We start from the raw sequence: 113179 nt of genomic DNA, 5'->3' as shown, positions 1-113179 counted from the left end.
TTCATCTCGGTGGGCCTGCAGGTCTGGGGTCCGGACAACCTGATCAACATCCTGTTCAACGCGGTCGGCGGATGCCTGCTGGTGATCTGGTTCATCATCGTGCTCAGTGAACTGAAGCTACGACCGCAGCTCGAGGCCGAGGGCAGTCTCAAGGTCCGGATGTGGGCATGGCCGGTGTTGCCGATCGTCACACTGGTCGCCCTGGTCGGCCTGGCGGTACTGATGCTCTTCGACGAGACCGCCCGTGACCAGGTGGTCACCGTGGCCATCGCCTTTGTCGCGGTGAGCCTGCTCGGACTGTTCGTCACCCGGCACCACGACCGGACCGTCGCCGCCACGGACGCCGGCGACGCCACCGTTTCCTCCTAGCGCCCCTCGGCGGACTCCGGGGCGCCAGGTAGACTGTCACACCATGACTGCCGCATATGGAACCGGAATTGCGACCCTGACCGCCGACGACACCGTCCTCGACGTGTGGTACCCCGAATTCGGGCTCGGCGCCGCACCGTCGACCCCGTCGGACTTCTCCCACCTGGAAGGCGAGGACACCGACCGCGGCGTCCGACGCGCGGTGGTCACCACCGTCATCGACGACCTGGACGCCGCCCCCGTCGACACCGCCGACGTCTACCTCCGCCTGCACCTGATCTCCGGCCGGGAGATCCGGCCCCACGGCTGCAACCTGGACGGCATCTTCGGCAAACTGGCCAACGTCGTCTGGACCGACTTCGGCCCCTGTGCCGTCGAGGGCTTCGAGGCCACCCGCGCCCGGCTGAGCCGGCACGGGCGGGTCACCGTCTTCTCCGTCGACAAGTTCCCGCGGATGGTGGACTACGTGGTCCCCACCGGCGTCCGCATCGGTGACGCCGACCGCGTCCGTCTCGGTGCCCACCTCGCCGAAGGCACCACCGTGATGCACGAGGGTTTCGTGAACTTCAACGCCGGGACCCTGGGCGCGTCGATGGTCGAGGGACGCATCTCCGGCGGCGTCGTCGTCGGCGACGGCTCGGACGTCGGCGGTGGCGCCTCGATCATGGGCACCCTCTCCGGCGGCGGCAAGGCCGTGATCTCCGTCGGGCAGCGCTGCCTCCTGGGTGCGAACTCCGGCCTCGGTATCTCCCTCGGTGACGACTGCGTCGTGGAGGCAGGACTCTACGTCACGTTCGGCACCAAGGCCGTCGTCTCCGGCGCGGTCGCCGACGCCGTCGGAGTGCAGGACGGCGCCACCGTGAAGGCGTCCGAGCTCTCCGGTGTCTCCAACGTCCTGTTCCGTCGCAACTCCGTCTCCGGCGCCGTCGAAGCGGTCGCGCGCAGCACCGGATCGGTGGAACTGAACGAGGACCTGCACAAGAACTGACCCCCCGGACAGTGGGCCGGTTCCGCCCGCTCCAGTCCCTCTCTCCTCGCTCCCTCTCCTCTCCTCCCCCTCCTCCCCCCTCTCCTCCACCGGAAAGCTGTCCTCCCCATGGGATCCCCCGCAGCCTCACCTGCCCCGTCTGCCCGCACAGCCCCCACCTGCCCGACCGCGACACGATGATCCGGGCCACCCGGACCCTTCTCCGGCTCAGTCTCCGCGGCATCGCGGCGCACCGTGCCCGGCTGGTGCTGACAACACTGTCGGTGGTCCTCTCCACCGCCTTCATCGCCGCGACAGTCCTGTTGTCCGGGGCACTCGGCGACACCGTCACCCGGCTCACGTCGTCCGGCTACCGGCACGCCGACATCATCATCCGGCCGGCGGACGGCCACCGGAGTCTCCCGGAGGGCATCGAGCACCGGGTCCTCTCCGGCCACCGGATCGACCGCGCGGAGATCGACGACCGCCGCAGCGTCGTCCTCAGCCGGGGAGCTGCTCCGGACGCCCCCACCGTGGACACCGGGGGGATGCCCGTGCACCCGGGCCCCTGGTACGGCCCGGCACGCGCGCTGGACCCGGACACCCGCCTCGTCGCCGGCGCCCCACCGGACCGCGGCGAGACGGTGGTCACCGAGGCAACCGCAGACACCGCCTCACTGGACATCGGTGACGAGGTGACTGTCACCGGCGACGCCGCGGAGGTGACCCTTACGGTCAGCGGTATCTCGACCGGCGGCGACACCGGAGGCCTCGGCCTCGGCATGGACGGGGACGACTACCGCGGGGCCTTCGCCGCCGAGGGGCTCCCCGGTCTGGCCGTGCGCACCGCTCCCGGGGCTTCACCGGAGGATGTCGCCGCAGCTCTCGCCGACGACCTGGCCCGGGCCCCCGGCGGGTCGGCGGTCTCCGTGCGCACCGCTGAGGAGGTGGAGGCCTCGGACGCCGGTGTACTGCGCACCGGGGTGGGGTACCTGCGCTACATTCTCGGCATGTTCGGTGCCGTCGCCCTGGTGGTCGGCATGTTCCTCGTCGCCAACACGTTCGCGATGACGGTGGGCCAACGGATGCGGGACTACGCACTGCTCCGGGCACTCGGGATGTCCGGCCGGCAGGTGACCGCCTCGGTCCTGTGCGAGGCCGTCGCCGTCGGCGCGCTCGGTTCGACGGTGGGTGTCGCCGCCGGAGCCGGTCTGGTCGCCGCCGCCGGTGCGACCGCCGCCGACACTCCTCTCGCACCGGACGTCCCGCTCGGCAATGTGGGGCTCCTGGCGACGACCGTCCTGGTGCCCTGGGTCGTGGGGACGGCGACGACCGTCCTGGCAGCATGGGCGCCGGCGCGCCGTGCCGCCTCCGTAGCACCGGCTGAGGCCGCTGGTGCGGGACTCTCGACCGCGTCCACCGCGCCGTCGCGTGTCCGCACCCTGGCAGGAACACTGACCTGCGCGGTCGGGGTCCTTCTCGTCGGGATCGCCGTGGGACCGGGCAGCGCGTGGGATACCCGGCCACGGGTGGTCCTCTGCGGGGCCGGGACCATCGTTGCCCTGGTCGGGGTGCACCTCGTGTCAGCGGCCGTGGTGCGCCTCCTGCTGCCTCCGCTGGGACGGATACTGTCGCTTCCCCTGGGCAGGTCCTTCCGGGTTCCTGCCGCGGTGGCCGTACGCACCGTCCGACGTACCCCGCGTCGCACCGCGGCAACCGCCTACGCCCTGACGCTGGGGATGTGTCTGGTCACGGTGACCGGGATGGCCGGCGCGTCGACGGAGGCCTCACTGCGTCAGGCGGTCGACACCGAGGTCACCGCGGACCTGGTGGTCGCGGCGCCGGGCGGTGCCGTCGACGTCGCCGTCCCCGGAGCCACCGTCGGCCGGGTCCGTGACGCCCCCGGCGTGGGGGCGACCTTCACGCTCGGCAAGGCCCTCGCCGTCATCGGGGAGGCTCCCACTCGGGGTCTGCCCCTGGTGACCGTCAGCAACGCTGACCCGTCGACGGTCCTCGACGTCGGGACAACGCACGGCAACCTGGACATCGGCACCGGGGACGGCATCACCATGTCGAGCTCCTATGCCGCGGAGCACGGTTGGAGCATCGGGGACATGGTCCCGGTGGCGGCGCAGGGCCAGGACAGGGCCGTGGAGCTCCGACTCACCGGCACCTACGGGCACTCCCGGATCCTCGGTGACGTCGTCATCGGGGCCAGCGCCTTCTGGCGCCTCGCCCCGGGGACACAGGGTGGCACCGGTCACCGGGTCGTGGCGCTCCTCGTCGACGGCGACGGAACGCTCCCCCGGCAGTCACTGGCCGACCGGCTGACCGGTCTCCTCGGCGACGGCGCGGACGTGACGGTCCAGACACCGACGGAGTATGCGGGGGAACAGTCGGTTCTCGTCGAGCGCATCATCGTCGTCGTGTATGCCCTGCTCGCCCTCGCCGTGGTCGTCGCGGTCCTGGGTGTGGTGAACACCCTGGCACTGTCGGTGGTGGAACGCCGCAGGGAGATCGGCATGCTCAGGGCGGTGGGGACGAGCCGTGGGCACGTCCGGCGCATGGTCGCCCTCGAAGCGGTGCTGACGACCGTCTACGGCGCCGTCCTCGGCACCGGGGTGGGGCTGGGTGCCGGCTGGGCGTTGCTCACCGTCCTCACCGACGTCGGGCTCACCAGCGTCGCTGTCCCGTGGACGCTGGTCATCACCGTCCTGGCGGTGTCCGTACCGGTCGGGGCCGTCGCCGCGCTCGCACCGGCGGCACGGGCGGCGCGGATTCCACCACTTGAGGCGGTGCAGCCGTAGGGACCTCGGGTCCCGCGCCTACCCCAGCCCCGCGGCGAGCCGTCGGGCGGCGGTGACGATCTGCATGTCGGTGGCGGTCAGCCCGATGCGCACATGCTCGGCCCCGGACGGGCCGTAGAAGTCGCCCGGCGCCACCAGGATGCCGAGCTCCGCGAGACGGTCCACCGTCTCCCTGCAGGGCCGTCCCTCGGTGGCCCACAGGTAGAGTCCGCCCTCCGAATCGTCGATGCGCAGTCCCGCCGCCTCCACTGCCGCGGAGAGCAGCTCGCGGCGCTTGCGGTAGCGGTCCTTCTGCAGGATCTCCTGACCGTCGTCCTCCAGGGCGGCGACGCTCGCCGCCTGAATCGGTCCGGGCATCATCAGGCCGGCGTTCTTGCGGACGCTGAGCAACTCGGCGATCAGCGCCCGGTCACCGACGAGGAACCCGGAGCGGTAGGACGCCAGGTTCGAGGTCTTCGACAGGGAGTGCACCGCGATGAGGTTGGTGTGGTCGCCGTCGCAGACCCGCGGGTCCAGGATCGAGACCGGGGCCCCGTCGGCACCGTCGGCACCGTCGGTCCCCCAGCCGAGACCGAGATAGCACTCGTCGGAGACCACGACCACGTCGCGTTCCCGGGCGAACTCCACGACCTTCCGGAGATGCTCCACCCCGAGCACCTTGCCGTGCGGGTTCGCCGGTGAGTTGATGAAGATCAGCGTCGGACTCTCCGGCCCCAGCGCGAGCAACGAGTCGCTACGGAGCACCGTCGCCCCGGCCAGCCGTGCCCCGACCTCGTAGGTCGGGTACGCCAGTTCCGGAATGACGACGGTCTGCCCCGGCAGCACGCCGAGCAGGAACGGCAGCCAGGCGATCGCCTCCTTGGTCCCCACCACCGGCAGTACGGCGTCCTGTCCGACACCGGTGACCCCGAACCTCCGCGCCACCGCGGAGACGATCGCCTCCCGCAGCTCCGGGGTCCCGACAGTCTGCGGGTACCCCGGGGCGGCGGCATTCTCGGCGAGCGCCAGCTGGATCGAGGGTGCGACCTCGTCGACGGGGGTCCCCACCGAGAGGTCGATGATGCCGTCCGGGTGTGCGGACGCGGTCGTCTTCGCACCGGCCAACGAGTCCCACGGGAAATCGGGGAGCTCGGTGGACAGGGTACGCCGTGTATGGCTCGGCATAGGCGTTCTCAACTTCTTCCTTCGACAGCGGTGGTGTCGCCGACGGCGCGGGCGGGGTGTGGGTCAGTCCTGGTTCTGCGGGGGAAGGTTGGTGATACCCTCCACGTCGAAATCCTGCGGGCCCAGCTTGGCGGCTCCGCCCGGGTCCCCGAGGTCATCGAAGAAAGCGACGTTGAAGTCGATGTAGTCCTCCCACTCGTCGGGGAGGTCGTCCTCGTAGAAGATCGCCTCCACCGGGCAGACCGGCTCACAGGCACCGCAGTCCACGCACTCGTCGGGGTGGATGTACAGCGCACGCTTGCCCTCGTAGATGCAGTCGACGGGGCATTCTTCCACGCACGCCCGGTCCATCACGTCCACACAGGGCTGCGCGATCACGTAGGTCATCTGGTTGTCACTTTCTGGAGTTCGTCACTGTTCAGGATGTATCAACTTGTTCATCAGCCGTTCCGGAGTCACCGGAACAACAGTTATCGCCCGCTGCCGCCGGGTGCCGCCAGGTGCAGCTGTGATCTTCTCACTTCAACCGCAGTAATGCCCAACCGCCGCCGGCCGCCCCCAGGGGAAGAAGCAGCAGCGCCCAGACCGTCCCGGCGAGAATCGTGTCGCCGCCCAGCCCGGGAAGGACCGGCCAGAACAGCAGGAGAGCGTATCCGGCGAGCCAGACCCACAGCGGCGTCGCGGCGACGCGCCGGTTGTCGGTCCACAACAGTGCCGTCTTCACGAGCACGTAGTTGAACCACGGCCCGACGAGCACCGGCCACGGGAACGGCACCGACACGTCGCCGACGGTGATCCTCGAACCCAGGTAGAGAGCCGACAACAGGATCGCCACCAGTGACCCGACACAGAGCCAGACGATACCGGCGACCCGTTCCGAACGCGTCGTGTCACGGCGGACCTGCGACCGCTCCGGATCACCCCAGTACGGTTCGGCAGCGGCGTCGGCCGTCGTCGTGTCATCAGCGCTCATCGAATCACCTCCCTCCGGCAAACAGACAGTCTAGTCTGTCCAGTACATCGGGGGCCAACCCGGCCGGCGACTCGAACTGTTGCCCCAGGGTGTAGCTCTCGGAGTCCAGCAACGGTTGCGCGATGAGGTTCGACAGGCAGAACGCCACCGGCCCGGCGGAGTACCGTGGCCGGTCATTGACGTCGGAGACCGACCCGTCCGCGACCCACAACTGGGTCGCGTGCGCCGCCATCGCACGTTGCTTCGCCGCAACGTCCCGTGCACTGCCCTCGACCCGGGCGTCCACCACGCGCGACGGCACCGTCGGAAGCTCACCGGGCGCCGGGCTCCGCCAGCCCTCCGGCGGTGCACCATGCTCGTCGAGGGCGCGCAGTCCCGCCTCGACCCGTTCCCTCTCCTGGGCCGTCCAGAAGATCTTCAGGGGTGCCCACCGCCCCTCCTCCACACCACGGGAGGCGGCGCGGTGGGTGATCTCGTGGGCCCGGATGTGGTCCGGGTGCCCGTACCCCCCGTCGGGACCGTAGGTGACCACGACGTGCGGCCGGTGGGCGTCGAAGAGGTCCATGAGCTGATCGACCGCAGTCTCCCCCGAATTCACGAAGGCCCGCGGATGTTCGGCGGCGGGAGTCCCGGCCATCCCCGAGTCGCGCCACCGACCGGGACCGCCGAGGAACTCGGGACGCCCCAGCCCGAGCTCGCCGAGGGCCCGCTGCAGTTCGGCGATCCGGTAGCCGCCGAGGACGTCTGCACCGTCGGCGACGATACCGGCGTACTTGTCGCCGATGACCTCCCCCTCCTCACCGAGTGTGCAGGTCACCACCGAGACCTCCGCGCCACGCCGGGACCAGTTCGCCATCGCGAGCCCGCCCCAGATCGATTCGTCGTCGGGATGTGCGTGCACCGCCAGGACACGCACACCTGTCAGGTCATTCGGGGTCAGGTCATTCATCGTCGGCTTCTCCTGTCGTGTCGGTGTCGTGTGCGTCGGTCTCCGCCTCAGCACCGGGGCCGCTGGCACGGGACCAGCCGGCCACCGTGACGAAAGGTCCGGACCGCTCCCCCATCGGCCAACTGTCGACCCGCCCGGCAGGGCCGACGAGCTCGACGGAGCGGCCCACCACGACCCGGTCGCCGAACAACGGCAGGGACAGTGCCTGCTCGGACAGCCGGGCCCTCACCTCGTCATCGGAACCCTCCTGCAGGAGGGTGTCGACCTCGGGGTCACAGAAGCCGGAGACATTCGACCCCCGCGCAGTCGGGGCGTCGTCGCCGTCCGTCGTCGTGGTCGCGGCGTCCTCCGGGGGCCCGGCCCCCGCCGAACCGGACGCAGACCCGGTCGACTGCGTGTCGGCACCGTCAGAACCGTCAGAACCGTCAGAACCGTCAGCACCGCCGGTACTGTCGTCCTCCGGTTCAGTGGACAGTTCGGACTCCGTCGGAAGCTGCTGGGACGGTGCACGCATCGGGCGATCCGCGTAGTCGCAGGCGAATTCACTGCGCAAGTCCGTCCGCGAGCGGTCCCGGTCCTGCCAGACCACCACGGCGTCGACATCACCCCGGGGCAGGAACGCCGAGTAGAGGTCCGCGGATGACGGGGTGACGACGGTCGCGGGAACACCGGCCGCACCCAACTGGTCGACGACCCGCCGTGCCGCTTCGACGGCTTCGTCGTCCAACGTGTCCGCCGCGATACGTAGCGGGTCGGCCGACGTGGCGCCAACCGCCTCCGCTGCGCCACCGGCTGGGTCGTACCCGCCGTGTCCCCGGTACGCTCCGACGCCACCCTCCGGTGCGACAGCATCCGGGTCCCCCGTGACCAGTCGTGCGACCTGGTCGGCGTCGATGCCGGACAACAGTGCCCGGCGGGCGTCGGGATCGGCCATCCGCCCGGCTCCTGCGTTGGGGACCAGGTCCAGTCGGGTGTCCAGGTCGACGGTCGCCGACCCCACTCCGGGAAGGCTGTCGACGGACTCGGCGGTGACCGCGCCGCTGCGGGTGGTCAGCATCTGGAACTGTCCGGCACGCAGCATCTGCGTCGAGGTGTTCAGGTCACCGGACTCCGAGAAGACGACCCGGTCAGTCCGCGCCGGCGACTCACCCCAGTACCGGGTGTTGCGTTCCAGCACGAGGTTGCCCCGGCCAGGGTCGAACTGACGCACCGTGTAGACGCCGCCCGACGCGGCAGGCAGAGTCCCCAACGCCGTGACGAAGTTGCGACCCTCCGCGCCGTAGATGTGGCTCGGCAACAAGTGGGCGAAAAGCTCCCGCCAGTCGGCCTGGGGCCGTGAGAACGTGACGGTGACCGTGTTGCCGCCCGCGGACACGGTGAGGTCGCTGATGTCGGCGTACCCGGCGTTGTCCGTGGTCCCCGGCATCGTCATGACCTGCTGCCACAGGTAGTGGAAGTCGGAGCCGCTGATCGGGCTGCCGTCGGACCACTGCGCCTCACGTGCCAGCGTGTACCGCACCTGGGTCGGGGCGTCCTCGTCACCGGCGCGCACGTCGACGGAGTCCAGCAGGTCGGAGTTCATCACGGTCCGGTGCCCGTCGCTGTCGACGGTGAAGGCACTCGGCAGCGTCAGGTCCGCCACCGTGGAGGTCAGCATCGACCGCGAACCCACGAGGTGGGGGTTGAGGTCCGCCGGGATGCGGTCCACCCCGACGGTGATCGTGCGCAGCTCCTCGGGGACCGCAGACGCGCCGTCGTCCCCGTCCCCCTCCCCCGCGTTGCCGGGTTGCGCCTCTCCCGCCTCCTCCGCGTCGTCGACGGTCGGCGCGTCGCCGGGATCGGCCTGGCATCCCGCCAGGGCGAGACCACAGACCGTGGCCGCGGAGGCGACGGCGACGACGGATGACGGACGCCGCCGCCGGGACCTGCTGAACTGCTTCACCTGGCGACGGCTCCTCTGTGTCCGGAGGGTTGGGAGGGGTGTCCTACTTGTTGCGGGCCTTCATGCGCGACAGCGCACGGGCACGCTCGTTGGCGCCGAGGATGACCTTACGCACGCGGATGTTCTCCGGGGTGACCTCCACGCACTCGTCGCCGCCACAGAACTCCATGGCCTCGTCGAGGGTGAGGTTGCGCGCCTTGGCCAGCGTCACGGTGGCGTCCGCGGTGGCGGAACGCATGTTCGTGAGCTTCTTCTCCTTGGTGATGTTGATGTCCATGTCCTCGTCGCGGTTGTTCTGCCCGACGACCATGCCCTCGTAGGTCTGGGTTCCGGGCTCGACGAAGAACTCACCACGGTCGCCGAGCTGGGTCAGCGCGTAGGCGGTGATCTGACCGGTGCGGTCGGAGACCAGGGAGCCGTTGGGACGGTCCTTGATCTCGCCGGCCCAACCCTCGTAGCCGGCCGAGTAGTGGTTGGCGATGCCGGTGCCGCGGGTCTCGGTCATGAAGATGGTGCGGAAACCGATCAGGCCACGGGACGGGACGGTGAAGTTCATCCGGATCCAGCCGGTACCGGTGTTGTCCATGCCCTCCATGCGGCCCTTGCGGGCGGCCATGAGCTGGGTCACGGCACCGAGGTGCTCCTCGGGCACGTCGATGACCATGTGCTCGTAGGGCTCCTGGAGCTTGCCGTCCACGGTCCGGGTGACCACCTGGGGCTTGCCCACCGTCAGCTCGAAACCTTCGCGGCGCATGGTCTCCACCAGGACGGAGAGTGCCATCTCGCCACGGCCCTGGACCTCCCAGGCGTCGGGACGCTCGGTGGGCAGCACACGGATGGAGACGTTACCGATGAGCTCCTGGTCGAGACGGGCCTTGACCACACGGGCGGTCAGCTTGTCGCCGCCACCCCGTCCTGCCATCGGGGAGGTGTTCACACCGATGGTCATCGAGATCGCGGGCTCGTCCACGGTGATGCGGGGCAGGGCGACCGGGTGCTCGGGGTCGGCGAGGGTGTCGCCGATCATGATGTCCTCGATACCGGAGATCGCGGCGATGTCACCGGCGATGACCTCGTCGGCCGGGACACGGGACACACCGACGGTACGCAGCAGCTCGGCGATCTTCGCGGTCTTGGTGTGCTCGACGCCGTCGGCGTCGTAGTGGATCCAGGAGACCTGCTGCCCCTTGCGGATCGTGCCGGCGAAGACGCGGATCAGACCGATGCGGCCCAGGAACGAGCTGGAGTCCAGGTTGGTCACGTGGGCCTGCAGCGGCGCCTCGATGTCGGCCGAGGGCTCCGGGAGGACGTCGTAGAGGACGTCGAAGAGTGCCTGCAGGTCCTCCGCCTCGGGGACGTTGCCGTTACCCGGGTTCTCGGTGGAGGCCTTGCCCGCACGACCGGACGCGTAGAGCACCGGCAGGTCGAGCAGGGTCTCGGCGGCAGCCGCGGCCTCATCGTCGTCGAGGGCCGAGGCGAGCTCGAGCAGCAGGTCCTGGGCCTCGGTGACGACCTCGTCGATGCGGGCGTCGGGGCGGTCGGTCTTGTTGACGCAGATCATGACCGGCATCTTGGCCTCGAGCGCCTTGCCGAGCACGAAGCGGGTCTGGGGCAGCGGCCCCTCAGAGGCGTCGATGAGCAGGACGACACCGTCGACCATCGACAGGGCACGCTCGACCTCGCCGCCGAAGTCGGCGTGACCGGGGGTGTCGATCACGTTGATGACAAGGTCGCCACCGTCCTTACCGAGGCCGGCACGACGGATCGCCGTGTTCTTGGCCAGGATGGTGATGCCCTTTTCCTTCTCCAGGTCCCCCGAATCCATGACACGGTCCTCGACCTCGCCGTGGGCGTCGAATACCCCGGACTGACGCAGCATGGCGTCGACGAGGGTGGTCTTGCCGTGGTCAACGTGGGCGACGATGGCGACATTGCGGAATTCAGTCAGTGACACAGATCCTTCAGCTTCCTTGTTGAGAGTCAGTCGTTGAGAGTCAGTCGAGGTCGGGGGTCCGGGTGTCGACACAGACCCCTCGGGGGACAACGACGCTCCAGGGTACTCGACAGAGGCCCGTTTTTTCTCATCGACGCATTTCCGGCGCCGGTTAACGGCAATCACTGATATGGTGGTCAAAACCGAACGTTGGCCGGACCTGTTACTCATGTTACTGTTGTGGCTGATGTGACGTTAAGGCATGCGCGTCGGGCCCGTTCCGACGCGACTCACGACCACCGAGAGGCTGACAGTGCTTCCCCAGCTCACCCGTACCTCACCGTCAGGACGGCCCTCCCGCCGCGTGTCCCGTGCGGTCTCCGCCGTCCTCACCGCCGTCGCCGTGTCCGCAGGCGCCTCACTGGGGGCAGCGCCGGCGGCGCACTCAGCCCCCGTCCTGCCCGGGCTGCCCGACCTGCCGATCGACAACCTGGGCCGCCCCACCCCGGAGCTGCTGCAGCAGATCGAGGACTTCGCGAACAACCCGCAGGTCCCCGACAACGTCGGTGACATCCTCAAGCGGGTCGTCGGCTTCTTCCGCGGTGACGGCGAACCCGGTGTCGGTATCCCCGAGAACGGTCCGGGCTTCACCCAGTTCGGGTGGCCCACGCTGGCCCAGAACTGCATCGGCGGCACGAGCAACGCCGTCGGCATGGCCATGGGGGTGCCCGGCCCCGCCGAACTTCCGCTGCCCGGCGTCCCCGGTGGTCACGTCTCCTTCGTCTTCACCGCACTGGGGACCGGCCCGGTCGCCGAGCGACAGAACACCGGCATGCGTGTGCACTGGGTCAACATCAACAACGGCCGGATCGGCCAGACCGACCTGGCCTACGGCGGCATCAACCCGGACGGACCGGCGACGATCAACGGCCTCGCCGACACCGGTCCGGGCAATGTTCTCGCACTGCTCGAGGGCGGGGTCACCACCGACGAAGAAGGCGGCCAGGGCAACTGCACGTTCCTCCCCACCGCCGGGATCTTCAACGTCCGCTGATCCGGACCAGCCCCCGAGTTCACCGTGAGTGTCCCGCATCCACCGAAGGTCGAGACCTTCGACATCACCGGATTGACCAACACCGACCCCAAGGGGCATCTGCGCCGGGTCGACCGGTGGGACGAACACGACGGCATGCTGTACATGGCGCGGCCTGCCGACCACCCTCGCTTCGGGTACCTGGAGAGTTGGCTGATCCCCGGACTCGACCTACGGGTCAACCGGTTCCATTTCCGCGACGGGGAGGGGGGCCGGTTCCCCGGACAGGATCTCTACGTCGACATAGCGCAGGTCGACCCCGGTGAAACACAGTGGCACACCACCGACCTGTATGTGGACCTCGTCACCTACGCCGACGACCGCTGGGAACTGCTCGACCTGGAGGAACTCGGCGACGCGCTCACCGCCCACTACATCGATGTCCCCACCGCGGCCCGCGCACTCGAGGCGTCCCAACGACTCGTCACCGGAATGCTGGACAGCGGCGGTGTCGACAGCTGGCTACGGTCCCGGGGATACGTCCTGTCCTGGGCGCCGTCGGCGGAACTGGCACCGGTCGGTGCAGACCAGCCCCCTGCGTGACCGCTACGGGAACTTCCACCGACGATGCAGGGCGCTGCCAGGATCTTCCAAGAACCCGGTCGTAGGTTGATAGTCAGAGCCACCGCAGAGGTGGCCGGCAGAGTACCCACCGGAAGGACACCCTGTATACGGCAGCTGAGCATTCTCCTCTTGAAACGTCAGCAGTTGACCCCCGGCCCACTGGGCCGGGGATCAACTGTATGCGGGGCCGGTTGCCGACGTCGGTGTCAGGGTACCGGTGCCGGGACGACGACGTGGGGGCGGTTCTGATGACCAGAACCGCCCCCACGTCGTTGCCTCAGGACGCAGACCTCTACTTGAGGATCTGGCGGCCCATGACCATGCGGCAGACCTGGTTGGTGCCCTCGTAGATCTGGGTGATCTTGGCGTCACGCATCATGCGCTCCACCGGGAAGTCACGGGTGTAGCCGTAACCGCCGAGCAACTGCACCGCGTCGGTGGTCACCTGCATCGCGATGTCCGAGGCGAAGGTCTTCGACCCGGCCGCCAACAGACCCAGCTTCTCGCCGCCCTCGGCCTCGCCACGCTCCGCATTCGAGGCCGCGGTGTAGATCATCAGCCGTGCGGCGTCGATCTTCATCTTCATGTCGGCGAGCATGAACTGCGTGTTCTGGAACGCCGCGATCGGCTTACCGAACTGCTTGCGCTCCTTGACGTACTCCACGGCCGCGTCGAAGGCACCCTGGGCGATACCCAGCGCCTGGGCACCGATCGTCGGACGGGTGTGGTCCAGCGTCGCCAACGCGGTCTTGAACCCGGTGCCTTCCTCCCCGATGATGCGGTCACCCGGAATACGGCAGTCCTCGAAGTAGAGCTCCGCCGTCGGCGAACCCTTGATGCCGAGCTTGTGCTCCAGGCCGCCGACACGGAATCCGGGGTCGTCCTTGTGCACCATGAAGGCCGAGATTCCGTTGGCCCCGGCCTCGGGGTCGGTCACGGCCATCACGGTGTACCAGGTGGACTTGCCGCCGTTGGTGATGAAGCACTTGGACCCGTTGAGGACCCACTCCTCACCGTCACGCACGGCCTTGGTCTTCATCCCGCCGGCGTCCGAGCCCGCCTCGCGCTCGGTCAGGGCGTAGGACGCCATCGCGCCGTTGGCGATGTCCGGCAGCACCTTCTGCTTGAGTTCCTCGGAGCCCGACAGGATCAGGCCCATGGTGCCGAGTTTGTTGACCGCCGGGATCAGCGACGACGCGCCGCACACCCGGGCAACCTCCTCGATGACGATGACCGCCGCCAGGGAGTCACCGCCCTGCCCGCCGTAGGCCTCACCGACATGGATGGCGTTGAATCCGCTGTCGTTGAGCGCGGTCAGGGCCTCCTCCGGGAATCGCTCGTCGGCGTCGACGGCGGCGGCGTACGGGGCGATCTGCTGCTCGGAGAGGCCGCGGATGCTGTCGCGGAGCTCGCGGTACTCCTCGGGCAGCTGGAAGAGGTCAAAGTCAGGGTTGAAAGCCATGAATGTCAGTCTCCTGGAAAATTCGTTGGACGTGCTCGCCCCCGGACGTTACCCGGGTCAGGGCACCTGCGCCGGGGTACAGCGAACCAGATGATGTGATTCAGCCTACACTGGGAGTCATGGTTACTCAGCACCCGCAGGGCACCCCGATCAGCACAGACGGCACCGGAAACACGGTCCGACACCGTCGGTTCCGCGCCGCCGCCGTGCCGGGTGCCGTGGCGGCCGTGGCCGTCCTGGCGGTGTCCGCCCTCACGGCATGTTCCGGTGGGGAGGGCGCCTCGGAGGGTACTGCAGCACCGACCGCGGACCCGACGCCCGCGGTCAGCTCGACGTCCGTCCCGGAGGTCCCCGCCCCCGGTGGCGGCCCGGGGACCGACGACGGCGCCGCTGACGGAGCAGAGACCCGGTGTTCCACAGAGGACCTCGACATCACCCTGGGGCAGACGCAGGGTGCCGCGGGCAGCATGCTGCTCGACGTTGTCGTCGCCAACTCCTCCGCCGACAGCTGCACGCTGTCCGGCTTCCCCGGCATCGCGCTGGTCGACGCCGACGGCACCCCGATCGGCGCACCGGCACAACGGGAGGAGGGCTCCCCGGCCGGGGTCGTCGACCTGGCACCGGAGGACACCGCTGTGGCCGCGGTGAAGATCAGCCGGGCGGAGAACTACGACGACGCGTCCTGCGCCCCGGCAGCTGCCGCCGGACTTCAGGTCATCGTGCCCGACGAGACAGCGACGACGGTCCTCGACCTCGGCGGGGGTGCCGAGGGGCCCGGCCCGGTCACGGGATGCTCCGACGACAGCGTGGAGTTGTTGTCGGTGCAGCCACTCACCGCTGGCGCGTGACACGCGCACTCGCCCCGCTGGGCATCACGGTCGCGCTCCTGGTCCTGCGGGGCTGGCAGCTGAGCCAGCGCACGTTCTACTGGGACGACCTGGTCATTCCTGCCCGGTTCCACGACACGGGCCTGTGGGTGCCGTACGACGGTCACCTCATGCCCGGTTCCGCGGCCGTGCAGATCCTCGTCGACAGGGTCGCCCCTCTGCAGTGGTGGTTGCCCGCCGCCGTCACCCTCTGCGCGACCGCGGTGGCTGCCGCGCTGTGGTGGTGCCTCCTGGGCCGTCTCACCGGGCGGCGGCCGGTGCGGATCCTCGCCTTCACGGCCCTGATGTTCTCGCCGTTCTTGGGTGTCGCGAGCGGGTGGTGGTCGGCGGGGGTCAATGCGCTGGCCTGGCAGATCACCGCCGCCGGTGTCGGACTGATCCTGCTGTCCGCCCCCGCCCGGGGCACGGCACGGTCGCTCGTGTCCAGGTCACTGGCCGCCAGTGTCATGTTGTGTGCCGGACTGCTCATGACGGAGAAGGTCCTCTCGGTGGTTCCGGCACTGCTCGTAGTCGCCGTCGTGTGGCGGGCGGGTGGGCGCCGGGTTCGGGTCAAGCCTTTCGCTCTCCCGGCCCTGCTGACCACGGCATGGGCAGTGCTCTACCTGGTTCTGGTCGACCGTGGGCCGGCCACGGGCCCCTCAGGGTTGGACGGGACCGTCAGTGCCCTCGGGTCCTCGGTCCTGCCCGGCATCCTCGGCGGCCCGTGGAGCTGGGACCGGTGGAACCCGTCGCCCGCGTTCTCGACGACCCCGGGCTGGGCGCAGCTCACGACCGCAGGTGTCGTCGTCGGTCTTGTCGTGGCCTACGTTCTTGTCGCACGGCCACGACGGGTCGCCGGCCTGGCTGCGGCTGCCGGGTCAGTCGGCTACCTGACCGTCGTACTGTTGCTGCTGCGGGAAGGCCGTGCCGGGGAGGGGGCCACGGACCTGCTGGCCCGCGGCATGCACTACTACGCGGACTGGTGGACAGTGACGGTGGTCCTGCTCGTGGCAGCACTCCCCCTGTCCGCTGCTCAGTCTGCGGAGCCTCCGGTAGAGGCGTCTCCCGCGCCCCGTCCTACCCGTCCGCCCACACGGCGCGGGCGGACGACGTCGACGTTCGGACGCCTCGCCGCCGTCCTCTTCGCAGCCAGCTCCGCGGTGTCGACCCTCACCTGGGTCACGGCGTGGTCCACCGACGACACCGGCGACTACCTTGCCGGAGTACGCCAGGCCGTCGCCGACGCCGGAACGTCGGGCAGGACCCTTCCCGACCAGCAGACGCCACTGGAGGTCCTCACCCCGTTGATGTCCCCCTACAACACCGTCTCCGCGATCGCCGGACGACTGCCCGACAGCGCCGCCGTCGGGGCGGTGACGACGTCTCCGCAGATCGTGACCCCTGACGGCGAGATCGTGGAGGCCCGCGTACTCGACGTCGCCCGGAGTGCCCAGGGAGACATCCCTGCCTGCGGTGTCCGGGTCGATGTCGGTCAGCCACAGATCATCGTGGTCGAGCCGGCGTTGCCGTTCGGTGACTGGACCTGGGAGTTCACCTCGACCGCCGATCAGCCGGTCACCGTGCGGCTGTCCACCCCGAACGGCCTCGAGGACGAGGACCGGTGGCGCTCCCGGGCGGTCGATGTCGCCGTCGACGCGGAGCTGACGACCAGGTGGGTGAATCTGGCCGGTGGCGGCGGGACGATCCTGGCGGAGGTCGACGGTCCACCCGGATCCCACGTGTGCGTCGGCGCCGGCGCGGTGGGACCGCTCGTCGCCCGCTAGGGTGGGAGCCAGATCCCGGAACAGGACCCGACGAAAGGCAAGCACACCATGTACGACATCGTCATCATCGGCGGCCACGGAAAGGTGGCCATGCTGACGGCACCGATGCTCGTCGAGTCAGGAAGCACCGTGACCTCGGTGATCCGCTCCCGAGACCAGTTCACTGACGTGCGCGGGACCGGTGCGACGCCCACTGTCGCGGACATCGAGTCGATGAGCACGGACGACATCGCCGACCTCCTCGAGGGCCACGACACCGTCATCTGGGCCGCCGGCGCCGGCGGCGGCGACCCCGAGCGCACCTGGGCCGTGGACCGGGATGCGGCGATCCGCACCATCAATGCCGCGGAGGAGGTCGGCATCAGCCGGTTCATCATGCTGTCCTGGTCAGGTTCCTACCTGGACCACTGCATCGCCGAGGACAGCGACTTCTACCCGTACGCGGAGTCCAAGGCCGCCGCGGACCAGCACCTGCGCGACTCCGAGCTGGACTGGACGATCATCGCACCGAGCAAACTCACCGATGACCGGGACCGCGGGGGCATCGAGGTCCTCCCCGAGGGCGACGGCCGGACCGACGCCACCGAGGTGCCGCGCGAGACCGTGGCTCAGACGATCGTGGCTGCACTGGAATGTCCGCAGACCTCCGCCCGGACGATCCGGTTCAACGCGGGCAACGAGGACCCGCGCGAGGCCCTCCGGAAGGTCGAGTGGTGACGTCCCCGGAAGACCTGGACGCTCCCGATGTCGCGTTGCTCTTCGAGGGTGGCGGGATGCGCAACAGCTACACCGCGGCGTGCGTCGCCGAGCTCATCGAGCGCCGGGTGCGTGTCGGCTGGGTCGGAGGAATATCCGCTGGGGCGTCGCACACGGTGAACTTCCTGTCCCACGACGCCGAGCGCGCCCGCCAGAGTTTCGTGGAGTTCGGAACCGCTCCGGGGACCGGTGGCATCAGTTCGTTCCTCCGCGGCGACGGCTACTTCAACGCGGAGTTCATCTACGAGACCTCCGGTCTGCCGGGTAACGAGTTTCCTTTCGACTGGGACGAGTTCTCCGCCGATCCCACTCCCCTGCGTATCGGCGCCATGCACGCCCGTACCGGCGAGACGGTCTACTGGGGCCGCGACGACATGCCGGACCTGTCGGCACTGATGAAGCGGGTGCGCGCCTCATCGACGATGCCGGTGCTGATGAAGACTCCGGTCGTCGACGGCGAACCGTTCGTCGACGGGGCGCTGGGGTCGTCCGGCGGCATCCTGCTGGAGGCCGCCGAAGACGACGGGTTCGAGAAGTTCATGGTCATCTGCACCCGCCCGCGGGACTACGTCAAACCGGAGGTGAAGTACCCGGGGGCGGTACGCCGTGTCCTCCGTGACACCCCGGCGGTGGCGGAGGCGGTCATCACCCGCCCCGCCCGCTACAACGCCACCAAACGTCGCCTCCTGGAACTGGAGGAGCAGGGCCGTGCCCTCCTGTTCTTCCCGGACCACATGCGGATCTCCAACACCGAGCGCAAGATCGACAAGTTGCGTGCCGCCTACCACGACGGTGCTGCCCAGACCAGCGCTGACTGGGAGCGGTGGTCGGAGTTCCTCACCTCGTGAACGGTGCACCCCCACCCGGCGGACACGGTGCCCTGCGCCCGTCCGACCTTCCCGACGTCGTCGCGCGCTACAGGTCCCTCACCGGGGAGACCGGGAACACCGGGGCCACGTCGGCCGGACTCTGCAGTTCCACCCAGGATCTGCGGCTCATCGACGCGATGATGACCGCCGACGAATCCAGGGCACGGTCGCCGCAGGCGGCAGCGGCGGGCAGTCTCTTCGTCGTAGTCGTCGCCAGCCTCTTCATCGGCGGCGGTCTGTGGCTCACCGTAGGCCCGCCGGCGGAGCTTCATGGCGTCTGGCCACGGACGTTCATTCAGGTCGTGGGGGCACTGCTTCTCCTCGGCGGGTCGTTCAGCGGCGCACTGTGCCTGACCTACCTGTGGGCAGGAGTAGCGGTGCGCCGGAGGTGCGCCCGGCTGGACCGTGTATTCCGGGCGTCCGTCGGTGGGCTGGTCGCCGACAGCCCACCGGCAGACATCGCCCCACTGCGGGGATCCACCCGCCGTGACCTTGTCGACCAGCTCGAGGCCACGGTCCGCGGGAGACGCGACCCCGGATAGCGCCTGCCGGTAACATATGCGCAGCACAACCGATTGTTTTCATGAGTGAACCACCATCGGACCTCTCATTCCATCGGAAGTGATGCATCATGTCCTCCCCGTCTTCTTTCCGCACCCGCGTCCTCGCCGGAGCCACGGCGCTGGCCGCCTCCGCCACCCTCGCCGTCGGCGCGGCCGGTGCCGCGCACGCACAGGACGGTGCCCCGTTGGCCGTCTACCAGATCCCCGCCCTGGGCCTGCACGTCAGCGGGCTCGTCGTTCCCGGACCGTACTTCGCCTCTGTGGTCGCCAGATCCACCGGGAGCCCCGGGGAGGTGAACATCTCCGCGCCGGCTGACCCGACGATCTGCTCCGGCAGTGCCGCCAGCTCGCACGTGACCGTCAACTATCTGAACCTGTCGAACGGACGGGCAGGGGAAGTCACCGTGAAGCCGTGCCCGAACTTCCTGGACCTGACCCCGGTGAACGCTGTCGCGCACACCGGCTCAGGACAGGTCGCCGTGTCGATCCGGGTCACCGGCTCTGCGATGTACCCGAATGCCGGTCAGCCGTCGCTGCCTGGGGCCGGGACTTTCCACGTGCGGTGACAGTCACCGCCGCAGGCACCGGCCATCGCTTAGGATAGGGTCTTCTCTTCCCCGTCTCTTCGACCCTGTACGGAGTACACCATGGCCGGTGGTCTGATCGCCCTGCTCGACGACGTCGCGCTCATCGCACGGAAGGCCGCCGCGAGCAGTCGGGACGTCGCCCACGCCGCGGCGACGACGAGCACGAAAGCGGCCGCCGTCGTCGTGGACGACGCCGCGGTGACGCCGAGCTTCGTCCAGGGCGTCAGCCCTGCCCGCGAGATCCCGATCATCTGGAGGATCACGAAAGGGTCGCTGGTCAACAAGATCGTCGTGATCCTGCCGGTCATCCTGCTGCTCAGCTGGCTGGCACCGTGGGCGCTGACCCCGATCCTCATGCTCGGCGGCACCTACCTGGCCTTCGAAGGCGCCGAGAAAGTGTGGCATGCGGTGTCCGCACGGCACTCGTCCGGCCACGCCGAGAACAGCGGGCACAGCGTGCACAGCGACGACGACGCCTCCCCCACCCCGGACGATGAAGACTCACTGGTCAAAGGGGCGGTACGTACCGACTTCATCCTCTCGGCCGAGATCATGGTCCTCTCGCTCAATGAGCTCACGGACCGGGGGTTCACCGAGCGTGCGGCGATCCTCGTCGGGGTGGCGCTGGTCATCACCTTCGTCGTCTACGGAGTTGTCGGGATCCTGGTCAAGATGGACGACGTCGGCCTCGCGCTCGCCGACCCCCGACGCGACCGACCGGACGCCGTCCGCCGTCTCGGACGGGGGTTGGTGGCACTGATGCCACGGATCCTCACGACCCTCGCTGTCGTCGGCACCGCCGCCATGCTGTGGGTCGGCGGTCACATCCTCCTGGTCGGCACCGATCAACTCGGCTGGCATGCACCGTACGGGGTCGTCCACCATCTGGAGGAGTCCGTGTCCTCCGCCGGCGGGGCCGTGCAGTGGCTGGTGGAGACCGGATGCTCGGCCGTCACCGGCCTGGCGGTCGGCTCGGTGGTCGTGGGTGCCGTCACCGGTGTTCGTCGGGCGACGGGTCGCGCGACGGGTCATCCTCAGTGAGGTACTCCCCGCGTTCATAGTCGTAGTCGACCGGGTTACCGTCCTCGTCCGTCCGGGTGTACCAGTCGGTGACCTCCGCCGCCCGCGAATTGAAGTCGCCTCCGGTGGCGTAGTCGCTGTCTGATTCGGTCTCCTCGACCGTGATCGCGAAATTGTCGCCGTGCTCGCGCACCCCGTGCACCACCGCGTTCGACAACGCCTGCTCCTGGAAGTCATCGCGGATCGTGTACGGGTCGGTACGCAGTTCGCGGAGCAGCGCCACCGCCATCAGCACCAGCACCACCGCGAACGGCAGTGCGGTGACGGTGATGAAGTTCTGCAGGCCCTGGAGAGCGTCCTCCCCGCCTGCCAGCAGGATCACCACGGCGATCCCTGCCATACACAACGCCCAGAAGACCGTCACGGCCCTACGCGGGACGGGGTTGCCGCGTTGGGACAGCTGGGAGTTCACCAGTGACGCGGAATCTGCGGTGGTGATGAAAAAGACGGCGAGCATCACGATCACCACCGGTGCGACGATACCGGCGCCGGGAAGGTGGTCGAGCACGGTGAAGAAGATCTCCTCCGCCGCAGGCATCGCCGTGGGGTCGTCGCCCGGCGCGATGGCACCGGTCTGCCGCTGGATCCAGATGGACGTCCCCCCGAGCACGGTGAACGCCAGGACGATGATGGTGGACGGGATGAACAGGACCCCGAGGATGAACTGCCGGATCGTGCGCCCCCGCGAGATCTTCGCGACGAAGACTCCCACGAACGGCGACCAGGAGACCCACCACGCCCAGTAGAAGGTGGTCCACCCGGAGAGGAACGCCTGCATGTCGTCCCCCTCCCCCATGTTCGCCGACAGCATCTCCGGCATGGACCCGACGTAGTCGACGATGACCGCGGGAATCATGTTCGCCAGGAACGCCGTCGGGCCGACGATGAAGAAGAACAACGCCAGTCCGATCGCGAGCACCATGTTGATGTTCGACAACCAGCGGATCCCCTTCGCCACACCCGACACCGCCGACAGGATCGTACCGATGGTGAGGACCATGATGATCACCAGGGCGAAGGTGTTTCCCGCCGGAGACCAGCCGGAGACGACTTCGACCCCCTTGGCGATCTGCAACGCGCCGATACCGAGGGACGCCGCCGTGCCGAAGAGGGTGGCGACGATGGCCATGCCGTCGATGAGGCGGGCCGGCAGGGTGTCGGTGGACTTCACCGAGAACAACGGCATGAGGATCGAGCTCATCAACGGCACCCGGCCCCGGCGGTAGGAAACGTAGGCGACGGCGAGTCCGACGATGGCGTAGATCGCCCAGGCGTTGATTCCCCAGTGCATCGCTGACTGGGACATGGCCCCCTTCACCGCCTCCTGGGTGGCGGCGTCGTATCCCCCGGGCCGGGGGTCGAGGTAGTGGCTCATCGGCTCGTAGGGCCCGAAGAAGATGATGCCGATGCCGATGCCCGCGGCGAACAGCATCGCGGTCCACGACATCGTGGAGTACTCGGCCTTCTCCCCGTCCAGTCCCAGCGGGATCTTCCCGTACCTGCTGAAGGCAAGAATGAGCAGGAAGAACATCAGGCCGGTCGCCAAGGCGGTGAACACCCACCCCATGTTCTCCATGACCCAGGCCAACGCCGCGGACGAGGTGTCGAACACCTGCCGCGGATCGAGCACGCCCCAGGCGATGAAGGCGACGATCAGCCCACCGACGACACTGACGATCCGCCAGTCGACGGAGTACCTGATCCGCTGGTCCTCCACCGACACGCCCGGCACCAGGGCGGGGTGGATGCTGTGCGGATAGGTCACCTCCCGGATGAAGCTCTTCGCCGATTCGCGTCGGGTCGGTTTCGTGTGTGGGGTCGGTTCTCCCTGCGCTGAGGAATCCACGGTGTGTCTCTCCGTTCCGGTCATCTTCTCCTGTGGCTCGTCACGGCCAACCCTTCCGACATTAGAGAAGAAAACCGTGCGCTGCAGGAACAGCGAGATCGTGGTCGACGGCCCCCGCCTTATGAGCCGATGAGCCAGTGCAGCGCTCCGGACACCACCAGCCCGACGAGCAGTGCGTTCGCGATGCTGACCACGACCGCGGAGACAAGAACAACCGTCCGACGGATTCCGGAGGCCCTCATGATGAACGCCGTGACCGGCACACTGAACAGGAACCCACTGACGAGCATCGCCGCAGGCGTCCCCCAGTCACCCACGCGTCGCATCACTCTGTGGTCCTGCCACCGCCCCTCCTGTCGTCGCCCGACTGCCCCCGCGGTTCCTACGGCAACCACCGTCGTCACGACCGTTCCCGCGGTCCCGATGACAACGGTCGGCAACCAGTGCATTCCGGAGAGCACTCCGACCAGCGCCGCGACATCACCTTCCAGGAGCGGGAGAAGCCCGATGACGAACACCGCGGCGATTTGCAAGGGCACCGGGAGTCCGTCGACATACTGCTGAAGTGAGATGATCCAGTCCTGAATCTGTTCCATGCGAGGGTCCTCCCGCGATGACGTTGGTGAAAAATGACACACCCACTCTGCGTCCACTGTGCCCGTCATGACAGTGGGCGTGTGTCAGGACGACTCATGACACGGTGTCACTGGCGAAAACCGACCTGCACCTGTTGCAATGGAGCGGTGAACCCCTCCTTTCCGTCGCGTTCGTGTGACATCCGGGACATGGTGCGTACCCGACGCATCAGGTCAGTGCTGCTGTCTGCGGGCGTCACCGTCGTCATGGGCGCCGTCAGCGCCACAGGCTGGGAGGACATCGCCGTCATCACACCCAGCCTCGCGCTGACCGTCCTGCTGATGCTCCGCCTCGGTGACGAACCGAACCCTGTCGTCGTACGCAGCGCGGTCGTGGTGGGCACCCTGACCTTGGTGTGGTGCGCACTTGCAGAGTCGAGCCCGGTCGGGTCCGCGGGGATCTCGGCCGCGCTGGCGGTACTCGTCGCAGCCAGGAGTGACCATCCCGTACGATGGGGGACCGTCGGGCTCCTCGGTGTCGTCGCTGTGAGCGCCCTGGTGCTGACCACAGATTCGCCGAATGCGATAGGGATGCTCATCAAACTCTCTGTCGTGGCCGCGGTATGGATGGTCGCCGTCATCGACATCGGCGCGGAATCACGCCTCCTTACCCTCTTTGAACAGGCCAAAGACACCGAGCGGGAGTTGTCGTTGGCCGAGGAGAGGCGCCGCTTCGCCGCTGACCTGCACGACATCCAGGGGCACTCCCTCCATGCCATCAAACTCAAGGCCGCAGTCGCCGCGCGGATGCTCCCCGTCGACCCGGAGCGGACCAACCATGAGCTTGCGGCGATCGATACCCTTGCCGCGGAATCCCTGAGAACAGCCAGGGCGCTCGCGGACGACACCCACGTGATGAGTTTCTCAGAGGAACTCGATTCGGTGGCCGCCCTGTTGTCGGCTGCCGGGATCGCTCTCACGGTCCAGCAGCCCACCGGTACACCGGGCCCCGCGCACGACGCTGTCCTAGCGCGCGTCCTGCGTGAGGCGACCACGAACCTCCTGCGCCACTCCGACGCGACGCACGTCGCCATCACGACCACGTTCTCCGGTCTTGTCGTCACCAATGACGGCGCCCGAAGACCGCGGGCTCATCGGCGCTCCGCGGCCTGGCGACACTCCGTGAGCGGCTGCGGTCGACAGGCGGAAACATCCGGCTGGAACGCCAGGACGGCACTGTCGTCCTCAGTGCCACGGCAGGAGAGGATACGGCGAGACTCCCATGACTCATGATGCCCCGGTACAGGTCATGCTGGCCGACGACGAGCGTCTCATCCGGTCTGCTCTGGCAACCCTCTTGCCCATGGAGGCGAACATCGCGATCTGCGCCGAGGTCGGAGACGGAGCGGCTGCCGTGGAGGAGTTCGACCGCCGACGCCCCGATGTCGTGGTCCTCGATCTCGACATGCCCGGCCTCAACGGACTCGATGCGGCCACCCGAATACAGGACATCGTCCCCGACCAGTCAATTCTCCTCCTCACCAGGCACGCCCGTCCAGGAGTGCTACGCACCGCACTCGCCGCAGGGATCCGCGGTTTCCTCGGTAAAGACACCGACGCCGACGAGATCGCTGCCGCGATCATCGCGCTCCGGGACGGTCGCAGGGTCGTCGACCCCTCCGCCGCTGCACGTGCGGTCACCGATACGTCTCCGCTGACGGAACGGGAGAAGGATGTGCTCCGGGTCACCGGGGAGGGCTACAGCGTGCGTGACATCGCCGGCATCCTGCATCTCTCTCCCGGCACCGTACGAAACTACCTTTCCTTCGCCATCCGGAAGACCGGCCGGACGACCCGCCACGATGCCGCGCGGTACGCCCGGAACAACGACTGGCTGTAAAACAGTCTCCCCTGCCCTCACATCCATTTACTACGCCGGAAGAAGACGTAGAGCAGTACCGCCACCCCGAGCATCATGCTCAGCGCCATGGGGTAACCGAATGCCCAGTGCAGCTCCGGCATGTCGTCGAAGTTCATTCCGTAGATCGCGCCCACCAGCGTCGGTGCGAAGAGAATCGCCGCCCACCCGGAGATCTTCTTCATGTCCTCGTTCTGACGTTGTGCGACCAGGGTGGCGTTGACGTTGAGGATCTGGCCGAGCGCGTCCCGGTGGTCGGCGGCGAGGGTGCCGGCCCGGGTGAGGTGGTCGGCGACGTCGTCGAGGTAGGAGCGGAGGTCTTCCGGGATGTCGTACTTCACGAAACCGGCGCGGAGCGCGTCCAGGACCTCCGACATCGACGCGATGGTCTGCTGGACGTCGATGACCTCCTGGCTCAGACGGTAGATGCGCTCGGCGACCGCTGCGTCACCGCTGAACACCTGGCGTTCGATCTGTTCCTTGTCGATGGCGATGCCCCGGAGCACCGGGGGGTAACCGTCGACGATGGCGTCCAGGATCCGGTAGACCACCGCCTCCGGGCCCAGCCGCAGGATCTCGCGGTCGGCCAGCAACGCCCGCTCCCGGGGGTCGCCGTCCTCGTCTGAGCCGGCGAAACGGGCGCTGTCGGTACCGTCGACCCACCGTCCGTCCTGGCAAAGCACGGCCACCGACCTGTCCCGGACCAGGATGTGAAACTCGGAGAAGGCGACGTCCTCGGCCGCGTCGTTGTACCTGGCGGAGCGGGCGACGAGGAACAGGACATCGCCGTAGCGCTCCAACTTGGGCCGTTGGCGGGCATTGACGAGGTCTTCGACCAGCAGCGGGTGCAGTTCCCACGCCTCCGCCAGGTCGGTGATCCCGTCCCTCCCCGGGGCCGGGTACAATAGCATCACCATGCGGTCCTCGTGGTCAGCGACGGACGCTGTCGCATCGGCCACCGTCGTCTCCCGTGGAACCGGGTGTGCGACACCGTCGTCGACATAGGTGAGGACGGGCGGGGTCGCCGCGGGGACGGTCGTCAGCCCGCCGGGCCGCGACCGGCCGCGGGTCAGTCTGCTGATTCTGCCGTCGTTGGTCTTGCGGTTGCCCATGCGTCTACCCTCTCGGCACGAAGACTGTTTGTCGTTGTCCGGGAGTTAGCCTATCCACGCGCGGTCGATTGCGGTAACCCGCGGGGCCGTCAGGCGGTCACCACTGCACGGCGGGCCGTACCGCTGTCGGTGCTGCCCCTGCCGTGCCCCACCGAGGCCTGCACGAGGATGGGCAGGTGGTCCGAGCGCCCCTGGGGAAGGACGTCCACCTGGGAGCGGCTGAAGCCCCGGGAGACGGCGAGATCGTAGTTGCCCCGCAGCACCCCGTACCGCGAGTAGGTCGCGCCGGCGCTCCTGGCCAGGTCGAAACCGCAGGCGTCCACGTGCCGCCGGAGACGGTTCTGGAACAGCGGGTAGTTGAAGTCGCCGATCATGACCGACGGGACGTCCGCCCCCATCGTCCCGAGGACGTCGAAGGATGTCCTGATCTGCTGTCTCCGCAGAGCGTTCGTCGCGGTCAGCGGCGCGGCATGGAAAGAGGCGATGACGACGTCGCGGTCGTGCTTGCCGTCGTGGGCGCGGACTGTGACGAGACGTTCTGAGGCCGGCTTCATCACCCGGTCGTGGAACGACTTCTCCAGGGCCGTCACCTGGAGGTCTCTCACGTCGAACCTGCCAGTACGCAGGTAAACAGCGAGTCCGAGACGATTCTCGCTCGTGGCATGGACGAGCTCAAGGTCTCCGAGACGGGGCGGAAGGTGCCGGGTGTCTGCTTCCTGGACGCAGACGGCATCAGGGGCATGGACGGCGGCGAGCGGGAGAAGCTCGGTGACCGCGTTATGTTTATGCAGGTTGTAGCTAATCAGCTTCATTGATGTACGAGCCTAGTACATCCACGGACCCGGTAGCTGTGCGAATCCGGTGAGATACGTACCTACTTCCACAGGAAAGTGAGTCAGTCGACGTCGCCGTCGAGGTAGAACCACCGTCCGTCCTGCTTCAGGAAGGTGGACCGTTCGTGCAACACGCCGACGCCGCCGGTGTTCTCGAGATAGGTCGCCCGGAATTCCACCACACCGGTGTCGTCGGCCTGACCACCGGCGACGGTGTCGATGATCTGCAGTCCGCGCCAGCGTGGGTTGTCCGAGAGGTCAAGGTCCGCGGGTCGCGTGGACGGGTGCCAGGTCCTCAGGAGCCAGGCAGCGTCGGAGCGTCGGAAGGCCTCGAACCTCGAGCGCATCAAAGCCTCGGCGGTGGCGGGTTCCGTCCGGTCGATGTCGGCTGAGCCGGTCAACTACAGTTCCTCGCCTTCCCACGCCGCACTGTAGAAGTCCTGGGACCGTGACTCCAGCAACTGCCGGTAGATGTCCTGGTCCAGGCTCTGGGCGGAGTTGTCGGTGGCCCGGGTGGCGAATGCGGAGACCCCCAAGCCTGCCTGCCTGTCTTCAACCTCGATGCCGGCGGCCTCCAGGATTGTGGGCATCATGCTCAACTGGTCCACTCCCCCGCGCAGCGACGAGGTCTTCTTGTCGTCGCCCGGCACCCACACGCGGTTGAAGATGGTGCGGTTCGGGTGGTCACCGAGTTCCTCACCGAAGGCGTTGCTGGACCCCATGTGCTTCAGGTGGTCCCCCATGATCACCACCGCCGTGTCCTCCAGGTACCCCTGCTCCTCCATGTAGTGCACGAAGTCGGCGACCTGGGTCATCGAGCAGGCGAACATGGACGTCACCTCACTCTCGGTGTCGACGTCGCAGTAGTCGTAGATGTGGACCGGCTCATGGGTGTCGACGGTGAGCATCGAGAGGTTGAACGGCGTACCGGAGTCGGAGTACTCGGCGTGCAGCGAGTCGACCTCCTCCTTCGCGTTCGCCATCAGCCGCTTGTCGCTCAGCCCCCAGTCGTCCCGGAACTGGTCGGCCGGTTCACCCTTCGCCCGCCAGTCCGCGAGGTCGTACTGCTCGTCGTAGCCGTGGGACGAGAGGAACTTGTCCTTGGCAGCGAAAGAACCGTTGGCACCGCCCATGAAGACGTTGTGGTACCCCTGCTCCTTGAAGATGTCACCGACGCAGGTCAGCCCGCCCAGGTAACTGGCGACGTCACCGCCGAGCGAGTTGAGTCCGGACTTCCCCGTGACCAGACCGTTGCCCTTCAACGGGACACCACACTGCGTCCCCGTGATGCCGGACATCGTCCATCCGCCGCCCTCGTACTGCTGGAAGTCGTCGACGCTGTCCCAGCCGTCGGCCTCAGGGGTCACGTCCTTGAGCGGAATGAACGGGTCCTTCTCGAAGAGGGTCGTGTCCGACAGCGTCTCCTCCCCGGACTCGAGGTAGATCATCACCACGTTGCGTGCGTCCTCAGCTGAGGTGATCTCCGGCTGCCGGTAGTACTGGTCGATGGTGTAGTCGGAGTTGGCGGCCTTGATGTATGCGCCGACATGAACCGACGTCCCGAACATCGCGGTTCCGCTGACGACCACGGCCGCCACCAGCACGATGGACACGGTCCGGGTGAGCCAGCCACGACCGACCGGGCGTCCTGCCTCCTCGTGGACGCGGTGGCGTCGCCGTCGTCGGCGCTGCCAGTAGGCGACGCCGAGGGTGAGGACGACCGGAAGCACCCCGAAGGCGAGGATCCCCAGCCAGACGAGGTCGCCGCCCCCGCCGTCGGTCTGCATGGAGACCAGGTTCATCATCATCTGGTCGACGGTGATGGATCCCCAGAACATGTGGATGCCGATGCCGACGATGAAGAGCGTGAGTGCCAGCCAGATCAACAGGTAGACGGCGAGGTGTCCCAGGAATGAGCCGACCCGTTTGGCCGTGGTTTTGACGGGTGCAGACATTTGGGACATCTCACCTTTCCGACACAGTGCACATGGCGCGCAGGTCACCTCACCCTGTGGCCGGGCACGAGGCCAGCAGAAGATTCATCCGATTAACATCTGGAATTCAACCATAGTTCACCCTCATGGCGCGAAAAAACGGCTGATGGAGAGCGCTCCCCCAGCGAAGGTGCCCGCGCGAACTACCAGGCCACGACATCGCCACGGTGGTCGGAGGAACTGCAGCCCACGGGCCCCGGACTGGGCCTCAATGACGTCAGCGTGACCAGTCGTACTCTCCGTTACCGACAGAGACGCCTGCGGTCCGCCCGACTCGGTCCACACCCACCCCGGCGCCAGCAGCAGGAGGGGTATCGGCGTCGTCCGCGGTGCGGGCGGCGAAGCTGCGCATGAGCTGGTCCAGTGCCGACTTGCTCGGACGGTAGATCTCCCAGCCGGTGACCCGGGTGTTGTTGGCGACACTCCCTTGTCCGGACGAGAACGGGAAAGACGCTGAGGTCAGACGTTGAACTTGAACTCCACCGCTGATCTGGTCGTAGTAATATCTGCGGTATCTTAGGCACTATGACTACACGTGCCGCGATCTACCTGCGCATATCCCTCGACCGCAACATGGATGGCCTGGCCATCGACCGCCAGCGCACCGACTGCGAGGCCATTGTCGCCAACCGCGGCTGGGACCTGGTCGACACCTACGTCGACCAGTCGATCTCGGCGTCCAAGCGCAACATAACCCGTCCGGCCTATGACCGCCTAGTCGCCGACTACGAAGCGGGCAAGATCGACGCCATCGTCTGCTACGACCTCGACCGCCTCACCCGCCAACCACGACAGCTCGAGGACTGGATCGACCGTGCCACCGAACACGGTCTGGTGCTGGTGACCGCCACCGGTGAGGCAGACTTGTCCACTGACTCTGGTCGCCTATTCGCCGGGATCAAGGCTCAGGTAGCCAGGAACGAGATCGAGAGGAAGTCCGCCCGGCAGTCTGCCGCGCACCAGCAGCGTGCCCAGCAGGGCCGACCGCCGAAAGGCATCAGGCCGATGGGGTACGCCCTGGACGGCACGGTGATCGAGCATGAGGCCGAGGTTGTCCTGGCGATCTTCCGGGCCGTCGACAAGTCCTCTACATTCCGCGACATCTGCCGTGCGCTCAACGGAGAGGAGGCTGTCGAGAAGCGTGGCGATATCGTCCCGCTGCCGGACATCCCTAAAACGCCCCGGCACAGTCACACCGTGGCCGTCGAGCGCAACGAGCGCCGCATCGCCGATGGCGAACCGACGAAGCCCGCCCCTGACCCGTACCCGTGGTTGCCGTCCACGATGCTGGCAATGGTCCGCAACCCCCGGTACGCCGGGTACTCGGTCTACCGGAACCGAACCACCGCCGGGAAGGGTAAGTGGAGCAACTGGCGAGACAGTATTGTCAGGGACGACCACGGCGAGCCGGTGCTGGGGCAGTGGGACCCCATTGTGCCGACTGACCTATGGTGGCGAGTCCAGGACGTCCTCGACCGACCGGACCGCAAGACCAACCACACCGGGGTGACCGTTCGGTCCCACCTCGGCGCCGGTCTGTACCGCTGCCCGGAACCCGACTGCGGCAAGACCGTTGTCACCCACGGCAGGTCGTACCGGTGCGCCGGACATGTCATGCGAACCGGCAGCCACGTCGACGAGTTCGTCCGTCTGGTGATCGCCAAGCGCCTGGAGCGCGACGATGCCGCTGATCTGCTGCCTGGGCGGGACGACCCCGAGCTGGCACGTATCAGCGAACAGCTCGACCAGCACCGTGGCCGGATCCGGCGTGCCGAGAATGACTACGCCGCGGAGATCATCGAGGGTACGGACCTGAAACGCATTCGCGATGCCGAGCGGGCGTCCATCGCCCACCTGGAAGCTCAGCGTGCACGTCTCACCGCCGGTGACCGGGTCGCCGAGGTCCTCACCGCCGACGACCCCGCCGAGGTCTTCCGCAATGCCGATCTCGGCACCCAGCGCTCGACCATCGACGCCCTGGTGACGGTGACCCTGCTCCCCCACCCCCGTGGTAAACGCGGGTTCGACCCGGACAGTGTGGTGATCGACTGGAAGGAGAAGCGGGTGTAACCACCCGGACGGTAGGCATTCACACCACCTATACACTTCTGCCTATGAGCAATTCTCAGGTGACCATGGACCGCGGCACGATTCGCCGCCAGCTACAGCAGATGTCGACACACTGGAGTGAGCGTATAGACGGGTGGCGTGAGAGCAATGCCAACCACACCGAGAAGTCATATGCTCAGCAGTTCTGGTCCGACCTGCTTCGCAGCTTCGGAGTGATCCCGGAGCGCATCGACTTGTTCGAGAAGGATGCAACTCGAGCGACCTCCGGGAGAACCGGGTACATCGACTTATTCTGGTCCGGTGTGGTCATCGGTGAGGCTAAGTCTCTGGGCAAAGACCTCGACGGCGCTTATGACCAGGCTCTGGACTACCTGCGCGGCGGGTCAGTTGGACAGCATGAGTTTCCTCGATATGTCATTGTCACCGACTTCGAGAACATCCATCTCACCCGACTCGGCGACGATGGACACACCGATCGGTTCACGATCGACGAGCTGGCCGATCACGTCGACCAGCTGATGTTCCTGGCCGGCCAGGAGACGGTGACGAAGAAAGAGGAGGAGGCCGCCTCCATCCACGCCTCCCGGCTCATGGCGAACCTCTACACCGCCATGGTCGGGAACGACGCCGATGAAGAGGTCGGCGACGACGCCCCCATCGACCCAGAGGACGAGGACTGGCAGGTCCAGAAGACGAGTGTGTTCCTGACCCGGATCCTGTTCCTGATGTACGGAGATGACGCCGGCCTATGGGAAGAGGACCTGTTCTATCGGTTCGTGCTCTACGACACCACTGGAGACGACCTCGGCGCGAAGCTGAACCAGTTGTTCCAGGTGCTTAACACGCCGGAGAATCGTCGTAGGCGTGTCCCGGAGTCCCTGGAGAAGTTCCCCTACGTCAACGGGTCACTGTTCGCCGACCACTGGCCACAGGACTTCTTCGACGAGGAGATGCGAGATGCTCTCCTGGACGCCTGTAGGTTCCACTGGACCAGAATCTCTCCGGCTGTGTTCGGGTCGATGTTCCAGCTCGTCAAGTCCAAGGAGGCCCGCCGCGCGGACGGAGAGCACTACACCACCGAGAGCAACATCCTGAAAGTCATCGAACCTTTGTTCCTCGACGAGTTGCGCTCCGAGGCTGCACGACTGATCAAGAACAAGTCGACTACAGCTAAGGATCTCCGCCGGTTCCGTGACTCGCTGGCGGAGATGGTGTTCCTCGACCCGGCGTGCGGCTGCGGTAACTTCCTCGTCGTCGCGTATCGGGAGATGCGGAGGATCGAGACAGATATCATCGTCGCGTTACGTGAGAAGGAGGGCACGCAGACGGCCTCGCTCGACGTCTCGCTGGACCAGCGGATGAACATTGGCCAGTTCTACGGGTTCGAGTTGAACTGGTGGCCGGCGAAGATCGCCGAGACTGCCATGTTCCTCGTGGATCACCAGGCCAACCGTGCACTCGCTGCGAAGGTCGGTGATGCGCCGGAACGCCTGCCGATCTCCATCACCGCTCATATCCTCCACGGCAATGCCCTGAGCATGGGATGGGAATACCAGATTCCTCGCACCACGGGTGCTACATACGTGTTCGGAAACCCGCCGTTCCTCGGTCACGCTACTCGGACTAAGGAACAGGCCGACGAAATGCGACGTATCTGGGACACCAAAGACATCTCCCGGCTCGACTACGTCACTTGTTGGCACGCGAAGACTATCGACCTACTCTCCGACCGGGACGGCGCGTTTGCGTTTGTTACCACCAACTCGATAACCCAGGGCGACCAGGTTCCCCGCCTGTTCGGCCCGATCTTCGATGCTGGATGGCGCATCCGATTCGCACACCGCACCTTTTCGTGGAACTCCGATGCCCCGGGGAAAGCCGCGGTGCACTGCGTTATTGTCGGATTCGACCAGGACACGTCACCACGTCCTCGTCTGTGGGACTATCCGTCAGTGAACGGGGAGTCTGTCTCCGCTGATGTCCACGGCGCAGTAAACGCCTATCTAGTGGACGGGCCTAATGTACTCGTAGAAAAAACGGCCCACCCACTGTCTACAGAACTATCGCCTGCCTACTTCGGGAATATGGCACGTGATGACGGGAACCTTATCGTTGAATCCAAAGACTACGACGCTGTTATGTCCGATCCGGTCGCAGCGAAGTACGTTCGACCATTCCGTGGAAGCCGCGAACTGATGCACAATAAGGATCGCTGGTGCCTCTGGATGACAGACCTGGATCCGGCGGACATCAAGCGTAGCCCGATTCTCAAGACCAGACTCGACGCTGTCGCCGCATCCCGCCGGGCAAGCAAGGCTGCAAGCACTCGTAAGATGGCCGATACCCCGCACCTGTTCGGCCAGCGATCACAGCCGGACTCTGACTACCTCTGCCTGCCACGGGTCGTCAGTGAGACACGCCGGTACTTCACCACCCAGCGGTACCCCGCATCTGTCATCGTCTCCGACGCTGTTTTCCACATCCAGGACCCCGACGGGCTGCAGTTTGCGCTGGCATCGTCTTCGATGTTCATCACCTGGCAGAAGACCGTCGGAGGGCGGCTGAAGTCGGATATCCGGTTTGCATCGACATTGACCTGGAATACTTTCCCTGTCCCCGACCTCGACGATAAGACCCGCGAGGAGATCATTACCGCTGGCCAAGGCGTCCTCGATGCCAGAGCACTTCACCCCGAGCGCAGCCTCGCCGACGCCTACAGCCCCCTGGCTATGGATCCAGCCCTGGTGAAGGCTCATGACAAGCTGGACCGTGTCGTCGACAAGGCCTTTGGCGCCGAACGGAAGCTCACCAACGAGCGACAGCGTCTGGAGATTCTGTTCGCCAGGTACTCCGAGATGACCGCAGTCTGAAACCGGTTCGACGTCCTCATCAGTTGAAGGACAAAAAGACCCCGCCACCAGTGTGGTGGCGGGGTCGTCGTCTATCCGGGGTGACTAGACCCCGTGTGCCGTGCCACCGACAGCATCGGCGATCTGCGGGGCGATCTCGCCCGAGTCCGCGATCCCCTCGGTGGAGTTCAGGGTCAGCACTGCGTTGGAGTCCGGCAGCGCCACGTGGATACCGCCGAGCGCATCGCTGGCCTCCTGCCAGGCGACCAAGGTCTCCTCGTCCGGGAAGATGTTGATCCCGGCGTCGTAGCCGTTGACAGGCATGTCGAACCGCATCTGCACCCCGGACAGCGGTTCTGCCTTGCGTCGCTCCGGTTCTGCGTGCTCGATACCGAGTTCGTCGAGAGCAGAGGTGAACGTCTCCACCACAGACTCGGAGACCGGCTGGTCCGTGGTCTCAGCCTGCTGCTCCTGATATGACGACCCGGTGGTGGTATCAGCCTCGGCGTCGTCGTCGCTACCGCAGGCGGTCAGGGACAGGGTTGCTGCCAGGACGGTGGCCGCGGCGAGGGTGGTCTTACGGTTCATGTGGTGGCCTTTTTCGATGTGGTCGAGCTGAGTGCTCTCTGAAACTTATGTCAGGGTAAACACTACTTATAGCTAGACCGACCACCAAACCGAGCTATGTTTGGTCGGCATCCTCGGCGTCGGAACGACCCTTAGCTTGCCCAAGCATGTATGCGGCACCGGTGATCCCCGCGCTGAGCCCAAGACCCTTGACCATACCGATCATCCGCTGCTGTGCAATGAACTTCGCCGGACCGCCCACCTTTGCCATCGCCTTGAGCGTTTCCGGCCAGATCGGCGGTATCGCCATGGTTGTGCCCCATTCTCTCGTCGTCATCGTGTGTACACAGTTAACCATGCTCGACACCTATTAACGACAAAAAGACCCCGCCCCACCACCTGAATAGGTAGTGAGACGGGGTCTCAGTCGTTCTGGACCGGCGGCGGATCGGGATCCAGGACCTCCTCGCGCAGCACCGGCGGGATCACCGCAGGCTCGCCACCGAGGTCACGGACCTGGTCGCGCAGTGTGATGATGTAGGTCACGCCGTGCATCCGCCAGATCAGGTGGTCGCCACGCTCGACGCGCATGTCGGTGACCTCCTGGGTCAGGTCCCGGACCTGACCGGATAGCTCGTCGACCCGCTTGCGCAGGTCGGCCATGAGGGCACGATCCTCGGCACGCTCACTGACCAGCGCTTCTCGCTCGGACACCGTGGCGGCACGATTCTCTGCCCGGCTGCCGAAGTGACGGCCGATGTAGCCAATCAGCGATACGAACCCGGAGATGATCGCCACCCAGACCGCTGTCTCCCATGTCATCAGCCCACCTCCTGCTCCGGGTCACCGCGGGGGTCGACCATCTCGCAGTCTCTCCCGGGCACCTCCTCGATCGCGTCGGTGTAGGACAGAGTGAGCACCGTCATGGTGCCCATCGTCAGCAGGGTCAGATAGCCCGCCGAGGATTGACCGGTGACGAACGCGGCGAGAAAGATCATCCCCCACGCGGCGGGCAGTGTGGCCGAGATGGCGACGATGTGCCGGAACCCTCGGCGGGCGCTCGACAGCCCGACCACGGCAAGACCGGCGATGATCCAGATGGCTGCCCAGACCTCGACCGGTGCGTACTCTTCGACGGCAGGGATGCGCTCGGTGGCTTGGACTACCGGCGGCAGGTAGCAGATGCCGCGGAGCATCATTGCCACACCCAGCATAGTGAAGACGACCCACGGGTTCCGCAGACAGCCGCGCACCCGCAGCCGTGGTCGGCGTGGCGGGGTCATGCCTGCTCCTTGTAGTAGTCAGCCACCGAGGTCGCCGGGGCGGTGTCCTCGTCCAGGACCGGCTCGCCGCGCTCCTCGGCCCGGATCATGCGGATGACCTCGCGGGCGGTCTCGGTCGGTGACAGTCCGCGCAGTGCGGCGAGGTCCTCGGCGGTGATCGAGCCACGCGATGCCCGCTCGACGTCGGCGTTGGTCGAGCTGGAGTCGGACCCGGGTCCGGTCTTGGTCGCCGACCAGGCACCGGAGACTGCGGAGATCAGCAGCATGACCTGGGTGACCGTCTGGTCGATGGTGTCGGGGTCGATCCACCCGAACGCAGCGACGGTAGCCGCCGCGGCAGAGACGATCGAGTAGACGATCCGGCGCTTGTACCACGGCTCGCGGAACTGGCGGGTGGGCTTGGTCTGTGCAGAGTGCTCAGCCATTACTGCGGACCTCCTTGCTACGCGCAGTGCGTGGACTGCGCGTGGTGGTGGTGTCGGTGGACAGGATGTCCTGGACGTTCTTCACGGCGACCTGCAGCTCGGCGACGGCCTCGACCAGGGTCTTGCCGGCGTTGCCTGTCACACCCGGCCAGCCGCCGAAGGTGTATTCGCCGTCCTCGTTCTTGTACGGGCCGACGAGCTGATCGAGGATCAGTCCGAGTGCACCCACGGGGGTGTGGCCGCCGAGCTGTGGCCAGCCGGGGAACTCGGTGGTCTTGTGGCTGCCGGTGAGCTGGTTGCGAATCTCCGCCAACATCAGCCGGTCATTGTCGCTGAACATGTCGTCCTCCTCGGACTGTGTGGTGAGCTGGTCGTAGTGCTCCTGGGCGACCCGCATCCAGCGGTCGTGGTACTTACCGCCGGCCCGCAGGTGGTAGGGGCAGGCTGTCGAGCCGAACTCGCGATGGTCGCGGATGTTCTTGCCGAACTGGGGACGCCCGAGCCGGTGCTTGATGCACAGCTCGGCGGCCAGGCGGGCACCGCCGTCGATGGTCTTGGTTGAGATCGGCCAGTCCTGGTCGGCACCGGCGGAGTTGCTGTGCTCGATGGCGATGGACACCGCGTTGGAGGCGTTGTCTGCGTTGGACCAGGCGGTATCCTCCTCGCGGACGAGCTGGCCGACCTTACCGTGGGGGTCGACGGCGTAGTGGGCTGATGCCTGGCGGTCCTGCCACCAGTTCCAGCACTGCTGGGTGTCGCCGATCCCGCCCATGTGGTGACGGGTGATGTACTCGACCTTGCGGTTCTGCCCGTTCCAGTTCCGACCCGGGGTGAAGTGCTTGTTGAGCCAGATCGTCTCGTCGATCCGCGGCAACTTGGTCAGGTCGATAGTGGGTGTCGGGATCACCCGGTGCCCCCACTCGGCGTGGTAGACGGTGTTGATATCCACCTTGACGCCGTCGGGACCGGCCACGTTGTGGGTGCCCTGGAACAGCGTCGCGTAGTCGGACCCGTCGTGGCCGTCAGACCAGGACTTGGTCACCCAGCCCAGGACACGGCCTGGCTCGACCTCGGCGACCACGCCGTCCTCCATCGCCCAGTGGACGACACGACTGTGGCCGTAGATGCCGACTCGGTGCTTACCGAGCACCTCACCGGCAGCACGGAAGTACGCCACCGCCGTCGAGTTCCACTGCGCCAGGCTGATGTCGAAGTCGACGGCGAAGTACACCGGTGAGTCGCCCAGGCCGATCTCGGTCAGCTTCTTCTTGGCCGCCTCAGCGTCGGCACGACCACCGGCAGCGCCGCGCATGGCGTCGGGTGCATCGGCACCGCCGTACTGCCAGACGCAGCCGATACGCAGGCCAGCACCGCGGTACTGGTCAACGACGGCCTTGGTCAGTGGCTTGGCCTGCATCCAAGGCTCGCGGGGCGGGCTGATGTAGGCCACGACACCGACGTGCCCGGCTGCCTTGATGGACGCCGCCGACGGAAACCGAGCGGAGAAATCGAGGACTGTCGCCATAGGGAACCACCCCTCTCAGGGCATAGGGAAAGCCCCCGCCGGGGGTGGCGAGGGCTGTGTGAGATGTTGGAGAAACCTGTGTGGGAACGTACTGTTTGTCCCGTGAAAAGAACTCTGGCGGCGGTGGCCGCGTTGACGACGCTGATGACGATGGCTGCCTGCGGGAGTGACGGTGAGGCTGCCGAGGGTGGGGCTATCGAGGAATCCTTCGAGATGGACACTTACGGCTACTACGTACATCTGGACGGTTGCACTGCCGACGACATCTACGTCAAGCTGAACTGGGAGCAATATCACGATGGAGAGACGTTAACCAGGGAATACGTGGGTAACGATGGACCGCCGCGTGATTGGGCGCTCTACGAAGTCTCCGAACGACGAAGTACCGGGATGGATACGTCTGGCTCGTTCAACAACTTTGATACGCCGCAGCGAAACACCCTTCAGCTTGCACCGCTGACTGATCAGCACTGTCAGGCAGAGCTGGTTGGGCTAGAGGATGGTGAAGAGGTGGAGTCCCCCTGGTCCGGGACCATCGACCGCCCGACGACGTTGAACGTCACACTGGTGCCGACCAACTGACCTAGAACCGGAACCGCAGCCAGACAGCGCCGGAGTAGCCATTGCCTCCGGTGTTGTCGTTGATCACCCCGCCCTGTCCCCCAGCACCACCGGCGCCGAAGTTCCCGTCTGGCTGGGGAAAGACCTCGTTGAACACCCGATACGGCTCAGGCTTCCGCGGAGACCGCGAGCCACCAGTCCCCTTGACGCCGGCCCCTCCCTCGGCAGACAGGTCCAGGGCAGGCGCTGCGTTGGTAACCGTCGTGGCAGCCCCTGGCATTGATGCGGCGGAGCTGCTGCTCGACGACCCTGCCCCGCCTGTACCGATGGTGAGGGTGAGCGCCCGGTCCGGCGCCTCGCCGGAGCGCCAGGTGGTGAACGTCCACTTACCCGGCGACCCCTGGAGACCTGCTCCACTGACCGCCCCGCCACCGGAACCACCACCGCCTCCGCCCAGTGCGACGATGTCGACCCAGCGGGCACCGTCCGGCGGAGTGACAATGGCGTCCTCGTCGTAGAGGACGAACTTCTCACCAGTCAGACCCCACTGCGACGCCTTGTCGTGCGCCGCCCATCCGGTGTACCCGGCGATGTACGTCATCAGGGGCATGGTCTCGGAAATGTATCCACTGCCGGATGCGGTGGTAGTTACCTGCGGGACGGACACGGCCGGCCTGCAGGGCAATTGCGCCAAGCTGACGGATCCTTCCGGCACCTCGACAGCGAACTTCTCCTGCCGATCGGCGAAGCCTCGGAGCGTTCGGTCAGAGTGGACGTAGTGCAGGTGGACTTCCCCCACAGCAGCGCCCACGCCGGCGTCACGTTCGACTACCGGGAAATCGACGGACGACGTAACCATGCTTCCGTCACGCTGACGGATCCCGAGGGACGCAGCTCCTCCCTCATCCGTGCTCGGGATGTGCAGCACGACCGCCATGCCTCCGGATTCATCTGCAATGCCCACATCGACAGGCATGTAGAAGATCTGGTTAGCCCCGGCGCGGATGTCGTTAGGTTCGGTGAGCCCGAAACCCAGCAACCATTCCGGAGAAGGCTCGTCGGTGGAGTCTGCCATAAAGGTCACGGATCCCTCGAACGGCGACGCTGGATAGATGAACAGGGCCTGCCTATCCACGTTGCCCTGGAAGGTCCAGTCAGGAGTCGTAGTGACCATATCGCGGTCGGCCAGGTACTCGGAGAACGCGATCGCCGAGGTCACCTTGTCGAAGTACCGCTCCCAGGACACACCGTCCTCCATGCGCACCGCGGACCAGACCATCGACCCGTCCATCCAGGCTGACTGCATCGACATACCGTCGAGCACCATCACGGTGACGGGCACACCGCCGATGTGAGCAGACATGCGATCACTCCTTTACCAGGTAGAGCACTCCAGGCTCGTCGCCGACGGCGTCCTCGCTGTCGACCACGACGATGCGACTGTCGACGTACCGCTTGGTCGTGACGTGGGTATCGGCCTCGGGGCCGGCGGTGCTGATACGACCGTTGCCGTCGCGGCGCACCACCGAGGACGGCAGTGCGGTGGCCGTGCCCAGGGCGTCGACGTAGCGGCGGTTGGCTGCATGGTTCAGGTCCGTCGGCGTACCGACCGATACCGTGCCGTCCTCGCGACGGCGCACCAGGGTGTCACCGGTCGAGCTGGCCGTGGCGTCCCGGACCGCATCAGCGATGTCCTCCAGGCCGCCGACGTCGGTGATCTGGTGACCGTGACCCTCGTCGGCCTTGTCTGCCAGCCCGGGCACCGTCGGTTCATCCGCGGTACCGCCGAGGTCGCCGCCCAGGCGCACCTTGCCCTTGATCTGGCTGGTCGCGTCCGGGACACCGTCACTGACCACCTCGGAAGCAGACTTGGCAGCCTCCTCGGCCAGCCGCCGGTGCTCGGCAGCATCAGTCTCGGAGCGCTCAGCCTGACCCGCCGCAGTCTCGGAGCGCTCGGTCAACCAGGACAGCTCGCCGCGCACGTCACTGGCAGCCGAGCGGGCAGCATCCTGTGCCTGCCCGGCAGCGTCACCGGCGGTCTTACTGTGCCCCTCGGCGTCGTCGCGGTGCTTCTCGGCATCGTCCCGGTGCTTCTCAGCGTCACCCCGGGCATCCTCGGTCGCCTTGCGATCCTCAGCGACGGCCTTACGATCGGCATCGGTGGCGGTGGCGTCCTTACCGGTCTGGGTGGCGTGGTCACCGGCGGTGGTGGCCGACGATGACGCCTCGGAGGCACTGGTCGCGGACTCACCGGCGGACGTACCGGCCTCCAGGGCGAAACCCTCGGCACCGTCCCGCCAGGCCTCGGACTTGTCCCGGGCGTCCTCGGCACCCTTACGGGCATCCTCGGACCGCTCGGTCAGGTCGGTGAACTCCGCACGCACGGTGGCCGCCCCGTCAGCCACGACATCATCGACGTGCTCGGCAGACGAGGCTACGTCACGGGCGTGACCACCGGCAATACCAGCCTGGCGAATCGCCTCGTCCTTGGCCGCGACCGCCTGAGAGACCACCGCTGGCTCATAGTCGAACTGCATCTCTGCCAGTGACGCGATGTCATGACGACCATCGAGGGGCGTGTCGATGACCCACTGGTCGGACACTCCCCCACCCTCCAGGGTCACCACGGTCGGACCCGGGTCGACCTCGACCTCGGGCATGGCACCGTCGACCAGGGCGAGAGGATCGCCCTCGGTGGTGATCATCCCGGGTGCCTCGGTACCGGACCGGGTAATCAGGGACCGGATCGTGATCGTCGCGGTGCTGGCGTCGCCCAGGACGGTGTGGAAGTCACCGAACAGAGTGGTCATGACTCCTCCTCGGGGTCGTAGGTGTCCAGGTCGTCCTCGGTGAAGCCAGCACCGGTGGCCTCGTCGGTATCGCTGGAGGTGCGCCGGGTACACAGCCAGTCGCTGTCCGGCAGAGCGTCCAGGTCGACACCGGCAGCCATCGCGGTAGCTCGACCGGCCTCCAGGGCGGTGGTCTCATAGTGGACCTCACCCTCGGCCATCAGCGACGGGTCAGGCTCGGACGGGACATCCCCGTCGCCGGTGTTGTCGATGTCATTGTCGATCTTGAGCACAGCCAGTCGGGTGTAGCCGGTACCGCCGTCCCACCACCGCCAGCGCCCCGTCCGGGTCTTGATCCTCACGTAGTAGTCGGGACCAGGTACGACGACCGGCACGGTGGCGGTCAGCGACTCGAACGCGGTGCCGGGCTGGCCGTCGATGATCAGGGTCGAGTAGACCGTGCCGTCGGGGCGGCAGACGTCGACGAACATGGAGGTGTAGTTGGACCCGTCCCAGCCAGTGTTGCGAGCACGGGTGGTGGCGAAGATCAGCCATAGCCCCTGTTCATGGAACCGGATACCTTTCTGGGTGGTGTCGATTGACGCACCCTTGTTCGGTCCCAGCTGGGCGTCGAACGGCATCAACCTCTCGTTGCCGTCACCGAATCGCCACTGCGCGTTGATGTGCATCGACTGGTAGGCGGCACAGTAGCCGCGCACCCCGTTGAGGAAACCGACCTGGTTGATCAGCGACATCTGGCCGTCGCTGATCTCGCCGAGGGCACCGTCAGAGCGCAGCCCCCTGAGTGCGTCGTTGATCGCCCCGGTGATGACGTTGAAAATCACGCCACCGTCGAGGAATCCCCCGGCCAGCGCACGGATGATGTCGACACCCTCGTCACCAGGGTTCGGTGGCCGCCCTGACGGGTCGTGCAGATCGGGTGAGGTCATGGTGTCACCACCCGCTTCCACCGTCCGGGCTGCATGAAGTGGTCGACGACCTCAGTCTCCGGTGGCACCCAGGTCCGGTCAGCCGTGCCGGTCACCTCGACACCGCAGTGCACCAGGTGCGTGGCGATCGCAGCCCGCAGCTCGACCGGCAGGGCGTAGGTCGGACCACCGACCTCCTCGGTACCGGGCACGTCGCGCAGCAGTGCCTCGATCTCGGCGACACGGACCGCATGATCAGTCGATTCTGGGGTGCTCATGTATAGCCCACCTTTCGTCACAATGACAGTTGGTTACGCATCGACGCCGAGCGCCCGCAGCACGCCGCCGACCTTGGCCAGCTCCTTGAGCAGGCGAGCCTCGGGCAGCTCGGCATGGCGGGGGTCGCCGAGGGTGATGGTCAGGGTCATGTCGGAGTCGCGGGACCACTCCCGCTTGATGGCCACCACTCGGGTGATCCAGACACGCCCGTCCTGCTCCACCCCGACCCGGTCGCCGAGCTGGAAGTCCCAGTAGGCGTAGTACGGCTGGCCGTCCTCGATCAGGGCGGTATAGCCGACGTATCCGCGGGTGTCGTACAGCCCGGTACGTCCGGTCTGCAGGGTCGAGATGGAGAACCCGTTGCCACCGGAGATGAACGTCTCGGGTGGGGCGAACCTGCCCATGGCGTTCTTGCGCCGGTTGGACTTGTTCACGGCGAACGCCAACAAGACGTCCTCCAGGTAATCGTCGAACGCGCCATTCAAGCCGGGCACCATGAGGATGTTGCCCAGCAGACCCAGCGCCGAGTTCACACCGAGCTTCACGCCGGTGTTCACCCACCCCGGCGACTTGCCGCCGTGGGTGACCTGCCAGGCCGTGGGCTTGGTGATCTCCATGCCCGCACCGGGCACACCGTCGAATCCGGCGTGCTCGTCCTCGCGCCAGACCGGGATCGCCTCGCGTCCGGCGGTCTTCGGTGTCGTCGGTGCCGAGGGGTCGATGATCGCCTCCCAGCCGGTCTCGGCCAGGTCCTCGGTCAGGTAGGAGACGTACTTGATCGCACCGTCGATGATCGTGCCGGTGTAGTCGGTCTTGCCCGACTTCTCGACGACGTCGACGACGATCGTGGGCTTGCTGAACTGCACGTAGTCCGGGTACGGCTGCTCGTCGCCGGGCACCCAGCGCCAGACCTTGAGCTGGAGCTGACCATCGTTGAGCGTGTCGCCGATCAGGTCGGAGAAGTACGCGAACCGGCTGCGCAGCACCGTCCAGGGCGAGGTGTCCCGCAGCAGTGAGGGTGCCGGTGCGCAGAAGATCGGCCAGTCGAAGAACCGGCCCCACCTGTCTCGCCAGGACTCCGGGTCCCAGATGTTCTCCGGCGGTGTCCAGCCGACCCCGTACAACCTGATTAAGTTCATGACCAGGAAGTTCTTGATGACCCAGTGCGACGGACCGGGCAGGAGCATCTCCTTGGGCACCTGCAGCCCGGCAGGCGTCAACGGGTTCGCCCAGCAGACGATGGACATCATCAGCCGCCAGTCGTGGGTGCACTGCCAGGTGACCGTGGCGGCACCGTCCTCGTCGACATCGCGCAGGACCTTGGCCACCGTGCCCGACCACCGGGTCTCCCAGGGTCGGGGGTGGGTGGCGTCCTCGACGGTGATCGACCAGATGGACTCGATGTCCTCGTCCAGGGACCACTGCGCCAGGAAGTGCTCGGCAGGCAGGGCGACGGTGAGGTCACCGGCGTCGTTGTAGAGGTCGTCGACGCTCATGCTGATCTCGCCGGACAGCTCGTCGAGGAACGCACCCTCCCTGTCCCAGACCCGGACGTACTGACGGCCCCAGCTGGCAGCCTCGCGGGCTTGCTCGGCGGCAGTGACCTCACCGGCGATGCGGTCCAGGGCTTCGGTGTTTACCATGGCGACTCCCATCGACGGTCGAGGATGATGCGCACGGACGGATACCCGTCGACGGGACCCTCGATGGTCACCTCGGTGGCCGTGGTGCGCGGCGGGATGGCATGACGGAATCCGCGGCCGAGGAGCTTGCCCCACTGCGGCTCACCGTCGACCCCTGCAATGGTGCGGTTCAGCGGGTTGGTGTCGACGACGAATCCGGGCACGCTGATGGTGTCCAGCGGCACCGAGTCGCCGGTGACGCCGTCCGGGAACTCCCAGCCCTCGCCGGGTGAGTCGCAGATGAACCGCGGGTAGACCGGCACGTCGCAGGGGTTGGACACCTCGACGGTGCCGGTACCGCCGGACAGCTGGAAGTCACGGGTGAACTGCGAGCTGTATGCGTACGGGTCGGTCGCCACGGCCTCGACGGTGACCTCCAGGACACCGCGACGGTGCGGGTCGATGTCGGTGCCGAGCTGCATGTCGCGGGACAGCTGGAGGTTCAGGTGCCGCACGCCTCGACGGGTGTGAAAGATGAGTCGGCCCGGTGAGCCCCAAGCGTTGAGCCAGGACTGCCAGACCTCGTCGAGGGTGTGCTGGCGGGTGGCGACGATGGCCACCTCCAGGGTGACCAGGCGTTCGTCGACCTTGGTACTGCCGGGCGTCGACCCGGCCTGCCGTGCGGCACTGCGGCGGCGCAGCTCGGACGGCGTGGGGCCGATGCCCGTGATGCTCTGGAGGATGACCCCCTCGGCACCACGACCGATCCCCCGCCGTCCGGGCAGACGACCGTGCAGGTGGAACTCGCTACCGGTGACGGACTCCCAGATCAGGACCAGGTCGGCAGAGTGCATGGTGTGACCTCCTTGCTGGTCGTGGTCTGTTAGACCGTCGTGAACCGACCGGATGCCCGGCCAGGGTTGCGCAGGACACGCTGCACCTCGGCGGCGATGTCCTTGGAGTTGTCGCCGTGAATGTCGAAGTGGTACGTGTCGTGGCTGTCGGAGCCGCCACCGTCGCCGGAGCGACGGTTCTTCACCCCGTCAGCCAGCGCAGACAGCCCGGAGTCGAGCACCGGGGCGAGTGCCGCCACTGCCGGAGCAGCAGCAGGCACCGTCGCGGCAGCCGCCAGGGGTGCTGCGGTGGACAGCAGGCCGGGCAGCAGGTCGATGAACCGGTCGAACACCGGGGTCATCTGCGGCGACAGCACACGCTCGGGCTTGAGCGTGTTCTTCTGCATCACCCCGACGCCGGTGGCGATACCACCGGCGTCGTACCAGTTGTTGGCACGCCAGAAACGCTGCGCGTCGAGCGGATCAGCGTAGGTGTCACCGATGTAGTTGGCACCGGCGTTGGCCTGCTTCTCCGGGTCGAGCGAGCGGTCGGGCAGGTACTTCTGGAGCGTGCCGGACGACGGGTTCAGCTGGAACCAACCGAACGCCCCGGAACTGGGGTTCTCGGCGTCGATCTTCCAGCCCGACTCCTTGTCGACGATCCAGTCGGTGGCATTCCACTGGTCGCCGGTCCAGCCGCGGTCAGCGAACACTCGCTGCGCGATGCCCTTGTCGCCGCTGGCTGACCCGGTACTGCCTCCACCGGCAGCGACCCACTCCGCACGCTCGGCGTCGTCGAGGGCACGCATACCCTTGATCGACCCGTCGGCGCGGGTACTGCTACCGGTGTTGGTCGAGGCAGGCTCGGCAGACGCCGGGGTCACCGACGGGGCGACCTCGACATCGTCCGGGACGACCGTGGTGGCCGCCGCCGGTGTCTCGATCGTCGGCGTCGAGGAGGACTTGGACTGTGCCCGAGCCTCACTCTTGCCGTTCTCATCGACCAGCTTGACCGTGTCGATCCGGTGGTCGATGTCGAGCAACCCGGCCAGCTCACTGGCGAACTCCGCGGCAGCATCGCCCATGATCTGGGACCCGATCAGATCCCAGCGCACCGGACCCATGCCGTCGCCGGTGTCGCCCGAGAGCGACGACAGGTCACCGGCAGCGACCTGGTTGGCCGCCCGGGTGCCCTGGTAAGCGGCGTTGCCCCACATCTCAGCGTCGCGGATGCCACGCTGGATGAAGCTGTCCGCCTGCGGACCAAGCATCCGACCAGCAGCCTCAGCCAAGCCCTTGACCTGACCAAGCTGGTCCCAGTTCAAGACAGCCTCGGGCTTTCCGGTCTCATTACGGACGATGGACATACCCGGAGGCACGTACCCGCCCTGGTCACGGAACAGGCCGGTGACCCCGCTGACGAGGTTGCCGCCCCACTCCTTGGCCTTGTTCCAGGCACCGGAGAGCAGCTCACCGAGGTTGTCGATGATCTCGAACAGCTGGTCCAAGGAGCCGGACTTGAACTTCTCCAGCACCTTGCCCGGCAGCTCCAGCCACTCCGGCGGACCGGAGGGCATCAGGTCATAGACAGGCTTGAGGGCCTTGTCGATGATGTCCTCGATCTTCTTGCGCAGACCGGAGCGCTGCTCCTCGGGCGACGGACCTCCGCCACCACCGGACTCGAAAGCACCGTCAGCACCGATCGGCAGGTGGTACTGCATGTCGAAGCTGCTGTGATCAGCGCCGACAGCACCGTCGCGGTACTTGACCTGGCTCGGGCTACCGCCGGACTCGACGTTGACCGTGCCGTAGTTACCGACACCGGTCAGCGTGCCAGCGGTATGGCCGCCGTAGGGTCCGCCATTGAAGATGCCGATGGAGAACCCCGGCCCCAGGCCGGGCTTGAAGCCCTGAGCGCCTGGTGACGGGAAGCTCATGGTCGCCCAGTAGCGCTGCCAGGGGTTGTCCCCGGTGATCGCGGCGGCGATGGACCCCATGAAGCCCGAGCAGTCGAAGCTCGACCCCGGACCCGTGGGACCAGCCCACTGGTACGGCTTGCCGTGCTGTTCCTTGGCGAACTTGTGCCCGGCGGCGAGCTGTTGCTTCCAGGCAGGCTCGATCTCACCGCCCTTGGCGAATGCCGGGATCAGCGACGGTGCCGCACCAGCGAGGTCGCCGGCGCTGTTGTCCAGGTCCTTGGGCAGCGAGGTGAAGCGCCCACCGTCGTAGGTGAACGGCCTGCGTTCTGCGATCGCGGAGCGCAGCTTGTAGATCGACCCGTGGCCACCGGCCTTTTTGACCTCGTCGGAGGTCCACATGTGCTCGCCATTAGAGCCCCACATCAGCACGTCGTCGGACGTGCCGGACCCGGGACCGCGGATGCGTCCACCGTCGGCGTGCTCGGGAATACGATCGAGCTTCGGCGCATCATCGAGCGGCAGGAACGTCGCGGCAGTATCCCAGGCCTTGGCGATGCCGTTATTCCAGACCGTGTCGATCATGAAGTTGATCGGCTTTGCCAGGGCGGACTTGAGCGTGTTCCAGACTGTGGTGATTCCGCTGACGATGGTGTCGAAGAAGTCACCGACGGAATCAAGCCCGCTCTTGAGGGCGTCGAATGCCGGGCTGATCACGTTGTCGTAGACAGCGCGAATACCGGTACCGAGCGCATCCCAGACGGGCTTGATGACCGAGTTCCAGATCATCTCGAAGAAGTCGCCGACGGCACCCAGAGCGGTCTGCAGGGCGTCCCAGCAGGGCTTGATCACGGTGTCATAGACGAACCGGATGCCCTTGCCGAGTGCATCCCAGGCAGGCTTGATCACGGTGTTCCAGATCATCTGGAAGAAATCGCCGACAACACCGAGTGCTGTCTTGAGCGCATCCCAGCACGGCTTGATGATCGTGTCGTAGACAATGCGAATACCGGTACCGAGTGCGTCCCAGGCCGGTTTAATGACCGAGTTCCAGATCATCTGGAAGAAGTCACCCAGGGCGGACAGCCCGATTTTCATTCCCTCCCAAATGGGGGAAATGACGTTATTCCAGGCAGCCTCGATCAAGGCGCTCATGGCGTTCCAGGCGACGAGAATCGTGCCGTAGATGACCGTGAAGATCACGCCACCGACGACCGCAAAAGCGTCGCCCAGGAAACTCAGGACGGGCGAGAGCACGGTGTCCCAGACGGTCTGGAGCACGGCTCCCACGGTCTCCAGGGCGGTGGAAATCCCGCCCCAGACGGTAGTCGCCAGCTCACCGACCCAGCTGAACGCGGTACCCAGGAAGTCAGTAAAGCGCTGCCACAGCTCCTGGCCGAGCTCGGTCTGGGTGAAGAAGTACGCCAGCGCCGCGACGATGGCAACGATGGCCGCGATGATCGGGTGGCCGACGATCAGGGTCAGGGCCATGGACAGGCCCCGCATCACCCCGGCGGCGATGCTGCCGACGGTGCTGATCAGTCGCAGCCCGCCGCCCAGGGCGGTGACCGCGACGGTGGCGATCGTCCCGACAGAGCGGAACGCCAGCCAGCCGCTGACCATGCCCGCTACCAGGGTCGGGTGGTCGGCCATGAATCCCGCGAGCATGTTCAGCGCCGGGACCAGCACGTTAGTCAGTACCGGGGTGAGTGACTCGACGACGTTGAGCAGGGCTGTCCAGGTCGCCACGGAGATGGCACCGGCGATCTCGCCCAGGGCACTGGCGACCTCGGTCAGCGCCTCCCAGAGGGTAGACCAGTCCACCCCGTCGACCACCTGGGACATCATCGAACGGATGCGCTCGAAGCTGTCGACCGCCAGGTCGCGGAACTGCACGATCCCCTCGGCCATCGCCGGGCTGATGATCTCGGCATCGCCAGCCTCGCCACTACCCAGAACGGAGAAGATGTCGGAGGCGATGTCCTGCACACCCTCGAACGCGGTGCCGAGGTCGCCGACGTGGTCGGCAGCGTAGGCCAGTGCGGGAGTCAGCGCCTCCTGGATACCGGAGACAGCGGACCCCATCGCCCCGCTGATATTGTCCTTGAGTCGCTCCATGGTCGGACCGAACGTGGCCTCGACGTTGTCGGCACCGTCGAGCATCTGCTGGAACAGGTCGCCGCTGGCTTCGCCAAGGGTATCGAGGACGTCGTCAAGGTCAACGAGCCCCTCGCTGACCATGTCCCTGAGTTCCTCGTTGGTGACGCCGAGGTGGTCGGACAGCGCGGCGAAGATCGGCACGCCGGAGCTGGAGAGCTGCTGGAGCGACTGTGCGCCCACGCGACCCTCGTTGACCATGCGGGTCAGCGCACCGGTGGCCTGGTCAAGCTGGCCGGACTCGCCACCAGCGGCGACGATGGCCTTACCGACGTTGCCCAGGATGTCCTCGGACTGCTGACCATTGACGCCCAGGTAGGCGAGCGAAGTCGCCGCGTTGTTGTAGGCGTCGGTGGACAGGCTGGATGACCGGCTGACATCGCCGATGCGCTCCATCATGTCCGCAGCGTCGCTGGCCGAGCCGTACAGCCCCTCCAGTGCCGCCTGGGTCTGCGAATCACTGACCGCGGACTGGAACCCCGACATCAGGGTCTTGCCCATGGCCACACCTGCACCGGCGATACCGGCAGCACCGGCGACCTTGCCGAGGGTCCCCATGATCCCGCCGCCGAGCTTCTGCCCGATGGACTTGCCCTGCTTCTCGGCGGGACCGGCTGATTTGCCGAGAGCCTTGGACACGCCCGGGGCGATCTTGCTCGTCTCCGGCACGATCGAGATGTAGCCTACGGCCAGCTCATTGGCCATGGGGACCTCCTAAAATCGCTGGTCAGCCGTACATCTCGGAGAACAGGTCCTCCAGCTCACCGGCGGTGGTGACCTCGCCGAGGTGCTCGGTGTTCTCGTCGCGGGCTTCACCTCGGTGCTTGCCCTCGTACTCGTCGCCGGGGCGTGGTACCCGCTCGGGCTGGTTGCGTTTGTGCTGGGCGTCCTCGGTCTTGGACCAGAGGAGCAGGTTCGCCACGTCGACGAGGGTGGCCATGAGGTGGTCGGTGAGCGTCCAACTGCGGTCGCCCTCGTCGGTGAGGCGTGCCACCGCACTGCCCGGTGCTGCGCACGACAGCATGACCCAGACGTCGTAGTAGGTCACTCGCCCGGTGCCGTCGCCCAGCCAGCTCAGCCGACTGCCGAGCTGGAGGAAGTCATGGGTCAGCGCCCGGCAGGTTACGGGGTCGTCGAGGGCGTCGACGACTGCTCGGATTCCCCCAGGGATGCCTCGCCCTCCGCATCGTCACCGTCGGTCCACTCGGTGACCAGGCGCTGGAACTCCGCGATGGTCAGCTCGTCGATCCGTGCCAGGTTCTGCTCGTCGGCGACGTGCTCGATGAACATCCAGACCTGCTCGTCCTGCGCCATCTTGCGGCTCTTGCGGATGATGCCGACGGGCAGCTGATCCTGTCGCGGCAGCACGATCTCAGCGCCGGCGTCAGTGTGGAAGTGGAAACGTTCGAGCATGGCGGAGTCCTCCTACGGGAGTCGGTGACCTCACCGCCGGTCGACGGTGAGTGAAGTGCTGCGCCCCGGTACTCGGAACCGGGTAGGTGCACTCCTGTGCACGCAGCGAGAAGCCCGTGACCATCGGTGTGGGCACGGGCTTCATGGGGTGGGCGCGACTACTCGCTGTCGTCGGTGTCGCCGCTGGAGGCCTCCAGGGCGTCCAGGCGAGAGGCGAGACTGTCGACCCGGTCGTCGAGGGTGTCCACAGCGGACTGGTCGGCCTTGTCAGAAACGCTGGACTCGCTGGCCAGGCCGGACACCGCGTTGTCGATGTCGGTCTGGGTGACGAACCCCGAGACGTCCGGGATGTCCGGCACCTCGGGGATGTCGGACGAGTTCGCCTTGGTGCGGTCCAGCTCGGCGACGTTGTCGTCGATGGTGGCGAACACAGCCTCGTCGAGGGTGTCGCCGGTCTTGAGATCGAGACGGTCTACCATCTCGGCCTCCTTTCAGGGATGGGGTGTGCGGGTGGTCGCTCGGCGGCTATCCGACGGTCGCCGGGATGGTCGCCGAGCCGATCAGTTTCCCTCGGCGTCCTCGCCACCGTCGCCGGTGTCGTTGTCATCGCCGTCGGAGCCGTCGGAACCGTCGTTGTCGTCACCGGCGTCACCACCGGTGTCGTTGTCATCGCCGTCGGAGCCGTCGGAACCGTCGTTGTCGTCACCGGCGTCACCACCGGAACCGTTGTCGTCGCCGTTGCCACCGTCGGTGGAGTCACCAGCGCCGAGGTCCATGTGCTGCCAGAGCTTCCGGCCATCGCCGAAGATGTCGAACACCTCGACCTCGCACTCGTACTTGATGACGTCGTTCTTGATGAACGAGACATCGCCGACGCTGGTCACCTGGCCGTCCGGGGCGAACGCACGAATCTTGCGCCCCTGCCCGCCGACCATCAGGAAGTCCAGGCTCACGTGCGGCAGGTCCTCGCCGGTCTCGACGATGGACACCGACTTCTTGTCCTCGGACACGGTGACGTTGTCCGGCCCGTAGATCATCTTGAGCACGGCAGCGTTGGCGGACTCCATGCAGGTGAACTTGAGCACGACCGAGTGGTCGGTGGTCACGACGAGGATGATGTCGCCGTTCCAGTCCTTGATCTTCTCCGTGGAGCGGTCGGTGGTCTTAACCAGCCCCTCCTCGGACATGTAGCCGCCGGGCGCAGCCTTGAAGCTGGCATCGAGCTTGGTGCTGGCGTCGTCCGGGAACTTCTTCTCATCGTCGATGACCTCGCCGATGAAAAAGCCGCCACCGATCTTGAGATTCGGTGCGCCGACCAGGACGTTCTTCTTGTTGCGTGCCATGGTGGTGGCCTCCTAGTGGTTAGTAGGTGACGTGCACGGCCTGGCAGGTCAGCTGCCACCGGCGGACGTCGGGGTAATCGGGATCGGGGTGCGGTGCCGGTGGTGTCAGGCCGGACACGCTGGTCAGCTCGTCGGTCTCCTGACCGTCGAGGTAGCGCCACATCCGCTCGGTGATGTCCGAGGCGGTGGCATCGTCGTAGGCGTAGGCCTGCACGGCGACGGTGAGTGGCCGGACCGGACCAGTCGCCGGTCCAGGCATGACCTGGAACCGCACGTACGGGATCGGCGGGTCGGGTGGCAGGCGCAGCCCGGGACCGGAGGCCTGGGTGCGCGGCACGATGGCTCGCAGCAGGGCGGCCACCGCAGCGGTGGAGTCCATCAGCTACCCCCGATCAGCTTCATGCCGCGGGCTGTGGCGACCTGGAGCATCCTGTTATGCTTCCGGTCGTGTTGTCGCCCCTTGACGCCCTGGGCGTAGATGCGAGACCGGTAGCGGCTCTTGCCTGGCCGGGAGAACGCCTCGTAGTGCGCACCCAGCTCGTCGGCCACCGATTCGGCGGTCTCATCGACGAGCTGGACGACGCCCGGGGCGTTGCGGACCTCGGCAAACGCTGGAGTGTTCCAGCGGTGAATTCCGGCGAGCTTAGCCATCCAGGGTCAGACGCAGCCACGCCTGCGGGCTGTACATCGCCCGTACTCCCCGGGTGGTGCCGTCGTAGACGATCAGCGCACCGTCTTCGTCCTTTTCGGCGTAGGAATTGCGGTGGACGTCCGGACCGTCGGCGTACTCACCGGCGATGTGGTCGACTGTGATGTCGCTCATGTGGTCTCCTTGAGTTCGTAGACACCGAGGTCGGTGGTGGCGAACGGCCCGTGGCGGTAGTCACGGACCTTGGTCACGGTGTAGGCACGCCCCATGACCTCGACCTTGTCGTTGAGCTGGGCGATGCCGATGTCGGCGTACAGGTCGAGGTGGTGGTCCTGGCGTGCCACCGAGGTGTCGTCGGAGGTCATGGTGTCGCCGGGCTGCGCCCAGCCGACCACGGCGTGATCGGTGCGGATGTCGTCGTAGATCGGACCGCCGTAGTCGTCCTCACCGACCTGCTCACGACGAATCGTGGTGGCGGTGAAGCGGCGGGGGAAGTCCACCCGGCGTCGGGTGTCAGCGTGTCGCGCCATTACCAGCACCTCCCATGGCAGCTCAGGCAGACCCCTGGAGCACAGACCCCGCAGGGTCGCCGGGGCGGTTCCGGGGTCATGTCGACCATGAACGCCTTGTGCTTGCCCTGCTCGACGAGCTTGGCGAGCTTGCGCTCCTCGGACGGCAGGAACAGCGTCGTATGCGTCTGGTAGCTGGTCGACTGGCTGTACGGGCCGAGGGTGTCCTGGGTCTGGGTGGTGCCGTCGCTGCCTGTTTCCAGGTAGCGCACGATCGCACCCCGGATGACCGCAGCCGCCGAGCGTGCCTGCTGACCGGTGAGGTCGGAGATGCCCGGCGCGACGATCTCGGCCTGGTCGATGGCGTCCTCGACGAGCTGGTCGGCCAGCTGGTCGGTGACCTCGACGTAGGCGCGGATCTGGTCAGCGGTGATCTCGATGGCCATGGTCACCTCCTCCTTGGAGTAGGGCGGTCGGTTAGCCGACCGTGGTCGGCAGTGACGCCGCCCCTACTCGTTTCCCTCGGCCCCGCCGTTGCCGTCTCCACCGCTGGACGAACCGACGGTGTACTTCACGAACCGGTTGGCGTCCATGACGCCCCAGCCGACGATCGCCTCGACCATGAACGCCACGCGGTTGTGACGCTGCAGGTCACCGTTGCCGAACGGGTCGCCGTACTCGATCCGCTTGAGCGGGATGTCGAGGGCACGACCGAAACGCAGCGCCTCAAAGTCACCGGCGAACGCGACGATCCCGGTGTCGGTGGACGCATCCACGCGACCGGAGATCGTCTTGGACATACCGGTGTTGAGGCTGGCGAACGGACCGAAGTTGGTGCCGGACATGGACACGTCCGGGTAGATCCGGTTCCCTCGCTTATCGCGAGCCTGAGCGATCAGGGCGGTCAGCTTCGGGTCGATCGCAGCACCGGTCATGGATCCGTCGTTGGCGACCACCTTGGCGTAGCCATCCCACAGACGCTCATCGATCTCGGACAGATCGGTGCCGATCGCCACCTCGTTGGAGGTCTGCGAGAGGTGCGCCCGGTCGCCGGACATGGCCTCACCGGTGGAGGCGACACGGCCGTGCAGCACTGCCAGGTCGATCTGCCGGCTGATGGCACCGGACAGTTCCTCGGCGAGCATGTCCATGACGTGCCCGGGGTTGGACTGGGTGACCTCCATGGTGAACTCCAGGCCGGTCTGCACCTTGGCGGTGTGCAGCTTGGTCTCGCCCAGCTTGATATCGCTGTCCGACTTGGCCTCGGACTCGCCGACGATGTGCGCGCTCGGGCGCTTCTCCAGCGTCGGGACGGTGTTCTCGCCGATGATGATCGGCGTGCTCTTGGCGAGCGTCGGGACGACGGCCTCGGCCATCGCGGTCTTCCAGATCTCGGCGGACAGGCTCTTCGGGACGAGGCCGTCCGGGGTCTTGGTGGTGTCGTAGACCATGTCGATGGTCTCCTTTCCATGCAAAAACCCCGGACCAGAAGGGCCGGGGTAAAGGGGTATTTTGTATGTGGGGGTGTGGAGGCGGCTACTCGCCAGTGATCAGACTCATGGCGTCGTCGTCCCAGCCGTGGGATGCGGCAGCATTGTCGCCAGTGCCCGCCGAGGGGACGACGGGGCCGGTCGAGGGCTTGGCAGAACCACTGGCGTACTCGACGATGGCCTCGGCGGAGGCAGTCATCGCCGCCTCGTCGTCGCCGGTGATCAGCGCGGCGGGGACACCGGTGGTCGCAGCGACCGAGGCACGGGTGCGCTCCAGCTTCTCGGCCTCCAGCTGCTGCTGCAGCTCGTTGACCCGCTTGATCGCCTCCTGCCCCTCGGTGAGCTTCTCGGCATCCTCGGCGTGCTTGGCACGCTCACGCTCCAGGCGCTTGGAGATCAGCGCGTCGAGGTCGGCCTGAGACATGGTCACGACGTCATCCTTGGACTTGTCGCCCTTGTCCTCAGGCTTGCTCGACTGCTGCTGAGCCGTGGTCTGCTCGGCGGGCTTGCCGTCAGTGTCGTCAGTCTTAGCGCCGCCCAGTGCGGCAGCAGCGACGTCATTGGGTGTGGCCTTGGTCTTCCCCATAGCGGGTGCACCTCCAGTAGGTAACCCCGTATCCGACGGGTGGCGGGTTAGCACAATCCCGTCGGGACGTGCGTGGTGGGTGTCGGCGGGCTTGAACCGCCTGTGCGCCCGGCCTGTACCGGTCACCCGTTCTTGCGTTGGTCGTAGAGCCAGGCCGACCACCCCTCCAGGGACGGTTGACCAGGCTCGTTGCTGGCGTAGTCTGCCCACTGTTTGAACAGCTCATGGCTCGACTGCGGTAGTTCACTGTCGTCCTGGACCTGCACCGCGGAACAGCGACAGTTGTCGTGAAACCGGGCAGCATCATTGCTCAGCGCCTTTCCACTGTCCAGGTAGACTCCGCCGCGGGAGGCGAGCATCAGGCAGAACCCGCAGGCACCAGCCTCGGCGACCCGGGCGAACCGGGTCTTGGCCTGGGTGGTTCCCACGGCGACGGTGTCCCGGGCAGGCTGCATGGCGTGCCGGACCAGCGCCTCCAGGGCACGGACACGGACACGGACACCCGGCAGCGCAGCCGACGCCAGCCCGCCTTGACGTGTCTGCATCGCCCAGCCGGTCGACTCCAGGACTGCCGTCGGTGCGGCAGTCGGTGCGACCGTCGGGTACGGCAGACGGCGGTAGTCCCCGCCGTAGTCCATCCACTCTCGGTGGATGTAGTCGCCAGCTGACTGCCCGGCGATCTCGCCGTAGTGGTCGGTCAGCCCGACCATCACGTCCTGCATCTCACGCTCGCGACGTGCAGCAGGCATCCCGTCTGACCGGTTCCACCAGCGCATGAAATCCCGCTCAGCGGCAGCGATGATGAAATCGGACTCCTCGGCGAAGTCGGTCTTAGGCGACACTGGCGACCTCCTCAGTCATCGCCTGCGTCGCCGGGGCGGAACCGCCGCCGTTGATCAGGGCAGACAGGGCGGACAGCCGGTCAGAGCTACGCCGCTTCTCCCGCTGCGCGGTGATCGCCCTGCGCTGCGCCACGGTGAAGTTCGCCCGCTCCAGGACGATGTCGCTGTCGGCAGGCAGGGCACCCACCTGGATCAGCTTCACCATCGCGTCCACCTCGGACGCCGTCGTCGGCGTGCCCGGGTCACCCCAGTGACAGATGAAGCGCGGCAGATCGACCGGTGCCATGTCGTACAAGATCGCCATGGCCAGGCGAGCCACCTCAGACCAGGCACGGGTGAACATGCTCTGCCGCCGCTTGGCACGCTTGACCAGGCGCGATTCCAGCATCCCGATCGCCTCGGCGGACGACGGGTTGGCCATGTGGACGCCGAGGTAGTCGTACGGCATCCCGGCCTCGGTAGCGACCAGACCAGCCAGGCCGGTCATCTGCTCGATGAACGGACCGGGGCTGACTGTGCTGAACTCGCCGAACTCGGGTCGCTCACCGTTTTCGTCGAGCGGGGCGACCAGCATCTGGCTGGATGCCAGCGACCATCCGGTCTTCGGCTGGCCGTCGGCCCCGACGAACTGGTCCGGGGTCATACCGGTGCCGTAGCGCTGCGGTGCGCTGAAGAACTCGCGGTTGACGTCCATGCCCTTGAGAGCACGGGTCGCCGAGGCGATGTACGACCGGATCGCCGGGGTGATCTCGGAGCGACCCCGACGGTCACCGGCCCGGCTGCGGTTGACCAGTGGGATGACCGGGCAGCGGCCCAGGCCGTGCGGGATGCGCTCGGCGACCGACCATGCCCCATACTCCCCTGCCCGGGTCAGCTCGATGACCTCGTCGGAGGTCCATAGCGTCTGGGACGTTGAGCTGTTCCGGGTCAGTGCGGTCTTGGCCAGCCCGGTGCGCCAGTCGATGTCGGCAGTCGCCGAGGTGGCGCTGTGAGCCTTGACCAGTACGGGAGGCTCGCCCTCTCCACCCTTGGTGACGGTGACGAATCCGATGCCGTAGATGAATGCGTCGAGGTGAGCCTGGTGCGCCTCCTCGGAGGCACCGGAGTCCTCGAACAGCATCTCCAGGTCGTCGTCGTACTCGGTGTCGCCGTCGCGGGTGGACCAGCCGAGCAGGTCGACCCGCTCTTCCAGCGTGTCGACGACGGTGGACCCCCAGCCGACGACGGTGTCCTTGAGCGCGGCCAGGTCCGGTGTGACCCCGATGCTGTTGGTGCGGTACCGCTCGACGTAGTACTTGCCGACCTTGAAGTTCGAGGCGTTGTGGCTGGTGATCTTGGCTTCCAGGGCCTTGACCAGCTGACTCTCTGCTGTTGACAGCACGTCACATCACCCGGACCTTTCCCTGGTAGTTCTGCCGCGCACCGCCGGTGCGCTTCTTGCGCCGATACTTGACCGGCGACAGGTCAGCGTCGTGCTCGTACAGGGCGGACAGCGCGAGCATCGCCCCGATCAACGGGCTGATGTCGACGTCACTGTTCAGCCGCTTGAAGCTAAAACGGCCCTCGGTACCGACGGGTCGTCGGACTGCGCCTGCGACGGCGGTGGTCAGGGCGGTCTGGTCGAGGTGCCGGATGCGCTGGGTCGCCACGGCGTCCAGCAGTCGCTCGGCAGCGCTGGTGACATAGCCGACGTTGATGCGGGTCACGCCGACACCGCGGTCCTCCATCGCCGTGATCAGCGACGCCGCCGGGGAGTACCCGTCGACGATGACTGCGGCGATGTCCCGCTCCTCGACGATCTGGGCGACACGGGGTGCGACCCAATAGAGGTCCCCGGCACGTTGGTCGATGACGTCGACGATCGGGTAGCCACCGTCGGTCGTGCTGATCACCGCCACGATGGAGGCGCTGTCACGAGACGGGGTGACGTCCACCGCGAGGGTGATCTGGTCGATGTCCTCGGGCATGAGCCGCACGTCGCGGTCGGCGCAGGCTTTCCAGTCGTCGATCGGCAGAGCAGCGGTCTTGCCGGAGCCGAGGTACCACATGCCGAGACGTTCACGCATGAACGTGCCGATCTCCATCGCGGACAGCTCGTCCTCGATGCTCTCGGGCTGCAGGCGGAAGCCCAGGGCGGGATTCGCCTGCGCCCAGACAGCCGGGTCGGCGGTGTCGACCATGCCGTCGTCGTTGGCGGACCACTCGGCCCACATCAGGCGACGGCTCGACTTCTCCTGGGCCTCGGCACGCAGCCGGGTCCAGGCGTCACTGTCCGACTTGGTCGTCGGCGGGGTGCCGACGATGATCCGCTGGGGATTGCCAGACGGACTGGCCGAGATCGTCGGCATCAGCGCCGACAGGGTCTCGTCGCCGAGGTCCTGCGCCTCGTCCATGACCAGTGTGTCGACGGTCAGGCCTCGAGCGGCGTTGGCAGACCGGGCTGAGAAGTAGACCGCGGCACCGTTGGTGAGGATGATCGCCTCTTGACCGTTGGTCTTCCGAATCTCCTTGACCAGGGCGATCAGGTCCGGGTAACGAGGGTCCTCGAAGAAGCTGCACAGCCGGATGAACGCTGCCCGGGACGTCCTGATCTGGTGCGCCGTATGCAGGATCGTCCTGCCGAGGATCGTCAGCTGATACAGCTCGATCATCTCGATTAGGGCGTTCTTGCCGTTCTGGCGTGCCACGGACACGCAGACCGCCGAGGACGTCCACCGCTCGCGGGTGTCGAGGCCCAGCGCATGGTCGAGGATCAGCTTCTGCCACGGGTCCGGGTCCAGGCCATACCCGGCAGCGATGTACGCAGCGTCGTCGCCGTCAGTGTGGTGGTACTTCGGCAGCTTGGAGTACTTCTTGTTCGGCTGCTGGTGACCGGTGAGCGTCGGTGCGGACATCGGTCACCTCCTGTAGTTATGCGGATGCAGCGGCACGCTGGCGTCGGCGGCGGGCGATCTCGTCGATCGGGCTGGTGCCGTCGGTCTTGGCCGCTCCGCCGAGCGGCTCGATGCGGTCCATGACGTCGGTGAGCTGGCGGGACAGCGTGGCAATGGCCTTACTGTCGACCTCCAGGTCGATCTGGTCAGCGATGCGATCGCGCAGCCGGGTCAGGCTGGCGAGCTGGTCACCCGCCCGGACGGTCGGTCCCAAGGTCGCCTGCTGCGGCTCGGCAGAGTCACCGTCATCGCCGGTCGAGTCCTGGTCGTCATCGACCACCTCGGCGTCGACGATGTCGTCATCGTCAGGGTCGCCGTCGTAGACTTCGATCTCGGTGCCCATGGTCACCTCCTGGGGTGCTCGTCCGGGCGATCCCGGGGTCGGTCGTGACGAGGTCGGCGCACAGGCCCCTGACCTGCAAAAACGTACGGAGGGGGATTTTTACAATGCCCGTGAGGCGCTTGAGTAAAACCTGAGAGGGGGGCCCTCACCACCCCTCGTCATCGTTGCCGGTCAGAGCCTCTTAGTAAGCATGACCTTCATGAATACCGATCAGTCTGTTTCTCAGGTTCGGAACCGGCGGGGAGTCACCAGGGCAGAACATGAGCGTCCTCGCTCCGACGCCTCTCACCTGCGCTTTTGTTGTACTTCTTCTCGTTGCAGGTCTTATGGGCAGGCTGCAGCGGGCCGAGGTTATGCCCGCCGCGGCTTACAGGATCGATGTGATCGGCCACTGCGCTGCGTGGATGCGGCGCTTTCAGCTCCTTGTCGATCTGCTCGCCGCAGAGTGCGCAGAACAGCGGGTCCGACGCGAGGCAGCGTGCCCGCTTTCGGCGGTACTCCACCTCGGCGGTGCGGTTATACTTGGCCACCAGCACCACTCCCCTCGATCAGACCTGGTCAGCGCACAAAAACAGAGCCTCACCGATGATAGTGAAGCTCTGACTGTCGTAGTGCGCGTCTGCGCGTGCGCGTTATAGCTCTACCCTATCAGATGATTTGTAACAACCTACTGATCTATATCAGTGTACCGATATAGACTACTCTGTCTAGTGACTAACAGGCCGAGCTGTCTACTGTACGGTCACGCTGCCTGGCCAGGCACGAACCTCGTCGACACCGCGCAGGCTGTGCCGGTAACCAGCCTGATGCGCTGGGCACGCAGCGTGGCGACCCGGTCGGCCGTCCAGCTGGTCACCGGCACCAGGTCGTCCAGGTCATCGTCGGGCGTGGTGCCCGCTGGCAGGTCGACCACCGCCCACTGCTGGGTCCGGGGTGGAGGTGGGCGGTGGTGGGTGGTCACGGGTGGGAGGTCACCGTAGGGGTGGGCGTAGGTCATGGGGTGGGGTCCTCGCCAGTGGTGGGGGTGGCCTCCGGGTCGACGGCGAAGAGGGCGTCGTCGACACGCTCGTCGATGACCCGTGCACGCAACGTGGAGATGAAGTCCGGGGTCGAGCAGGCGAAGAATCCCTGCACGTGCATCTGGGACATCGCGGTCCGGCCCAGCATCACGTCGAGGACGTGCAGGTCATCGCAGACCTGGGCGACGGTGCGCCGCTCGGCCTTGGTGCCTGTCGGCAGGCCGAGGGTGTGCATGATCATCTGCACGGCCCGGGTGCGCTTGAAGCGCCCCCGCGGCAGGGGGTGGCGGGTCGGTGCGGGGTCATAGTCACGGACGAATGACATCAGGCCACCGCCTTGTCCGCCAGTGCGCCGCAGGCCTCGGCGTGCTCGGCGACCTTGTCCGGTCGGTGTCCGGACCAGGTGGCGACGGCGAGGTCGCCGGGGTCCTCGGCCCAGACACGGACGACCGGCAGCTCGGTGTAGCCCTCCAGGCGCAGCCCCTCTGCAGCCAGTGCATCCTGACTGAGATCGACGATGTTCAGCCTGGTCACGCCCAGCTTCTCGGCCGTGCGGATGGTGCCGCGGCAGCGCATACAGCCGGGCGCGGTGTAGATGGTCATGTGGTGGCGGTCAGCCATGTGGTGTGCCCCTATCGGTAGTGATTGGTACTACCTATCATACCTATAGGATCACTAAATCTACAATGTTGAGAGCAGGTTTTTCCGAGTCGTACTGCTCGATCTGCTGGGCGATGCTGGCGATGCAGATGGCCTCAGTTTCGCCCACCAGACCGGGCAGTGCGGTGGCCAGCGCGATGCGGTCGAGGAGCAGCGCACAGCCGACGAACTGCCCGGCGTGATGGGTGTCGACGACCACCCGGACGCCTCCGGTCACGTCGTCGTCGATGTGCTGCACCCGGTAGTCAGGCCAGGCGGGGATGGGCGGTCGGGCGTCAGTGTCGGTGGTGTCGGCGTGGGTCATGCCGCAGCCTCCTCGGCTCGCCGGGCGTGCTCGTCCAGGACGTCCGACAGCAGGTACTCGACCCGACCACTACGGACGGCGTCGTCGCGGTAGGTGACATGTCCGGCCTCGGCCCAGCGGACCACGGTCATGTGGCTGACCGAGCATCCCGCAGCCGCGGCCAGCGAGGCGATCTTGCGGCTACTCCCCCACACCGGCGTGCCGGTGCCGAGCTGGCGCTGCATCTCGGCTCGCCGGGCATCGGCCTCCAGCTCGGGGCTGGGCAGACCGGCGAGGCGTCGGCACTGGTCGCGCAGTATCTCCAGGTCGAAGATGTCGCCCGGGTGCAGGTACCACCGAAGCTCCTCGGCATGAGAGACGAGCCACCGGCAGCAGGTGACCGGGTGCGCAGCCGGCGGCAGCAAACCTGCAGCCTTGGCCAGCTCCTCGCACAACGGGACGACCGTGCGCTGCACGGCGATCTCGGCGTCGAGGATGGACACCGGGATCGGCGTGCGCGGTCCTAGTGCCGGGCGCATGACACGGGCTTCGGGCTTGGGTCGCCAGGGAGTACGGAGCTGCTCGTACCCGTCGGCCAGGTCGGTGGCCAGGGCGATCAGACCGGGGCCGTCGACGTCGTGGTAGCTGGCCGTGGCCGGCGGATCCGACGGGATGATGGACCCGGTCATGCTGACCTCTCCCCTGAGCCTTCAACAACGAGGCCGTTCAGAACCTCCGCCGCCCGTCGGAACGATTCCTCGTCCAGGCGTCGGAGTCGCATGGCGAGATCCACCGCCTGCACGCCCGTGATCGAAGGAGCGCCCAGCACCACGAGGTGGTCATAGGACGATCGGGGGCGGAATCCCGGCATGGATGGCACGACGGTACGGAAGAGGTGGGTTCGCCGGTCGATCCGGTTGATCGCGCAGAACTCCTCCCCGGCGTAGTCGTCGTCGGTGAGCACCAAGGGGTGCATGGCGGGGATCGCCGGCGGGTCCGTATAGCTTTCCTCATGATATGTCATAGGTGAATACTATGTGTCAGACCGTGGGTAATCCACTAGGCGGGACGTGACACGAGAGAGTCGGTACCGCGGTACCTATACACCAGCAGTCAGAGCGGAAAGCGGGTAAGCCATGGACGACGCCGAGCAGTCGCAGAACATCCTCCTCGCCCTGCAGAATCACTTCGGCGTGTATGTCCCTGGCTGCCCCAACCCCTGACAGGCATCTCGACATAGAACAACCCCCGGCCCTGGTATGGGTCGGGGGTTGTTCGCTGGGCCGAAGCCTGAACGCTCGGTACGGAGTTTCGGGGTGACCGCCCCGGCGCTGATGCACTACCTCCTACCTACCAATGAGACTACCACGGCGTGCCATCGGATACAAACATTTCTTGTACCCCGGCGTAGATGGCTATTCCCGTCTACGGCGAGTGCCCCGCAAACACAACTTGCTCCCCGGCGTCGTTCAGGACCAGCTGGAGTCGAACACCGCCAAGATGCAACCCACCTTGGCGGCTACGCATCAAACTTGGCGGCATCGCCAAGATTCATCGTCGCAGGTCACGATACATCTTGGCGATCTTGGCGATCTTGGCGGCTACCACGCAAACTCCCGCCAAGACGCTCACTCCCACCTCCTACACTACCTATCATATAAATAAATTATATAAACTTTGGGTTTCCTGATGCGCGCGCGGGAGCGCACGCGGGTGGACCACTCCTTGGCGGTGGCCGCGCCAAGGAACCGCCAAGATCGCCAAGATCGCCAAGATGTCTCTGACCTGCATGTTTACCCGCCAAGGAACCGCCAAGATAGCCGCCAAGATGTGGAGCAGCCGCCAAGATAGCCACCGAGGTCGCCTTATAGGGTTGTCCTACCGCCGATGTGTGCTATCCTGGGGACAGTCGATAAGCGCGGCAGCTGTGATGGCTAGCCCCCTCCGGAGTGCTCCGGACGATCTTTCCTCAATCTCAACTCTCAAAGTTCCCGCCCCCGAGCGGACCATGTGATGTGGCAGCTGGCGAACCAGCCAGAGGCAGCAGAGGGGCCGAATCCTTAACGCACGCCGGTGACCGCCGGCAGGGATCCGGCCACCTCACGCGCCGGAGATTTGAGATACGGCCCGTGTCTAACGACACCACCACCATCCAGACCGCAGACGACCTCCCTGAGGGACCCACCCGGAGGTTGTTCACTGCATCGGATCAGATGCGCACTGTTTTCCGCATCGCCCGCCTTGCCCAGGTGCCGCCGGAAGCCCTCCTGGGAAGCGTCCTCGCCGAGGTAGTCGCGAGCACCGCGCCCCACGTCGTCCTCCCCCCGATAGTCGGTTCCTATGCAAGCCTGAACTTCGGCGTCATCCTCGCCGGACGGTCGGGCGGCGGTAAGAGCGCCACCGCCGCCGTCACCAAAGACGCGATCCGCGTGGTCCCCGACCAACTTAGGTTCGGTCCGAACCTGGCCGCGTCGAGCCCCCGCACCGCCATGGCGACCCCCACCCTGTCCTCCGGCGAGGGGATCAGCGCGGTGTTCGACCGCCGCCCCTACGACGAGCTCCGGGCGAAGATCGATGCCGCCAAGGACGACGAGGACAGCAAGGGCAGCCGGCTGCCGGCCAGCGCCGACCACCTCCTACCGCCGGACCGGGCCAGGTTCTCCGTGGACGAGATCGGCGCCCTGGAAGCCCAGACCAAGCGCTCCGGGTCCAGCACTCTCGACGTGCTGCTCTCCGCGATGATGGGCGAAGACCTGCGCACCGACGGCGCCCGGGTTGAGAGCCGCCGCCGCGTGGACCGGATGTCCTACCGAGCAGCGTTCGTCATCGGTGCACAGCCGAAGCGCACCGGGTGGATGCTCGCTGCGGACGGAGCTGGTCTTCCGCAGCGGTTCTGCTGGTTCGACGCTGTCGACCGCTACTCCCCCGCCGTCGAGTACTCCCCCGCAGAGGACGACGACGCCCTGGTCGACGGGTGGACCAGCGACGACACCCAGAAGCTGACTATCACGCTACCGACCGCGGTCTATGAGCACCGCGACCTCCCCGCCGGCGTCGAGTCCTGGTCCCATCGTGGCGAGGTCACCGGCCGCGTGGTGGTCGCGGTGGCCCGCGGCGTGGTCCGGCAGGTCCGTGCTGACCGATCCCGCGTCGCCACCGGGCAGGCTGACATGGACAGCCACCGAAACTTGCTGCGCTTGCGGCTGGCTGCCGCCGTCGCTCTGCTGCATGGCGAGACGGCGGTCACCATGGACCGCTGGCGGGTAGCGGGGGAAATCCTCACCCTCTCCGACGGCGTTATCGCATCATGTCGAGAGGCCTCCGCTGGTGTGGAGCAGGAGCGAGCCGACCTTGAGGCGGTCCGCCGGGACCGTGCGATCTCGGCCGCCGAGACCGACCGCGTGGACGCAGCAGTGGGCCTCGTCCATGACACCGCAGCCGGCGGCCACGGGCATCGATGGAATGGCACTACCGGGGCAGTGGCCGCCCTTTCCACCAAGCGCCGAGAGGCCGCCAATGACGCGCTTGCACAGCTCGAGGCGACCGGCCAGGTGGTGGTAGTCACCGAGGGTCGTGCGAAGTGGATCTACCTGCCGGAGAGCGCACCTCAGGGCCCAACAGCCGCGGTGTCCGCTCCCCGCCCCGCCCCAGTGAGCCCAGAGCAGCTGGAGGCCATGCACCACGCACCTCGACCGGCGTGCATGGTCACCGAGGAGGAGCAGAGCCGCATCACGGCTGAGCTGGCTGAACTCGAGGGGGGTGCAGCGTGATGATCGACCTGACCCACCTAACCCAGCAGACCACCACCGCCGGGGTGGCCACGGCCGCTGTCGACCTCGGGCTCGCGGTGGTCCTTGCCGGAATCCCCAGCACCTCGACGGACACCGAGAAGGCTCCCCTCCGCCGTCCCGGTGCAGCACGCGGCGGGATCTACTCCGCGACATCCAGCCCCCTCGAGGCACGCCGGTGGCTCCTCACCTGCACAGGAACCCCGGTGAACTGCGGCGTGCGCACCGGGTGCTCCCTGCCCGGTGGTGGAACCCTGGCTATCGTCGACATGGACACTCCAGCCGCCAGGCAGGCCTTCTCGGCCCTGTGCTCCGACCACGGGTCAGGCACCCCGGACCCAGCCGTTCTGAGCCCGGGTGGGGTCTCCCCGACCACGGGCCGGTGGGAGCACTGGGCCGGCGCGCATGTCTACCTTCGGATCCCTGATGGCACACTTCCGGAGAACATCGCCGGAACCGTGGCCTTGACTGACGGCTCGGCCGCGTCAGCGGTCGAGGTGAAGGTCCATTCCAGCTGGGCGATGATGCCCCCGAGCACCCGGCGCGAGGGCTCATATCGCTGGGGGCCTGCACCAACCATTTGGGACGCTCCGGCGTGGCTCGTGCAGAGGATCATCGACGCCGGCCGTCCGACATCGCGCCGGGAGCGCCGGGACTCGGAGTTCTGGGTATCCGAGACACGGGCTGCATGGGACGCCGAGACCCCGTGGTCCTCCATCCTGCCTGACGCCGGATGGACCGAGGACCGCCGGACCGCATCCTGCGGATGCCAGCTCTGGAACCGCCCCAGGTACAGCGTTCCTGGGTCCGGAGTAGCCCACGAGGGCTGCGAGCATGGCTACTGGCTGCACTTGCACACCGCCGCCCGCGGTGGTGACCCGGTGACGGACGCGGCCGGTGCTTACGGTCGCTCTCAGGTAAGCAAGGTCGAGGCGGCGGCGTCGGTGCGGTACCCCGAGGAGCCAGCGATGGCCGATCGAGTCCGAGCACTGCTCACCGCCGAGGGCCTGCGGGAGGGTCCGGACCTTGCGGGCTTGGACCTCGGAGCCCACATGCGTGAGCTGAACCGCACACCCCGCACCCCACCGGCACCCGCCACCGGCATGCCCATGCGCTTCGGCGCCACCAGCTAAACCAAGCACACAAGAAGGAGAACACCATGCACACCGCCGACGACTTCCGAGACCTCATGATGACTGGCCCTGCCGGTTACGCCGACCCCCGCCTGGTTATCGACTACTCGGGCTGCCTGACCCAGGACGCCCGCGAACGCCTCCGCCGGGGCACCACGCAGATCGCCGTGGGCATGACCCGCAGCGCTGGCCTGGAGGCTATCCAGCAGAAGATCCCCAGCTACGAGTACCGCCTGTCCTACCACCGTCCCGAGCCACGCTGGCTCCTTCCGACGGACATCATCGCTGAGGCACAGCGCCGCTACCAGTCGAGGAACCCCCGCTGGCGAGACCCCCGGCTGCCAGCCGCGGTGCCGATGATCGGATTCAACCTCCCCGATGCTGGCCCGCCGATGATCGGAGCCGCCGACCCGGAGGGCTGCATGTGGCTCAGCGTCAGCGACCTTCATGCGGTCTGGCTAGGACGGCTGCCGGTCAGCCAGCTGACGCGGACGGAGCAGATCCTGATCCAGAACACCGCGACTGGCGAGGTCCGACAGGCGCTGGTGACCCCTGCCGGTGATGCAGCGGAGGTGATTGAACAGGAGACCGGGTACCGTCCGAACTTCCCGGAGCACCGCTGGGACATCTCGGACGACCTTCTCTGGACCCCCGGCCGACGGTTCCACGCGTAGGGCCAGAAGGAATCTTCGCGGTTAGCCCTCTCGCCGCTTGGATGGGGGCACGCCCGCTCGATAGAATTACCCTATAGGAAAGGAGAGGAGTGGCTATGTCGGAGGTAGCATCGATCAGTGATCGCCAGCCGGGGCTATCCCCTGCCGCAGTGGAGGCCGCCTCCCGCATAGCTTCCTCTGCTCCCCCACTGACAGATGAGATGGCCGACGAGCTGCGGCACCTTCTCGGAAGCCCTAGGATGGCCGCCTAGAACTTGCTTAATGCAGACCAATCGACGGTATAGCCTGCGCTCTGCAGCTCTCGCGCCACCTGTTGTCGCCATCCTCCTCCAGGATCCCTACTGATGTAAGCAACACCGATGACATCGGTAGGAAGCTCAACACCGGCGTCATAGAGAACTGCTGTCCGGTTCCTACCTAGGCGACCGAAGAAGTATCCCAACTCGAACACAACATTCTGGCGGCCGCGAGGAGCATCATCCCCTGCCCCCTTAGATCGCCCGACGTCATCAGCCGTGAGCAGAACCAGAGCGAAACCTGCCAAAGCCGCAGCATGTTCGAACTTCTCCAAGATCGTCATGCCATAGTTAGCCTGCTCATGAAGAATGGTTGGGTCGCTGCCCACCAGCGCGGCAACAACTCTCGCCGACTCAAACTTCGCCCCGTCGTCGTGCCCATGGACGATGAACACCGGCCCAGGAGGCCCTTCCACCTCTACCGCCGAGGCGTCCTCATTTTCATCTCCCATAGCGCCCTCTTCCGCCCACCGAAGCTCTTCCTGACAGGCGTTCAAAATTGCCACAACCGACTTGACCCCGGAGGATCGGTAGCCAGCTACGTTGATACCATCGTAGTAAGCGATGGGCTTGAACTTTACCTTGGTGAACTGATGGTACTTAGGGTTGTCCTCTCCCATCGCAAGCCGTATGGCAGACTCCGTGCTACTACGCCAGAGCTCAAAATCATCGGGATACCCGTCTTTGGCTTGTGCAATCTTCTCGCCGAGCAGCGCAATCTTGCGGTCAACTTTCACGGAAGCTCCTCCTGCCCGGCTCTGCATACCTGGGTCATTGTTACCAGCCCCTCGGCCCACGAACTTGCCTATTCCCCTATACCGGACGCCGTAGCGACCTCCCTGCAACAGTGAGATCGTCACTTCCACAGAGTTGCCACGGGAATCCGACAGCGTGAAAGGCTGGTCAAGCTCGTAGTGCCACGTCTCGGGCCCCTCCGTAATGTGGTCGCCTGTAGCCTTCGCGTACTCGTCGTCGTCAGTCTTCGCGGTGAAGTAGTACCGACCAGCATCCCCGACGTTGTCACGACGAGGGTTAATACGACCGAACCCCCTGATGGGGATCCATCCCGTCCCCTCGATTGTCTGCCACTGGTCAGCCATGACCTGCTACTTCCCCTTACCACCAGATGCTACTGCGAACTTGAACTCCACGACGTCGCCATCCTGCATCACGTACTCCTTGCCCTCCTGGCGGACCTTGCCGTGGTTGCGGGCCTCGGCCATCGAGCCGTACTCGTCGAGGTCGGCGAAGCCCACGATCTCGGCCTTGATGAAACCACGCTCGAAGTCGGTGTGGATCACGCCGGCGGCCTGAGGAGCGGTCGCCCCCTGCGGAATGGTCCAGGCGCGGGCCTCCTTCGGGCCGGCAGTGAGGTAGGTCTGCAGTCCGAGCGTGGCGAAACCGGCCTTGGCCAGTGTCTGCAGTCCCGGCTCGTCCTGCCCCACCGAGGCGAGCAACTCGGCGGCCTCCTCGTCGTCGAGCTCGAGGAGATCCGCCTCGGTCGCGGCGTCGAGGAACACGCAGTCGGCCGGAGCCACGAGGTCACGCAGCTCCTTCTGACGGGACTCGTCGGTCAGCACGGCTTCGTCGGAGTTGAAGACGTAGAGGAACGGCTTGGCGGTCATCAGGTGGAGCTCACGCACCGAGGCGAGGTCGAACTCGCCGGAGACCGAGGCGGAGTACAGCGTGCGGCCGTCCTCCAGGATCTCCTGCGCCTGCTTGGCGGCATTCGCCTGGTCCGCCTTGTCGCGGTCCTTGCGGCCCTCCTTCTCCAGCCGTGGGACGGCCTTCTCCACGGTCTGCAGGTCGGCGAGGATGAGCTCGGTCTCGATCACGGAGATGTCGGTCGCAGGATCGACGCGGCCGTCGACGTGGATCACGTCGTCGTTCGAGAACGCGCGCACGACCTGGCAGATCGCGTCCGCCTCACGGATGTTGGCGAGGAAGGCGTTGCCCATGCCCTCGCCTTCGGACGCCCCCTTGACGATGCCCGCAATGTCGACGAAGGACACCGTGGCCGGCAGAATCCGCTCGGACGAGTAGATCTCCGCCAGTCGGTTGAGCCGGGGATCAGGAAGTTCGACGAGTCCGACGTTCGGCTCGATCGTGGCGAAAGGGTAGTTCGCCGCGAGGACGTCGTTGCGGGTCAGGGCATTGAACAGCGTGGACTTGCCGACATTGGGCAGCCCGACGATTCCGAGAGTAAGGGTCACGGCACCCATCCTAACCGGTCCCGGGTGCGGCCCGGCGCCCGCCCCCGGCATGGCGGATACCCCGAAACCGTTCCCCAACTGTCTGTTTCCTGGAAGTCTGGTGGGAATCTAGGATAGATTCGATTTCTTCAGTTCACCTGCCACAACTAGACACCCGGAGGCTCACGCACATGTCTGCAGACGCTCCCGCCGGGCCGCAGGTCGGAACCGACGGCAAGGACGGAAAGGTCACCCGCGACACATTCAACTCGCGGATCCTCTTCCTCTTCGCCGCCATCGGTTCCGCCGTCGGCCTCGGCAACATCTGGCGATTCCCCTACGTCGCCTACGAATCAGGCGGCGGAGCCTTCCTCGTCCCCTACATGATCGCCCTGCTCACCGCGGGCATCCCCCTGTTGTGGATGTTCTTCGCACTCGGTCACCGCTTCCGCGGTTCCGCGCCGCTCGTCTTCCGCCGCATCCATCCCCGGGCGGAGATCCTGGGCTGGTTCCAGGTCGGGATCTCCTTCTTCATCGCCGTGTACTACGCGGCCATCATCGGCTGGGCACTGCTCTACACGATGAAGTCCTTCACGAAGGGGTGGGGTGAGAACCCGGGAGACTACTTCTCCGGAGAGTTCCTCCAGGCCGACACCGACTCGGTCTTCTCCGGAAGCTTCGTGATGCCGATCTTCATCACCATGATCGTGGTGTGGATCGTCGTGCTGGCCACCCTGGTGCTCGACGTGAGCAAGGGCATCGGTCGGCTCAACGTGATCTTCATCCCGCTGCTCCTCGTGCTGTTCGTCGTCATGGTGATTCGTGCGTTGTTCCTCGACGGGGCCGCCACCGGCCTCGACGCCCTGTTCACACCGGACTGGAGCGCTCTGACCGACGCGACGGTCTGGATCGCCGCCTACGGCCAGATCTTCTTCTCGTTGTCGATCGGTTTCGGCATCATGATCACCTACTCCTCGTACCTCAAGCCGCGGTCGAACCTGACCAGCACCGGCCTGGTCACCGCCTTCGCGAACTCCTCCTTTGAGGTGCTCGCCGGCATCGGAGTGTTCGCCGCCCTGGGGTTCATGTCGGCGGCGTCCGGCATCCCGGTCAGTGAGGTCGCCACCTCAGGTATCGGCCTGGCGTTCGAGGCCTTCCCCACGATCATCAACCAGATGCCCGCGGGAGAACTCTTCGGGATCCTGTTCTTCGCCAGCCTCGCCATCGCCGGCGTCACGTCGCTGATCTCCATCGTCGAGGTCGTCGCCTCCGCGGTCCGGGACAAGTTCGATCTTCCCCGTCGCACCGCCGCCCTCGCTGTCGGTGTGCCGATGGCCGTGCTGTCGATCCTGGCCTTCTCCGCCACGAGCGGTCTGGTGACCCTGGACATCATGGACAAGTTCACCAACAACATCGGCATCGTGCTGGCTGCACTGGTCGCAATCATCGTGGTCGGTGTGCTGACCATGCGCATCAATGAGCTGGAGCAGCACCTCAACGCCGTGTCCTCGTTCAAGGTCGGTCCGACCTGGCGGACGTTCCTGATGTACGTGACCTCCGTGATCCTGACCTTCACCCTGCTCAGCGAGGTCTCGACCCTGCTGGACGAGGGCTACGGCGGGTACCAGGACAAGCAGGTGTTCACCTGGGGCTGGCTGCTGATCATCGTCATCGCCGTGGTCGGCGTCATCATGCACCTGGTGCCGTTCCGACGGAGGTCGCTCATTCTCGACGGCACCCCGGGATCCGACTTCGGCGTTCCCCCGGGTGGTCGCGGTCGGGGAATCCCCAACCCTCTCGCCACCGGGACAACAACCACCGTCTCCCCCGAGGCAGAAGGAGCGAACCGATGAGCGCCACGGCAATTGTCATGATGGCCCTGTTCATGGTCTTCCTGTGGGGCGGCCTCATCGTCGCCGCAGTCAACCTCAGGAACAACTCCGACGAGGAGTCCGGCGACCTCGGTACCGCCCCGGGTACCGACGACGAAACCCTCATCTACCATGCCTCGTCCCACCCTGCGGGGTGACCGACGGGTGACCGTGGGGTGGCTGTGGGGTGATTGGACACCCGACCCGATGACGGGCTCCGCGCCGTAGGGCACAATGGGTCGGGTGACCAGTGATTCCAAGAACCCCAACGGGTCCTCCGGACAGAAGAAGTCCGACGGGCCGAACAGTCCCGACCCCCGCGACGTCGTCGACGGGCGGGACTTCGCCGACATCCTCATGGGTTCGGGCCGGATGGACCCCGAATCATCGCTGCCCCTGCCCGGGGAGGATTCAGCACCGGTGAAGAGTCCGACCGACGCCTCCCGCGAGTCGATCTTCCTGGAGGGGGACCCGGCGATGTCAGAGCCTGACGAGAACGCCGAGGCCCTCCAGTCTGACGACGACGGGACCCCGGGCAAGGAGATCCGGGACCGCGCCGAGGTCATCGGCACCTCCGCCCGCTGGGCGGCCGGTTGGAGCCTGCGGTTCCTCGTCGTCGCAGCGGCGCTGTGGGTCCTCGGTTTCGCACTGTCAGGGCTCTGGACTGGCATCCTCCCGGTGATCCTGGCGATCATCATGTGCACCGTCCTGTGGCCGGTCGTGCGACTGCTGCGTAAGGGGCACGTGCCCAACGCGCTTGCGGTACTGCTGACCATCATCCTGTTCTTCGCCGTGATCGGCGGTATCCTCGCCGCAATCGCTCCGAGCGTCTCCAAGCAGATCCCCGAGCTCGTCAACAGCGGCGCCCAAGGTGTGGAGCAGATCCAGAACTGGGTGGCCGGGCCCCCGCTGAACCTCCAGAGCGACCAGATCGACAACATGATCGACCAGGCGACCAGCTGGGTCCAGGACCAGACCGACCAGATCACCCAGACCGCCATCACCGGCGTCTCCGCGGTCACCTCCGGCGCCATCACCCTCTTCGTGATGCTGGTCCTGATCTTCTTCTTCCTCAAGGACGGCGAGAAGTTCCTGCCGATGATCCGCCGCGTCGCGGGTCGCCGTGTCGGCTGGCACCTCACCGAGGTTCTCACCCGCTGCTGGAACACCCTCGGCGGATTCATCCGCACCCAGGCCATCGTCAGCTTCATCGACGCCTTCTTCATCGGCCTCGGGCTGGTGATCATGAACGTCCCGCTCTGGGGACCGCTCGCGATCATCACCTTCTTCGGTGGATTCATCCCGATCGTCGGTGCCTTCACCGCCGGGGCACTGGCCGTGCTCGTCGCCCTGGTCGCCAACGGCTTCACCACGGCGCTGATCGTGCTGGGCATCGTCCTGGCCGTCCAGCAGCTGGAGGGCAACGTCCTGCAGCCGGTGCTGCAGTCCAAGGCGATGAAGATGCACGCCGTCGTCGTCCTGCTCTCCGTCACCGTCGGCGGCGGACTCTTCGGCATCATCGGTGCCTTCCTCGCCGTCCCGGTCGCCGCCATGATCACCGAGGTCTTCCGCTACATCGGCGACCTCACCGACCTGGCCACCGGCGAGAAGCACTCTGCGGACATCAATTTCGCCACCTCCGCCGGAAAGCAGACTGGCGCCCAGCGTGAGCAGGCCGCCCAACGGTGGCAGGACTGGAAGAAGTCCCTGACGAGCGACGAGTCCGGGGACCCGAAACCGTTCAGCCGTTTCCTCGCCCCCCTGCTGCCGGACGACAAGAACGACAAGAGTGACGGGCCCGGCGACGACTCCTCGTCGAAGCAGTCCTGAGCATCGGGTAACATCAGCGCCCGTGACTTCTGACAGCACTGACGACTCCGCCCCGTTGAACCGCAGGGGCCTGATTCCGGTATGGGCTCCGCTGCTCGTGATGGCCGCCGTGGTCCTCACCGGAATCGTCCTCGGCGGGGTCGGTACCTCCTACGTCATCCTCTTCGCCGTCTCCGCGGTCGTGTGCACGGCCCTGGTGGAGTTGCGCGGCCTGTTCCTCACCGTCGTCCTGCTGCCGGTGTACTGGTTCTTCGGTATCACCGTCGCGGGCCTGGTCGGCTCCTCGGGAACAGCGGGGTCAGGCCCCCGGACCGCGCTGATCACCGCCGCCTACCCGGCGGTCGAGAAGTTCCTCTGGCTGGTCGTGTCACTGGTGGTCTGCGTGGTCATCGCGGTGGCGCGACAACGAATCGACGCCGCGGTGCTGGAGAACCAGTACCGTCGTGACCGGGCGCGCCGCCGCCAGATGAACGATGCGGAACAGAACAACCAGCGGCTCAACGCCCGTGTACGGGACTACGACCGCGACAACCGTGGGCCGCGGTCGCGTCATGCCGAGGCAGCCTCCGACGCCGACGACGGAGCTGTCGGTTCCGACGGTGCCGACAGCCCCGGTGAGTCCGCCACCGGCCTGTCCCGTCCCCCTGCTCCCCGTGACGAGCGCCCCCGGCCGTCGCGCCGCTACGCCTCGGACCGGACGAACCGGGCAGACGAGTCCCGTGACGCGGGTCAGGGTCACCAGGGAAACCGTCCGGAAACCCCGACGACCCAGGAGTACCGCACCCGTACCGCCGCGGAACTGCGGGAGGCCAGTCGGCGTCGACGCTCACGGAGCCAAGACCGCCCGCTCGACATGGAGTAGTGCGCCCCGCTCCCCCGTTACTTGGTCCCCCTGCACCCCGGATACCCGTCCTGCGCGGACGGATGCCGGGGTCAGCTTGCGTTACGGGCCGGGCGGAGTTCCCGCGGCAGGGAGAAGACGAGATCCTCCGTGGCCGTGGTGACTTCCTCGATGCTGGTGAACCCGTGCTCGGCGAGGAGCTCGAGCACCCCCCGCACCAGCAGCTCCGGAACAGACGCACCGGAGGTGACGCCCACCGAGGTGACGCCGTCGAACCAGGACGGGTCGACCTGCTCGGCGTAGTCGACCAGGTAGGACTCCTTGGTCCCGTGCTGGAGCGCGACCTCGACCAGCCGCTTCGAGTTGGACGAGTTCTGCGAGCCGACCACGATCATGAGCTCGACCTGCGGGGCGATCGCCTTCACCGCGACCTGGCGGTTCTGGGTCGCGTAGCAGATGTCGTCACTCGGCGGTGTCTCCAGCTGCGGGAACTTCTCGTGGAGAAGCTTCACCGTCCGCATCGTCTCGTCGACACTCAGGGTCGTCTGCGAGAGCCAGATCAACTTCGTGCCCTCCGGGAACTCCAGCGCGTCGACGTCCTCCTGCCCGTCCACGAGGTGCACGACGTCCGGCGCTTCTCCTGCGGTCCCCTCGACTTCCTCGTGACCGTGGTGGCCGATGAGGATGATCTGGTATCCCTGCTTGGCGAACCGCTTGACCTCGTTGTGCACCTTGGTCACCAGCGGGCAGGTGGCGTCGAACGTCTTCAGGTTCAGCTGCTTCGCCTCCAGGTGCACCTGCGGTGAGACGCCGTGGGCGGAGAAGACGACGTTGGCACCTTCCGGCACCTCCGTCGTCTGGTCGACGAAGATGACGCCGCGTTCCTCCAGCGTCTTGACGACGTGCTTGTTGTGCACGATCTCCTTGCGGACGTAGAGCGGGGCGCCGTGCTTCTCCAGTGCCTTCTCCACGGTCTCCACGGCGCGGTCGACACCGGCGCAGTACCCGCGCGGGGCGGCCAGCAGAACCTGCCTGACGGCGCCACGCTCGGTGTCGCCGTTCTGGTCGGTGGTGGTCGTCGGGGCGGTTGTGGTGAAGTTATCCACAGGTGAAGCCTCAGTCATGTCCCCCATGCTATCGGACCTCTACAATCAGAGCCATGTCAGATGCTTCGCCACCGTCAGGGGCACCGCCGTCACCGACCTCCGCGGACTCACCGTGGCCGGTCCATGTCGTCAACGACAAGGTGAAGGGGTGGATCGAACGCCTCGGCCATCTCTGGGTGGAGGGGCAGATCACCCAGGTGAACATGAAGCCGTCCTGGAAGCTCTCCTACATCACCCTGCGTGACGTGGAGAAGGAGCAGTCCGTCCCGTTGACCTGCTCGACCCAGATGCTGCGGTCGATGCCGACGCCCTTGAAGAACGGCGACCGGGTCGTGGTCTACGGGAAGCCGGCGTTCTACTCCGGTCGCGGCTCGTTCTCCCTGTGGGTCTCACGGATCCAGCACGTCGGTGTCGGTGAACTCCTGGCCCGGATGGAGCAGCTCAAGCGGGCGCTCGACGCCGAGGGTCTGTTCGACCCCCGCCTCAAGCGTCCCCTGCCGTTTCTGCCGCGCAGGGTCGGTCTGGTCACCGGACGGGGCTCCGCCGCCGAACGGGACGTCCTCGCCGTCGCCCACGACCGCTGGCCTGCCGTGCAGACGGAGGTCATCAACACCGCCGTCCAGGGCCCCCAGGCGGTGCCACAGGTTCTCGCCGCACTCCAGCAGCTCGAGTCGGATCCCCGGGTCGACGTCATCATCGTGGCACGCGGCGGCGGCTCGGTCGAGGACCTCCTGCCGTTCTCCGAGGAGGCACTGGTCCGCCAGGTCAGCCGGATGACCACTCCGGTGGTCAGCGCGATCGGCCACGAACCGGACAACCCCATCCTCGACAACGTCGCGGACTTGCGCGCCGCCACCCCGACGGATGCTGCGAAACGGGTCGTGCCGGACGTCGCCGCCGAGCTGGGGCTCGTCGCCGAGCTGCGGGACCGCGCCGCCGCTGCACTGCGGTCCTGGGTCGCCAATGAGCAACGGGGACTGTCCACGGTCCGGTCCCGGCCCGTCCTGGCCGACCCGCTGCTCCCCCTGCGGCGCCAGCAGGAGCTGGTCGGTGAAGCACGGGAGCGCAACGACCGCGCGTTGGGCATCACCATCCGGGACATGCGCTCCCAGGTGACCTCACTGAAGGCTCAGGTCAACGCCCTCGGACCGTCCCAGACTCTGCGCCGCGGCTATTCCGTGGTGCAGGTCCTCCCCCGGGACCACACCCCTCCGCAGGTCGTGACGACGGTGGACGACGTGACACCGGGCTCGCAGTTGCGGATCCGGGTTCTCGACGGCTCCGTCACCGCCGCGGCGATGGCGGTGCAGCGCGCCGAGGGGACCCCCGCGCCAACCCCGGACGACACATCCACGAGTTCCAGCCCAGACCGAAGCACCGACCGAAAGGACCCCGCCACCGATGAGTGACAGCGACAACAAGCAGACGTTCCGCCCCCTGGAGGAACTGAGCTACGAACAGGCACGTGACGAACTGGTCGAGGTCGTCAAGATCCTCGAGCTCGGGCAGATGAGTCTCGATGAATCACTGCGCTTCTGGGAGCGGGGGGAGGAACTCGCCGCCTACTGCGAGCGCTATCTCGACGGCGCCTCCGAACGGGTGGAGGCGGCCCTGCAGAACCGTCGCGACGCCGACGGCGCCGACAGTCCAGGCAACTCCTCCGACGAACCGGAGGATTCGGAGTAAGCGGACCAGGTGTGGGTTCCCGTGAGATTGCCAACCTGATATCCACAGAGTCCTCTGAACGGCTTCCGCCACAATAGTTCTAGCTCCGAGCACGCATCGGGGGAGAATTCGTGCCCGAGGCTAGAACTATTCCCCCGGCTGGGTCGTCAGCGTCGTCAGCGTCGTCTGGCTCCCACCTTCAGGAGAACGCGCACCTAGCTTGTGGCGATCGGGTCAGTCGTCACCACTTTGTCAGCCAGGGTCTCGTAGATCTCCCCGGTCGCGGTGCCGGAGAGCATCACCGTCGACTCACCCAGATCCGCCGCCCAGACGGTGCGGGCGTCGTCCCCGGTGAAGATCCGCCAGGTGACCGTGCCGTCAGCGGCTCCGGCCGACTCCGCCGTCACGCCCGACGCGGTACTGCGGTAGGCGTCGGTTTCCTCACGGTAGTCGTCGTCGACGTCTGCGACGGCGTCCTCCAGTTCTGCAGCGGTCTGGGTCAGGGAGATGTAGTACTTCTCGTCGACGACCCATCCCGCGATCGAGGACGGCTCGCCGTCCACCGTGGTCCGACGGCCGGAGTTCGGCTGCCAGTTGCCCGGTACCTCCGGGTTGCGCACCGGAATGCTCAGGCCCCGCGCCTCGGTCCCCAGGATCGAGTCGATGTCGACCTCATTGACCTGTCCGGTCGTCTCCGCCGGACCGGGGTTGTAGCTGCACAGTCCGGTGAAGCCGACCGAGAATGCCATCACCAGCCCCAGCACGCCCAGCGAAATCAGCAGGTCGCGGGTGGAGGTGAACATGCGCGGTTTCTCGAGTTTCACGGCACTGATTATTGCAGACAACCGTACCGGGGACCCTAACCGTCACCGTAACCGCCACCATCCGGCGGGCGTGTGGGGACACCTGCTCGGTCTCATGGAACAATGGAGGGCACCCCCGACGCTCTCCCGATATCAGAAAGCTGGTCTCCCATGACTTCCGGATCCGACTCCGTCCCCACCCCTCCCGAGGCCCTGCCTGCCTCTTCCCCGGACCGCAACCTCGCCATGGAGCTCGTCCGTGTCACCGAAGCGGCGGCACTGGCGTCCGGCAAGTGGGTGGGCCGCGGCAAGAAGGAGTCCGGCGACGGCGCCGCCGTCGACGCCATGCGACGGATGATCAACACGGTGCAGATGAACGGCACCGTAATCATCGGGGAGGGCGAGAAGGACGAGGCCCCGATGCTGTTCAACGGGGAACACGTCGGCACCGGTGAAGGTCCCGCCGTCGACATCGCCGTCGACCCGGTCGACGGCACGACCCTGATGGCGGAGGGACGTCCCAACGCCATCTCCGTCCTCGCCGCCGCCGAGCGTGGGTCGATGTACGACCCCTCCGCCGTGTTCTACATGAAGAAGATCGCCGTCGGCCCGGAAGCCGCCGGCAGCATCGACATCCAGGCCCCCGCCGCCCACAACATCAACGCCGTCGCCAAGGCCAAGGGCGTGCACCCGTCCGACGTCACCGTCGTGGTCCTGGACCGCCCGCGCCACACCGACCTCATCGCCGAGATCCGCGCCGCCGGCGCCAAGGTCCGCCTCATCGGCGACGGTGACGTCGCCGGTGCCGTCGCCGCCGCCGGCGAGAGCCACGCCGTCGACCTGATGATGGGCACCGGCGGAACCCCGGAAGGCATCATCACCGCCTGCGCGATGAAGTGCATGGGTGGCGAGATCCAGGGCATCCTGGCCCCCACCGGTGACGCGGAACGTCAGAAGGCTCTCGACGCCGGTCTGGCCCTGGACACCGTGCTCGGGACGAACGACCTGGTCTCCTCCGACAACTGCTACTTCGTGGCCACCGGCGTCACCAACGGCGACATGCTCCGTGGCGTGAGCTACCGCGCCGGTGGGGCGACGACCCGGTCGCTGGTCATGCGGTCGCGGTCCGGCACGATCCGGAACATCGAGGCCACCCACCAGCTGCAGAAGCTGAAGGACTACTCCGTCCAGGACTACATCTAGCATCCGGTCCCACCCCCGCACGGCCACCTCTGCCCGGCGGTGCGGGTACCCTTATATGTCAGTCGTCACAATAATCAGGAAGGACACGACAGTTCATTATGAGTGAGCAGGAATTCCGCATCGAGCATGACACCATGGGCGAGGTCAAGGTCCCGGCACAGGCCCTGTGGCGTGCCCAGACCCAGCGCGCTGTGGAGAACTTCCCGATCTCCGACCGCCCGCTGGAGGCCGCACAGATCCGCGCCATGGGCCTGCTGAAGGCCGCCTGCGCCCAGGTCAACAAGGACTCCGGAGCGCTGGACGGCGCCAAGGCCGACGCGATCATCGCCGCCGGTAAGGCCATTGCCGAAGGCACCTACAACGACGAGTTCCCGATCGACGTCTTCCAGACCGGCTCCGGCACCTCGTCGAACATGAACACCAACGAGGTCATCGCCTCGCTGGCGAAGCAGGACGGTGTGGAGATCCACCCCAACGACGACGTGAACATGGGCCAGTCGTCCAACGACACCTTCCCCACCGCGACCCACGTCGCAGCCACCGAGGCCGCCGTCACCGACCTGATCCCCGCGCTGAAGGTGTTGCACACCTCGCTGGCCACCAAGGCCACGGAGTGGAAGAGCGAGGTCAAGTCCGGTCGCACCCACCTCATGGACGCTGTCCCGGTCACCCTGGGCCAGGAGTTCGGCGGCTACGCCCGGCAGATCGAGCTCGGCATCGAGCGCGTGGAGTCCACCCTCCCCCGTCTGGGTGAACTCGCCATCGGCGGTACGGCGACCGGAACCGGTCTCAACACCTCCGCCGACTTCGGCGCCAAGGTCACCGAGGAGCTCAAGAAGCTCACCGGCGTCGAGCAGCTGACCGAGGCCGAGAACCACTTCGAGGCCCAGGCCGCCCGTGACGCACTCGTCGAGTTCTCCGGTGCGATGCGCACCATCGCCGTCTCCCTCAACAAGATCGCCAACGACATCCGGATGATGGGTTCCGGCCCGTTGACCGGCTTCGGTGAGATCCACCTGCCGGACCTTCAGCCGGGATCCTCGATCATGCCGGGCAAGGTCAACCCCGTGCTGTGCGAGACCGCGACCCAGGTCGCCGCCCAGGTCATCGGCAACGACGCCGCCATCGCCTTCGGCGGTGCGCAGGGCCACTTCGAGCTCAACGTGTTCATCCCGATGATGGCACGCAACGTGCTGGAGTCGGCCAAGCTGCTCGCGAACACCTCCCGTGTCTTCGCCGAGCGCCTCGTCGACGGCATCGAGCCGAACACCGAGCGTATGCGGACCCTCGCCCAGTCCTCCCCGTCCATCGTCACCCCGCTGAACTCGGCGATCGGTTACGAGGCGGCAGCCAAGGTCGCCAAGACGGCCCTGGCGGAAGGCAAGACCATCCGCCAGACGGTCATCGACCTGGGCTACGTCCCGGACACGCTGTCGGAGGAGGAGCTGGACAAGCGCCTCGACGTGCTGGCGATGGCCAACACCGACCGCGACTGACACCAGCCGGCCCCCTACCGCCCCGTGTGCGCCGCAGGGCGCCGTGACTTCACCGCCACGGCGCCCTGCGGCGTTCTAGGCTGGTGTCATGTCGGTCGATTCTCCCGCACCCCCCGGTCACATCCGCGTGCGAGGTGCGCGTGTCAACAATCTCATGGATGTCGACGTCGACATCCCGCTGCACCGACTCGTCGGTATCGCCGGTGTCTCCGGCTCCGGGAAGTCCTCGCTGGCACTCGGTGTGCTGTACGCGGAGGGGTCCCGGCGGTACATCGAGGCGCTCTCGACCTACACCCGCCGGCGGATGGCCCAGGCCGCGCGGGCGGACGTCGACTCGGTGGAGCACGTCCCGGCGGCCCTGGCACTGCGGCAACGCCCGGGTGTGCCCGGCGTCCGGTCGACCTTCGGCACGATGACCGAGCTGCTCAACGTCCTGCGGCTGATGTTCTCCCGGCTCGCGTCCCATGTCTGTCCGAACGGCCACCGGGTCGGCCCCACCCTCGACGTGGCGGCGGAGCGTCCGTTCCCGTGCCCGGTCTGCGGCAGTGCGGTGCACGCCCCCGGCGCGGAGGACCTGGCGTTCAACTCCGGTGGTGCCTGTCCGCGGTGCGAGGGCACCGGCGAGATCCGGACCGTGGACGACGCCACACTGGTGCCCGACCCGGCGAAGACGATCGACGACGGTGCGGTCGTGCCGTGGACGATGTTCGGTTTCAACGTGCAGCCCGACATCGTCCGCGAGTTCGGTGTCCGGACCGACGTGCCCTGGGAGTCACTGACCGGGGACGAGAAGCAGATCGTGCTCGACGGCCCCGAGGAGAAGAAGCACATCTCCGTGACCTCGGTGAAAGGCGTCCACGAACTCGACTTCACGTTCCGCAACGCACGGTTGACGGTGATCCGTGAGCTGGAGCGCGCCGACACCGGGAAGCGGCTGGACCGGGTGAGCAGGTTCCTCTCGGTCGGACCGTGCCCGGACTGCCACGGAACCCGACTCAGCGCGGCCGCCCGCACCCCGCTGATCACACTCGACACCGCCGGCCGGAGCCTCGCCGACATCACCGCCCTACCTCTCGACGACGTGCTCTCCTGGTCCTCGCGCGTTCCGGGGTCGCTGCCGGACGAGATGCGCGCACTCGCGGAGCGACTCGTCGACACACTGCAGCAGATGTCGCGGCGTCTCACCGGGCTCGGTCTCGGCTACCTGTCACTGGACCGTGCCGGGTCCACCTTGTCCACCGGTGAACGACAGCGCGTCCAGCTCGCCCGCGCCGTGCGCAACCGGACCACCGGGGTGCTCTACGTCCTCGACGAACCCTCGATCGGACTTCATCCCGCCAACGTCGACGGCCTGCTGGGGGTGATGTCGGACCTGCTGGCCGACGGCAACTCCGTCGTGTTCGTCGACCACGACGTCCAGGTCCTCCGCCGCGCCGACCACCTGGTGGAGATCGGACCCGGTTCCGGACGTCACGGCGGTGCGGTGGTGGCCTCCGGTGCGCTGGCGGAGTTGACGGCCACCGGGTCCTCACGGCTGGCCGGTTTCCTCACCGGCACCGAACCGGTGGTCGTCCGGGAGCGGGCAGGTGCCGACGACCTCTTCGCGATCGGTACGATCCGGTTGGAGACCGACCGCATCCACACCGTCGCCCCTCTCTGCCTGGAGATCCCCGTCGGAAGACTGACCGCGGTGACCGGGATGTCGGGGTCGGGGAAGACGACGCTGATCCTGGAGTCGCTGGTCCCCGCACTCGCCGGTCCCCCTCCCCACCATGTTCGCACCGTCGACGCCCCGCCGGGGACGTCGGTGCACGTCGTGGACGCCACCCCGATCGGCATCAACGTACGTTCCACGGTGGCGACGTACTCGGGGGTGATGGATGATCTCCGTGCCGCGTACGCCGCGACCGACCGGGCGGTGGCGGACGGGTTGACCGCCTCCGCGTTCTCGCACAACACCCGCTCCAGGACGAGGTCCACGTCCCTGGCGTGCCCGCGCTGCGAGGGCACCGGCGAGGTGTCCCTCGACATCCAGTTCCTCCCCGACATCGACATCCCGTGTCCGGACTGCGACGGTCGCCGCTACTCCCCTGCCGCCGCACGCTACCGTCGTGACGGGGTGAGCCTCCCGGAGCTGCTGGCGATGACCGTCTCCGAGGCACTCGACACCGTCAGTGGGCTCGCGAAGGTCCGCCGACGGTTGACGGCGCTGGACGACCTCGGCCTCGGCTACCTCGTCCTCGGTGAGGGGACTCCGACGCTGTCCGGCGGGGAGGCGCAACGGCTGAAGCTCGTCAACGAGCTACACCGCAACCAGCAGGACGCGGTGTTCGTGCTCGACGAGCCGAGCGTCGGCCTGCATCCCGCGGACGTGCGCACGCTTCTGGCTGTGCTCCAACGGCTCACCGACCGGGGAGCGACGGTCATCGTCATCGAACATGACCTGGACATGGTGGCCAACGCGGACCTGGTTGTCGACATGGGCCCGGGCGGCGGAGCCGACGGCGGCCGGATCGTGAGCACCGGCACACCGGACGACGTGGCGGCCGACCCGGCGTCGGTGACGGGACGCTACCTTGCCGGGCATCTGGCCGGCCCGGTGTGCGACGATACGGGACATGACGATCACCGCAGCCGCTGACGGCTCAGCCCTGGGCAACCCCGGCCCGGCCGGGTGGGCCTGGTACATCGACGACGACACCTGGAGGGCCGGCGGGTGGCCGCACGGCACCAACAACATGGGCGAGTTGAAGGCCGTCCTCGACCTGCTTGAGTGCACCGCCGCCGACCCCTCCACCGCGGGGGAGCACCTGCTGATCCTGTGCGACTCGCAGTACGTGATCAACTCCGTCACCAAGTGGATGCCCGGCTGGAAGCGCAAGGGGTGGAAGAAGAAGGACGGCAAGCCCGTCCAGAATGTCGAGTTGATGCAGGCCATCGACGCGGCGATGCAGGGTCGCGACGTGGACTTCGAGTGGGTGAAGGGCCATGCGGGACATCCGATGAACGAGGCCGCGGACAAACGCGCCAATGCAGCCGCCACAGCCTTCTCCGCCGGCCGGCCGCCGAGCACGGGCCCCGGCCTCGGCGGCTACGTGGGTGGACCCGCGTCCGACGCTGCACCCGCCGACGACCCGGACACAGCCCCGGCCACAACGCCGAGCTCGGCCCCGAGCTCGGCCACCGACGCCGGGGACCGTGAGCTCGCCCTCTACACCGACGAGGTCCGCGGCAACCGTGAGTTCGCCGAGGCCCTGCTGCACCCGGACCTCTGTGTCATCGACAGCACCGGGACGGTGACCGACCGCGACGGGTTCCTGGCGTCGCTGGCTCCCCTGCGGGGTTTCCGACGGCTCGAGGTCACCGACGTCGTGACCGAGACGGTGTCGGACGGCACCGTCCTGGTCCGGTCGATCGCCTCCGGTGCCTACGGCACGACGGTCCGGAGCTCGCTGTGGGTCCGCCACGGTGCGGGTGATTCTCCTCTCGTTCTGCGGTTCCACCAGCAGACCGCGCAGCAGTGACCCACCCCCATAAGGGGGTTAATGGTATTTTTGCATTGCGTGCAAGTTTTCACCGGGTGTAGACCAGTCTCGTGACTGAGACACGGAATGAATCCACCCAGGGTGCCGCGGAGTGCGGTCTTCGCGAACGCAAACGCCGGGAAACCCGGCTCCGCATCGAGGACTGCGCCACCGCACTCATCCTGGAACACGGATTCCACCAGGTCACCATCGACGAGATCTGTGAGAAGGCCGAGGTGAGTCGCAGGACGTTCTTCAACTACTTCGACTCCAAGGACCAGGTCGCCGCCGGCCGGGGCGTGCCCCCGATCCCCGCAGACGACCTGGAGGCCTTCGCCACCACCGACTCGCCCAACATCATCCGTGACATCCTCGAGTACATCGGAAGGACCGTCGACAACGACCCGGACTCCGCCCTGCGGCTGTCCCCCGACCGGGACACCAGCCTGAAGGTCCGGGAGCGCCGACGTCAGATCGTCCAGGGGACCCCGGAGCTCAGTGCCGCCGGCATGCGCCGGTTCGACACACTCGCCGGTGACATCCTGGCAGCGATCACCGAATTCCTGGCCCGGTTCCCGGAGCACCGGCACCTTCCCGACGTCACGGTGCATCACGAGGCGATGCTGCTGACCGGCCTGATCCGTACAGCGCTCGCCACCGGAGGCCTCCTCCACCGTGAGCAGCCTGAACTGTCCAAGTGGGATGTCCTCACCCACGCCGGCAGACACATGACCGCTCTCGCAGCCACCTACTCCGACGGATGGGACTGACCTCCCGACCGTCCGACCCCTCCACGTAAGAAAGCACGAGAAGAACACCTCCATGAGCACAGTTGAGAAACTCGAGTCGTCGCCGACGACGGCTGAGGACACGCACGCCTCAAAGAACAACATCCCCCTGGTCTTCGCCAGCCTCATGCTCGGCATGCTGCTGGTGTCGTTGGGGCAGACCATCTTCGCCACCGCCCTGCCCACCGTCGTCGGCGAACTCGGCGGCGTGAACCAGATGAGCTGGGTGATCACCGCCTTCCTGCTGGCACAGACCATCGGCCTGCCGCTCTACGGCAAGCTCGGTGACCAGATCGGCCGCAAGCCGCTGTTCATCTTCGCCCTGAGCATGTACCTCATCGGGTCCGTCGTCGGTGCCCTCGGCCAGAACATCTGGATCATCATCGTCGCCCGCGCCATCCAGGGGCTCGGTGGCGGCGGCATGATGGTGCTGTCCCAGGCGATCATCGCCGACATCATCCCCGCCCGTCAGCGCGGCAAGTACATGGGTCTGATGGGCTCGGTCTTCGGGCTGTCGTCCGTCCTCGGCCCGCTGCTCGGCGGCTTCTTCACCGACGGTCCCGGCTGGCGCTGGGCCCTCTGGTTCAACGTGCCGTTGGCCCTCGTCGCCATCGTCATCGCCGTCTTCGCCATGCACCTGCCCGCCCGCGGCGGCGGACACGCCAAGCTGGACATCTGGGGCACGGTCTTCATGGCCGGCTTCGCCACCTGCCTGATCCTCTTCCTCAGCTGGGGTGGCAAGGACTACGAGTGGGGTTCGGCCACCATCATCGGCCTGATCATCGCCACCGTCGTCTGCGCCGTCCTGTTCGTCGTCGCCGAGCTCAAGGCGGACGAACCGTTGATCCCGATGACGTTGTTCGCCAACCGGAACTTCGTGCTGTGCACCCTCGCCGGTCTCGTGATCGGTGTGGTCATGCTCGGCACCCTGTCCTACATGCCGACCTACATCCAGATGGTCCACGGCATGTCGCCGACCAAGGCCGGCCTGATGATGATCCCGATGATCCTCGGCATGATGCCGACCTCCATCGTGGTGGGCATCATCGTGAGCCGGACGGGCAACTACAAGTGGTACCCGGTCGCCGGCATGTTCATCACCGCCGTCGGCCTGTTCCTGCTCGGCGGGCTCGAGACCCACGACAGCCTGGTCCACCTGGGCCTGGTACTGTTCGTCTTCGGCTTCGGACTGGGCTGCGCCATGCAGATCCTCGTGCTGATCGTGCAGAACGCCTTCCCTGTCAGCATGGTCGGTACCGCGACCGCGTCGAACAACTTCTTCCGGCAGATCGGCATGTCCGTCGGCTCGGCGGTCGTCGGCTCCGTGTTCACCTCACGTCTGCAGTCCATGATGGCGGAACGGGTTCCCGGCGCCATGCAGGAGATGGGACCGGACGCCGCACAGTACACGGAGTCCTTCTCCGACAGCGGATCCCACAGCATCACCCCCGACATGGTCAGCCAGCTGCCCGGTGCACTGCACGAGGCCGTGATCACCAGCTACAACGACGCCCTCGTGCCGATCTTCACCGTGCTGATCCCGCTCGCGATCGTCGCCGGCATCGTCCTGATCTTCACCCGTCAGGAAAAGCTCAAGGACACCGTGGAGTAGGAGGAACAGGCGACAGCCGTCACTCCTCGACCCGCGCCCGGTACTCCGGATACGCGGGTCCTCCTTCAAGGACCTTCTCCAGCAGGACGATGTCGCGCCAGCGGCCCTCCATCGGCCCGTAGTCCATCCGGGCCATCGTGTGTGCGACACCGATCTCGGTGAACCCCCGCGACAGGTGCAGCTTGAGTGAGCCCTGGTTCTCCGGGAACACCGTGGAGTGCATCGCCCAGTACCCGGCCTCCGTCGCCGCGGTGATCATGTGGTCCAGCAGTGCGCCGGCGACTCCCCTGCCTGCCGCGTCCGGGGCGATGTAGACCGAGTCCTCCAGCACCCCGTTGAATACCTCCCGTCGGGACGCCTTCGACGCCGACACCCAGCCGAGCACGTCCCCGTCCTCGTCGGCCACGAACATCAGGTCGGCGATCTTGTGCTCCATGAACGCCTCCCACGAAAGGGTCTCCCCCTCGTAGGTGGCGTGGCCGGTGTTCATGCCGGACTGCTGGATACGCGCGACCTGGGCGTAGTCGTCCTCCCGCATAGGACGAATCGTGAATGTCATGGAAGGCATTGTAAACGTGCCGCACCCGCATGCGCAGCACACCAGCACATCAGCCTTTTTCCAGCAGACTCGTCACCAGTTCAGCGACCGCGGAGCGCTCGGAGCGCGTGAGCGTGACGTGGGCGAACAGCGGATGGCCCTTCAGTTTCTCGACCACGGCCAGGACGCCGTCGTGCCGTCCGACCCGCAGGTTGTCCCGTTGGGCGACGTCGTGGGTGAGCACGACCCTGGAGTTGCGCCCCAACCTCAACAGCACCGTCAACAGCACGTTGCGCTCCAGCGACTGTGCCTCATCGACGATGACGAAGCTGTCGTGGATGCTGCGCCCCCGGATGTGCGTCAACGGGAGCACCTCGAGCAGTCCCCGGTCGTCGATCTCGTCGAGGACGTTCGCGCTCACCAGCCCGTCGAGGGTGTCGTAGACCGCCTGGGACCACGGGTTCATCTTCTCGACCCCGTCCCCCGGCAGGTAGCCGAGATCCTGACCTCCGACGGCATGCAGGGGACGGAACACCACGATACGACGGTGGGTCTGGCGCTCGAGGACGGCCTCGAGTCCGGCACACAGTGCCAGCGCCGACTTGCCGGTTCCGGCGGAGCCGCCGAGGGAGACGATGCCCACCTCGTCGTCCAGCAGGATGTCGAGGGCCACGCGCTGCCGGGCGCTGCGTCCGCGCAGGCCGAAGGCCTCCCGGTCCGGAGCCACCTGCCGGAGCACCCCGTGAGAGGTGACGCGGGCCAGGGCGGACTGGCTGCCGGCGGTCAACTGCACGCCACAGTGCACCGGCAGATCCACGACATCGTCGATCTCGCCGGTGGCGTCGGCCACACCGTCGGCGAAGAGACGGTCGATGAGTCCGGGCCCGACCTCTGCGGTGGTCATGCCCTCGTACCCGGTCAGTACGACGTCCTGGGCCCGGTACTCGTCGGCGTCGAGGCCGACCGCGCCGGCCTTCACCCGCAGGGGGACGTCCTTGGTGACCAGTGTGACGTGCTCCCCGTCGGTACGGAGGTTCAGCGCGCAGGCGAGGATCCTGCGGTCGTTGTCCGCCCCGTCCTGGGGCCGCGCCCGGAGGCCGGCGGGCAGGACGGACTGGTCGACGTGGTTGAGCTCCACGCGCAGGGTGCCGCCGTCGGGGGTGACCTCGATCTCCCGGTCGAGGCGTCCGCTGGCCCGGCGCAGGTCCTCGAGCAGACCGAGCGCCTGGCGGGCGAACCAGCCCAGTTCAGGATGCTGGCGCTTGTCCTCCAGTTCCGTGACGACGACGACGGGGAGGACCACATGGTGCTCGGCGAATTTCAGCACCGCCCACGGGTCCGAGAGCAGGACGGAGGTGTCGATGACGTAGGTCCGGACGACGCCGGAGACGCCGGAGACAGGGTCGGTACCGGGGACGGGCAGGGCTGGTGCGGTGGTGGTTCTGGTCATGCCCCCGAGGCTAGGAACCGTACGTGGAAATCACATGGTTGTGAGATGAAGTCTGTGTGAACTCACCGCGAGCTGGAGGCCCGCCGGCCGCGGCAGACGCCGACGAACTGCTGCACGACCTCGTCATCGCGGTCACGTCGCCACACCAGGGCCACGCTCGTCCCCCCGACGCCGGCCAACGGGCGGTGGATGACGCCGCGCCGGTTCACCGCCCGCAGCAACGGCCGCGGTGCCACGACGACCCCGACATTGGCGGCGACGACCTCCAGGTTCTCACGCACCTGACGGGGGTCGACACCCCGGTAGAGGACGGTCTCACCCGTCACGTCCTCCGGGCGCACCTCCTCGTTCTCCCCGACCGCCTCCAGGGCATGCTCCCTGGGGGCGGCGACGCCCGGGGCCTCCTCGTAGAGAACAACCCGGTGCAGGCCCAGCCGCTCCATGGCGGCGGGGTCGATGTCGTGGTCCGGCATACCGTCCCACTCCCCGGGCAGCCGGAGGATGGCGATGTCCGCTCCACCGTCGAGGACGTGCGGCAACGGGTCGTCCGACGCCGCCGACGCGATCTTCCAGCCGTCCATACGCTCATCGAACCTGCCGAACCACTTGCCGGGTGCGGTACCGGTGGCGAAGACGACCTTCAGATAATGCATGCGGGCCATACTAGTCCCCTGCCCGACCGGTTAGACTCTGCAGGTATGAGTGACCGGATGAAAGCCCAGACGGCGGCGAAGAAGCTGAACATCTACCTTCCCGCCACACCCCAGGAGTTCCAGGAGAGCTCGGTGAGCCACGACGAGTTCGTCGCCCTGCAGACCGACCCTCCGCAGTGGCTGCAGGACCTCCGGCGTGAAGGACCGCACCCGCGCCCCGAGGTGGCGCGCAAGCTCGGCATCACCATCACCGCACTCAAGGCCAACGACATGGACACGCCGTTGACGACCGCGGAGATCAAGGCACTGCTGGAGAACCAGCCCGACTGGCTGCGCTCCGCCCGCAGCTCCCTGGCGGAGAACCGTCCGGGTGCGACGTCCGACGACAGCTGACGGGGAGGCGTACCCCGCCAGCACATCCTGCGCATGATGAAGGCCCCGCCCTCCCGGGTGACGAACCGGGAGGCCGGGGCCTTCGTGGAGAGCGCGCCCACCGGGTGACGAATCCGGTGGCGCGGAAGTTCTCCGCTGTGCCGCATCAGGCAGGTGAACTGCAGTCCAGGGCAGCGCGTTGGAGGTGCCGCAGCCAGAGCGCGCATGTCCGGTGAGAAGAGGAAGCCGGAGTGCGCGGGTTCAGGCTGAACCCTGGGTTCCACCTGCCGTTGCGGCTGATCCACAACTGCAGTGCGTCGAGGTGACTAGCCGTCGACACATCCATGAGGTTAGCGAGACCTAAACCGGTCTGTCAACAATTACACAACAAAGAAGTGACGTAATTCGACGGCGCCCAGCGACCACCGTCCTGAACTGCACGTTCCCTCCGGTCTTCGCCCACAGGTTCCACCACCCCCGCCACAGGCCCCCGCCCTGCCCGCACCTCATACTGACCCGCTAAATGTTTCGCACCCCACAATCCTCCCCCGGATGGGACGAAGTTACACACTTCGGACACCCGCTCGTTAATATGAAATTGTAACAACTAAGAGACGTGGATCACACGGACAAACTGTTTGCCCTTCCACGACGCTCGGCACAGATCCGGAAGGACATCATGAAGAACTACCTCCCCCGCACGATCTTCGACGAAGAACACGACATGTTCCGGGACACCTGCAAGGACTTCGTCAACGCAGAGGTCCGTCCCCACGTCGACCGGTGGCACGAGCAGGGGTACAGCGACCGCTCGATGTTCAAGGCGGCAGGCGACCTGGGCCTGCTGGGCATCACCTCCCCCGAGGAGTTCGGCGGCGGCGGCATGCCCGACTACCGCTTCAACGCCATCCTCTCCGAGGAACTGGCCGAGGCCGACTGCGGTTCGGTAATCGTCTCCCTCCAGGTCATCAACGACCTGGTGATCCCCTACCTCGAACGCTTCGCCAACGACGAGCAGAAGGAGAAGTTCCTCCGTCCGCTCTGCGCCGGTGACAAGATCGCCGCGATCGCGATGACCGAGCCGGGCGCCGGTGCCGATCTGGCCGGCATCCGCACCACCGCGCCGCGCGACGAGGACGGCAACTTCGTCCTCAACGGTTCGAAGACCTTCATCTCCAACGGCATCCAGGCCGACTTCACCATCGTGGTGGCCATCACCGACCCCTCCAAGGGTCGCGCCGGCGTCTCCCTGCTGATCGTCGAGGACGGCATGGAGGGTTACACCAAGGCCGCACCGCTGAAGAAGGTCGGCCTGAAGGCACAGGACACCGCCGAGCTCTCCTTCGAGAACGTGAAGGTCCCCGCCGAGAACCTCCTCGGTGAGGAGGGCGCCGGGTTCGGGTACCTGCGCACCAACCTGGCGCAGGAACGCGTCTCCATCGCCGTCGGGTCCATCGCGACCTCCCGCCGCGCCTTCGACCTGGTCTACAAGCACTCCCAGGAGCGCAAGACCTTCGGCAACCGGTTGGTCGACCACCAGGCCTACCGCTGGGAGCTGGCCAAGATGGCCACCGAGATCCAGTCCGCACAGGCCTTCGTCGACGCCGCCGTCGCCGCCAAGGTCAAGGGCGAGCTCGACGAGACCACTGCCTCGATGGCCAAGTACCTGACCACCGAGCTGCAGATCAAGGTCGTCAACACCGCTGTTCAGCTGCACGGCGGCTACGGCTTCATGCTGGAGTACCCCATCTCCACCCACTACCTCGATTCCCGCGTCCAGCCGATCTACGGCGGACCCAACGAGATCATGCTCGAGATCATCAGCCGGAAGCTCGCCAAGGGCGAGAAGTAGGGCCCCGACCCCTACCCCGCACGACAGCACCCCGGGCAGCCGTTTTCCACGGCCGCCCGGGGTGCTGTCGTCTGCGGAACGCCCGCTACACTCCGCGGAACTGCGGAGCCCTCTTCTCGAGGAACGCCTGGATCGCCTCGGCATGGTCTGCAGTCTGGAAGAGCCGTCGCTGTGCGTCCGCCTCCTCCCCCGCGCGGGCGGTCACGGCCGCGGTGTCGCGCACGAGTGCCTTGATCTCGCGGTAGGACGCCGTCGGCCCCGTCGCGAACCGCCGTGCGAGCTCCTGCACCTCGTTGTCCAGTGCCTCGGGGTCAACCACCGAGGTCACGATACCGAGCGCCCCGGCCGCGGCGGCGCTGACCCGTTCATCGAGCAGCAGGAGCTCCAGCGCCTTGGTCTGCCCCACCGTGTCCGCCAGGGAACGGGACAGTCCGCAGTCCGACGCCAGCCCGACGCCGCTGAACGCCCCCTTGAAGGCCGCCGTCGTCGCAGCCACCCGGAAGTCACAGGCCATGGCGATCCCCCAGCCTGCCCCCGCCGCCGCTCCCTGGACGGCGGCGATGACCGGCACCGGAATGGACAGTAGCGCGTCCATCATCGGGTTGTACTCGGTGACGACCTTGTCCGTGTCGGTACCCTTCCGGGTCTCCTCCAGCTGTTCCTTGAGGTCCTGGCCGGAGCAGAACACGGCGCCGGACGCCCGGAGCACGACGACGCGGACCGGCCCCTCCGACGACGACTCCGCGGCCGCGGCCGCGAAAGCGTCCTTCAGTTCGAGTCTCAGGTCGCGGTTCAGCGAGTTGTGTGCGTCGGGACGGTTGATGGTGATGACCCGGATTCCTTCACGGGTACGGACGTCGACAAGGCTCATACGGACTCACACTACCGTCACGCCGGCGTCCTTCATCCGGGTGACGGCCTCGGCACCACCGGCACCGGTGACCGCCGCACACAGGTCGCTCAGCAGCGTCACGGCGAATCCCGCGGCGACGGCGTCGAGCACGGTGGCGCGCACGCAGAAGTCCGTGGCGATGCCGCAGACCGCCACCGAGGTGATCCCGTGGCTGCGCAGCCAGTCCGCCAACCCGGCCTCCGCACCCTCCAGGTGCCCCTCGAACCCGGAGTAGGCCGCGGTGTACTCGCCCTTGAGGAACCACGCGTCGACGAGGGACTCGTCAAGCTCCGGGTGTGCCTCGGCACCCGGGGTACCGGCGACACAGTGCACCGGCCAGGTGTCCTGGAAGTCAGGCTCGACCCCGTCGGGCGCGAAATGTCCGACGGGGTCGATGTGCCAGTCCTTCGTGCCGACGACCACGGTGTAGTCGTCGCCGTGGGCACGCAGGTGGGCGCTGACCGCGGCGGCGACGTCCCCTCCCCGCACCGTCCCCAGCGCTCCCCCGGGACAGAAGTCGTTCTGCACGTCGACGACGATCAGGGCTCTGTGTGGGACGCTCATGGCGCCCACAGTAGAGCGGGACTAGTTGATCTTCCAGTCCTCGAGACCCGGGTACAGCGGGAAGTCGGCGGCGACCTTGTCGACGCGCGCCCGCAGGGCCTCGGTGTCAGCGCTCTTTCCCTGTGCCAGGGCGGTTCCGATCACGTCAGCGACCTCGGTGAAGGCCTCGGCGTCGAGCCCGCGGGACGCCAGCGCGGAGGTACCGATCCGCAGGCCGGAGGTGACCATCGGCGGGCGCGGATCGAAGGGAACGGCGTTCCGGTTGACCGTGATGCCGACCTCGTGCAGCAGGTCCTCGGCCTCCTGGCCGTTGAGTTCGGAGTTACGCAGGTCAGCAAGCACCAGGTGCACGTCGGTGCCCCCGGTCAGCACCTGCACGCCTGCGCCGGTGGTGTCCGCGGCGGTGAGACGCTCGGCGAGGATCTTCGCGCCCTCGAGGGTGCGGGCCTGCCGGTCGCGGAAGTCGTCGGTCTGGGCGATCTTCATCGAGACGGCCTTGGCGGCGACGACATGCATGAGCGGGCCGCCCTGCTGGCCCGGGAAGACCGAGGAGTTGAGCTTCTTGGCCCACTCCTGCTTCGCCAGGATCATGCCGGAACGAGGGCCACCGAGGGTCTTGTGCACGGTGGTGGAGACGACGTCGGCGTGAGGCACCGGGGACGGGTGCAGGTCGGCGGCGACGAGACCGGCGAAGTGGGCCATGTCGACCCACAGCTTGGCGCCGACCTCGTCAGCGATCTCGCGGAACGCGGCGAAATCCTGGTGACGGGGGTAGGCCGACCAGCCGCCGATGATGACGGTCGGCTTCTCCTTGATCGCCTGTTCACGGACCTTGTCCATGTCCAGACGGAACGTGTCGGGGTCGACCTCGTACGCGGCGACCTCGTAGAGCTTGCCGGAGAAGTTCAGCTTCATGCCGTGGGTGAGGTGCCCGCCGTGGGCCAGGGACAGACCCATGATCTTGTCACCCGGGTTGGCCAGCGACATCAGCACCGCGGCGTTGGCCTGGGCACCGGAGTGGGGCTGGACGTTGGCGAACTCGGCACCGAAGACGGCCTTCGCGCGGTCGCGGGCGAGGTCCTCGATGATGTCGACGTTCTCGCAGCCGCCGTAGTACCGGCGCCCCGGGTACCCTTCGGCGTACTTGTTGGTCAGAACGGAACCCTGTGCCTGGAGGACCGCCCGCGGAACGAAGTTCTCGCTGGCGATCATCTCGAGCGTGTCCCGCTGGCGGGAGAGTTCGCCGGCGATGGCCGCGGCCACCTCCGGGTCGAAATCCGCCAGTTCCGCGTTGTGCTGGGACTGGTCTGGGTGGTTCGTCTGGCTCATGGGGTGGATCGCCTTTCACGTCGGCCGCACTGGATCAGAACAATCAGGACACATCATAACCTGCCCACGCCCCGACCACTGCTGGCGGGTGATTGGTCGAATCCATCTTCGGGGAGCACAATGGCCCCCATGCCAGCCCGAAACTCCGACGACTACTCACCGTACATCGAGCTTGACCGCTCCCAGTGGCAGTCGTTGCGCCGTGCCATGCCCCAGGTGCTCAGCCCGGACGAGCTCGAGGAGCTCCGCGGTATCGGGGAGGACATCGACATGGACGAGGTCAGCGAGGTCTACCTGCCGCTCTCCCGGATGATCGACCTGCGTTTCGAGGCTATCCGCCAGCTCAACAGCGCCACCGAGACCTTCCTCGGCGAGGACATGCCGCACGTCCCCTTCATCATCGGGGTGTCCGGCTCCGTCGCGGTGGGCAAGTCCACCACCGCCCGCCTGCTGCAGGTACTGCTGCAGCGCTGGGAGTCCCGGCCCCGGGTGGACCTCATCACCACCGACGGTTTCCTCTACCCGGCGGACGAGCTCAACAACCGGCACATGATGGGGCGCAAGGGGTACCCGGAGAGCTACGACCAGAAGGCGCTGCTGAACTTCGTCACCGCGGTGAAGTCGGGGGCTCCCCGGGTCCCGGCCCCGGTGTACTCGCACGAGAAGTACGACCGGCTCGACGAGGTGCACATCGTCGACCGCCCCGACATCCTCATCGTCGAGGGACTCAATGTGCTGCAGACCGGGCCGACGCTGATGGTGTCCGACCTCTTCGACTTCTCCGTCTACGTCGACGCCGACCGCGACGACATCGAACGCTGGTACGTCGAGCGGTTCCTGAAGCTGAAGAACACCGCCTTCCGCAAGCCCGGTGCACACTTCCGCTACTATGCGGCGCTGTCGGACGAGGACGCCCTGGTCGTCGCCCGCGAGATCTGGCAGACGGTCAACCTCCCGAACCTCGTGGAGAACATCCTGCCGACACGGGTGCGGGCCTCACTGGTGCTGCGCAAGGGCCCCGACCACCTGGTGGAGTCCGTGCGGATGCGCAAGATCTGAGCTATTTGCCGAAGCGCCGTTCACGGACCGAGAAGTCGCGCAGCGCACGCAGGAAGTCCAGCCGACGGAACGCCGGCCAGTAGGTGTCGGTGAACCAGATCTCCGAGTACGCCGACTGCCACAGCAGGAAGCCGGAGAGCCGCTGCTCGCCCGACGTCCGGATGACCAGGTCGGGATCCGGCTGGCCGGAGGTGTACAGGTGGTCGCCGATCGCGTCGTCGGTGATGTGGGCGCTCATCTCCGCGGCGGGGACACCCCGGCCCGCCAGTTCGTCGACGAGCTTCTGGACGCCGTCGACGATCTCCTGCCGCCCCCCGTACCCCACGGCGATGTTGACGTGGACACCGGCGTGGTCGGCGGTACGCGACTCCGCCCGCCGCATGCGCTCCCGGAGTTCCTCGGGGATGAGGTCGAGTCGACCCATGACGTGCAGCCGGAAGCGTCCCTTGGCCGCGGCCAGTTCGTCGGAGACGTCGCCGATGATGCGCATCAGCAGGTCGAGCTCCTCGGCGCTGCGCCGCAGATTCTCCGTGCTGAGCAGGTAGACCGTCACCGACTCGATGTCCTGTTCATCGCACCAGTCGACGACCTCGACGATCTTCCTGGCACCGACGCGGTGACCGTGGGAGACGTCGGTGAAACCGTTCTCCCGGGCCCACCGGCGGTTGCCGTCACACATGATGGCGACATGTTTGGGCCGGCGGCGCCCCTTCAGCTCACGCTGCAGTCGTCGCTCGTAGAGCGAGTAGAGAATCACCGCTGGTCGCCACCCGCATCTTCCGGTTCCGCGTCCCGGCCCACCCCGTCGTCGTCGGTGGCTCCGGCCGTTCCGCCCGTGCCGTCCTCCCCGGTGGCGTCGGCCTGGGCCATCCGACGGTCGATGGTGTCGATGTCGAAGGGGTCGAGGCCGTGCGCCTCAGCGAAGTCACGACGCTGGTGCATCGTGCGCATCCGTCGGTTGAAGAAGTACCCCAGCGCCAGGATGACGACGAGCAGTCCGATGATCACGAAGAGGCCGACGGGGGCTGCCTTACCGAATTCCGGGCCCTGGGGCCCACGGTGGACCTGTTCCTGGGCGACCAGGGAGACGGTGGTGGTTAGGGACGGAGAAACCGTGATCATGTCTTCAGAGCCTATCTAAGGTAGCGGCTGTCGGCCTCATCCGGGCTCACCCGGCGACGACGCCGGCGAAAAGGTCGTCCTCGGGCAGGGTGGTCTCCACCCGTGAGCGCGCGAGTTCGAACTCCTCGGTGGGCCAGACCTGCTGCTGCAGTGACGTCGGCACGGCGAAGAACGGCCCGTCCGGGTCGATCTGTGTGGCGTGGGCACGCAGGGCGTCGTCGCGACGGTCGAACCAGGGCGCGCAGTCCACCCGGGTGGTCACCCGCGGCATGATGTCGGGCATGTCCTTCCACCGGTCCAGTGCCACCGTCGCCCGGTCGTCCCCGGCGTCGAGACTGGCCTGCGCCAGCAGTTCGAAGCGGCGCTTGATGAAGCCGTGGGTGTAGTAGACCTTCTGCACCTCCCACGGACGGCCGATCTCGGCGTGGTAGTCGGGGTCGGCCGCCGCATCGTAGGCCCGCATGCTCACCGCATGGGTCTTGAGGTGGTCGGGGTGGGGGTAGCCGCCGTTCTCGTCGTAGGTGATGATGACGTGCGGCCGGAAGTCGCGGATCACCCGGGTGAGCTCCAGTGTGACGGCCTCGGTGTCCTCGAGCGCGAAACACCCCTCAGGCAGGGGCGGTAGCGGGTCCCCCTCCGGCAGCCCGGAATCGACGTAGCCCAGCCAACGGTGGGACACCCCGAGGATGTCGGCGGCGCGCGCCATCTCCCGACGCCGGACGTCGTTCATGTTCTCCACGACCCCGGGGACGTCCATCTTCGGGTTGAGGATGTCGCCGCGTTCCCCTCCGGTGCATGTCAGCACCATGACCTCCACGCCCTCGTCCGCGTAGCGTGCCATCGCCGCGGCACCCTTACTGGACTCGTCGTCCGGGTGGGCGTGGATGGCAAGGAGTCGCAGCCCCTGCCTGAGCTCGCGCATGGACCGCTGCTGGTCTGCACTGTCGTGAAGAGCTCCGTCGCTCACGTGTCGCACCCCTTCGGTGTCGTCTGTCCACTGTCGCCTGTACCGGTCAACGTTCCCATTCAACGCCTCCGGCAGGGGTGCGTCCAATCCGCCCCGGCTGGCTATTCACCGACGGCACCGCCTACGATCTGTGGAATGAGCAAGGCGACCTACGGTTCCTCCCGTCAACAGGGCGTGAGCGGCAAGTTCATCGTCATCGGTATCGTGATCCTCCTGGTCGCCGCCGGCGTGTACGTGTTCTCACAGTTCCGCAACAGCACCAGCGGCGACGCCTCCGGCACCGCCGCCGGCCACGAGGTCGTGGACGGAAGCACGTTGCGGATGAGCCTCGACATCACCCGCGACGACGTCGACAAGCCCGCCTACTGCATCGTCACCGCGCTCGACCAGTCCCATGCGGAGATCGGCCGGCGCGAGGCCGTGGTGGCCGCCGGCGGTTCGGAGAGCACCCGTCTCACGGTGGACATCCCGACCAACAGTTCGCCCGTCGCCCCGGACGTGTACGGGTGCTCGACGATATTCCCCGACTACCTCGACGATTCGCGGACCACCGGCACCGACGAGGACTGACCTCGGTGATACACTGTGCCCCGACAACTGTGTCGTGGGCACCCCCACGCACTTTTCCGAACGACTTCAGACCCCGTCAGACGCCGTAAGACGACGTCGGACGCCGCGGCCTACCTGCAGGAGGACTCGAACGCTCATGGCAGACAATCAGACGACCTGGCTCACCCAGGAATCCTTTGACCGGCTCAACGACGAGCTCAACGCGCTGAAGGCGAATCGTCCCGCTCTGGCCGCCGAGATCAACGAGCGCCGCGAAGAGGGCGACCTCAAGGAGAACGGCGGTTACCACGCCGCCCGCGAGCAGCAGGGCCAGGAAGAGGCCCGGATCGCCTACCTTGAGGAGCTGCTGGACAGCGCCACCATCGGCGAAGCGCCGCAGGAGTCCGGCGTGGCCCTCGTCGGTTCCGTCGTCCACATCTACTACGACGGCGACGAGGAGGACAAGGAGACGTTCCTCATCGGCACCCGCGGCCTGGAGTCCTCCAACCCCGACCTGGAGACCTACTCCACCGATGCTCCGCTGGGCGCAGCCCTGGTCGGTGCGAAGGAGGGCGAGACGCGGGAGTACAAGAGCCCGACAGGTGACACGATCTCCGTGACGTTGGTCAAGGCTGAGCCGTACGACCCGGACCGCGACGTTCCGCGGGCCGAGCAGTAGGCGACAGCGCTTCTCCTGCTTCCCCTCTCCCCCGGCAGCAGAGAACCGCCCCACCGGATGTCCTCCGGTGGGGCGGTTCTCTTGTCTCTCCGTACAGGGCCGGTGGCCCTGCAGGCTAGTCCCTGTTGAAGTAGGACAGCAGACGCAGGATCTCGGTGTAGAGCCAGACCAGGGTGACGGCCAGGCCCAGCGCCACGCCCCAGGCATAGCGGGAGGGGGCACCGGCGCGGATGAGCTTGTCCGCCTGGTCGAAGTCGGCCAGGAAGCTCAGGGCAGCCAGGCCGATGCAGACCAGTGAGAAGATGATGGCGATGGGACCGCCGTCGCGCAGCATGCTGGCTTCACCGGTGAACAGGCTGTAGACGAAGTTGCCGAGCACCAGGACCAGCACACCGATCATGGCGCCGACGAGCATCTTGGTGAACTTCGGGGTGACCCGGATCGCACCGGTCTTGTAGACGACCAGCATCCCGACGAAGACACCGATGGTGCCGAGCACGGCCTGGAAGATCATGGCACCGGCGTTCGCCGTCTCACTGATGTACACGTCGGTGAACATGTAGGTGAACCCGCCGACGAACAGCCCCTCGAAGGCGGCGTACACCAGCGTGACGACCGGGGAACCGTACTTCTTGCCGAAGGCGGAGACCAGGACGGCGATGAGACCGCCGATGGCACCGACGAAGGTGAGTCCCATCGCCAGGCTCGGGTTGCTCTGGCCGATCATGAAGTTCACCGCGGCCAGGACCACGATGACCGCCAGGGTGATACCGGTCTTGGTGACGACGTCGTCGATGGTCATCGGGCGGTCGGAGGCGCTGGTCGACGCACCGTAGTTCGGGGACTGCTGGTAGGCCATCCCCTGCTGGTCCTGCTGGCCCCACTGCTCACCGGCGGACTGGTAGCCCTGCTGGTAGGCGGCGGACGGGCCCCGCTGGCCCTGGGCGGTTCCCTCCGACTGGGCCAGTGAGCTCATAAAGGGATTCGAACTTCTCACGACGTCATTGTCCTTCCGTCACGGTGCTTTTCACGGTCGCCCCCGCGTCCTTGACGGACGTGCCGCCGACAGACGGCGCATCCGCGGTGAATGCGGTTACTCATGTACACCCTAACAACGTGTGGGAGCGGCGCTGTGTTCCCGTAGGCCCGATTACACAATTCCGGGACAGAACGCCCGTCTCTCCGATACTCTCCTTCACATGACAAACAAGATTCAGGCACAGGGCCCCCTCCCCGAAGCACTCGCCGCGGACATGAGGGCGCTCACCGTGAACGCGGCGACCGGGAGCATGAACGACGGTGACCGCCTCGAGATCGAGGGCGCGTTCACCGGGAAGACCATCGGTTGGGTGGGACGCGGCACCGAGTCCGACGTCGACGAGGCCTTCCGACGGGCACGTATCGCCCAGAAACGCTGGGCCGACGTTGACCCGAAGAAGCGTGGGAAGATCCTGCTGAGGTTCCATGACCTCCTCCTGAAGAACCAGAAGACCGTCATGGACATCATTCAGCTGGAGACCGGCAAGTCCCGTGACTCCGCCTACGAAGAGGTGATCCACTGCGCCATCACCGCCCGCTACTACGGCAACCAGACGCACAAGATCCTCAAGCCGAAGCGGCACTCCGGCGTCATGCCGGTGCTCACGAAAACGACCGAGTACCACCTTCCCAAGGGCGTCATCGGGCAGATCAGCCCGTGGAACTACCCGCTGACCCTCGCGCTCTCTGACGCGATGCCCGCGCTGGCCGCCGGCAACGGCCTGGTCGCCAAGCCGGACTCCGACACCCCGTTCTCCGCGTTGTACGCCTTCGGCCTCCTCTTCGAGGCCGGTATGCCCCGCGATCTCATCCAGCTGGTGACCGGCCCCGGTCGGGTGGTGGGTAACGCCATCGCCGAGCAGTGTGACCACCTGATGTTCACCGGCTCCACCGCGACCGGCAAGAAGCTCGGTGAGATCGCCGGGCGTCGCCTCATCGGATACTCCGCCGAGCTCGGCGGCAAGAACCCCATGATCGTCACCCGTGACGCCGACGTCGACAAGATCATGCCCACCGTCCTCACCGGTTGTTTCTCGAACTCCGGCCAGCTGTGTGTGTCGATCGAGCGTGTGTACGTCCACAAGGACAAGTACGACGAGTTTGTCCCGAAGTTCGCCCAGGCGACCAAGAACTTGACGTTGGGCGCCGGCTTCGACTGGAACATCCAGATGGGTTCACTCATCGGCGCGAACCAGATCTCCACCGTGGAGAAGATGGTCGACGACGCCGTGGACAAGGGTGCGACCCTGGTCGCCGGCGGCAAGGCCCGCCCGGACCTGGGCCCCTACTTCTACGAACCCACCGTGTTCACTGACGTCCCCGACGAGGCGGACCTCAAGCGCGGCGAGGTGTTCGGTCCGGTCGTCTACGTCGAGAAGGTCGACTCCCACGACGAAGCTGTCGAGAAGGCCAACGACACCGATTACGGACTGAACTCGGCCGTGTTCGGCCCGTCGAAGACGGCGACCGCCATCGCCGAGCGGATCTACTCCGGCACCGTGAACATCAACGACGGCTACGCTGCCGCGTTCGCCTCGGTCGACAACGAGATGGGAGGTACCCGCGAGTCCGGCCAGGGCCGGCGACAGGGTGCCGCCGGACTCCTGAAGTACACGGAGACCCAGAACGTCACCGACGAGCGTGTGCTGCCGATCCGCGGGCCCGAGTTCCTCAAGCCCCGCGCCTACGCCACGGTGATGACTGCCCTGCTGCGCGCCGGCAAGACCTTCAAGGTCCTGAAGTAGGCTCTCTCCGGCTCAGCCCCTGACCGGGCGGACGGAGACCTCCTCGATGACCGCCTCATCGGTCGTGTCCACGGCCAGGCGCACAGCGGCGGCCACGGAGGCCGGGGACACGTAACGCGACCCGTCGTAGTCGGTGTTGCCCCGCCCCTCCTGCAACGCGACCTGCATGTCGGTGTCGACACGGCCGGGGTGCACCGAGCTGACCCTGACCCGTCCCCGCTCCTCGTCCCGCAACGCATCGGTCAACGCGCGCAACGCGAACTTCGTCCCGGAGTACGGGGCCTGGCCGACCCCGGAGCGGTAGCCGGACCCGGAGTTGATCGCGACCACGGTCCCTTTCGCAGCCCGCAACGCCGGAAGCAGCTGTCTGGTCAGTTCTGCGACGCCGAAGACGTTCACCGCGAACATCTTCTGCCACCGGTCCCACTGCATGTCCTCGATCCGCGACTCCCCGGCAAGCCCCGCGGAGTGCACCAGGACGTCCAGCCGTTCCAGTGCTTCCGGCACGTGCGCCGCCAACCCCGCGACAGCTTCCGCGATGGAGTCCGGGTCACTGAGATCAACATCCTTGCTGGACCAGGAGATCACCCTGTGGGTTCGTGCGAGATCGTCGGCGATCGCCGCACCGATTCCCCTCGACCCCCCTGTGACGAGTGCCAGCGGTGTGCGTTGCCGGTGACCTGCGGTCACGCCTGCCGTCGTATGTGTCGTAGTGTCCATGCCCCCGAGCGTAGCGACGGTTCCGTATGCTCGGAAGCACCCGGGGCTGACCTGCCCCGCAGGTACGCCATGGCGTTAGCCACTGCGAAAGGACACGACAATGTTCGGAACTGCCCTCACCACCCTGATCCTCGGAGCGATCTCGGGGGCCGGTGCCTGGTTCGCCTGGGACCAGGACCGGAAGAGCCTCTCGGTCGCCCTGACCGTGCTGACCCTGATCTTCGCCGTCATCGCAATCTCCACCGCCTTCGCCGGCGCCGTGGCTCTCGTGGTGAAGCTGCTGCCGATCCTGCTGATCATCCTGGTGGCGTGGCTGGGCTTCAAGCAGCTGCAGAACAAGTCGACGAAGCCCCGCGCCTGACGGACCGTCGTCAGTCCTGCGCGCGCTTCCGGCGGAAGTAGACCCGGCTGCGCACACTGGCAATCACGTCGCCGGCCTCGTCGACGATGTCCGTCTCGAACCAGTGCAGGTACTTCGACCCGTCCGCGGTCTGTTCCCGGATCATCTCGAAGGTCTCGTCGTCGGTGCGCATGTCGGCGACGAGACGCCCCCTCCCCGGCTTCCGGTAGATGACGTGGGACTCCGCGTCCCACACGTGGTAGGCCGCTCCGAGACGGGTCAGCCCCATGAACAGGTAGAAGCCGTCGGTCATGGTCTGGATCGTGCCGCCGAACGCGGTGCCCACGAGGTTGGCGTTGATGCGCCGGGGCCGGTGGGAGGTGATCACCCGGGACCCGTCACCGGCGATGTAGTTGATCCGTATACCCGAGCCGAGGTATGGCGGGAAGACCCCGAGCATGGTCTTCAGTTGGCGGGGGCTGGGTCGCAGCATCGCTCCTCCGTGGAGTGGTCGGTACAGATCGGGTTGTCGTCGATCGTAGACCGCAGCCACCCCCACCGTCCCCGTTTTTGATAACCCGGAGAAACTAACGGACGTCAGCCCGGGCGTTCCGCCACAGCCCGACCGCCGCGAGCACCATGAACCACCCCAGGATGATCAGGTAGCAGACGGCGGAGCTGAGTCCGAGACCGAGCGGATCCGCGCCGTTCATCAACTGGTCCTGGCGTTGGACCGGGGCGATCGCCGCGAGTGGGCGGAATGCCTCGACCTGCTCGGCCGCGAACCCCAGCATGCTGTCGATCAGCAGCACCCAGGCGACCGGGACCGCGACGGCGGCGACCTGACTGCGGATGATGCAGGCGAGTCCCACCGTCATCGCGGAGAAGAGGACCGAACCGATCAGCGGCACATAGAACATGCTGAGACCGGTGCCGAGATCCATCCCCGATCCCAGGACGGCGGCCACACCCACCGACAACGCCGTGCCGATGAGGTAGAGCACCGCGATGAACACCGCCGTGGTCAGCATCTTCGCCGCCACCCACTCCCAGCGCCCCCGCTGCGTCAGGAACGCCTGTGCGTGCATGTGGTTGCGGATGTCACCGGCGGTGGTCGCTGCAGCGAAGACGACGGCGACAAGGAGGAAGATCTGGTAGCCGAAGGTGATCGTCGACCAATCGAATCCGGGACTGTCGCCGAACAGTCCCATCAGGGTGACCGGTCCGTACAGAGCTCCGGTGAGCAGGATCGCGTAGACCGCGGTCGAGCGCATACTGAACAGTTTGGTGGTTTCCGAGCGGACGGCGTTGAGCAGACTTGTCATGGTTCTTCACTACTTTCCGGTGGTACGGACGACATCGTCCGTGGATTCGGTTCGGTATTCCTGTGCGCTGGCCGTCGCGGCGAGGAAGCGGGACTCCAGGTTCTCGCTGTCCGCACGGAGCCCGGTCACGAGAACCCCGGCGGTCGACGCGGTCTCGGCGACGGCGCGGCGGACCACGGCGTCGGAGACCCCGTCCGGGACATCGACGGTCAGCTGCGCACCCTGCGACTCGGCCGCATTGTCACCGACCGCGTAGCCGGCGGTGAAACCGGCGGTACCCAACGCCGTCGACAGTGCCTTCCCGCTCCGCGCATCCACGGTCTCGACGACGACGCGGGTGCCGCCGGCGAGGAACTCCTCCATCGAGTACTCACCGATCATCCGACCCTTACCGATCACCACCAGACGGTCCGCCGTCTGCTGCATCTCCGACAACAGGTGCGACGACACCAACACCGCACGACCCTCCCCCGCCAACGCACGGATCGTCCGACGCATCCAACTCACCCCCTCCGGATCCAGACCATTGACCGGCTCATCCAGAATCAGATGCGACGGATCCCCCAACAACGCACCCGCCAAACCCAACCGCTGCTTCATCCCCAACGAGTACCCGCCAACGCGCTTGCCACCAGCCGAGGTCAACCCCACCAACTGCAGACACTTGTCCACCCGCGACTCGGAGATCCCCGCCCCCTGCGCCAACACCATCAAATGCGACCGCCCGCTCCGTCCCGGTGTGAACCAGCTGGCCTCCAGCAACGCCCCGGCGACACCCGGCTTGTCCGCCACCTGACCAAACAACTCCCCGTCAAACAACGCCTGCCCCTCCGACGGCCGGTCCAACCCCAGGACACACCGCATCGTCGTCGACTTCCCCGACCCGTTGGGTCCCAAAAACCCCGTCACCGACGCATCCGGCACCGTGAACGACAAACCCTCGACGGCCTGAAACCGCCCGTACCTCTTCGACATCTTCTCAACTGTGATCATGACCCCCAGTCTCCTCCCCGGCAACCACCCCACACATCGACCCACAGACTGATCTCCACGGGCACACGGACACCGCCCGGTCTCATACCCAGGTATGAGAACCCGATTGCGTGCGTAAGCGTAGTGTCGGCACGACGTGTCCGGCCTCGGACACCCGCACCCCGAACAGAAGGTTCCCCTACCGTGTCCAGCACCGTGCCCACCACCCGGCGCCGTCAGTCGATGTTCGTCGCCGCCTTCGGGACCATCGTGGAGTGGTACGACTTCTCGATCTTCTTCTATGTGTCGGCCAGCCTGGCGAACACCTTCTTCAACGGCGACGACGGTTCCCTGCTGCTGACCCTCGCCCTCGGCGCCGCCGGATTCATCTTCCGCCCGCTCGGCGCGATGGTGTTCGGTCACCTCGGCGACCGGATCGGACGGAAGTCCTCCCTCATCGTGTCCGCGTCACTGATGGCGGTGGCACTGCTGGGCATCGCCGTGATGCCGGGATTCGACACCATCGGGATCTGGGGTGGCGTCGGCGTCCTCGTCCTCCGGTGCCTGGCCGGTTTCGCCGTCGGCGCCGAGTACACCGGGATCATGGTCTACCTGGTGGAGTCCGCGCGTGACGGGCGCCGCGGTCTGGCCGCGAGCTGGGCCGCCGCGAACTCTGAGGTGGGTTCGCTGCTGGCGGTCGGCGGCGGGTACCTGATGGCCCGCTACCTCAGCCCGGAGGATCTCGACGCATGGGGATGGCGGGTGCTCTTCCTGGTCGGTGCCCTCCTTGCCGCGGCGATGGTGCCCATGCGTCGACTGATGGACGAGACGGAGACCTTCACCGAGGTCAAGGACACTGCGGAGAACACCGAACGGTCTCCGCTGATCACCGTTCTGCGCTCACACCCGCGCGCCGTCCTGGTCGCGTTCCTGGTCTCGTCGGTGGGGTCGGCCGCGTACTTCCTCAACATCACCAATGTCCCGACATACCTGGAGACCACCGCGTCGATCGACAGCTCCACGTCCCTGTGGCTCGGCACGGTGGCCGCCGTCGTCGCCATCGTGGTTACCCCGTTCGCCGGCGTGGCCTCCGACCGGTTCGGTCGACGTCCGGTGTTCATCCTGCTGGGGATCGTCATCCTGGCCACGACGATCCCCGCCTACATGCTGCTCAGCGGCGGGACGGGGACCGCGGCCCTGCTCGGTGGTGCACTGTTGGCCGTCCCCGCCGCCGGCTGGAGTGCGGTCGCGGCGTCGGCGGTCCCGGAACAGTTCACCGCGGTGGGACGGTTCTCGGGCATGGCGATCGGCTACAACACCGCCACCGTCCTCTTCGGCGGCCTGTCCCCCTTCGTGGCCACCTGGTTGATGACCGCGACCGGCTCGGCCTATGCGCCGGCCTGGTACGCCGTGGGCATCATCCTGCTGGCGGGCATCCCGATGCTGATCCTCTTCCGTGACCGGGCACAGGTGCCGCTCGACGAGATCAACTCAGGCGTCGTCGGAGCCGGTTGAGGTCACCCGTCGACCTCAGCGGTTGACGTCGACCACCACGCGTCCGCGGACCTTCCCGTCCAGCAGTTGCCCGGCGGTGGGTATCACCTCGTCCAGCCCGATCTCGGAGGTGATCATGTCGAGCGCCACCGGGTCGAGGTCCTCACCGAGGCGTCGCCACGTCTCCAGCCGGTCCCCGCGCGGGCACATCACACTGTCGATCCCGGCGAGCGTCACCCCACGCAGGATGAACGGGGCAACCGACGCCGGAAGGTCCATACCGGCGGCCAGTCCGCACGCCGTCACGACGCCCCGGTACTTCGTCCCTGCCAGGACGTTGGCCAGCGTATGGCTGCCCGCCACGTCGACGGCTCCGGCCCAGCGTTCCTTCTGGAGAGGCTTGCCTGCCTCCGAGAACCCGCTGCGGTCCACGATCTCGGCGGCGCCGAGATCCTCCAGGTACCGGTTCTCCTCCGGGCGTCCGGTGATCGCCACCACGGTGTACCCCAGCGCGGCGAGCAGGGCGACCGCCACGCTGCCGACACCTCCGGATGCCCCGGTCACGGCGATCTCCCCCTGGTCCGGTGTCACGCCGTGGCGTTCCAGTGCCAGGACGCAGAGCATCGCGGTGTATCCGGCGGTACCGACCGACATCGCCTGGGCCGGGGTGAAACTGTCCGGCAGCGGCACCAGCCAGTCGCCGTTCACCCGGGCTTTCTGGGCCAGGCCTCCCCAGCGCTTCTCACCGACGCCCCACCCGTTGAGGATGACCTTGTCCCCGGCGCGGTAGTCGGGGTGGTCACTGTGCTCCACTTCACCGGCCAGGTCGATGCCGGGGACCATGGGGAAACTGCGGACGATCTTGCCGCTGCCGGTGATGGCCAGGGCATCCTTGTAGTTCATCCCGGAATGGCTGACACGTACGGTCACGTCGCCGTCGGGAAGCTGTCGATCGTCCAGGTCCGTGACACTCGCACGGTAATGGTCGTCGTTCTCGATCAGGACACCTGTGAACACGGGGCGCTCCTTCTACGTCGGGTGGTTGCGGTGTACGGAACCCAGGGTAGGCGTCCATCTGCATACCCTCGTAGGCCAGTGCGTAGGCCAGCGTCATCTCCCCGACCTCAGGATGGCGGAAGGTCTTGAACCCGCTGCCGTGATGCCGCGCATCGTGCGCACCCCATCTGGTCCTGAACTCGTCACTGTGGGTACACAGTTCACCGACCAGGTCATGCAGCGACTTGTTGTGGGGGTCACGGGCCGCCTCGGTGCGCAGGATCGCCACCGTGATGTCGGCGAAGCCGTCCCAGTCCGGGTAGAAGTTCTTCGCCCGGTCGTCGAGAAAAGCGTGCCTGGCGATGTTCGGCGGCCCTGCAGGACGCCCCGGCATGTCGTACAGCTCGGTGTAGAACGCCTCGGCCAGGGCGTTGGTCGCCAACAGGTCCATCCGTCCGTTACGCACGAAAGCGGGGCCGGCGGTGACGGCGTCGAGGGCCCACTGCAGGCCGGGAGAAGGCAGCCAGGTTCTCCCGTCCCTCTTCCTCGGCGGACGTGCCACGGGGCTGGCCGCGTGGGCGAGGTCGAACAGGTGGGCGCGCTCGGCGTCGTCGAGCAGGAGAGCTCTGGCCAGGGAGTCCAGGACCTCGGGGGAGGCACCGGCCACCGCTCCCCGCTCAAGTTTCGTGTAGTACTCCACGCTGACTCCGGCCAAGGTCGCCACCTCACTCCGGCGGAGTCCGGGGACGCGGCGACTCGTCCCGGCCGGTAACCCGACGTCGGAGGGGGTGACCTTGCCCCGTCGGGTGGTGAGGAACTCCCTCACATCGTCCCTGTTGTCCATGACTTCCACGATAGAGGTGCCGGCGACGACGAGGGAGGTACCACCGGTACCCCTATCAGGAGAGTCTTCCCGGCGGAGCGCGCTGGACCGAGAATCGCAGTACACGACCCGATTACCCCAGAGTTTCCGGAAAGGTATCGAACTCATGCGTGCAGTCATCATGGACTCCCCCGGCCAGATCCGCGTCGGCGAACGCGACGACCCACAGGTCATCGACCCCACCGACGCCGTCATCCGTATCACCGCAACCTGCATCTGCGGTTCCGACCTGTGGCCCTACCGGGGCGTCGAACCCGCCGACCACCTCCACATGGGCCACGAGTACGTCGGTGTCGTCGAGGAAGTCGGCAGCGCCGTCACCACCGTGGCACCCGGCGACCACGTCGTCGGCTCCTTCGTCATCTCCTGCGGCGACTGCGCGATCTGCCGGGCCGGCTACCCGTCGAAGTGTGTCCACGCCGAATTCGTCCACGGCGGGATCGGCACCCAGGCGCAGAAGGCCCGCATCCCTTTCGCCGACGGCACACTCGTCGCCACCCCCGGCCAGCCGGACGCCGACCTCGTCCCCTCCCTGCTCGCGGCCTCCGACGTGTTGGGGACGGGCTGGTTCGCTGCCGACGCTGCGGAGGCCGGCCCCGGCAAGACGGTCGCCGTGGTCGGTGACGGCGCTGTCGGTCTGATGGGCGTCCTCGCCGCCAAGGAGATGGGCGCTGAGCGGATCATCGCGATGTCACGACACGCCGACCGCCAGGCACTCGCCCGCGAGTTCGGCGCCACCGACATCGTCGGGGAACGCGGCGACGCCGGCGTAGCGAGGATCAGGGAGCTCACCGGCGGACTCGGAGCGCACAGCGTCATCGAGGCTGTCGGTACCCAGGAGTCGTTCCTGCAGGCCGTCCACTCCGCCCGCGCCGGAGGACATATCGGTTTCGTCGGTGTCGCCCATGAGGGCGTCAGCCTGCCGATGGACGAGGTCTTCTTCGCCGAGGTCCATCTCCACGGCGGCCCCGCCCCCGTGCGGCGCTACCTTCCCGAACTCATCCAGAAGATCTGGAACCGGGAGATCAACCCGGGCACGGTCTTCGACCTCACCCTTCCACTGGACGAGGCCGCCGAGGGATACGCCGCCATGGCCGAACGACGCGCCACGAAGGTGATGCTGACGCTGTGAGTGATTCCGTCAGCACCCCGCAACCACCCACCGGAAACCGTCTGCCGTTCGTCACCTACGTACTGGCAGCAGGAGTCTTCCTCATGGGCACCACAGAATTCATCGTCGCCGGTATCCTTCCGGAGATCGCCGACGACCTCTCCGTGTCTGTCTCCGATGCCGGCCTGATGATCACCGTCTTCGCGGTCGGAATGATCGTCGGCACGCCGGCCATGGCTGCGCTCACCCTCCGACTGCCCCGGAAGGTCACGCTGACGCTGGCTCTCCTCGTCTTCGGCGTCGGTCACGTCATTGTGGCGGTCACCTCGGTGCTGCCGGTGATTCTCGCGGCCCGTTTCCTGACCGCTCTCGCGACCGGCGCTTTCTGGGCGGTCGCCGCGGTCGTCGGTGCGCAGGCCGCCGGCCCGTCCCTTGCGTCCAAGGCGTTGGGAATCGTGCTGGGCGGCGGCATGCTCGCCAATGTCGTCGGTGTCCCGTTGGGAGCATTCGCCGGCCAGACCGTCGGCTGGCGGGGCCCTTTCTGGGCCCTGGCCGGGCTGGCTGTCCTTGGCGCACTGATCGTCTTCCGACAGGTCCCCGCGGACCCCGAAGATGCCCCGACGCCGTCGCTGAGGGCCGAGTTCCGTGCCCTGCTCGACGGTCGCGTCTGGCTCGTCCTCGCCGGCTGTGCAGTGGTCTGCGGCTCCTCCCTCGCCGTCTACAGCTTCATCTCCCCGCTGTTGACGGACAACAGTGGCCTGGCCGCCTCTGCGGTGCCGTTGGTACTGGCATGCTACGGTGTCGGCGCCTTCATCGGATCGAACCTCGGTGGCAGTCTCGGTGCACGTCGCCCGTTCGCTGTCCTGTTCTTTTCCGCGACAGCGACCTTCCTGGTCCTGGCCGGGTTGCTGCTCTTCTCCCACAACGCTGCGGTGACCATTGTTCTGGTCGTGCTGCTCGGGCTGTTCGGCAGGTCGACCAACCCGGTGCTCATCGGCATGGCCGTGCGCTACGCGGACAAAGCCCCGACCCTGGCCTCGGCGATGGCGACAGCGTCGTTCAACGTCGGAACGGCCGTCGGTTCCTGGATCGCCGGCATGATGCTGGCCACCTCCCTCGGTGCCAGCGGCCCCGTCGCGGTAGGCACGATCGTCGCAGCGGTGTACTTCATTCCGCTGGCACTCCTGGTGCGTCGTGAACGTGCCGACCTCCGCCGACGCACCTGACATCTATTCTTGATACCGATGTCCATTTCCTCGACGCCTGTGACCGTTGTCCGATGATCGTCGACGTCATAGTCATAGCGATCCTGTTCCTTTCTCTCACCGCCGGGCTACGGGCCGGATTCTTCTCCTCCCTCGGTTCCGTGGTCGGGCTGGTCGGTGGTGCCCTGCTGGTCCCCTGGGCCGTGCCGGCAGTTGCCGACGTAGTGAGCGACCCCTCCTGGCGGTGGTTGGCCGGGGGTGTGACGATCGCGGTCCTGCTACTCGTCGGATCCACCGTCGGCTCATCACTCGGTTCACTGATCCGCCGTGGCGCTGACCGTCTGAAGCTCCGGATCCCGGAGCGAATCATGGGTGGGATCGTGTCGGCGGGAGCGGCGGCCGTCGCGCTGTCCCTGGTGGGCACCGGGGTTGCCTCAGCGGGCTTCCCCAGACTGTCGCCCGCCGTCTCCTCGTCCGCCACGCTCAGGGCGATCGACGAGGTTCTTCCCGACCGGTTGAGACAGGCCGGTGATGAGATCCGGGCTGCCCTGTTCGACGAAGCCCTCCTGCCGTCCGTCCCCGGTTCCCCGGCACCGACGCCTCCACCGGGCCCAGGTGCCGCGACTCCGGAGACACCGGAGACACCGGTCCCTGACGCCGATACGGAGTCTCCGTCGCTGGTGACTGCCTCCGAGTCAGTCGCCCGAATCTCCGGTATCGCCTCGGCGTGCAGAATGATGCCCACCGGCTCCGGATTCGTCGCCGCAGACAACCGGGTGGTCACCAACGCCCACGTCGTCGCCGGTGTCGACGCACCGGTGGTCACCCTGCAAGACGGTCAGGCCGCCGACGGACGTGTGGTGTACTTCAACGAGGACGACGACATCGCCGTCATCGCCGCCGACCTCGACGCCCGCCCCCTTGGCGTCGCCGATGACGTGACTCCCGGCGACGTGGGGGTTGTCCAGGGATACCCCGGTGGCGGTCCGTTCCAGTCCGTGAATGCCCGCGTGGTCACCGCTGGCCCGACGCAGTTCGGTGGAGGAGGAGCAGGAGCACCGCCGTCTGTCCGCTCCGTTCTCCGGCTGCAGACAGAGGTCGTCCCCGGCAATTCGGGCGGCCCATTCCTCACTCCGGCAGGTGAGGTCGCCGGTGTCATCTTCGCCCGCGACGAAACAGTTCCCGCCACCGGATACGCCGTCACGGTGGATGCACTGGAACGCGCGGCGGGGTCCTTCGCCACGGATGCACCGTCCGTCCCGTCCGGACAGTGCGCTGCGCAGTGAGGTTCTACATCCGGCCCTTCCTCCAGAACAGCACGGCGGCCACGGTACAGCCGACTCCGAGGAGTGGAAAGAAAAACAGGTAGATAGCCGGGTCTATCGGACCATGCATCTGCCGGAACTGCTCGTTGGACAGGAACTGGACTGACTGATCAAATTCCGGATAAGGCAACGACAGGCCCACTCTGTCGGTCTCGGATGTCACGACGTGGGCGTAGCGGGCGAGAAAGACACCGACGGTGCAGACCCATGCAAACACGGACACCGGGAGCGCCACCCAGAACCAGGGGAAGCCAATGGCTTCTTGTCCTGCACGGCGCGGCAGAACGACAGCTCCGACCAACGCGGTCAATAAAGCGGCGGCGAGAAGGGCCCATGTCATACTCGGTTCCTCCGCCATGCCCAGGTGCTCAGGCCGATACCGGCGATCGCCAACACCGGGTACCCAACACGCGCCCACCAGCCACTGAGCAGGTACAGCGCTGCAGTATCGGAGAATAAGGTCGACGTCGGGTCTTCATCAGCGTCCGCCAGCGGGACATACATCGTCCAACCAAAGTTCGCCCCACCAGACAGGACCCCGGGGAGCCACGACGCGAACGCCAGAGCGACCGCCAGCGCTGTCAGCGGAAAGACGATCCAGAACCACGGAAAACCTGATATGCCGGACTCTCCCCGGTACTCGGCGCGTCGGGGAAGAACAGCACCGGCGACAAGTAAGACAACAAGCGCAGCGAAAATCAGCAACCATGTCATTCCGGGATAGTATCTGATCCCCGAATGATGATTAGCGTTAGATCCGGCCTTTGCGCCATGCGATCACGGAGGCCACGGTGCAGGCAATGCCGGTGACCGGGAAAAACCACACATAGACCTCATAGGGCAATGGTCCGAATAGCCGCTGGAACTGTCCGTCAGGAAGGAACTCCAGGCCGGGAAACCCTCCCGCTGCGGGATAGGGCATCGACAACCCGACAGAATCATCGTACGTCGGGTAGATCTTCGTCCCCAGCCTCGCCAGAATCATGCCGAGCGTCGACATCACACCGAATACGGCCGCCGGGAACACCACCCAGAACCACGGGAAACCGTGAGACTCCCGTCGTCTGCGCCGTGGCAGGACGGCGGCCCCGGTCACCGCGACCGCCAGAACAGAAACAAGGAACGCCCAACTCATATGCGTCGTTTCCGCCATCCCCACACACTCAACGCCGCACCGAGGATGGCAAGCAGCGGGTATCCGACTCTCGCCCACGGGCTCATGATGAGATGTGAGGCAGCATCATCAGAGAGGAAACCTCCTTCATCGAACGCCCCCTCTACTGACACGTACCGTGCGGGCATCCCCCAGCCGAAGTCGAATCCGTCCGATGGGCTGCCAGGGAGCCAGGACGCGAATGCCAGAGCGACGGCCAGTGCCGTCAGCGGAAAGACGATCCAGAACCACGGAAAACCTGGTGTTCCAGGCTCTCCGCGGTACTCGGCGCGGCGCGGAATTACGGCGCCGCTGACAAGCAGGACCACAAGGGCGGCGAAGATCAGCAACCATGTCATTCGGGGATAGTATCAGGAGCTCCCGACTCCTCCTCCCAGAATGACGGCGTAGGCTCCGGTGGAGACCCAAAGTCTCAAGTCAACTTGACCTTTCCACCGAAACCGGCAGGAGTTGAAAACACCGTTGACGCCACACACCAACGGTGATGCCGCCCGTGGCATCGCCGACGAACTGTTGAGTATCGGAGAGACCAGCCGGCGGACCGGTACCGCGGTTTCCGCGCTGCGCTACTACGAGGATCTCGGGCTTATCGCCTCGGTACGAACTTCCGGCAACCACCGTCTCTACGCACGGCACATGCTGCGGCGGATCTCGCTGATCAGTGTCGCGAAGAACCTGGGTATCCCGTTGAAAAGCGTGCAGGACGCTTTCAGCACCGTCCCCCTCGATCGGGCTCCGACGCACAAGGAGTGGCAGGTCGCCTCGCGACGGTGGAAACGGGAACTTGAAGAACGCCGACGCGGTATCCAGCGTCTCGAGGATGAACTCACCAGTTGTATCGGTTGCGGCTGCCTCTCGTTGAAAGCCTGCTCACTGCTCAATCCCCAGGATGCCCTGGGTGAGACCGGTCAGGGTGCGCGCCGGCTGTCGTAACTCCGGGTCAGTTGCACGCGAGGTTCTCCTTGACCTCAAGCCTGCTTGAGGTATTAACCTCGTCCGCAGACCGTCACCGATGGTCACCACACCGACGAGAAGGAGCATCATCCATGGCTGTGTACGAGCTTCCCGACCTCCCCTACGACTACGACGCCCTCGAGCCGCACATCTCCGCCGAGATCATGC

At 66.6% G+C, this 113179-nt stretch carries 115 protein-coding genes and 2 pseudogenes (1 of these 117 cut by a window edge); 45 read left to right on the top strand and 72 right to left on the bottom strand.

What is annotated here, in order from left to right:
* From PQI66_RS00585 to PQI66_RS00575, 3 genes are all read left to right on the top strand, one after another.
* Positions 1-369: the end of an amino acid permease gene (locus PQI66_RS00585; RefSeq protein WP_339995205.1), read on the top strand. It extends 1089 nt beyond the left edge of the window; 369 of the gene's 1458 nt are visible here — the last part of the coding sequence; its start codon lies beyond the left edge, outside the window; it ends in the stop codon at positions 367-369.
* Between the two features lie 43 nt (positions 370-412).
* The gene (dapD, locus tag PQI66_RS00580; protein ID WP_339995204.1) at positions 413-1357 is read left to right on the top strand and encodes a 2,3,4,5-tetrahydropyridine-2,6-dicarboxylate N-succinyltransferase; all 945 of its coding nucleotides are present in this window, start codon (positions 413-415) and stop codon (positions 1355-1357) included.
* Positions 1358-1533: 176 nt separating this feature from the next.
* Positions 1534-4143 carry an ABC transporter permease gene (locus tag PQI66_RS00575; RefSeq protein ID WP_339995202.1) on the top strand — a complete coding sequence of 870 codons (2610 nt, stop codon included), beginning with the start codon at positions 1534-1536 and terminating at the stop codon, positions 4141-4143.
* 18 nt (positions 4144-4161) lie between these two features.
* Here PQI66_RS00575 and dapC read toward each other — a convergent pair whose 3' ends face one another.
* The 6 genes from dapC to typA form a co-directional block, all read right to left on the bottom strand.
* Positions 4162-5307 (bottom strand): succinyldiaminopimelate transaminase, encoded by a 1146-nt coding sequence (gene dapC, locus PQI66_RS00570; RefSeq protein ID WP_339995200.1) that lies wholly within the window; start codon positions 5305-5307, stop codon positions 4162-4164.
* A gap of 63 nt (positions 5308-5370) precedes the next feature.
* Positions 5371-5694 carry a ferredoxin gene (gene fdxA / locus PQI66_RS00565; RefSeq protein ID WP_339995199.1) on the bottom strand — a complete coding sequence of 108 codons (324 nt, stop codon included), beginning with the start codon at positions 5692-5694 and terminating at the stop codon, positions 5371-5373.
* A 130-nt stretch (positions 5695-5824) separates the two neighbouring features.
* On the bottom strand, positions 5825-6280 hold the full coding sequence (locus tag PQI66_RS00560; protein WP_339995198.1) for a hypothetical protein: 456 nt from the start codon (positions 6278-6280) through the stop codon (positions 5825-5827).
* A 4-nt stretch (positions 6281-6284) separates the two neighbouring features.
* Positions 6285-7229 carry an N-acetyl-1-D-myo-inositol-2-amino-2-deoxy-alpha-D-glucopyranoside deacetylase gene (gene mshB / locus PQI66_RS00555; protein ID WP_339995197.1) on the bottom strand — a complete coding sequence of 315 codons (945 nt, stop codon included), beginning with the start codon at positions 7227-7229 and terminating at the stop codon, positions 6285-6287.
* The gene (locus PQI66_RS00550; protein WP_339995195.1) at positions 7222-9171 is read right to left on the bottom strand and encodes an ABC transporter family substrate-binding protein; all 1950 of its coding nucleotides are present in this window, start codon (positions 9169-9171) and stop codon (positions 7222-7224) included. The genes mshB and PQI66_RS00550 overlap by 8 nt, the downstream gene beginning before the upstream one ends.
* A 43-nt stretch (positions 9172-9214) precedes the next feature.
* Complete coding sequence (gene typA / locus PQI66_RS00545; protein WP_339995194.1) at positions 9215-11125, bottom strand: translational GTPase TypA; 1911 nt, start codon at positions 11123-11125, stop codon at positions 9215-9217.
* Positions 11126-11468: 343 nt separating this feature from the next.
* Here typA and PQI66_RS00540 point away from each other — a divergent pair, with 343 nt between their 5' ends.
* Both PQI66_RS00540 and PQI66_RS00535 read left to right on the top strand, forming a co-directional pair.
* Positions 11469-12158 (top strand): Rv1157c family protein, encoded by a 690-nt coding sequence (locus tag PQI66_RS00540; RefSeq protein ID WP_339995192.1) that lies wholly within the window; start codon positions 11469-11471, stop codon positions 12156-12158.
* A 24-nt stretch (positions 12159-12182) separates the two neighbouring features.
* The gene (locus tag PQI66_RS00535) at positions 12183-12740 is read left to right on the top strand and encodes a DUF402 domain-containing protein (protein WP_339995191.1); all 558 of its coding nucleotides are present in this window, start codon (positions 12183-12185) and stop codon (positions 12738-12740) included.
* A gap of 313 nt (positions 12741-13053) precedes the next feature.
* Here the strand turns inward: PQI66_RS00535 and PQI66_RS00530 are convergent, their stop codons facing one another.
* Positions 13054-14223 carry an acyl-CoA dehydrogenase family protein gene (locus PQI66_RS00530; RefSeq protein ID WP_339995190.1) on the bottom strand — a complete coding sequence of 390 codons (1170 nt, stop codon included), beginning with the start codon at positions 14221-14223 and terminating at the stop codon, positions 13054-13056.
* Between the two features lie 119 nt (positions 14224-14342).
* Here PQI66_RS00530 and PQI66_RS00525 point away from each other — a divergent pair, with 119 nt between their 5' ends.
* From PQI66_RS00525 to PQI66_RS00495, 7 genes are all read left to right on the top strand, one after another.
* Positions 14343-15071 carry a DUF4232 domain-containing protein gene (locus tag PQI66_RS00525; protein WP_339995188.1) on the top strand — a complete coding sequence of 243 codons (729 nt, stop codon included), beginning with the start codon at positions 14343-14345 and terminating at the stop codon, positions 15069-15071.
* Complete coding sequence (locus tag PQI66_RS00520) at positions 15068-16873, top strand: hypothetical protein (protein ID WP_339995187.1); 1806 nt, start codon at positions 15068-15070, stop codon at positions 16871-16873. The genes PQI66_RS00525 and PQI66_RS00520 overlap by 4 nt, the downstream gene beginning before the upstream one ends.
* 48 nt (positions 16874-16921) lie before the next feature.
* Entirely contained in the window at positions 16922-17590 is a 669-nt protein-coding gene (locus PQI66_RS00515; protein ID WP_339995186.1) for an SDR family oxidoreductase, read from the top strand.
* Positions 17587-18477 carry a patatin-like phospholipase family protein gene (locus tag PQI66_RS00510; protein ID WP_445227971.1) on the top strand — a complete coding sequence of 297 codons (891 nt, stop codon included), beginning with the start codon at positions 17587-17589 and terminating at the stop codon, positions 18475-18477. The genes PQI66_RS00515 and PQI66_RS00510 overlap by 4 nt, the downstream gene beginning before the upstream one ends.
* Positions 18474-19040 (top strand): hypothetical protein, encoded by a 567-nt coding sequence (locus PQI66_RS00505; RefSeq protein ID WP_339995182.1) that lies wholly within the window; start codon positions 18474-18476, stop codon positions 19038-19040. The genes PQI66_RS00510 and PQI66_RS00505 overlap by 4 nt, the downstream gene beginning before the upstream one ends.
* Before the next feature lie 89 nt (positions 19041-19129).
* Positions 19130-19627, top strand: coding sequence for a hypothetical protein (locus PQI66_RS00500; protein WP_339995180.1), 498 nt, complete (start codon positions 19130-19132; stop codon positions 19625-19627).
* An 81-nt stretch (positions 19628-19708) separates the two neighbouring features.
* Positions 19709-20689 (top strand): DUF808 domain-containing protein, encoded by a 981-nt coding sequence (locus PQI66_RS00495; protein ID WP_339995178.1) that lies wholly within the window; start codon positions 19709-19711, stop codon positions 20687-20689.
* Here PQI66_RS00495 and PQI66_RS00490 read toward each other — a convergent pair.
* Both PQI66_RS00490 and PQI66_RS00485 read right to left on the bottom strand, forming a co-directional pair.
* Positions 20640-22598, bottom strand: a complete 1959-nt coding sequence (locus PQI66_RS00490) for a BCCT family transporter (protein WP_339995176.1) — start codon at positions 22596-22598, stop codon at positions 20640-20642. The two genes, PQI66_RS00495 and PQI66_RS00490, sit on opposite strands and share 50 nt — an antisense overlap.
* A gap of 95 nt (positions 22599-22693) precedes the next feature.
* The gene (locus PQI66_RS00485; protein WP_339995174.1) at positions 22694-23170 is read right to left on the bottom strand and encodes a hypothetical protein; all 477 of its coding nucleotides are present in this window, start codon (positions 23168-23170) and stop codon (positions 22694-22696) included.
* Positions 23171-23359: 189 nt separating this feature from the next.
* Between PQI66_RS00485 and PQI66_RS00480 the strand changes: the two genes are divergently transcribed.
* Together PQI66_RS00480 and PQI66_RS00475 are read left to right on the top strand one after the other, a co-directional pair.
* Positions 23360-24442 carry a sensor histidine kinase gene (locus tag PQI66_RS00480; protein WP_339995173.1) on the top strand — a complete coding sequence of 361 codons (1083 nt, stop codon included), beginning with the start codon at positions 23360-23362 and terminating at the stop codon, positions 24440-24442.
* Positions 24432-25049 carry a response regulator transcription factor gene (locus PQI66_RS00475; RefSeq protein ID WP_339995171.1) on the top strand — a complete coding sequence of 206 codons (618 nt, stop codon included), beginning with the start codon at positions 24432-24434 and terminating at the stop codon, positions 25047-25049. The genes PQI66_RS00480 and PQI66_RS00475 overlap by 11 nt, the downstream gene beginning before the upstream one ends.
* A gap of 17 nt (positions 25050-25066) precedes the next feature.
* On the opposite strand, the gene PQI66_RS00470 is transcribed toward PQI66_RS00475, so the two are convergent.
* From PQI66_RS00470 to PQI66_RS00455, 4 genes are all read right to left on the bottom strand, one after another.
* A complete protein-coding gene (locus PQI66_RS00470; protein WP_339995169.1) occupies positions 25067-26179 on the bottom strand; it encodes a magnesium and cobalt transport protein CorA in 1113 nt (370 codons plus the stop codon).
* Between the two features lie 89 nt (positions 26180-26268).
* A complete protein-coding gene (locus tag PQI66_RS00465) occupies positions 26269-26991 on the bottom strand; it encodes an endonuclease/exonuclease/phosphatase family protein (protein WP_339995167.1) in 723 nt (240 codons plus the stop codon).
* An 83-nt stretch (positions 26992-27074) separates the two neighbouring features.
* Positions 27075-27413 carry a YchJ family protein gene (locus PQI66_RS00460; protein WP_339995166.1) on the bottom strand — a complete coding sequence of 113 codons (339 nt, stop codon included), beginning with the start codon at positions 27411-27413 and terminating at the stop codon, positions 27075-27077.
* Complete coding sequence (locus PQI66_RS00455; protein ID WP_339995164.1) at positions 27414-28967, bottom strand: LTA synthase family protein; 1554 nt, start codon at positions 28965-28967, stop codon at positions 27414-27416.
* A 564-nt stretch (positions 28968-29531) separates the two neighbouring features.
* Here PQI66_RS00455 and PQI66_RS00450 point away from each other — a divergent pair.
* Positions 29532-31076, top strand: a complete 1545-nt coding sequence (locus tag PQI66_RS00450; protein ID WP_339995163.1) for a recombinase family protein — start codon at positions 29532-29534, stop codon at positions 31074-31076.
* A gap of 44 nt (positions 31077-31120) precedes the next feature.
* Positions 31121-33946, top strand: a complete 2826-nt coding sequence (locus tag PQI66_RS00445) for a DNA methyltransferase (protein ID WP_339995161.1) — start codon at positions 31121-31123, stop codon at positions 33944-33946.
* Positions 33947-34030: 84 nt separating this feature from the next.
* Here the strand turns inward: PQI66_RS00445 and PQI66_RS00440 are convergent, their stop codons facing one another.
* The 6 genes from PQI66_RS00440 to PQI66_RS00415 form a co-directional block, all read right to left on the bottom strand.
* Complete coding sequence (locus tag PQI66_RS00440) at positions 34031-34513, bottom strand: hypothetical protein (RefSeq protein ID WP_339995160.1); 483 nt, start codon at positions 34511-34513, stop codon at positions 34031-34033.
* 94 nt (positions 34514-34607) lie between these two features.
* On the bottom strand, positions 34608-34829 hold the full coding sequence (locus PQI66_RS00435) for a hypothetical protein (RefSeq protein WP_339995159.1): 222 nt from the start codon (positions 34827-34829) through the stop codon (positions 34608-34610).
* A gap of 86 nt (positions 34830-34915) precedes the next feature.
* The gene (locus PQI66_RS00430; RefSeq protein ID WP_339995158.1) at positions 34916-35314 is read right to left on the bottom strand and encodes a hypothetical protein; all 399 of its coding nucleotides are present in this window, start codon (positions 35312-35314) and stop codon (positions 34916-34918) included.
* The gene (locus tag PQI66_RS00425; protein ID WP_339995157.1) at positions 35314-35775 is read right to left on the bottom strand and encodes a hypothetical protein; all 462 of its coding nucleotides are present in this window, start codon (positions 35773-35775) and stop codon (positions 35314-35316) included. The genes PQI66_RS00430 and PQI66_RS00425 overlap by 1 nt, the downstream gene beginning before the upstream one ends.
* A complete protein-coding gene (locus PQI66_RS00420; RefSeq protein ID WP_339995155.1) occupies positions 35772-36200 on the bottom strand; it encodes a hypothetical protein in 429 nt (142 codons plus the stop codon). Before PQI66_RS00420 ends, PQI66_RS00425 begins: the two co-directional genes overlap by 4 nt.
* On the bottom strand, positions 36193-37725 hold the full coding sequence (locus PQI66_RS00415; RefSeq protein WP_339995153.1) for a glycoside hydrolase domain-containing protein: 1533 nt from the start codon (positions 37723-37725) through the stop codon (positions 36193-36195). Before PQI66_RS00415 ends, PQI66_RS00420 begins: the two co-directional genes overlap by 8 nt.
* A 102-nt stretch (positions 37726-37827) precedes the next feature.
* Between PQI66_RS00415 and PQI66_RS00410 the strand changes: the two genes are divergently transcribed.
* Positions 37828-38307, top strand: a complete 480-nt coding sequence (locus tag PQI66_RS00410) for a hypothetical protein (protein WP_339995152.1) — start codon at positions 37828-37830, stop codon at positions 38305-38307.
* 1 nt (position 38308) lies between these two features.
* On the opposite strand, the gene PQI66_RS00405 is transcribed toward PQI66_RS00410, so the two are convergent.
* The 29 genes from PQI66_RS00405 to PQI66_RS00265 form a co-directional block, all read right to left on the bottom strand.
* Complete coding sequence (locus PQI66_RS00405; protein WP_339995150.1) at positions 38309-39649, bottom strand: glycine-rich domain-containing protein; 1341 nt, start codon at positions 39647-39649, stop codon at positions 38309-38311.
* Between the two features lie 4 nt (positions 39650-39653).
* Positions 39654-41096 (bottom strand): hypothetical protein, encoded by a 1443-nt coding sequence (locus tag PQI66_RS00400; RefSeq protein WP_339995149.1) that lies wholly within the window; start codon positions 41094-41096, stop codon positions 39654-39656.
* Entirely contained in the window at positions 41093-42025 is a 933-nt protein-coding gene (locus PQI66_RS00395; RefSeq protein ID WP_339995148.1) for a hypothetical protein, read from the bottom strand. Before PQI66_RS00395 ends, PQI66_RS00400 begins: the two co-directional genes overlap by 4 nt.
* Positions 42022-42282: a phage gene 29 protein family protein gene (locus PQI66_RS00390; protein WP_339995147.1), complete on the bottom strand. Its 261-nt coding sequence runs from the start codon at positions 42280-42282 to the stop codon at positions 42022-42024. Before PQI66_RS00390 ends, PQI66_RS00395 begins: the two co-directional genes overlap by 4 nt.
* A 33-nt stretch (positions 42283-42315) precedes the next feature.
* Entirely contained in the window at positions 42316-43926 is a 1611-nt protein-coding gene (locus PQI66_RS00385; RefSeq protein ID WP_339995146.1) for a Gp37-like protein, read from the bottom strand.
* Positions 43920-44759, bottom strand: a complete 840-nt coding sequence (locus PQI66_RS00380; RefSeq protein WP_339995145.1) for a hypothetical protein — start codon at positions 44757-44759, stop codon at positions 43920-43922. Before PQI66_RS00380 ends, PQI66_RS00385 begins: the two co-directional genes overlap by 7 nt.
* 29 nt (positions 44760-44788) lie before the next feature.
* Positions 44789-49516: a tape measure protein gene (locus PQI66_RS00375; protein WP_339995143.1), complete on the bottom strand. Its 4728-nt coding sequence runs from the start codon at positions 49514-49516 to the stop codon at positions 44789-44791.
* A gap of 22 nt (positions 49517-49538) precedes the next feature.
* Positions 49539-49859 carry a DUF5361 domain-containing protein gene (locus PQI66_RS00370; RefSeq protein ID WP_339995142.1) on the bottom strand — a complete coding sequence of 107 codons (321 nt, stop codon included), beginning with the start codon at positions 49857-49859 and terminating at the stop codon, positions 49539-49541.
* A gap of 74 nt (positions 49860-49933) precedes the next feature.
* Entirely contained in the window at positions 49934-50224 is a 291-nt protein-coding gene (locus tag PQI66_RS00365; protein WP_339995141.1) for a hypothetical protein, read from the bottom strand.
* A 158-nt stretch (positions 50225-50382) separates the two neighbouring features.
* Positions 50383-50703, bottom strand: a complete 321-nt coding sequence (locus PQI66_RS00360; protein ID WP_339995140.1) for a hypothetical protein — start codon at positions 50701-50703, stop codon at positions 50383-50385.
* 81 nt (positions 50704-50784) lie between these two features.
* Entirely contained in the window at positions 50785-51567 is a 783-nt protein-coding gene (locus PQI66_RS00355; protein ID WP_339995139.1) for a hypothetical protein, read from the bottom strand.
* A 19-nt stretch (positions 51568-51586) separates the two neighbouring features.
* On the bottom strand, positions 51587-51946 hold the full coding sequence (locus PQI66_RS00350; protein ID WP_339995138.1) for a hypothetical protein: 360 nt from the start codon (positions 51944-51946) through the stop codon (positions 51587-51589).
* Positions 51946-52218 (bottom strand): hypothetical protein, encoded by a 273-nt coding sequence (locus PQI66_RS00345; RefSeq protein ID WP_339995137.1) that lies wholly within the window; start codon positions 52216-52218, stop codon positions 51946-51948. Before PQI66_RS00345 ends, PQI66_RS00350 begins: the two co-directional genes overlap by 1 nt.
* Positions 52211-52390 carry a hypothetical protein gene (locus PQI66_RS00340; protein WP_339995136.1) on the bottom strand — a complete coding sequence of 60 codons (180 nt, stop codon included), beginning with the start codon at positions 52388-52390 and terminating at the stop codon, positions 52211-52213. Before PQI66_RS00340 ends, PQI66_RS00345 begins: the two co-directional genes overlap by 8 nt.
* Complete coding sequence (locus tag PQI66_RS00335) at positions 52387-52746, bottom strand: hypothetical protein (protein WP_339995134.1); 360 nt, start codon at positions 52744-52746, stop codon at positions 52387-52389. The genes PQI66_RS00340 and PQI66_RS00335 overlap by 4 nt, the downstream gene beginning before the upstream one ends.
* Positions 52746-53171, bottom strand: coding sequence for a hypothetical protein (locus PQI66_RS00330; protein ID WP_339995132.1), 426 nt, complete (start codon positions 53169-53171; stop codon positions 52746-52748). Before PQI66_RS00330 ends, PQI66_RS00335 begins: the two co-directional genes overlap by 1 nt.
* Before the next feature lie 63 nt (positions 53172-53234).
* Positions 53235-54176: a phage major capsid protein gene (locus PQI66_RS00325; RefSeq protein WP_339995130.1), complete on the bottom strand. Its 942-nt coding sequence runs from the start codon at positions 54174-54176 to the stop codon at positions 53235-53237.
* 85 nt (positions 54177-54261) lie between these two features.
* The gene (locus PQI66_RS00320) at positions 54262-54801 is read right to left on the bottom strand and encodes a hypothetical protein (RefSeq protein WP_339995128.1); all 540 of its coding nucleotides are present in this window, start codon (positions 54799-54801) and stop codon (positions 54262-54264) included.
* A 122-nt stretch (positions 54802-54923) separates the two neighbouring features.
* Positions 54924-55643: a VG15 protein gene (locus PQI66_RS00315; protein WP_339995127.1), complete on the bottom strand. Its 720-nt coding sequence runs from the start codon at positions 55641-55643 to the stop codon at positions 54924-54926.
* Positions 55633-57024: a phage portal protein gene (locus PQI66_RS00310; protein WP_339995125.1), complete on the bottom strand. Its 1392-nt coding sequence runs from the start codon at positions 57022-57024 to the stop codon at positions 55633-55635. Before PQI66_RS00310 ends, PQI66_RS00315 begins: the two co-directional genes overlap by 11 nt.
* 1 nt (position 57025) lies before the next feature.
* Positions 57026-58537: a hypothetical protein gene (locus PQI66_RS00305; protein WP_339995123.1), complete on the bottom strand. Its 1512-nt coding sequence runs from the start codon at positions 58535-58537 to the stop codon at positions 57026-57028.
* Between the two features lie 16 nt (positions 58538-58553).
* On the bottom strand, positions 58554-58919 hold the full coding sequence (locus tag PQI66_RS00300; RefSeq protein WP_339995121.1) for a hypothetical protein: 366 nt from the start codon (positions 58917-58919) through the stop codon (positions 58554-58556).
* A gap of 245 nt (positions 58920-59164) precedes the next feature.
* Positions 59165-59455, bottom strand: a complete 291-nt coding sequence (locus PQI66_RS00295; protein ID WP_339995119.1) for an HNH endonuclease — start codon at positions 59453-59455, stop codon at positions 59165-59167.
* 206 nt (positions 59456-59661) lie between these two features.
* A complete protein-coding gene (locus tag PQI66_RS00290) occupies positions 59662-59916 on the bottom strand; it encodes a hypothetical protein (protein ID WP_339995118.1) in 255 nt (84 codons plus the stop codon).
* Entirely contained in the window at positions 59913-60263 is a 351-nt protein-coding gene (locus tag PQI66_RS00285; RefSeq protein ID WP_339995117.1) for a hypothetical protein, read from the bottom strand. Before PQI66_RS00285 ends, PQI66_RS00290 begins: the two co-directional genes overlap by 4 nt.
* Positions 60263-60559: a glutaredoxin domain-containing protein gene (locus PQI66_RS00280; protein ID WP_339995115.1), complete on the bottom strand. Its 297-nt coding sequence runs from the start codon at positions 60557-60559 to the stop codon at positions 60263-60265. The genes PQI66_RS00285 and PQI66_RS00280 overlap by 1 nt, the downstream gene beginning before the upstream one ends.
* Before the next feature lie 43 nt (positions 60560-60602).
* On the bottom strand, positions 60603-60902 hold the full coding sequence (locus tag PQI66_RS00275) for a hypothetical protein (protein WP_339995113.1): 300 nt from the start codon (positions 60900-60902) through the stop codon (positions 60603-60605).
* Positions 60899-61570: a hypothetical protein gene (locus tag PQI66_RS00270; RefSeq protein ID WP_339995112.1), complete on the bottom strand. Its 672-nt coding sequence runs from the start codon at positions 61568-61570 to the stop codon at positions 60899-60901. The genes PQI66_RS00275 and PQI66_RS00270 overlap by 4 nt, the downstream gene beginning before the upstream one ends.
* Positions 61567-61905, bottom strand: a complete 339-nt coding sequence (locus PQI66_RS00265; protein WP_339995111.1) for a hypothetical protein — start codon at positions 61903-61905, stop codon at positions 61567-61569. The genes PQI66_RS00270 and PQI66_RS00265 overlap by 4 nt, the downstream gene beginning before the upstream one ends.
* Positions 61906-63094: 1189 nt before the next feature.
* Here PQI66_RS00265 and PQI66_RS00260 point away from each other — a divergent pair.
* Genes PQI66_RS00260 through PQI66_RS00250 form a run of 3 tightly spaced genes read left to right on the top strand, consistent with a single transcriptional unit; the run spans position 63095 to position 66476 of the window.
* The gene (locus tag PQI66_RS00260; RefSeq protein ID WP_339995110.1) at positions 63095-64651 is read left to right on the top strand and encodes a hypothetical protein; all 1557 of its coding nucleotides are present in this window, start codon (positions 63095-63097) and stop codon (positions 64649-64651) included.
* The gene (locus tag PQI66_RS00255) at positions 64651-65802 is read left to right on the top strand and encodes a bifunctional DNA primase/polymerase (RefSeq protein WP_339995109.1); all 1152 of its coding nucleotides are present in this window, start codon (positions 64651-64653) and stop codon (positions 65800-65802) included. Before PQI66_RS00260 ends, PQI66_RS00255 begins: the two co-directional genes overlap by 1 nt.
* Positions 65803-65828: 26 nt before the next feature.
* Positions 65829-66476, top strand: a complete 648-nt coding sequence (locus PQI66_RS00250; RefSeq protein WP_339995108.1) for a hypothetical protein — start codon at positions 65829-65831, stop codon at positions 66474-66476.
* A gap of 247 nt (positions 66477-66723) precedes the next feature.
* On the opposite strand, the gene PQI66_RS00245 is transcribed toward PQI66_RS00250, so the two are convergent.
* Entirely contained in the window at positions 66724-67872 is a 1149-nt protein-coding gene (locus PQI66_RS00245) for a nucleotide-binding protein (protein WP_339995107.1), read from the bottom strand.
* A gap of 6 nt (positions 67873-67878) precedes the next feature.
* Positions 67879-68985: a redox-regulated ATPase YchF gene (gene ychF / locus PQI66_RS00240; RefSeq protein WP_339995106.1), complete on the bottom strand. Its 1107-nt coding sequence runs from the start codon at positions 68983-68985 to the stop codon at positions 67879-67881.
* Positions 68986-69155: 170 nt separating this feature from the next.
* On the opposite strand from ychF, the gene PQI66_RS00235 reads away from it, so the two are divergent.
* From PQI66_RS00235 to PQI66_RS00220, 4 genes are all read left to right on the top strand, one after another.
* Positions 69156-70817: a sodium-dependent transporter gene (locus tag PQI66_RS00235; RefSeq protein WP_339995105.1), complete on the top strand. Its 1662-nt coding sequence runs from the start codon at positions 69156-69158 to the stop codon at positions 70815-70817.
* A complete protein-coding gene (metS, locus tag PQI66_RS00230) occupies positions 70814-70993 on the top strand; it encodes a methionine/alanine import NSS transporter subunit MetS (protein WP_339995104.1) in 180 nt (59 codons plus the stop codon). The genes PQI66_RS00235 and metS overlap by 4 nt, the downstream gene beginning before the upstream one ends.
* A 76-nt stretch (positions 70994-71069) precedes the next feature.
* Positions 71070-72665: an AI-2E family transporter gene (locus PQI66_RS00225; protein WP_339995103.1), complete on the top strand. Its 1596-nt coding sequence runs from the start codon at positions 71070-71072 to the stop codon at positions 72663-72665.
* Positions 72666-72687: 22 nt separating this feature from the next.
* The gene (locus tag PQI66_RS00220) at positions 72688-73527 is read left to right on the top strand and encodes a DUF6542 domain-containing protein (RefSeq protein WP_339995101.1); all 840 of its coding nucleotides are present in this window, start codon (positions 72688-72690) and stop codon (positions 73525-73527) included.
* Positions 73528-73598: 71 nt separating this feature from the next.
* On the opposite strand, the gene PQI66_RS00215 is transcribed toward PQI66_RS00220, so the two are convergent.
* Entirely contained in the window at positions 73599-74630 is a 1032-nt protein-coding gene (locus tag PQI66_RS00215) for a 4-hydroxy-3-methylbut-2-enyl diphosphate reductase (protein WP_445227970.1), read from the bottom strand.
* Between the two features lie 35 nt (positions 74631-74665).
* Between PQI66_RS00215 and xseA the strand changes: the two genes are divergently transcribed.
* A complete protein-coding gene (gene xseA / locus PQI66_RS00210) occupies positions 74666-76021 on the top strand; it encodes an exodeoxyribonuclease VII large subunit (protein ID WP_339995098.1) in 1356 nt (451 codons plus the stop codon).
* Positions 76014-76298, top strand: a complete 285-nt coding sequence (locus PQI66_RS00205) for an exodeoxyribonuclease VII small subunit (protein ID WP_339995096.1) — start codon at positions 76014-76016, stop codon at positions 76296-76298. The genes xseA and PQI66_RS00205 overlap by 8 nt, the downstream gene beginning before the upstream one ends.
* Positions 76299-76492: 194 nt before the next feature.
* Here PQI66_RS00205 and PQI66_RS00200 read toward each other — a convergent pair whose 3' ends face one another.
* The gene (locus tag PQI66_RS00200; protein WP_339995094.1) at positions 76493-77101 is read right to left on the bottom strand and encodes a DUF4245 domain-containing protein; all 609 of its coding nucleotides are present in this window, start codon (positions 77099-77101) and stop codon (positions 76493-76495) included.
* 150 nt (positions 77102-77251) lie between these two features.
* Between PQI66_RS00200 and glpX the strand changes: the two genes are divergently transcribed.
* The 6 genes from glpX to PQI66_RS00170 all read left to right on the top strand — a co-directional run bounded on the left by glpX (position 77252) and on the right by PQI66_RS00170 (position 85703).
* Complete coding sequence (gene glpX, locus PQI66_RS00195; protein WP_339995093.1) at positions 77252-78283, top strand: class II fructose-bisphosphatase; 1032 nt, start codon at positions 77252-77254, stop codon at positions 78281-78283.
* A gap of 98 nt (positions 78284-78381) precedes the next feature.
* Positions 78382-79779: a class II fumarate hydratase gene (locus PQI66_RS00190; RefSeq protein ID WP_339995091.1), complete on the top strand. Its 1398-nt coding sequence runs from the start codon at positions 78382-78384 to the stop codon at positions 79777-79779.
* Positions 79780-79867: 88 nt separating this feature from the next.
* Entirely contained in the window at positions 79868-82420 is a 2553-nt protein-coding gene (locus PQI66_RS00185; protein ID WP_339995089.1) for an excinuclease ABC subunit UvrA, read from the top strand.
* The gene (locus PQI66_RS00180) at positions 82398-83303 is read left to right on the top strand and encodes a ribonuclease HI family protein (RefSeq protein WP_339995087.1); all 906 of its coding nucleotides are present in this window, start codon (positions 82398-82400) and stop codon (positions 83301-83303) included. The genes PQI66_RS00185 and PQI66_RS00180 overlap by 23 nt, the downstream gene beginning before the upstream one ends.
* A gap of 71 nt (positions 83304-83374) precedes the next feature.
* Positions 83375-84073, top strand: a complete 699-nt coding sequence (locus PQI66_RS00175) for a TetR/AcrR family transcriptional regulator (RefSeq protein ID WP_339995086.1) — start codon at positions 83375-83377, stop codon at positions 84071-84073.
* A 52-nt stretch (positions 84074-84125) separates the two neighbouring features.
* Positions 84126-85703 (top strand): MDR family MFS transporter, encoded by a 1578-nt coding sequence (locus tag PQI66_RS00170; RefSeq protein ID WP_339995084.1) that lies wholly within the window; start codon positions 84126-84128, stop codon positions 85701-85703.
* Between the two features lie 19 nt (positions 85704-85722).
* On the opposite strand, the gene PQI66_RS00165 is transcribed toward PQI66_RS00170, so the two are convergent.
* From PQI66_RS00165 to PQI66_RS00155, 3 genes are all read right to left on the bottom strand, one after another.
* The gene (locus PQI66_RS00165) at positions 85723-86262 is read right to left on the bottom strand and encodes a GNAT family N-acetyltransferase (protein ID WP_339995082.1); all 540 of its coding nucleotides are present in this window, start codon (positions 86260-86262) and stop codon (positions 85723-85725) included.
* A gap of 49 nt (positions 86263-86311) precedes the next feature.
* Complete coding sequence (locus PQI66_RS00160) at positions 86312-87691, bottom strand: PhoH family protein (RefSeq protein WP_339995080.1); 1380 nt, start codon at positions 87689-87691, stop codon at positions 86312-86314.
* A 62-nt stretch (positions 87692-87753) separates the two neighbouring features.
* Positions 87754-88344, bottom strand: a complete 591-nt coding sequence (locus tag PQI66_RS00155; RefSeq protein WP_339995078.1) for a hypothetical protein — start codon at positions 88342-88344, stop codon at positions 87754-87756.
* Between the two features lie 57 nt (positions 88345-88401).
* Between PQI66_RS00155 and PQI66_RS00150 the strand changes: the two genes are divergently transcribed.
* A complete protein-coding gene (locus PQI66_RS00150; protein WP_339995959.1) occupies positions 88402-88737 on the top strand; it encodes a DUF5997 family protein in 336 nt (111 codons plus the stop codon).
* A gap of 658 nt (positions 88738-89395) precedes the next feature.
* Positions 89396-90568, top strand: coding sequence for an acyl-CoA dehydrogenase family protein (locus tag PQI66_RS00145; RefSeq protein ID WP_339995077.1), 1173 nt, complete (start codon positions 89396-89398; stop codon positions 90566-90568).
* A gap of 85 nt (positions 90569-90653) precedes the next feature.
* Here PQI66_RS00145 and PQI66_RS00140 read toward each other — a convergent pair whose 3' ends face one another.
* Genes PQI66_RS00140 through glyA form a run of 3 tightly spaced genes read right to left on the bottom strand, consistent with a single transcriptional unit; the run spans position 90654 to position 93353 of the window.
* On the bottom strand, positions 90654-91439 hold the full coding sequence (locus PQI66_RS00140) for an enoyl-CoA hydratase-related protein (RefSeq protein WP_339995075.1): 786 nt from the start codon (positions 91437-91439) through the stop codon (positions 90654-90656).
* Between the two features lie 6 nt (positions 91440-91445).
* Complete coding sequence (locus PQI66_RS00135; protein ID WP_339995073.1) at positions 91446-92024, bottom strand: isochorismatase family protein; 579 nt, start codon at positions 92022-92024, stop codon at positions 91446-91448.
* 21 nt (positions 92025-92045) lie between these two features.
* Positions 92046-93353 carry a serine hydroxymethyltransferase gene (glyA, locus tag PQI66_RS00130; protein WP_339995072.1) on the bottom strand — a complete coding sequence of 436 codons (1308 nt, stop codon included), beginning with the start codon at positions 93351-93353 and terminating at the stop codon, positions 92046-92048.
* Between the two features lie 120 nt (positions 93354-93473).
* Between glyA and coaA the strand changes: the two genes are divergently transcribed.
* Positions 93474-94412, top strand: coding sequence for a type I pantothenate kinase (gene coaA / locus PQI66_RS00125; RefSeq protein WP_445227969.1), 939 nt, complete (start codon positions 93474-93476; stop codon positions 94410-94412).
* A gap of 1 nt (position 94413) precedes the next feature.
* Here the strand turns inward: coaA and PQI66_RS00120 are convergent, their stop codons facing one another.
* The 3 genes from PQI66_RS00120 to mca are packed head-to-tail and all read right to left on the bottom strand — an operon-like array spanning position 94414 to position 96456.
* Positions 94414-95169: an isoprenyl transferase gene (locus tag PQI66_RS00120; protein ID WP_339995069.1), complete on the bottom strand. Its 756-nt coding sequence runs from the start codon at positions 95167-95169 to the stop codon at positions 94414-94416.
* A complete protein-coding gene (locus PQI66_RS00115) occupies positions 95166-95534 on the bottom strand; it encodes a hypothetical protein (protein WP_339995068.1) in 369 nt (122 codons plus the stop codon). The genes PQI66_RS00120 and PQI66_RS00115 overlap by 4 nt, the downstream gene beginning before the upstream one ends.
* 46 nt (positions 95535-95580) lie before the next feature.
* Positions 95581-96456: a mycothiol conjugate amidase Mca gene (mca, locus tag PQI66_RS00110; RefSeq protein ID WP_339995958.1), complete on the bottom strand. Its 876-nt coding sequence runs from the start codon at positions 96454-96456 to the stop codon at positions 95581-95583.
* A 180-nt stretch (positions 96457-96636) separates the two neighbouring features.
* Here mca and PQI66_RS00105 point away from each other — a divergent pair, with 180 nt between their 5' ends.
* Entirely contained in the window at positions 96637-97071 is a 435-nt protein-coding gene (locus PQI66_RS00105) for a DUF4307 domain-containing protein (RefSeq protein WP_339995066.1), read from the top strand.
* A 136-nt stretch (positions 97072-97207) separates the two neighbouring features.
* Complete coding sequence (gene greA / locus PQI66_RS00100; RefSeq protein ID WP_339995064.1) at positions 97208-97729, top strand: transcription elongation factor GreA; 522 nt, start codon at positions 97208-97210, stop codon at positions 97727-97729.
* Positions 97730-97844: 115 nt separating this feature from the next.
* Here the strand turns inward: greA and PQI66_RS00095 are convergent, their stop codons facing one another.
* Positions 97845-98726 (bottom strand): Bax inhibitor-1/YccA family protein, encoded by an 882-nt coding sequence (locus tag PQI66_RS00095; protein ID WP_339995062.1) that lies wholly within the window; start codon positions 98724-98726, stop codon positions 97845-97847.
* A 202-nt stretch (positions 98727-98928) separates the two neighbouring features.
* Here PQI66_RS00095 and PQI66_RS00090 point away from each other — a divergent pair, with 202 nt between their 5' ends.
* Positions 98929-100512, top strand: coding sequence for a succinic semialdehyde dehydrogenase (locus tag PQI66_RS00090; RefSeq protein WP_339995060.1), 1584 nt, complete (start codon positions 98929-98931; stop codon positions 100510-100512).
* Between the two features lie 12 nt (positions 100513-100524).
* Here the strand turns inward: PQI66_RS00090 and PQI66_RS00085 are convergent, their stop codons facing one another.
* Positions 100525-101232 carry an SDR family oxidoreductase gene (locus PQI66_RS00085; protein WP_339995059.1) on the bottom strand — a complete coding sequence of 236 codons (708 nt, stop codon included), beginning with the start codon at positions 101230-101232 and terminating at the stop codon, positions 100525-100527.
* Positions 101233-101332: 100 nt separating this feature from the next.
* On the opposite strand from PQI66_RS00085, the gene PQI66_RS00080 reads away from it, so the two are divergent.
* Positions 101333-101593, top strand: a complete 261-nt coding sequence (locus PQI66_RS00080) for a hypothetical protein (RefSeq protein ID WP_339995057.1) — start codon at positions 101333-101335, stop codon at positions 101591-101593.
* A gap of 10 nt (positions 101594-101603) precedes the next feature.
* On the opposite strand, the gene PQI66_RS00075 is transcribed toward PQI66_RS00080, so the two are convergent.
* The 3 genes from PQI66_RS00075 to PQI66_RS00065 form a co-directional block, all read right to left on the bottom strand.
* Entirely contained in the window at positions 101604-102065 is a 462-nt protein-coding gene (locus tag PQI66_RS00075) for a DUF4442 domain-containing protein (protein ID WP_339995055.1), read from the bottom strand.
* A 94-nt stretch (positions 102066-102159) separates the two neighbouring features.
* On the bottom strand, positions 102160-102897 hold the full coding sequence (locus PQI66_RS00070) for an ABC transporter permease (protein ID WP_339995054.1): 738 nt from the start codon (positions 102895-102897) through the stop codon (positions 102160-102162).
* 9 nt (positions 102898-102906) lie between these two features.
* Positions 102907-103890 (bottom strand): ABC transporter ATP-binding protein, encoded by a 984-nt coding sequence (locus PQI66_RS00065; RefSeq protein ID WP_339995053.1) that lies wholly within the window; start codon positions 103888-103890, stop codon positions 102907-102909.
* 183 nt (positions 103891-104073) lie between these two features.
* On the opposite strand from PQI66_RS00065, the gene PQI66_RS00060 reads away from it, so the two are divergent.
* Positions 104074-105384 (top strand): MFS transporter, encoded by a 1311-nt coding sequence (locus PQI66_RS00060; RefSeq protein ID WP_339995051.1) that lies wholly within the window; start codon positions 104074-104076, stop codon positions 105382-105384.
* A 15-nt stretch (positions 105385-105399) separates the two neighbouring features.
* Here the strand turns inward: PQI66_RS00060 and acuI are convergent, their stop codons facing one another.
* On the bottom strand, positions 105400-106380 hold the full coding sequence (gene acuI, locus PQI66_RS00055) for an acrylyl-CoA reductase (NADPH) (protein ID WP_339995050.1): 981 nt from the start codon (positions 106378-106380) through the stop codon (positions 105400-105402).
* Positions 106370-107203 (bottom strand): annotated as a pseudogene (locus PQI66_RS00050) (helix-turn-helix transcriptional regulator); the annotation flags it as partial. The pseudogene PQI66_RS00050 and the gene acuI, both read right to left, overlap by 11 nt.
* A 145-nt stretch (positions 107204-107348) precedes the next feature.
* Here PQI66_RS00050 and PQI66_RS00045 point away from each other — a divergent pair.
* From PQI66_RS00045 to PQI66_RS00035, 3 genes are read left to right on the top strand one after another with little or no spacing between them, the layout of a single operon-like run.
* The gene (locus tag PQI66_RS00045) at positions 107349-108374 is read left to right on the top strand and encodes a zinc-dependent alcohol dehydrogenase family protein (protein ID WP_339995048.1); all 1026 of its coding nucleotides are present in this window, start codon (positions 107349-107351) and stop codon (positions 108372-108374) included.
* Entirely contained in the window at positions 108371-109579 is a 1209-nt protein-coding gene (locus PQI66_RS00040) for an MFS transporter (protein WP_339995047.1), read from the top strand. Before PQI66_RS00045 ends, PQI66_RS00040 begins: the two co-directional genes overlap by 4 nt.
* A gap of 53 nt (positions 109580-109632) precedes the next feature.
* Positions 109633-110844: a MarP family serine protease gene (locus PQI66_RS00035; protein WP_339995044.1), complete on the top strand. Its 1212-nt coding sequence runs from the start codon at positions 109633-109635 to the stop codon at positions 110842-110844.
* 4 nt (positions 110845-110848) lie between these two features.
* Here the strand turns inward: PQI66_RS00035 and PQI66_RS00030 are convergent, their stop codons facing one another.
* The 4 genes from PQI66_RS00030 to PQI66_RS00015 are packed head-to-tail and all read right to left on the bottom strand — an operon-like array spanning position 110849 to position 112395.
* Positions 110849-111223, bottom strand: a complete 375-nt coding sequence (locus PQI66_RS00030) for an amino acid permease (protein ID WP_339995042.1) — start codon at positions 111221-111223, stop codon at positions 110849-110851.
* Entirely contained in the window at positions 111220-111597 is a 378-nt protein-coding gene (locus PQI66_RS00025; RefSeq protein WP_339995040.1) for a hypothetical protein, read from the bottom strand. Before PQI66_RS00025 ends, PQI66_RS00030 begins: the two co-directional genes overlap by 4 nt.
* Positions 111598-111634: 37 nt before the next feature.
* Entirely contained in the window at positions 111635-112036 is a 402-nt protein-coding gene (locus PQI66_RS00020; protein WP_339995039.1) for a hypothetical protein, read from the bottom strand.
* Positions 112015-112395 (bottom strand): hypothetical protein, encoded by a 381-nt coding sequence (locus PQI66_RS00015; RefSeq protein ID WP_339995037.1) that lies wholly within the window; start codon positions 112393-112395, stop codon positions 112015-112017. The genes PQI66_RS00020 and PQI66_RS00015 overlap by 22 nt, the downstream gene beginning before the upstream one ends.
* A gap of 124 nt (positions 112396-112519) precedes the next feature.
* Here PQI66_RS00015 and soxR point away from each other — a divergent pair, with 124 nt between their 5' ends.
* A complete protein-coding gene (gene soxR, locus PQI66_RS00010) occupies positions 112520-112990 on the top strand; it encodes a redox-sensitive transcriptional activator SoxR (protein ID WP_339995036.1) in 471 nt (156 codons plus the stop codon).
* A gap of 113 nt (positions 112991-113103) precedes the next feature.
* Positions 113104-113179 (top strand): annotated as a pseudogene (locus tag PQI66_RS00005) (superoxide dismutase); the annotation flags it as partial.

Origin of the sequence: Corynebacterium sp. USCH3 (assembly GCF_037619475.1) — a bacterium.
GTDB lineage: Bacteria > Actinomycetota > Actinomycetes > Mycobacteriales > Mycobacteriaceae > Corynebacterium.
The sequence above is the reverse complement of the archived record's forward strand: the minus strand, read 5'-3'. Positions and strand labels throughout refer to the sequence as shown.

Excerpts from the sequence above, each read along its gene's own strand:
- dapD (WP_339995204.1), top strand. The coding sequence starts at position 413 with ATGACTGCCGCATATGGAACCGGAATTGCGACCCTGACCGCCGACGAC.
- PQI66_RS00575 (WP_339995202.1), top strand. The coding sequence starts at position 1,534 with ATGATCCGGGCCACCCGGACCCTTCTCCGGCTCAGTCTCCGCGGCATC.
- dapC (WP_339995200.1), bottom strand. The coding sequence starts at position 5,307 with ATGCCGAGCCATACACGGCGTACCCTGTCCACCGAGCTCCCCGATTTC.
- fdxA (WP_339995199.1), bottom strand. The coding sequence starts at position 5,694 with ATGACCTACGTGATCGCGCAGCCCTGTGTGGACGTGATGGACCGGGCG.
- PQI66_RS00560 (WP_339995198.1), bottom strand. The coding sequence starts at position 6,280 with ATGAGCGCTGATGACACGACGACGGCCGACGCCGCTGCCGAACCGTAC.
- mshB (WP_339995197.1), bottom strand. The coding sequence starts at position 7,229 with ATGAATGACCTGACCCCGAATGACCTGACAGGTGTGCGTGTCCTGGCG.
- PQI66_RS00530 (WP_339995190.1), bottom strand. The coding sequence starts at position 14,223 with ATGGCTTTCAACCCTGACTTTGACCTCTTCCAGCTGCCCGAGGAGTAC.
- PQI66_RS00525 (WP_339995188.1), top strand. The coding sequence starts at position 14,343 with ATGGTTACTCAGCACCCGCAGGGCACCCCGATCAGCACAGACGGCACC.
- PQI66_RS00515 (WP_339995186.1), top strand. The coding sequence starts at position 16,922 with ATGTACGACATCGTCATCATCGGCGGCCACGGAAAGGTGGCCATGCTG.
- PQI66_RS00500 (WP_339995180.1), top strand. The coding sequence starts at position 19,130 with ATGTCCTCCCCGTCTTCTTTCCGCACCCGCGTCCTCGCCGGAGCCACG.
- PQI66_RS00495 (WP_339995178.1), top strand. The coding sequence starts at position 19,709 with ATGGCCGGTGGTCTGATCGCCCTGCTCGACGACGTCGCGCTCATCGCA.
- PQI66_RS00490 (WP_339995176.1), bottom strand. The coding sequence starts at position 22,598 with ATGACCGGAACGGAGAGACACACCGTGGATTCCTCAGCGCAGGGAGAA.
- PQI66_RS00485 (WP_339995174.1), bottom strand. The coding sequence starts at position 23,170 with ATGGAACAGATTCAGGACTGGATCATCTCACTTCAGCAGTATGTCGAC.
- PQI66_RS00480 (WP_339995173.1), top strand. The coding sequence starts at position 23,360 with ATGGTGCGTACCCGACGCATCAGGTCAGTGCTGCTGTCTGCGGGCGTC.
- PQI66_RS00475 (WP_339995171.1), top strand. The coding sequence starts at position 24,432 with ATGACTCATGATGCCCCGGTACAGGTCATGCTGGCCGACGACGAGCGT.
- PQI66_RS00470 (WP_339995169.1), bottom strand. The coding sequence starts at position 26,179 with ATGGGCAACCGCAAGACCAACGACGGCAGAATCAGCAGACTGACCCGC.
- PQI66_RS00465 (WP_339995167.1), bottom strand. The coding sequence starts at position 26,991 with ATGAAGCTGATTAGCTACAACCTGCATAAACATAACGCGGTCACCGAG.
- PQI66_RS00455 (WP_339995164.1), bottom strand. The coding sequence starts at position 28,967 with ATGTCTGCACCCGTCAAAACCACGGCCAAACGGGTCGGCTCATTCCTG.
- PQI66_RS00450 (WP_339995163.1), top strand. The coding sequence starts at position 29,532 with ATGACTACACGTGCCGCGATCTACCTGCGCATATCCCTCGACCGCAAC.
- PQI66_RS00445 (WP_339995161.1), top strand. The coding sequence starts at position 31,121 with ATGAGCAATTCTCAGGTGACCATGGACCGCGGCACGATTCGCCGCCAG.
- PQI66_RS00440 (WP_339995160.1), bottom strand. The coding sequence starts at position 34,513 with ATGAACCGTAAGACCACCCTCGCCGCGGCCACCGTCCTGGCAGCAACC.
- PQI66_RS00435 (WP_339995159.1), bottom strand. The coding sequence starts at position 34,829 with ATGACGACGAGAGAATGGGGCACAACCATGGCGATACCGCCGATCTGG.
- PQI66_RS00430 (WP_339995158.1), bottom strand. The coding sequence starts at position 35,314 with ATGACATGGGAGACAGCGGTCTGGGTGGCGATCATCTCCGGGTTCGTA.
- PQI66_RS00425 (WP_339995157.1), bottom strand. The coding sequence starts at position 35,775 with ATGACCCCGCCACGCCGACCACGGCTGCGGGTGCGCGGCTGTCTGCGG.
- PQI66_RS00420 (WP_339995155.1), bottom strand. The coding sequence starts at position 36,200 with ATGGCTGAGCACTCTGCACAGACCAAGCCCACCCGCCAGTTCCGCGAG.
- PQI66_RS00415 (WP_339995153.1), bottom strand. The coding sequence starts at position 37,725 with ATGGCGACAGTCCTCGATTTCTCCGCTCGGTTTCCGTCGGCGGCGTCC.
- PQI66_RS00405 (WP_339995150.1), bottom strand. The coding sequence starts at position 39,649 with ATGTCTGCTCACATCGGCGGTGTGCCCGTCACCGTGATGGTGCTCGAC.
- PQI66_RS00400 (WP_339995149.1), bottom strand. The coding sequence starts at position 41,096 with ATGACCACTCTGTTCGGTGACTTCCACACCGTCCTGGGCGACGCCAGC.
- PQI66_RS00395 (WP_339995148.1), bottom strand. The coding sequence starts at position 42,025 with ATGACCTCACCCGATCTGCACGACCCGTCAGGGCGGCCACCGAACCCT.
- PQI66_RS00390 (WP_339995147.1), bottom strand. The coding sequence starts at position 42,282 with ATGAGCACCCCAGAATCGACTGATCATGCGGTCCGTGTCGCCGAGATC.
- PQI66_RS00385 (WP_339995146.1), bottom strand. The coding sequence starts at position 43,926 with ATGGTAAACACCGAAGCCCTGGACCGCATCGCCGGTGAGGTCACTGCC.
- PQI66_RS00380 (WP_339995145.1), bottom strand. The coding sequence starts at position 44,759 with ATGCACTCTGCCGACCTGGTCCTGATCTGGGAGTCCGTCACCGGTAGC.
- PQI66_RS00375 (WP_339995143.1), bottom strand. The coding sequence starts at position 49,516 with ATGGCCAATGAGCTGGCCGTAGGCTACATCTCGATCGTGCCGGAGACG.
- PQI66_RS00365 (WP_339995141.1), bottom strand. The coding sequence starts at position 50,224 with ATGCTCGAACGTTTCCACTTCCACACTGACGCCGGCGCTGAGATCGTG.
- PQI66_RS00360 (WP_339995140.1), bottom strand. The coding sequence starts at position 50,703 with ATGGTAGACCGTCTCGATCTCAAGACCGGCGACACCCTCGACGAGGCT.
- PQI66_RS00355 (WP_339995139.1), bottom strand. The coding sequence starts at position 51,567 with ATGGCACGCAACAAGAAGAACGTCCTGGTCGGCGCACCGAATCTCAAG.
- PQI66_RS00350 (WP_339995138.1), bottom strand. The coding sequence starts at position 51,946 with ATGGACTCCACCGCTGCGGTGGCCGCCCTGCTGCGAGCCATCGTGCCG.
- PQI66_RS00345 (WP_339995137.1), bottom strand. The coding sequence starts at position 52,218 with ATGGCTAAGCTCGCCGGAATTCACCGCTGGAACACTCCAGCGTTTGCC.
- PQI66_RS00340 (WP_339995136.1), bottom strand. The coding sequence starts at position 52,390 with ATGAGCGACATCACAGTCGACCACATCGCCGGTGAGTACGCCGACGGT.
- PQI66_RS00335 (WP_339995134.1), bottom strand. The coding sequence starts at position 52,746 with ATGGCGCGACACGCTGACACCCGACGCCGGGTGGACTTCCCCCGCCGC.
- PQI66_RS00330 (WP_339995132.1), bottom strand. The coding sequence starts at position 53,171 with ATGGCCATCGAGATCACCGCTGACCAGATCCGCGCCTACGTCGAGGTC.
- PQI66_RS00325 (WP_339995130.1), bottom strand. The coding sequence starts at position 54,176 with ATGGTCTACGACACCACCAAGACCCCGGACGGCCTCGTCCCGAAGAGC.
- PQI66_RS00320 (WP_339995128.1), bottom strand. The coding sequence starts at position 54,801 with ATGGGGAAGACCAAGGCCACACCCAATGACGTCGCTGCTGCCGCACTG.
- PQI66_RS00305 (WP_339995123.1), bottom strand. The coding sequence starts at position 58,537 with ATGTCCGCACCGACGCTCACCGGTCACCAGCAGCCGAACAAGAAGTAC.
- PQI66_RS00300 (WP_339995121.1), bottom strand. The coding sequence starts at position 58,919 with ATGGGCACCGAGATCGAAGTCTACGACGGCGACCCTGACGATGACGAC.
- PQI66_RS00290 (WP_339995118.1), bottom strand. The coding sequence starts at position 59,916 with ATGACCTACGCCCACCCCTACGGTGACCTCCCACCCGTGACCACCCAC.
- PQI66_RS00285 (WP_339995117.1), bottom strand. The coding sequence starts at position 60,263 with ATGTCATTCGTCCGTGACTATGACCCCGCACCGACCCGCCACCCCCTG.
- PQI66_RS00280 (WP_339995115.1), bottom strand. The coding sequence starts at position 60,559 with ATGGCTGACCGCCACCACATGACCATCTACACCGCGCCCGGCTGTATG.
- PQI66_RS00275 (WP_339995113.1), bottom strand. The coding sequence starts at position 60,902 with ATGACCCACGCCGACACCACCGACACTGACGCCCGACCGCCCATCCCC.
- PQI66_RS00270 (WP_339995112.1), bottom strand. The coding sequence starts at position 61,570 with ATGACCGGGTCCATCATCCCGTCGGATCCGCCGGCCACGGCCAGCTAC.
- PQI66_RS00265 (WP_339995111.1), bottom strand. The coding sequence starts at position 61,905 with ATGACATATCATGAGGAAAGCTATACGGACCCGCCGGCGATCCCCGCC.
- PQI66_RS00260 (WP_339995110.1), top strand. The coding sequence starts at position 63,095 with ATGCGCACTGTTTTCCGCATCGCCCGCCTTGCCCAGGTGCCGCCGGAA.
- PQI66_RS00255 (WP_339995109.1), top strand. The coding sequence starts at position 64,651 with ATGATCGACCTGACCCACCTAACCCAGCAGACCACCACCGCCGGGGTG.
- PQI66_RS00250 (WP_339995108.1), top strand. The coding sequence starts at position 65,829 with ATGCACACCGCCGACGACTTCCGAGACCTCATGATGACTGGCCCTGCC.
- PQI66_RS00245 (WP_339995107.1), bottom strand. The coding sequence starts at position 67,872 with ATGGCTGACCAGTGGCAGACAATCGAGGGGACGGGATGGATCCCCATC.
- PQI66_RS00235 (WP_339995105.1), top strand. The coding sequence starts at position 69,156 with ATGTCTGCAGACGCTCCCGCCGGGCCGCAGGTCGGAACCGACGGCAAG.
- metS (WP_339995104.1), top strand. The coding sequence starts at position 70,814 with ATGAGCGCCACGGCAATTGTCATGATGGCCCTGTTCATGGTCTTCCTG.
- PQI66_RS00225 (WP_339995103.1), top strand. The coding sequence starts at position 71,070 with ATGGGTCGGGTGACCAGTGATTCCAAGAACCCCAACGGGTCCTCCGGA.
- PQI66_RS00215 (WP_445227970.1), bottom strand. The coding sequence starts at position 74,630 with ATGACTGAGGCTTCACCTGTGGATAACTTCACCACAACCGCCCCGACG.
- xseA (WP_339995098.1), top strand. The coding sequence starts at position 74,666 with ATGTCAGATGCTTCGCCACCGTCAGGGGCACCGCCGTCACCGACCTCC.
- PQI66_RS00205 (WP_339995096.1), top strand. The coding sequence starts at position 76,014 with ATGAGTGACAGCGACAACAAGCAGACGTTCCGCCCCCTGGAGGAACTG.
- glpX (WP_339995093.1), top strand. The coding sequence starts at position 77,252 with ATGACTTCCGGATCCGACTCCGTCCCCACCCCTCCCGAGGCCCTGCCT.
- PQI66_RS00190 (WP_339995091.1), top strand. The coding sequence starts at position 78,382 with ATGAGTGAGCAGGAATTCCGCATCGAGCATGACACCATGGGCGAGGTC.
- PQI66_RS00185 (WP_339995089.1), top strand. The coding sequence starts at position 79,868 with ATGTCGGTCGATTCTCCCGCACCCCCCGGTCACATCCGCGTGCGAGGT.
- PQI66_RS00180 (WP_339995087.1), top strand. The coding sequence starts at position 82,398 with ATGACGATCACCGCAGCCGCTGACGGCTCAGCCCTGGGCAACCCCGGC.
- PQI66_RS00170 (WP_339995084.1), top strand. The coding sequence starts at position 84,126 with ATGAGCACAGTTGAGAAACTCGAGTCGTCGCCGACGACGGCTGAGGAC.
- PQI66_RS00165 (WP_339995082.1), bottom strand. The coding sequence starts at position 86,262 with ATGACATTCACGATTCGTCCTATGCGGGAGGACGACTACGCCCAGGTC.
- PQI66_RS00160 (WP_339995080.1), bottom strand. The coding sequence starts at position 87,691 with ATGACCAGAACCACCACCGCACCAGCCCTGCCCGTCCCCGGTACCGAC.
- PQI66_RS00155 (WP_339995078.1), bottom strand. The coding sequence starts at position 88,344 with ATGCATTATCTGAAGGTCGTCTTCGCCACCGGTACCGCACCCGGCAAG.
- PQI66_RS00150 (WP_339995959.1), top strand. The coding sequence starts at position 88,402 with ATGAAAGCCCAGACGGCGGCGAAGAAGCTGAACATCTACCTTCCCGCC.
- PQI66_RS00145 (WP_339995077.1), top strand. The coding sequence starts at position 89,396 with ATGAAGAACTACCTCCCCCGCACGATCTTCGACGAAGAACACGACATG.
- PQI66_RS00140 (WP_339995075.1), bottom strand. The coding sequence starts at position 91,439 with ATGAGCCTTGTCGACGTCCGTACCCGTGAAGGAATCCGGGTCATCACC.
- PQI66_RS00135 (WP_339995073.1), bottom strand. The coding sequence starts at position 92,024 with ATGAGCGTCCCACACAGAGCCCTGATCGTCGTCGACGTGCAGAACGAC.
- glyA (WP_339995072.1), bottom strand. The coding sequence starts at position 93,353 with ATGAGCCAGACGAACCACCCAGACCAGTCCCAGCACAACGCGGAACTG.
- coaA (WP_445227969.1), top strand. The coding sequence starts at position 93,474 with ATGGCCCCCATGCCAGCCCGAAACTCCGACGACTACTCACCGTACATC.
- PQI66_RS00115 (WP_339995068.1), bottom strand. The coding sequence starts at position 95,534 with ATGATCACGGTTTCTCCGTCCCTAACCACCACCGTCTCCCTGGTCGCC.
- mca (WP_339995958.1), bottom strand. The coding sequence starts at position 96,456 with ATGCGCGAGCTCAGGCAGGGGCTGCGACTCCTTGCCATCCACGCCCAC.
- PQI66_RS00105 (WP_339995066.1), top strand. The coding sequence starts at position 96,637 with ATGAGCAAGGCGACCTACGGTTCCTCCCGTCAACAGGGCGTGAGCGGC.
- greA (WP_339995064.1), top strand. The coding sequence starts at position 97,208 with ATGGCAGACAATCAGACGACCTGGCTCACCCAGGAATCCTTTGACCGG.
- PQI66_RS00090 (WP_339995060.1), top strand. The coding sequence starts at position 98,929 with ATGACAAACAAGATTCAGGCACAGGGCCCCCTCCCCGAAGCACTCGCC.
- PQI66_RS00085 (WP_339995059.1), bottom strand. The coding sequence starts at position 101,232 with ATGGACACTACGACACATACGACGGCAGGCGTGACCGCAGGTCACCGG.
- PQI66_RS00080 (WP_339995057.1), top strand. The coding sequence starts at position 101,333 with ATGTTCGGAACTGCCCTCACCACCCTGATCCTCGGAGCGATCTCGGGG.
- PQI66_RS00075 (WP_339995055.1), bottom strand. The coding sequence starts at position 102,065 with ATGCTGCGACCCAGCCCCCGCCAACTGAAGACCATGCTCGGGGTCTTC.
- PQI66_RS00070 (WP_339995054.1), bottom strand. The coding sequence starts at position 102,897 with ATGACAAGTCTGCTCAACGCCGTCCGCTCGGAAACCACCAAACTGTTC.
- PQI66_RS00065 (WP_339995053.1), bottom strand. The coding sequence starts at position 103,890 with ATGATCACAGTTGAGAAGATGTCGAAGAGGTACGGGCGGTTTCAGGCC.
- PQI66_RS00045 (WP_339995048.1), top strand. The coding sequence starts at position 107,349 with ATGCGTGCAGTCATCATGGACTCCCCCGGCCAGATCCGCGTCGGCGAA.
- PQI66_RS00035 (WP_339995044.1), top strand. The coding sequence starts at position 109,633 with ATGATCGTCGACGTCATAGTCATAGCGATCCTGTTCCTTTCTCTCACC.
- PQI66_RS00030 (WP_339995042.1), bottom strand. The coding sequence starts at position 111,223 with ATGACATGGGCCCTTCTCGCCGCCGCTTTATTGACCGCGTTGGTCGGA.
- PQI66_RS00025 (WP_339995040.1), bottom strand. The coding sequence starts at position 111,597 with ATGACATGGTTGCTGATTTTCGCTGCGCTTGTTGTCTTACTTGTCGCC.
- PQI66_RS00020 (WP_339995039.1), bottom strand. The coding sequence starts at position 112,036 with ATGGCGGAAACGACGCATATGAGTTGGGCGTTCCTTGTTTCTGTTCTG.
- PQI66_RS00015 (WP_339995037.1), bottom strand. The coding sequence starts at position 112,395 with ATGACATGGTTGCTGATCTTCGCCGCCCTTGTGGTCCTGCTTGTCAGC.